General features: G+C 41.5%; 90 protein-coding genes, 3 tRNA genes and 2 pseudogenes. 50 read left to right on the plus strand and 45 right to left on the minus strand.

What is annotated here, in order from left to right; genetic code table 11:
* From HMPREF9969_RS10240 to HMPREF9969_RS13245, 3 genes and pseudogenes are all read left to right on the plus strand, one after another.
* A pseudogene (locus HMPREF9969_RS10240) lies at positions 1-209 on the plus strand (IS1380 family transposase); the annotation flags it as partial.
* A gap of 12 nt (positions 210-221) precedes the next feature.
* Positions 222-407 (plus strand): annotated as a pseudogene (locus tag HMPREF9969_RS13240) (hypothetical protein).
* A 236-nt stretch (positions 408-643) separates the two neighbouring features.
* A complete protein-coding gene (locus tag HMPREF9969_RS13245) occupies positions 644-820 on the plus strand; it encodes a response regulator transcription factor (protein ID WP_009435960.1) in 177 nt (58 codons plus the stop codon).
* Between the two features lie 277 nt (positions 821-1,097).
* On the opposite strand, the gene HMPREF9969_RS10250 is transcribed toward HMPREF9969_RS13245, so the two are convergent.
* Both HMPREF9969_RS10250 and HMPREF9969_RS10255 read right to left on the minus strand, forming a co-directional pair.
* Positions 1,098-1,388 carry a helix-turn-helix domain-containing protein gene (locus HMPREF9969_RS10250; RefSeq protein ID WP_008449754.1) on the minus strand — a complete coding sequence of 97 codons (291 nt, stop codon included), beginning with the start codon at positions 1,386-1,388 and terminating at the stop codon, positions 1,098-1,100.
* A gap of 11 nt (positions 1,389-1,399) precedes the next feature.
* On the minus strand, positions 1,400-1,702 hold the full coding sequence (locus HMPREF9969_RS10255) for a helix-turn-helix domain-containing protein (RefSeq protein WP_008449658.1): 303 nt from the start codon (positions 1,700-1,702) through the stop codon (positions 1,400-1,402).
* A 376-nt stretch (positions 1,703-2,078) separates the two neighbouring features.
* Between HMPREF9969_RS10255 and HMPREF9969_RS10260 the strand changes: the two genes are divergently transcribed.
* The 8 genes from HMPREF9969_RS10260 to cls all read left to right on the plus strand — a co-directional run bounded on the left by HMPREF9969_RS10260 (position 2,079) and on the right by cls (position 12,418).
* The gene (locus HMPREF9969_RS10260) at positions 2,079-3,443 is read left to right on the plus strand and encodes a VapE domain-containing protein (RefSeq protein ID WP_009435903.1); all 1,365 of its coding nucleotides are present in this window, start codon (positions 2,079-2,081) and stop codon (positions 3,441-3,443) included.
* Between the two features lie 181 nt (positions 3,444-3,624).
* Complete coding sequence (locus HMPREF9969_RS10265; RefSeq protein WP_009012342.1) at positions 3,625-4,593, plus strand: toprim domain-containing protein; 969 nt, start codon at positions 3,625-3,627, stop codon at positions 4,591-4,593.
* 4 nt (positions 4,594-4,597) lie between these two features.
* Complete coding sequence (locus HMPREF9969_RS10270; RefSeq protein WP_008449678.1) at positions 4,598-5,059, plus strand: DUF3408 domain-containing protein; 462 nt, start codon at positions 4,598-4,600, stop codon at positions 5,057-5,059.
* 360 nt (positions 5,060-5,419) lie between these two features.
* Positions 5,420-5,851 (plus strand): plasmid mobilization protein, encoded by a 432-nt coding sequence (locus HMPREF9969_RS10275; RefSeq protein ID WP_008449726.1) that lies wholly within the window; start codon positions 5,420-5,422, stop codon positions 5,849-5,851.
* The gene (locus tag HMPREF9969_RS10280; protein WP_008449737.1) at positions 5,835-6,896 is read left to right on the plus strand and encodes a relaxase/mobilization nuclease domain-containing protein; all 1,062 of its coding nucleotides are present in this window, start codon (positions 5,835-5,837) and stop codon (positions 6,894-6,896) included. Before HMPREF9969_RS10275 ends, HMPREF9969_RS10280 begins: the two co-directional genes overlap by 17 nt.
* Positions 6,897-7,304: 408 nt before the next feature.
* Positions 7,305-9,242: a DNA primase gene (gene dnaG, locus HMPREF9969_RS10285; protein WP_198005089.1), complete on the plus strand. Its 1,938-nt coding sequence runs from the start codon at positions 7,305-7,307 to the stop codon at positions 9,240-9,242.
* Positions 9,239-10,936 carry a hypothetical protein gene (locus HMPREF9969_RS10290; RefSeq protein WP_009435972.1) on the plus strand — a complete coding sequence of 566 codons (1,698 nt, stop codon included), beginning with the start codon at positions 9,239-9,241 and terminating at the stop codon, positions 10,934-10,936. Before dnaG ends, HMPREF9969_RS10290 begins: the two co-directional genes overlap by 4 nt.
* 60 nt (positions 10,937-10,996) lie before the next feature.
* Positions 10,997-12,418: a cardiolipin synthase gene (cls, locus tag HMPREF9969_RS10295; RefSeq protein ID WP_009435830.1), complete on the plus strand. Its 1,422-nt coding sequence runs from the start codon at positions 10,997-10,999 to the stop codon at positions 12,416-12,418.
* Between the two features lie 632 nt (positions 12,419-13,050).
* Here the strand turns inward: cls and HMPREF9969_RS10305 are convergent.
* The 12 genes from HMPREF9969_RS10305 to pyrB form a co-directional block, all read right to left on the minus strand.
* A complete protein-coding gene (locus tag HMPREF9969_RS10305) occupies positions 13,051-14,526 on the minus strand; it encodes a glycoside hydrolase family 125 protein (protein ID WP_009435897.1) in 1,476 nt (491 codons plus the stop codon).
* A gap of 19 nt (positions 14,527-14,545) precedes the next feature.
* Positions 14,546-15,643 (minus strand): DegT/DnrJ/EryC1/StrS family aminotransferase, encoded by a 1,098-nt coding sequence (locus HMPREF9969_RS10310; protein ID WP_009435771.1) that lies wholly within the window; start codon positions 15,641-15,643, stop codon positions 14,546-14,548.
* 24 nt (positions 15,644-15,667) lie between these two features.
* Positions 15,668-16,654: a GNAT family N-acetyltransferase gene (locus HMPREF9969_RS10315; protein WP_009435852.1), complete on the minus strand. Its 987-nt coding sequence runs from the start codon at positions 16,652-16,654 to the stop codon at positions 15,668-15,670.
* Between the two features lie 46 nt (positions 16,655-16,700).
* Positions 16,701-17,120: a sugar 3,4-ketoisomerase gene (locus HMPREF9969_RS10320; protein ID WP_009435853.1), complete on the minus strand. Its 420-nt coding sequence runs from the start codon at positions 17,118-17,120 to the stop codon at positions 16,701-16,703.
* A gap of 25 nt (positions 17,121-17,145) precedes the next feature.
* The gene (gene purT, locus HMPREF9969_RS10325) at positions 17,146-18,330 is read right to left on the minus strand and encodes a formate-dependent phosphoribosylglycinamide formyltransferase (RefSeq protein ID WP_009435815.1); all 1,185 of its coding nucleotides are present in this window, start codon (positions 18,328-18,330) and stop codon (positions 17,146-17,148) included.
* Between the two features lie 84 nt (positions 18,331-18,414).
* Complete coding sequence (gene rfbB / locus HMPREF9969_RS10330) at positions 18,415-19,569, minus strand: dTDP-glucose 4,6-dehydratase (protein ID WP_009435994.1); 1,155 nt, start codon at positions 19,567-19,569, stop codon at positions 18,415-18,417.
* A gap of 11 nt (positions 19,570-19,580) precedes the next feature.
* A complete protein-coding gene (locus HMPREF9969_RS10335) occupies positions 19,581-20,096 on the minus strand; it encodes a metallophosphoesterase family protein (RefSeq protein WP_009435866.1) in 516 nt (171 codons plus the stop codon).
* Entirely contained in the window at positions 20,093-20,710 is a 618-nt protein-coding gene (locus HMPREF9969_RS10340) for an AAA family ATPase (RefSeq protein WP_009435934.1), read from the minus strand. The genes HMPREF9969_RS10335 and HMPREF9969_RS10340 overlap by 4 nt, the downstream gene beginning before the upstream one ends.
* Positions 20,711-20,746: 36 nt before the next feature.
* On the minus strand, positions 20,747-22,099 hold the full coding sequence (locus HMPREF9969_RS10345; RefSeq protein ID WP_009435802.1) for an MATE family efflux transporter: 1,353 nt from the start codon (positions 22,097-22,099) through the stop codon (positions 20,747-20,749).
* Positions 22,100-22,354: 255 nt separating this feature from the next.
* A complete protein-coding gene (gene pyrI, locus HMPREF9969_RS10350; RefSeq protein WP_009435959.1) occupies positions 22,355-22,810 on the minus strand; it encodes an aspartate carbamoyltransferase regulatory subunit in 456 nt (151 codons plus the stop codon).
* 13 nt (positions 22,811-22,823) lie between these two features.
* On the minus strand, positions 22,824-23,243 hold the full coding sequence (locus tag HMPREF9969_RS10355; RefSeq protein ID WP_009435807.1) for a hypothetical protein: 420 nt from the start codon (positions 23,241-23,243) through the stop codon (positions 22,824-22,826).
* Between the two features lie 34 nt (positions 23,244-23,277).
* Entirely contained in the window at positions 23,278-24,225 is a 948-nt protein-coding gene (gene pyrB / locus HMPREF9969_RS10360; RefSeq protein ID WP_009435814.1) for an aspartate carbamoyltransferase, read from the minus strand.
* 164 nt (positions 24,226-24,389) lie between these two features.
* Here pyrB and HMPREF9969_RS10365 point away from each other — a divergent pair, with 164 nt between their 5' ends.
* The 4 genes from HMPREF9969_RS10365 to pflA all read left to right on the plus strand — a co-directional run bounded on the left by HMPREF9969_RS10365 (position 24,390) and on the right by pflA (position 31,380).
* Complete coding sequence (locus HMPREF9969_RS10365; protein WP_009435898.1) at positions 24,390-26,693, plus strand: transglycosylase domain-containing protein; 2,304 nt, start codon at positions 24,390-24,392, stop codon at positions 26,691-26,693.
* Between the two features lie 752 nt (positions 26,694-27,445).
* On the plus strand, positions 27,446-27,877 hold the full coding sequence (locus tag HMPREF9969_RS10370; RefSeq protein ID WP_009435926.1) for a Fur family transcriptional regulator: 432 nt from the start codon (positions 27,446-27,448) through the stop codon (positions 27,875-27,877).
* A gap of 487 nt (positions 27,878-28,364) precedes the next feature.
* Entirely contained in the window at positions 28,365-30,611 is a 2,247-nt protein-coding gene (gene pflB / locus HMPREF9969_RS10375) for a formate C-acetyltransferase (RefSeq protein WP_009435763.1), read from the plus strand.
* Positions 30,598-31,380, plus strand: coding sequence for a pyruvate formate-lyase-activating protein (pflA, locus tag HMPREF9969_RS10380; protein WP_156787980.1), 783 nt, complete (start codon positions 30,598-30,600; stop codon positions 31,378-31,380). Before pflB ends, pflA begins: the two co-directional genes overlap by 14 nt.
* A gap of 31 nt (positions 31,381-31,411) precedes the next feature.
* Here the strand turns inward: pflA and HMPREF9969_RS10385 are convergent, their stop codons facing one another.
* Both HMPREF9969_RS10385 and rfbC read right to left on the minus strand, forming a co-directional pair.
* Positions 31,412-32,206 (minus strand): DUF4738 domain-containing protein, encoded by a 795-nt coding sequence (locus HMPREF9969_RS10385; RefSeq protein WP_009435808.1) that lies wholly within the window; start codon positions 32,204-32,206, stop codon positions 31,412-31,414.
* A gap of 26 nt (positions 32,207-32,232) precedes the next feature.
* Positions 32,233-32,787, minus strand: a complete 555-nt coding sequence (gene rfbC / locus HMPREF9969_RS10390; protein WP_036895693.1) for a dTDP-4-dehydrorhamnose 3,5-epimerase — start codon at positions 32,785-32,787, stop codon at positions 32,233-32,235.
* Positions 32,788-33,508: 721 nt separating this feature from the next.
* On the opposite strand from rfbC, the gene HMPREF9969_RS10395 reads away from it, so the two are divergent.
* Positions 33,509-34,507 carry an SPOR domain-containing protein gene (locus HMPREF9969_RS10395; protein ID WP_009435949.1) on the plus strand — a complete coding sequence of 333 codons (999 nt, stop codon included), beginning with the start codon at positions 33,509-33,511 and terminating at the stop codon, positions 34,505-34,507.
* Between the two features lie 50 nt (positions 34,508-34,557).
* On the plus strand, positions 34,558-35,091 hold the full coding sequence (locus HMPREF9969_RS10400) for an FHA domain-containing protein (RefSeq protein ID WP_009435838.1): 534 nt from the start codon (positions 34,558-34,560) through the stop codon (positions 35,089-35,091).
* A 214-nt stretch (positions 35,092-35,305) separates the two neighbouring features.
* Here the strand turns inward: HMPREF9969_RS10400 and nrdG are convergent, their stop codons facing one another.
* On the minus strand, positions 35,306-35,773 hold the full coding sequence (nrdG, locus tag HMPREF9969_RS10405; RefSeq protein ID WP_036895667.1) for an anaerobic ribonucleoside-triphosphate reductase activating protein: 468 nt from the start codon (positions 35,771-35,773) through the stop codon (positions 35,306-35,308).
* A complete protein-coding gene (gene nrdD / locus HMPREF9969_RS10410; RefSeq protein WP_009435862.1) occupies positions 35,719-37,860 on the minus strand; it encodes an anaerobic ribonucleoside-triphosphate reductase in 2,142 nt (713 codons plus the stop codon). The genes nrdG and nrdD overlap by 55 nt, the downstream gene beginning before the upstream one ends.
* 723 nt (positions 37,861-38,583) lie before the next feature.
* Between nrdD and bamD the strand changes: the two genes are divergently transcribed.
* From bamD to HMPREF9969_RS10450, 8 genes are all read left to right on the plus strand, one after another.
* Complete coding sequence (bamD, locus tag HMPREF9969_RS10415) at positions 38,584-40,173, plus strand: outer membrane protein assembly factor BamD (protein WP_009435919.1); 1,590 nt, start codon at positions 38,584-38,586, stop codon at positions 40,171-40,173.
* Positions 40,174-40,683: 510 nt separating this feature from the next.
* Positions 40,684-43,683 (plus strand): SusC/RagA family TonB-linked outer membrane protein, encoded by a 3,000-nt coding sequence (locus tag HMPREF9969_RS10420; protein WP_036895669.1) that lies wholly within the window; start codon positions 40,684-40,686, stop codon positions 43,681-43,683.
* Positions 43,684-43,697: 14 nt separating this feature from the next.
* Positions 43,698-45,320: a RagB/SusD family nutrient uptake outer membrane protein gene (locus tag HMPREF9969_RS10425; protein ID WP_009435981.1), complete on the plus strand. Its 1,623-nt coding sequence runs from the start codon at positions 43,698-43,700 to the stop codon at positions 45,318-45,320.
* A 27-nt stretch (positions 45,321-45,347) separates the two neighbouring features.
* Positions 45,348-47,069 carry a BACON domain-containing protein gene (locus HMPREF9969_RS10430; protein WP_009435899.1) on the plus strand — a complete coding sequence of 574 codons (1,722 nt, stop codon included), beginning with the start codon at positions 45,348-45,350 and terminating at the stop codon, positions 47,067-47,069.
* A gap of 12 nt (positions 47,070-47,081) precedes the next feature.
* Positions 47,082-49,934 carry a S8 family serine peptidase gene (locus HMPREF9969_RS10435; RefSeq protein ID WP_009435820.1) on the plus strand — a complete coding sequence of 951 codons (2,853 nt, stop codon included), beginning with the start codon at positions 47,082-47,084 and terminating at the stop codon, positions 49,932-49,934.
* Between the two features lie 10 nt (positions 49,935-49,944).
* Positions 49,945-50,889: a PorV/PorQ family protein gene (locus HMPREF9969_RS10440; RefSeq protein WP_009435963.1), complete on the plus strand. Its 945-nt coding sequence runs from the start codon at positions 49,945-49,947 to the stop codon at positions 50,887-50,889.
* A gap of 638 nt (positions 50,890-51,527) precedes the next feature.
* Positions 51,528-52,091 carry a hypothetical protein gene (locus tag HMPREF9969_RS10445; protein WP_036895670.1) on the plus strand — a complete coding sequence of 188 codons (564 nt, stop codon included), beginning with the start codon at positions 51,528-51,530 and terminating at the stop codon, positions 52,089-52,091.
* Between the two features lie 254 nt (positions 52,092-52,345).
* Positions 52,346-53,386: an asparaginase gene (locus tag HMPREF9969_RS10450; protein ID WP_009435831.1), complete on the plus strand. Its 1,041-nt coding sequence runs from the start codon at positions 52,346-52,348 to the stop codon at positions 53,384-53,386.
* A gap of 321 nt (positions 53,387-53,707) precedes the next feature.
* Here the strand turns inward: HMPREF9969_RS10450 and HMPREF9969_RS10455 are convergent.
* The 3 genes from HMPREF9969_RS10455 to HMPREF9969_RS10465 form a co-directional block, all read right to left on the minus strand.
* Positions 53,708-53,779: transfer RNA gene (locus HMPREF9969_RS10455), tRNA-Glu, on the minus strand.
* Positions 53,780-53,809: 30 nt separating this feature from the next.
* A tRNA-Glu gene (locus HMPREF9969_RS10460) sits at positions 53,810-53,884 on the minus strand.
* A 29-nt stretch (positions 53,885-53,913) separates the two neighbouring features.
* A tRNA-Ser gene (locus HMPREF9969_RS10465) sits at positions 53,914-54,000 on the minus strand.
* Positions 54,001-54,686: 686 nt separating this feature from the next.
* Here HMPREF9969_RS10465 and HMPREF9969_RS10470 point away from each other — a divergent pair.
* Entirely contained in the window at positions 54,687-55,280 is a 594-nt protein-coding gene (locus HMPREF9969_RS10470) for a vancomycin high temperature exclusion protein (protein WP_036895695.1), read from the plus strand.
* 641 nt (positions 55,281-55,921) lie between these two features.
* Here HMPREF9969_RS10470 and HMPREF9969_RS10485 read toward each other — a convergent pair.
* The 7 genes from HMPREF9969_RS10485 to HMPREF9969_RS10515 form a co-directional block, all read right to left on the minus strand.
* Complete coding sequence (locus tag HMPREF9969_RS10485; RefSeq protein WP_009435861.1) at positions 55,922-56,119, minus strand: hypothetical protein; 198 nt, start codon at positions 56,117-56,119, stop codon at positions 55,922-55,924.
* 33 nt (positions 56,120-56,152) lie between these two features.
* The gene (locus tag HMPREF9969_RS10490; protein WP_009435770.1) at positions 56,153-56,923 is read right to left on the minus strand and encodes a YaaA family protein; all 771 of its coding nucleotides are present in this window, start codon (positions 56,921-56,923) and stop codon (positions 56,153-56,155) included.
* Between the two features lie 170 nt (positions 56,924-57,093).
* Complete coding sequence (locus HMPREF9969_RS10495; protein ID WP_009435930.1) at positions 57,094-59,208, minus strand: prolyl oligopeptidase family serine peptidase; 2,115 nt, start codon at positions 59,206-59,208, stop codon at positions 57,094-57,096.
* A gap of 21 nt (positions 59,209-59,229) precedes the next feature.
* A complete protein-coding gene (locus HMPREF9969_RS10500; protein WP_009435906.1) occupies positions 59,230-60,432 on the minus strand; it encodes a GDP-L-fucose synthase family protein in 1,203 nt (400 codons plus the stop codon).
* Positions 60,433-60,449: 17 nt separating this feature from the next.
* Entirely contained in the window at positions 60,450-61,541 is a 1,092-nt protein-coding gene (gene gmd, locus HMPREF9969_RS10505; protein WP_009435766.1) for a GDP-mannose 4,6-dehydratase, read from the minus strand.
* Positions 61,542-61,887: 346 nt separating this feature from the next.
* Positions 61,888-63,993: a dipeptidyl-peptidase 3 family protein gene (locus HMPREF9969_RS10510; protein ID WP_009435784.1), complete on the minus strand. Its 2,106-nt coding sequence runs from the start codon at positions 63,991-63,993 to the stop codon at positions 61,888-61,890.
* Positions 63,994-64,019: 26 nt separating this feature from the next.
* Positions 64,020-64,478: a helix-turn-helix domain-containing protein gene (locus HMPREF9969_RS10515; protein ID WP_036895672.1), complete on the minus strand. Its 459-nt coding sequence runs from the start codon at positions 64,476-64,478 to the stop codon at positions 64,020-64,022.
* A 377-nt stretch (positions 64,479-64,855) separates the two neighbouring features.
* On the opposite strand from HMPREF9969_RS10515, the gene hcp reads away from it, so the two are divergent.
* Positions 64,856-66,508, plus strand: coding sequence for a hydroxylamine reductase (gene hcp / locus HMPREF9969_RS10520; RefSeq protein ID WP_009435846.1), 1,653 nt, complete (start codon positions 64,856-64,858; stop codon positions 66,506-66,508).
* Positions 66,509-66,873: 365 nt separating this feature from the next.
* Here hcp and HMPREF9969_RS10525 read toward each other — a convergent pair whose 3' ends face one another.
* From HMPREF9969_RS10525 to HMPREF9969_RS10535, 3 genes are all read right to left on the minus strand, one after another.
* Positions 66,874-69,105, minus strand: a complete 2,232-nt coding sequence (locus HMPREF9969_RS10525) for a GH92 family glycosyl hydrolase (RefSeq protein ID WP_009435950.1) — start codon at positions 69,103-69,105, stop codon at positions 66,874-66,876.
* A gap of 233 nt (positions 69,106-69,338) precedes the next feature.
* Positions 69,339-69,815: a 6,7-dimethyl-8-ribityllumazine synthase gene (ribH, locus tag HMPREF9969_RS10530; protein WP_009435971.1), complete on the minus strand. Its 477-nt coding sequence runs from the start codon at positions 69,813-69,815 to the stop codon at positions 69,339-69,341.
* Positions 69,816-69,824: 9 nt separating this feature from the next.
* A complete protein-coding gene (locus tag HMPREF9969_RS10535; RefSeq protein WP_009435904.1) occupies positions 69,825-70,499 on the minus strand; it encodes a tetratricopeptide repeat protein in 675 nt (224 codons plus the stop codon).
* 185 nt (positions 70,500-70,684) lie between these two features.
* Between HMPREF9969_RS10535 and recF the strand changes: the two genes are divergently transcribed.
* From recF to HMPREF9969_RS10550, 3 genes are all read left to right on the plus strand, one after another.
* The gene (gene recF, locus HMPREF9969_RS10540; RefSeq protein WP_009435773.1) at positions 70,685-71,791 is read left to right on the plus strand and encodes a DNA replication/repair protein RecF; all 1,107 of its coding nucleotides are present in this window, start codon (positions 70,685-70,687) and stop codon (positions 71,789-71,791) included.
* Between the two features lie 4 nt (positions 71,792-71,795).
* Positions 71,796-72,086 (plus strand): DUF721 domain-containing protein, encoded by a 291-nt coding sequence (locus HMPREF9969_RS10545; RefSeq protein WP_009435895.1) that lies wholly within the window; start codon positions 71,796-71,798, stop codon positions 72,084-72,086.
* Positions 72,087-72,936: 850 nt separating this feature from the next.
* Complete coding sequence (locus tag HMPREF9969_RS10550) at positions 72,937-73,551, plus strand: DNA alkylation repair protein (protein WP_009435872.1); 615 nt, start codon at positions 72,937-72,939, stop codon at positions 73,549-73,551.
* Between the two features lie 782 nt (positions 73,552-74,333).
* Here the strand turns inward: HMPREF9969_RS10550 and HMPREF9969_RS10555 are convergent.
* A complete protein-coding gene (locus HMPREF9969_RS10555) occupies positions 74,334-75,146 on the minus strand; it encodes a hypothetical protein (RefSeq protein ID WP_009435835.1) in 813 nt (270 codons plus the stop codon).
* Positions 75,147-76,004: 858 nt separating this feature from the next.
* Between HMPREF9969_RS10555 and HMPREF9969_RS10560 the strand changes: the two genes are divergently transcribed.
* The 3 genes from HMPREF9969_RS10560 to HMPREF9969_RS10570 all read left to right on the plus strand — a co-directional run bounded on the left by HMPREF9969_RS10560 (position 76,005) and on the right by HMPREF9969_RS10570 (position 80,567).
* The gene (locus HMPREF9969_RS10560) at positions 76,005-76,898 is read left to right on the plus strand and encodes a helix-turn-helix domain-containing protein (protein WP_009435986.1); all 894 of its coding nucleotides are present in this window, start codon (positions 76,005-76,007) and stop codon (positions 76,896-76,898) included.
* Between the two features lie 449 nt (positions 76,899-77,347).
* The gene (locus HMPREF9969_RS10565; RefSeq protein ID WP_009435761.1) at positions 77,348-79,957 is read left to right on the plus strand and encodes a thiol protease/hemagglutinin PrtT; all 2,610 of its coding nucleotides are present in this window, start codon (positions 77,348-77,350) and stop codon (positions 79,955-79,957) included.
* Positions 79,958-80,021: 64 nt separating this feature from the next.
* A complete protein-coding gene (locus HMPREF9969_RS10570) occupies positions 80,022-80,567 on the plus strand; it encodes a hypothetical protein (RefSeq protein ID WP_009435799.1) in 546 nt (181 codons plus the stop codon).
* Positions 80,568-80,782: 215 nt separating this feature from the next.
* Here the strand turns inward: HMPREF9969_RS10570 and HMPREF9969_RS10575 are convergent, their stop codons facing one another.
* Genes HMPREF9969_RS10575 through HMPREF9969_RS10590 form a run of 4 tightly spaced genes read right to left on the minus strand, consistent with a single transcriptional unit; the run spans position 80,783 to position 85,894 of the window.
* Positions 80,783-82,072, minus strand: a complete 1,290-nt coding sequence (locus HMPREF9969_RS10575; RefSeq protein WP_009435954.1) for an ABC transporter permease — start codon at positions 82,070-82,072, stop codon at positions 80,783-80,785.
* A gap of 50 nt (positions 82,073-82,122) precedes the next feature.
* Positions 82,123-83,334 (minus strand): ABC transporter permease, encoded by a 1,212-nt coding sequence (locus HMPREF9969_RS10580; RefSeq protein WP_009435827.1) that lies wholly within the window; start codon positions 83,332-83,334, stop codon positions 82,123-82,125.
* A gap of 23 nt (positions 83,335-83,357) precedes the next feature.
* Entirely contained in the window at positions 83,358-84,341 is a 984-nt protein-coding gene (locus HMPREF9969_RS10585) for an HlyD family secretion protein (protein ID WP_009435955.1), read from the minus strand.
* Positions 84,342-84,388: 47 nt separating this feature from the next.
* Positions 84,389-85,894, minus strand: coding sequence for a TolC family protein (locus tag HMPREF9969_RS10590; RefSeq protein ID WP_009435909.1), 1,506 nt, complete (start codon positions 85,892-85,894; stop codon positions 84,389-84,391).
* 196 nt (positions 85,895-86,090) lie between these two features.
* On the opposite strand from HMPREF9969_RS10590, the gene HMPREF9969_RS10595 reads away from it, so the two are divergent.
* From HMPREF9969_RS10595 to HMPREF9969_RS10610, 4 genes are all read left to right on the plus strand, one after another.
* Complete coding sequence (locus HMPREF9969_RS10595) at positions 86,091-86,306, plus strand: DUF4492 domain-containing protein (protein ID WP_009435948.1); 216 nt, start codon at positions 86,091-86,093, stop codon at positions 86,304-86,306.
* A gap of 84 nt (positions 86,307-86,390) precedes the next feature.
* On the plus strand, positions 86,391-87,926 hold the full coding sequence (locus HMPREF9969_RS10600; RefSeq protein WP_009435917.1) for a cytochrome ubiquinol oxidase subunit I: 1,536 nt from the start codon (positions 86,391-86,393) through the stop codon (positions 87,924-87,926).
* On the plus strand, positions 87,923-89,065 hold the full coding sequence (locus HMPREF9969_RS10605; RefSeq protein ID WP_009435798.1) for a cytochrome d ubiquinol oxidase subunit II: 1,143 nt from the start codon (positions 87,923-87,925) through the stop codon (positions 89,063-89,065). The genes HMPREF9969_RS10600 and HMPREF9969_RS10605 overlap by 4 nt, the downstream gene beginning before the upstream one ends.
* Positions 89,066-89,301: 236 nt before the next feature.
* Positions 89,302-90,150: a patatin family protein gene (locus HMPREF9969_RS10610; protein WP_009435900.1), complete on the plus strand. Its 849-nt coding sequence runs from the start codon at positions 89,302-89,304 to the stop codon at positions 90,148-90,150.
* A gap of 130 nt (positions 90,151-90,280) precedes the next feature.
* Here the strand turns inward: HMPREF9969_RS10610 and HMPREF9969_RS10615 are convergent, their stop codons facing one another.
* Both HMPREF9969_RS10615 and HMPREF9969_RS10620 read right to left on the minus strand, forming a co-directional pair.
* Positions 90,281-91,444, minus strand: a complete 1,164-nt coding sequence (locus HMPREF9969_RS10615; protein ID WP_009435764.1) for a penicillin-binding transpeptidase domain-containing protein — start codon at positions 91,442-91,444, stop codon at positions 90,281-90,283.
* Positions 91,445-91,589: 145 nt separating this feature from the next.
* Positions 91,590-92,300, minus strand: a complete 711-nt coding sequence (locus HMPREF9969_RS10620) for a glycoside hydrolase family 25 protein (protein WP_009435990.1) — start codon at positions 92,298-92,300, stop codon at positions 91,590-91,592.
* Between the two features lie 170 nt (positions 92,301-92,470).
* Here HMPREF9969_RS10620 and HMPREF9969_RS10625 point away from each other — a divergent pair, with 170 nt between their 5' ends.
* The 8 genes from HMPREF9969_RS10625 (at position 92,471) to HMPREF9969_RS10660 (ending at position 102,499) form a co-directional block, all read left to right on the plus strand.
* Positions 92,471-93,415: a serine O-acetyltransferase gene (locus tag HMPREF9969_RS10625; protein ID WP_009435856.1), complete on the plus strand. Its 945-nt coding sequence runs from the start codon at positions 92,471-92,473 to the stop codon at positions 93,413-93,415.
* A gap of 50 nt (positions 93,416-93,465) precedes the next feature.
* Positions 93,466-94,953, plus strand: coding sequence for a class I SAM-dependent RNA methyltransferase (locus HMPREF9969_RS10630; protein WP_009435935.1), 1,488 nt, complete (start codon positions 93,466-93,468; stop codon positions 94,951-94,953).
* Entirely contained in the window at positions 94,943-97,147 is a 2,205-nt protein-coding gene (locus tag HMPREF9969_RS10635) for a S9 family peptidase (protein WP_009435851.1), read from the plus strand. The genes HMPREF9969_RS10630 and HMPREF9969_RS10635 overlap by 11 nt, the downstream gene beginning before the upstream one ends.
* Positions 97,148-97,156: 9 nt before the next feature.
* Positions 97,157-98,425: a phosphoribosylamine--glycine ligase gene (gene purD / locus HMPREF9969_RS10640; RefSeq protein ID WP_009435823.1), complete on the plus strand. Its 1,269-nt coding sequence runs from the start codon at positions 97,157-97,159 to the stop codon at positions 98,423-98,425.
* Positions 98,426-98,428: 3 nt separating this feature from the next.
* Positions 98,429-99,370 carry a hypothetical protein gene (locus HMPREF9969_RS10645; protein ID WP_009435988.1) on the plus strand — a complete coding sequence of 314 codons (942 nt, stop codon included), beginning with the start codon at positions 98,429-98,431 and terminating at the stop codon, positions 99,368-99,370.
* Positions 99,346-99,798, plus strand: coding sequence for a YqaA family protein (locus HMPREF9969_RS10650; RefSeq protein WP_009435804.1), 453 nt, complete (start codon positions 99,346-99,348; stop codon positions 99,796-99,798). The genes HMPREF9969_RS10645 and HMPREF9969_RS10650 overlap by 25 nt, the downstream gene beginning before the upstream one ends.
* Positions 99,799-100,240: 442 nt before the next feature.
* Positions 100,241-101,908 carry a formate--tetrahydrofolate ligase gene (locus HMPREF9969_RS10655; protein ID WP_009435859.1) on the plus strand — a complete coding sequence of 556 codons (1,668 nt, stop codon included), beginning with the start codon at positions 100,241-100,243 and terminating at the stop codon, positions 101,906-101,908.
* Positions 101,909-102,061: 153 nt separating this feature from the next.
* Positions 102,062-102,499 (plus strand): hypothetical protein, encoded by a 438-nt coding sequence (locus HMPREF9969_RS10660; protein WP_009435813.1) that lies wholly within the window; start codon positions 102,062-102,064, stop codon positions 102,497-102,499.
* Positions 102,500-102,516: 17 nt separating this feature from the next.
* On the opposite strand, the gene HMPREF9969_RS10665 is transcribed toward HMPREF9969_RS10660, so the two are convergent.
* Positions 102,517-103,308, minus strand: coding sequence for a glycoside hydrolase family 25 protein (locus HMPREF9969_RS10665; protein WP_009435792.1), 792 nt, complete (start codon positions 103,306-103,308; stop codon positions 102,517-102,519).
* A 628-nt stretch (positions 103,309-103,936) separates the two neighbouring features.
* Between HMPREF9969_RS10665 and HMPREF9969_RS10675 the strand changes: the two genes are divergently transcribed.
* A complete protein-coding gene (locus tag HMPREF9969_RS10675; RefSeq protein WP_036895674.1) occupies positions 103,937-104,356 on the plus strand; it encodes a hypothetical protein in 420 nt (139 codons plus the stop codon).
* A 134-nt stretch (positions 104,357-104,490) separates the two neighbouring features.
* Positions 104,491-105,198 (plus strand): GDSL-type esterase/lipase family protein, encoded by a 708-nt coding sequence (locus HMPREF9969_RS10680; protein WP_009435918.1) that lies wholly within the window; start codon positions 104,491-104,493, stop codon positions 105,196-105,198.
* A 147-nt stretch (positions 105,199-105,345) separates the two neighbouring features.
* Here the strand turns inward: HMPREF9969_RS10680 and radA are convergent, their stop codons facing one another.
* Complete coding sequence (gene radA / locus HMPREF9969_RS10685; protein ID WP_009435803.1) at positions 105,346-106,746, minus strand: DNA repair protein RadA; 1,401 nt, start codon at positions 106,744-106,746, stop codon at positions 105,346-105,348.
* A 61-nt stretch (positions 106,747-106,807) separates the two neighbouring features.
* Between radA and HMPREF9969_RS10690 the strand changes: the two genes are divergently transcribed.
* The gene (locus HMPREF9969_RS10690) at positions 106,808-107,719 is read left to right on the plus strand and encodes an ABC transporter substrate-binding protein (protein WP_009435973.1); all 912 of its coding nucleotides are present in this window, start codon (positions 106,808-106,810) and stop codon (positions 107,717-107,719) included.
* 37 nt (positions 107,720-107,756) lie between these two features.
* Positions 107,757-109,937: a tetratricopeptide repeat protein gene (locus HMPREF9969_RS10695; protein ID WP_009435839.1), complete on the plus strand. Its 2,181-nt coding sequence runs from the start codon at positions 107,757-107,759 to the stop codon at positions 109,935-109,937.
* 256 nt (positions 109,938-110,193) lie between these two features.
* Here HMPREF9969_RS10695 and HMPREF9969_RS10700 read toward each other — a convergent pair whose 3' ends face one another.
* Together HMPREF9969_RS10700 and HMPREF9969_RS10705 are read right to left on the minus strand one after the other, a co-directional pair.
* Positions 110,194-110,973, minus strand: a complete 780-nt coding sequence (locus HMPREF9969_RS10700; RefSeq protein ID WP_036895675.1) for a porin family protein — start codon at positions 110,971-110,973, stop codon at positions 110,194-110,196.
* A 63-nt stretch (positions 110,974-111,036) separates the two neighbouring features.
* Positions 111,037-112,122 (minus strand): PCMD domain-containing protein, encoded by a 1,086-nt coding sequence (locus HMPREF9969_RS10705; RefSeq protein ID WP_036895676.1) that lies wholly within the window; start codon positions 112,120-112,122, stop codon positions 111,037-111,039.
* 151 nt (positions 112,123-112,273) lie between these two features.
* Between HMPREF9969_RS10705 and HMPREF9969_RS10710 the strand changes: the two genes are divergently transcribed.
* Complete coding sequence (locus tag HMPREF9969_RS10710; protein ID WP_009435860.1) at positions 112,274-112,981, plus strand: SDR family NAD(P)-dependent oxidoreductase; 708 nt, start codon at positions 112,274-112,276, stop codon at positions 112,979-112,981.
* Between the two features lie 33 nt (positions 112,982-113,014).
* On the opposite strand, the gene HMPREF9969_RS10715 is transcribed toward HMPREF9969_RS10710, so the two are convergent.
* From HMPREF9969_RS10715 to HMPREF9969_RS10725, 3 genes are all read right to left on the minus strand, one after another.
* Entirely contained in the window at positions 113,015-113,686 is a 672-nt protein-coding gene (locus tag HMPREF9969_RS10715; protein WP_009435993.1) for an RluA family pseudouridine synthase, read from the minus strand.
* A gap of 159 nt (positions 113,687-113,845) precedes the next feature.
* On the minus strand, positions 113,846-114,592 hold the full coding sequence (gene fabG, locus HMPREF9969_RS10720; protein WP_009435781.1) for a 3-oxoacyl-[acyl-carrier-protein] reductase: 747 nt from the start codon (positions 114,590-114,592) through the stop codon (positions 113,846-113,848).
* A 26-nt stretch (positions 114,593-114,618) separates the two neighbouring features.
* The gene (locus tag HMPREF9969_RS10725; protein ID WP_009435879.1) at positions 114,619-115,212 is read right to left on the minus strand and encodes a TetR/AcrR family transcriptional regulator; all 594 of its coding nucleotides are present in this window, start codon (positions 115,210-115,212) and stop codon (positions 114,619-114,621) included.
* Between the last annotated feature and the right edge of the window lie 131 nt (positions 115,213-115,343).

Genomic DNA, 115,343 nt, shown 5'->3' on the forward strand with positions numbered 1-115,343 from the left:
CAGCACTTATCCGTAACTTTTACAAGGCCATTATTCAAAGACTTGACGTAAAGAAGTTCGGACTCAATGTAACAAGTCGCATAAAAGCGTTTGTCTTCAGGTTTATCTCTGTACCAGCCAAGTGGATCAAGACATCAAGGCGGTATGTGCTGAATATCTATACCTGTAATTATGCTTACGCAGATGTTTTCCAGACTGATTTTGGATAGTGCCTACAACTTATGGGAATGATATTGTGTATTGCCTCAAGTCACATTGTGGGGTAAGGGGATATTGTAGGCAGAAGTGGGTGCTTCAAGTTCAAATTATCTGCAAATTCAGTAATGAGAGGACGTGTAAACGCAATAAGAACCTTCAAGGGCTTAGTTGCGGATTTGAGGTTAAATAAAATATATGAGAACTGCTAATATCGAATTGAATACATTGTTCAATGCCGATGTCTTTGGCCTGAAAATGTACCAAGTTATTTTTTAATCATTACTTAATTGACAGTAACAAACATATTACACTAGGAATTTGTATGTTAACGTATTCAACAAGAAAACAAATAGGGAACGCCTTGGTTAAGTTATCTGGGGTTGACTATCATTTTGAATTGAGAAACGATAAATGGGTGCAAACCAATAATTCACATTTAACTAATATGGAAAAAGTTATTATTGGGCAAAGTGCAAATGGTAAAAGCATAGCGAACATCGCAGAGTATCTCTCTGTTTCGATAACTACAATCAAGACTCACAGAACAAACATATTCAAAAAACTTGGAGTTAGCAATATTACTGAGGCCATACAATATGTAGAGGATTATAATCTAATTTGAGTACTATCTCCAAAATATCGTATCAGGCAAAAGTTGATATCGAAAAGTGGTTTTGTTGGATTTTCTACTGAAGATATACGGATTGAAATGTCTAGTAATTACAAGTAACTATTTGATTATTAATATTGTTTTATGTCCTTTGTCGCTGAATAGCTACTTGCAATATACCTGTTACCGAGACCTCTGCAAAACTATTTTTAGAAGAAAAACTATGATTGATTATCAGTAAGTTATATTCACTTTATTCTTCTTTTTACGGACTTTTGCAGAGGTTTCGTTACCTCTTATAATTCTCCTCCAACATTTTTTCCAAATCCGACTCCTTATAAAGTATCTTCCCTGCAAACTGTGTGTAAGGAATAATCCTCCTGTCCCGATAGTCCTGCAAGGTGCGAGGGCTGATATACAGCCTCTCGCATACTTCCTTACCTGTAAGGAAGTGCTCATCGCCAAATAGCGGCTTGTGTGTCTGTGCCACTTCCTTAATTCTCTTGCTTACTCCGCTGATAGCTGACAGCACCACCTGCATATCGTCCGCCTCTATATTCAAATCTCTTACCTGTTCCATAATCTTCGTGTCTATTTGTTGATTTTAGTTTTTCCCGTTTCAGCTTTCTCCGTTTTTGTTTGGAGCAACTGTTCCACGTCCTCACGCTTGTAGTAGCACTTATGCCCGATTTGGGCAAAGGGCAACACACCCGTATCACGGTAGTGCTGCAAGGTGCGCTTGCTGATATTAAGCAGCCTGCACACATCACCGTTGTGCAGCCAATCGGTGTGCCTGCTTCGTTCCCCGAATGCCTTGTGGCAGGTCTCGGCAAGGCTGAGAATCTCGTTCCTCAGCTTTGCCCAGTTTGAATCCGTAATGATAAAATATCCCATAGTTTTATTATTGTTTTGTTTGTATTTCTGTCTTATTGGTTTAATAAAACCTTTGTCCGTCTTGCGTTTCACCGCATATTTCTGCCTGCAAAAGTAGAGAGTGTTTGCCATACTTCAAAGCACGAGGGAACAGTAGGGAAATAGAGGGAAAAACATGGAAATGGCAAAAGGATTGTCGCTCTCTTTCTTTGTCTCTTTACTCCATTTTATCATATCCTTTTAGCCGACGCAATACGATGCGTATTGTAGCAAATTAGCACCTGCCTTTCTTGCATCCTTTACACACTTGTCCTCTTGTTTTGGGCTTAAATCCATACTTTCCAACAGTTTCTTGTCAAAAATCTGTGAGAAATTCATAGCCAATGTACGCAACATTATGCAAGCACTCTCCGAATGCTTGGCACTTTCTTGTTCTCTTCATAACTTCACTCTTGGAAACCAAACCAAGCATATAATGAAGAAGAATGCAGATAAAGGTAAATCGGAGGGAGGAAACAATATGTCCAAGCAAAAGAAGACTTCCTCAAAAAACGGTGAGATAGAAACCTATCTGTCCTCTCGCTATGAGTTCAGATACAACACTGTATTGGGAAGAACCGAATACCGAAGCAAGAACGATGCTCATTTCTCAAAAGTGGGTCGCTATGAAATCAACACGCTCCGCAGGGAGATAGACAACGACATCGGGATTATCACATCTTCTGATAATCTCTATTCCATCATCGAGAGCAGTTTCTCTCCACGCATCAACCCCATACAGGAGTATTTCAAAAAGTTGTCTGCAACGGATATAGGCAGCAGTAACCCTGATTGTGGAAATAAAGTTTCCCTTTCACTGAAAGCCATTCCCGACTTGGCAAGTTGCGTTGTCGTGCGCAACTCCGACAAATGGCTGCCGTACCTCACCAAGTGGCTCGTGGCAGTGGTTGCCAACGCAATGGACGACCGTGAGTGCCGTAACCATACCTGCCTCGTACTCACAGGCGAGCAGGGCAAGTTCAAGACCACGTTCCTTGACCTGCTCTGTCCCCCAGCACTGCACGGTTACAGTTACACAGGAAAAATATATCCGCAGGAAAAGGACACACTCACTTATATCGGTCAGAACCTTATCGTAAACATAGACGACCAGCTAAAAGCCCTCAATAAGCGGGATGAGAACGAGCTGAAAAACCTCATCACCTGTCCGATGGTCAAGTACCGTATGCCGTATGACAAGTACGTGGAGGAGCATCCCCACTTGGCAAGCTTTGTGGCATCAGTGAACGGCAATGACTTTCTTACAGACCCGACAGGCAGCAGAAGGTTCCTGCCCTTTGAAGTACTTTCCATAGACATAGAGAAAGCCAAGCGTATTTCAATGGACAATGTCTATGCTGAAGCCAAAGCCCTGCTAAAGTCAGGTTTCCGCTATTGGTTTGATGATGAAGAGATTGCCGAACTATACAGGGAGAGTGAGGACTTTCAGGTACAGACCGCTGAGATGGAACTCTTGCTGCGTTGCTTCGAGAAACCAGCGGAGGACGAAAACTATTCGTTAATGACCACTACGGAGATACTCACCTATTTGGGTATTTATACCCACCAGCCACTTGTTGCCAAACGTATGGGCGAAGCCTTGAAGAAAGCAGAATATATAAAGGTGAGCAAACGAAGAAACGGTGGTAGCCCCATCTATGTCTACAAGATTAGGAAAATCTTGCCCTGCCCGCTCCTTCAAACTTGTAGTAGTCAAATGTAGTAGAATGTGTAGTATTGTCTTATACTACAAAGTAATACTGATTATCAATCACTTATCACAAAATAATATGTAGTAAGAAGAAAGATGAAAAAGTTTGGAGGGGAAAAACTTTGGAAACGGTAAAACCATAAAACAGACAAGCATAAATAATTATCATTCAACCCATTAAAGTATCAAAACAATGAAAAAAGAAGATTTATCACTAATCAAACGATATTCCATCGTGGAATATCTCGAAAGGAAAGGCATTAGGCCTGTCCGTAAAACATCTACCTATGTCATGTATCGCTCACCACTCAGGGAGGAAACTCATCCGAGTTTCAAGGTGGACACGGAAAAGAACCTTTGGATAGACTATGCCGAAGGCAGGGGCGGAAGTATCATCGACCTTTGTATACGCTTGGAAGGCTGCACGCTCTCGGAAGCCATCTGCCGTTTGGGGCAGAACGCTTTAGAGCATACAGCGTACTGCTCCTGTTCTTCAAAGAGAGAAACATCTATCAGTCCAAATCAAAGAAAGGATATAACAGCAAGCGGAACAAGGAGACTGACAAGCATCTCAGACACCTTGCCGCCGCACCTGCAGGAGTATCTCAAAAAGGAACGCTGTATTGATTTAGAAAAGGCAACACCCTTTCTCAAATGTATCAGCTACGAGGTAAGGGAAAGAAGATATGAAGCCATCGGCTTTGCCAATTCTTCAGGTGGTTATGAACTACGGGACAATCATTTGTTTAAGGGAACGATTGCCCCGAAAGACATCACCCCTATATTTGAGGACAAGGCACAACCTGTCTGTCTGTTCGAGGGCTTTATGGATTTTCTTTCTTTCCTTTCAATGAAAGAGGAAGTAACCAACCAATGCCTTGTGATGAATTCCGTGAGTAATGTTGTAAGAAGTATTCACTACCTGAATAAAAGAAATATAACCTCTGTTCGTGCTTTTCTTGATAATGACGATGCAGGTCGAAAAGCTGTGCAGGAATTTGTAAACACAGGTTTTAAGGTAGAAGATATGGCAGTGTATTATAGAGACTTCAAAGACCTCAACGAGTTTCATGTCAGTCGTGTCCGTGAGCAACAGAAAAAGTTGGAGAAAACTCCCAATACAAGCAACAAAAGAAAACAAGTCAAACTTAAAATAAGATAGAGGTATGGAAAAGAAAACAGTCAGCAAAGAGGAAATGGAAAATACCATCAGGAAATCTTTCAGTATGAGCCAAGCTGAAAGTTCAAGTGAACAAACCGTCGCTGAATTTCGAGCAAAGGGAATGAAAAATATTCAAGAGCAAAAACAACAAGGAACAGAACATGTCATAAAGTATGTTACGCCAGCCGAGCCTGCACAGCATACAGAGCATGCAACCGTTCAAAAACGCATCAGTGCCAAGATGAGAAAAGAGACACTCGACGCATACAAGCAGGCGTTCCTCGTTCCGACAAAGCTAAGTGAGAGAAAGGCGGTTTACCTGAGCAGGGAGACGCAGGAACGTGCCGACTTCATCGTTCGCAGGTTGGGTGACAGGGGTAGCAATCTTTCAAGTTTCGTGGAGAACATCGTGCGCATCCATTTGGGGGAATACGGTGAGGATGTAGAGAAATGGAGAAAACTGTGAACCGCAAGAAAATGGTCGAGGGGTTTCAGAAAAAGGAACACCTCTTTCACTCAAAACCCTCGACACTTTTCAGAGAGTAAGGCAACGAACTTTTGCTAAAAACACTGAATGGTGGGAACGCTACGAACGCAGTTAGATACTGAATGCACGGCATTCGCTTTTAATAACCAAAACGCTTTATGCGTAAACGTTTCGTTAGCTGACATTGCAAGACGTCAGTTTGTACCCACAAACTGCTCTTGCTCCCCTCGTTCGATTGTCGGGGAGATAAGACCGTAATCACTCCGTTCTCATCGGTCAGTATTCAGGAATTAAGAAACAATGAATCATCTACAATGATTAACTTTCTAAGAAACTTATATGAAAAGATACAAAGGAAAAGCTGCCCGATGGCAGCAACAGGATAAGGAAGAACAGCGGATGAACAAAACGGAGTTCATCAAGGTAAGATGCACCTTAGAAGAGAAGCAGCGTATCAAGTCAAAAGCGGAAAGTGCAGGGCGGAAGTTCTCAGATTACTGCCGTGAGATACTCCTTAACGGAGAAGTAACAGCCGTTCCCAAGATGACAGACAATGAGAGGGAAGCCATTGCCATTCTCCATCATACAGGAAAGTTCTATGGACAGGTATCCAATCTCATCAAGGTCAAGGACGAAAGGTGGGTACTCATCACAAAGAACCTATCACTATGTGCAAAAGAAGCATTTAAGCGGTTTTACGACCCTCATTTTCGTGTGGAAGATGAGGTATATAAGGTCTTAAATCTAACAAGAAATGATAGGAAAATGTAAGGCGATAGCGCACGGCAGCACGGCTTTAGACTATATCTTCAGAGAGGGCAAGCTTGGCTATCGACTTGCCTTCCACAATCTTTGCAGCAGGGAGCCAAAGGCTATCTATGAGGAAATGAAAGTGGTCAGCGATTACAACAGTCGTTGCAGGAACAAGTTTCTCCGTATCGAAATAGGCATCGCACCGCAGGACGAGAAAAAGCTGTCAGTGTCCGAACTCATGTGGATAACCCATTTATTTGCCAAGCAAATGGGACTTGACAACCACCAATGGGTGGCGGTAACGCACAAGGATACCGACAACAGACACATTCACATCATTGCCAACCGCATCAGTTTGTACGGAGAGGTCTATGATACTACTTTTGTGAGCAATAGGGCAGCAAGGGTGGCGGAAGAAATCAGCAGGGAGAAACACTTGACCATCGCAAAGGAGGTCAAGGCGAAAAAGCAGCATCAGGAGCCAAAAGCCAGTCCAATAAGAGAGCAGACAAAACAGCAGGTACAGCAAATCTGCTATGCCCTGCTTGACAAGTACAAAGGTATGGGTATTACTGGGCATTCCATGTTCCTTTACGAGTTGAACAAGAACGGCATCGCGATAGAGCGCATGAAGAACAAGCAGGGCAAGGTCTATGGCTTGAAGTTCTCATACGCAGGACAATCATTCAAGGCATCCGAAATCGGCAGGGAGTTCGGCTACCGTTCCCTGCAGAAAAACTTTGAACCAACCAACAGGGAAGAGCCAAGGAAACCACACCAAACAATACAGGAGGCAACAGAAAAGAACGAACGCCCTGATACCGGTTATCAACTCGTACCTCCAAGCCGCTCCTCAATTTCACGAGACAATGACACACCACAAGTGCAGAATCCTATTAGTACAGTGGCAGACACCATTGTTAGTGCAGCCGATGAAGTTGTGGAAGGATTAGGCGATTTGATTACACCATCCACACAGGGCAATGACTATGCTGAAACAGCGTGGCAGCGCAAGCTCAGGAACCAAGCCAACAGAAAGAAAAAACGTGGAAGAGGATTATAACTCACGCCTGAACAAAATGCAGAAAGAAGAATATCTCATCAAGAACGCTTGTTATTCGGTAACAAAGTATTATCTTTGCAAACAGAATAACAAGCGTTCTTTGTTAGGCAGAAAACAGCGAAACCAAGTAACTCGCTCGTTTCTAAATCGTTACCAGTTTAGTTCTACTAACAAGGTAACTTCTTTATTTTCAACAAGTTGTATTTTAAGAATTATCTTGAAGTCCAACAGACCATATTATTTGACAGAAACACATAACTACACCTCACCACGTAACAATCCTTTAGTTTCCTTCCATTGCATGGCAAGCCGAAAACAAGGCTTTTTCTCCATCAGAGCAAATAGATTATCACCTTTTTTAATCAGCTTCTTTGCCATGTCAAAGGTTTGTACTATCTTTGTAAAATAATGATAGATAGACCAACAGTAGATCGAATAATGGATGCTACGAATATCGTTGAGGTAGTCAGCGATTTCGTATCTCTTCGCAAGGCAGGAACCAGCTTTAAAGGGCTATGTCCATTCCATGACGACCGCACCCCATCGTTTTCTGTAAGTCCCGTAAAGGGTGTTTACAAGTGTTTCGCGTGTGGGGCGGCAGGCAATGCGGTGAAGTTTATCATGGAGCATGAGCAGATGACTTATGTAGAAGCACTCAAGTGGCTTGCGAATAAATACCATATTGAAGTACACGAACGCGAATTGTCGCAAGAAGAAAAGCAACAGGAGAGCGAGCGCGAATCGATGTTTCTGGTAAACGAGTGGGCTGCAAAGTATTTTGAAAACATCCTTCACCATGACGTGGATGGTACTGCTATAGGCTTACAGTACTTTCGTAGCCGTGGTTTCAGGGATGACATCATCCGCAAGTTCCACCTTGGTTTCTGTCTTTCAGGGCGCACAGCTTTCGCAGAAGCAGCCTTGAAAGCTGGTTATAAACGTGAGTTTCTTGTAAAGACGGGACTATGCTTTGAACGAGAGAATGGCGATTTGATTGACAGATTCAATGGACGTGTGATGTTTCCGTGGGTTAGTGTGAGTGGAAAAATAACCGCTTTCGGTGGTAGACTACTTGATGAACGCACCAAGGGAGTGGCTCAGAAGTATGTAAACTCGCCCGATAGCATTATATACCACAAGGAGCGTGAGCTCTACGGGATATTCCAATCAAAGAAAGCAATAGCCAAACACGACCTTGTCTACATGGTGGAAGGATACACGGATGTGCTTTCTATGCACCAATCAGGCATTGAGAACGTTGTAGCTAATAGTGGTACAGCATTGTCGGTGTACCAGATTCGTATGCTGCACCGCTTTACCTCAAACATAGTTCTGCTCTATGACGGTGATGCCGCAGGTCAACATGCAGCCCTGCGAGGTACTGATATGTTGCTTGCCGAGCGTATGAATGTGAAGGTTCTACTACTTCCTGATGGTAAAGACCCTGATGAGTTCGCAAGAACTCATAGTGCGGCGGCATTCAGACAATATGTTGAAGAGAATCAAACAGACTTCATTGTCTTTAAAATCAACCTCTTGCTCAATGGCGTTACCGACCCTATTAAACGTTCGGAAGCTATTAGCTCCATCGTTCAGAGTATATCGGTTATCAAAGACCCAATACTCCGTGACACTTATATTCGTGAGTGTTCCAATCGTACGGGAGTAGCTGAACGCACCTTAATGGAGCAGATGAACCGCAATATTCATCAGTATCGTGAACAGCAGACACGCGAACAGCAATTCCAGAAGGAGGCTGCTTTACGAGAAGGACGAGGCGTTGAACAGCCTGCAGCAAGTACGATTCTACAGGTATCGAAAGTGGAGAGAATCATCATGCAAACCCTCGTTAAAGATGGTGATAAGGTCATTCTGCGTGATATAAAGGATGAGTCTACAGGGCAATTACTCAATATTACAGTAGCTCAATACATAGCTTATACTCTCATGGAAAATGGTCTTTCGCTGACCAATCCATTGTATATAAAGATGCTGCAAGAGGCTGTTGACCATAGTGCTGACCCTCAATTCAAATCCGAAGAATACTTTACTCAACATGCCGATATCGACATTGCCAATGAAGCCGTACGCCTAAGTGTCGACCGATTCCAGCTCTCTGAGAGTCTAAAAGTTAAGGAAACGGAACACAGTCTACGTGATCGTGTATTACACATCATGACTGATTATCTACTAGACTACTACGACTCACATCTCAAAGAACTTGTTGCAAGGATGAAGCAAACGAAGGATACGGACGAGATGATGGGTATGTTGAAGGAAATTAACGCTATGCAAAACAAGAGGAACATCCTCGCTAAACGCTTAGGAAGCGATATTTTGATATGATTGAGAAGATAAAACGACTCTTTACACAGCCCCTCTCACTGGGCGATATTACCTCCGATACCAACAAACAGATGGTGACTAAGGCGCTCAAGGAGCTTAATTGTGAGGTAGAATGGACTCAAGAAAAGTCTGGAGTGCGGTTTGTTCAGTACGACTTCCAGCGTGGGCACTTCGGAATCCACCTCTTCCCGGGTACGAAGATGATAGAGTTAACCTATCTCTATATCGCTGATACAGATTTAGCTAACGTACATCTTGTTCGCCAACTGTGTAATGAGATGAATATAAACTCTGATGGTCCGCGCTTCTGTTACACGCTGAATGAAGCGAAGAACAAGGTTGATATTCATCTATTCTTCGACCTTCTCTTAGACAGCGATCGTGCGAAAGATATTCTATCAACGGCTATGTCGAATCTATTTGGGAGTCAGAACGCTTTCTGCCAACGCCTTGATACGGTGGAAAAGGAGGCTAAAGAGAACGAAACAGACGACTTGGAAGCTGCAAAAAGCGATGTGGAGAGAAGCTGTTACATGATTCGTGAACAAGAGCTAACGCATCAGAAGATTGCACCGGGATGGCGACAGAATGATAATAAACCTGCTTCTCTAACGCAGTGGATGGATGTCGCCTTTGGCATGGCAAACTTTGTTCCGTCTGAATTAACCATTGTCACGAATGAAATTCATCACTTGGCTGATAGGCAGGCGATCGAAGTGTTCGACCTCTCCACACCGCTGATTGAAGGTGGAAAGTTCGTGCGACAACATGCGATGTTAGACCTGATTTTCTTCCTTCCATCGGCTCCTGACACCCGACAACGCATGACTATCAGCTTGCAACAAGTAGGGAAAGCGAAGGACATATTATATTACAGGATTACAGGAACGCTGCTCCCACTGCCAGCAACGCCCTCTCGTTCATTGTCATCTGTCGAAACCAACGTTCGCATGGAGAGTGCTCTTGTAGCTTACGACTTGCGTACTGACAAGCAACTCAACGATGAGTTCATCTACACATGGAAGGAGGCTCAAAGCAAACTCGCCAATGGTCAGGAGGGAGAACTTACTGATGAAGAATGCTTACTGGCTACTGTTCTGTTGCAACCAGTGGCTTCTTATCTCTATCGAGGGCGTCGGCTCTATCTTCAAAAGCGTTACGTGGAGGCGATACCACACTTGTTTAATGCGTTCTATCGGCTCTTTTACGACTTTACAACGCTGAATAACAGTGCCAAAGAGACGTTCCTTGAAATCTGTTTCATGCTCGGTTCCTGCCACATGGAGATGCTGCAATATGACAGGGCATTCTTCTTTCTATCGTTCACAGTGGGTCGGAATAACATAAGATACGCCGAAACGTATATCAACTGCTTAGTGAATATGAATGATTTTCGTGCTCTTGCGACTATTGAGGATATGCTGAATGACGTGTATAACAGCCTCCGTGACATCGAAGATGACCAAGTGGAAGAGCCTTTGCAGGACTTTCGTCGCTTCTTATTACGCCGTAAGTCGTATGTTCTCATTGGTCTGCAACGACTCAATGAGGCTGAAAAACTACTGCGAGAGATGCTGAAGAATCAAGAAGATATGGAATATGCGAAGCAGGAACTGGCATATATTCAATACTTGCGAACTGCTAACCAGAATGAAAAAAAGGCATCTGACACATCGCAGGGGACACCTATATAATAAGGTGGAAAATAACGTTAAGAGGCGAAACGATGCTGAATACAAAAAGATAATACAGCGATGATTTACGTACATTGGCTCTTTCTCGTAGCATATAGCATTATCATCATCATCACAATGGTGCGAGTGCTAATGGATAACCGACAGCCTGCCAAGACCATGGCATGGATGTTGGTGCTGATGTTCATACCCTTTTTAGGAATCATCCTGTATATCTTCTTTGGCCAGAATACACGCAAGGAACGCAAGATATGGCAGCAGAGTCTCGACCAGTTAACGAAGCGTTCTATGTTGGAGTTTGTCGAACAAAAGGACTTCAATATACCTGAAGAATACCGCACAATAAGCAATCTCTTCATGAATCAAAACCTCGCTTTACCTTTTAAGAACAATGAGGTTGAGATTTACACAAGCGGTTATGACTTCTTTCCGTCACTACTGATGGAGATTGGAAAAGCCGAACATCACATTCATATAGATACCTTTATCATCTCTGACGACCCGCTCGGAAGGATCATAGCTGATGCCCTTATCGACAAAGCGAAACAAGGAGTAGAGGTGCGACTCATCTATGATGATGTAGGCTCATGGCGCACACCTAACAGCTTCTTCACGCGTATGCGTAACGAAGGAATTGAGGTTTACGCCTTTATGCCAGTGCGTTTTCCTGCTTTCACAAGTAGAGTAAATTATCGAAACCATCGTAAGATATGCGTCATTGATGGGGAGGTTGGTTTCATTGGAGGCATGAATATAGCACGACGATACGTCCAAGGAACACCGAAACAGTCATGGCGTGATACACATGTAAAGCTCACGGGAGCTGCTGTCTATGGTTTGCAACGTGCCTTTCTAGTAGATTGGTACTTCGTATCAAAGGTGCTCATCACTGAACGGAGCTATTATCCAGAGATTATTATAGGGCAGAATAATAGTTTGGTACAGGTGGTTACGAGTAGTCCAACAAGTCTTTGGCCAGAGATAGAGCAAGGATATGTACGTATTCTAACCAATGCGAAGCATTATGTCTACATGGAGACACCCTACTTCCTACCAACTGATCCCATTCTTTTTGCTATGCGTGTGGCAGCGTTGTCGGGCGTTGATGTACGCCTGATGATACCTTATGAGACTGATACAAAGGTTGTGGAATGGGCTTCAAGGTCGTATGTTATAGAGGCATCAAAGGCTGGTGTGAAGATACTTCTCTATCGGAAGGGCTTCAATCATTCGAAACTTCTAGTCTCAGATGACGCTATGGCGACCATAGGGTCTACCAATGTCGACTTCAGGAGCTTTGAGAATGACTTTGAGGCAAACGCTTTCTTCTATGATAAGAAGATTGCCCTGCAAGTGAAAGAGGTTTTCTTAGCGGATCAAAAGGATAGCATTGATCTAGATGATGTGCGCCGTTTTATCAAAAAACCATTCTTACAACGATTGTGGGAGTCGTTTGTTCGCTTACTTAGTCCATTGTTGTAAAGTTCTTATCCATCGTTTTTATCTTCCTTGATAAGACCTTACTCAACTATTCCTCGAGGTAGTATCGCTTCTCAGAATAGCTTTCTTATAGAACTAGATGAGGTTGATGAAATACGAACTAAGCTCCCATTGAAACCAATAAGAAGATTATTTCAAACAGAACCTATCATAAACTCAGATTGAGACACAATGATTGTTGAATAGAAGGAGAGGCTCTTCTTAATACAAAGAGAGGCTCTCTTTGCAGCAAGAAAAGGCTCTTCTTCTTTTGAAAAGAGCCTCTCTTTCAGCCCAAAAAATAAGCCCCTGCGCAATACGGAGAGCCTGTTACTCAGTAAAGCCATGGTTTTCAATAACTTAAAAAATAGATGAGGACTAATGCTAATAGCAGTTATTAGCAAAAGAGAACAATGTTTGTAAGGTGTGAAAATACGCCAAGCAGCATAAGAGTTCATAGAATAAAAAAGTCCCAGACGAATGGTCTGGGACTAAAGATTAGCTGTCTCACGACAACTAATCTTCTAACCTTAATAATCTAATACCATGAAAAACACGTTGCAAAGATATGCTTAATTCACAATCATTCCAAACTTTTTTAGTTAAATAAAGCAAACTTATTGATGTTTAGAGTATTATTCTTTAATACTATTCAACAAGCCTAACTTTCCTTCATTTACTAGCTTGATAATGAGCTCACCAAATAGTGTGTTCTGCCAAGCAAACCACTCTCTGGTGTAGTTATTAGCATCATCTTTGTTAAAACTTTCGTGCATGAAGCCTGTACCAGCGTCCGTATTCATCAACATCTCTATGCTTTCTTTTATCTCTTTATCGTCTTTTGAAGTGAAAGCACGCATCATGATGGACATTGGCCACACCATTTCATAACCGATGTGAGGTCCTCCAATACCCTCTCCAGCCTTTCCACGGAAGAAATAAGGGTTGTCCTCACTCCAAACGAAACGGCGAGTATTCTGATAGATAGGGTCGTCCTGGCTTACATCTCCTAGATAAGCCATGGCAAGCAAACTAGGTACGTTAGCGTCATCCATCAGTAGATGATTACCGAAACCATCTACTTCATAAGCGTAAATCTTGCCATACTTGGGGTGATTATACACCGCATACTTCTTCAAAGCTTCGCTAACTTCATCAGCCAAAGCCGTACACTCCTTTGCAAGACCAGCCTCTTTATTCACCTTCAATAGGATTTCTGCAGCCTTACGAAGCGATGACACCGCCATAAAGTTCGATGGAATGAGGAAGAGAAAGGTTGTTGCATCGTCCGACGGACGGAAGGCTGAGGCGATTAAACCCACTGGCTTCACTGGAGCACCCCATCCCGCATTGTTCATAGTGTCCAATGCTCGATCCGTAACACGCAAGAACTTATAGCTGCCGCGGCCTTCTTTCTTCTGTTGTTCACGGAATGTCTTGAGGATATTCTCTACTGCCTTTACCCATTCGGAACCAAAGACACTGGTGTCACCAGTGGTTTTCCAGTATTCAAAAGCAAGTCGGATAGGGTAGCAAAGAGAGTCTATTTCATACTTTCTCTCGTGTAGCTCTGGCTTCATAGCCGTTTCGTCACTCATCCAAGGGCCTTTCGAATCAGGTACCTGATTGAAGGCATTGGCGTAAGGGTCGATGTTTATGCACTTTATCTGGCGGTTGATAACACCTGCCAACATCCTTCGTAGCTTCTTATCTTTGCCTGCCAGTTGCACATAAGGCCATACTTGAGCCCCCGAGTCACGCAGCCACATAGCGGCAATGTCGCCTGTGTAGACGAAAGTATCAGGTGTTCCGTCAGGGTTCTCACCATAGTGTACGGTGGTATCAAGCGTATTTGGGAAGCAATTCTCAAACATCCACGCCAGTCGTTTATTAGTTAGTTGACGCACAATAAGCTGTATCTCTTTCTCAACAGCATCTGATTTAAAGAGTCTGTCAGCCTCTTTAGGACGTTTAGAAACAAGTGTTACAGCATCAGTCGGGCATGTAAGATGATTGACCGAAGCCTTTTCAGTATTCAAGGCGTTGGCAGACTGCGTATGAAATGCCATGAGTGTGAGGCATACAGAGGCGATAAAGATTTTCTTATTCATATATGCGTAAATTAGGTTTCTATTGATATTCATTTATGTAATCGATGATCTCCTGACATTGATCATCGCTCATTGTTGGGTTACAAGGGAGGGAGAGTTCTTGCTGATGTATGCTTTCTGTGATGGGATAAGAGAGCCTATTCCATTCGGCATAAGCCTTTTGTTGATGTGGTGGGATAGGATAGTGAATCATTGTGGATACCCCTTTGTCATTCAAGTAAGACTTTAGTCTATCACGGGAGGGGCATAAGACAGGGAATATATGATACACATTATCACGGTCGCCATCGTTAGTCATTGTGATTAGTGGGTTCTTAATACCTTGTTGATAAGCTTTAGCTATCTCCTTCCGTTGTGCATTTTCTTGATCAAGATAACGGAGTTTCACATCTAAAACAGCTGCTTGAATCTCATCCATACGGCTATTTACGCCCTTAAAAGAGAACTCATATTTACGTGCCGAGCCATAGTTAGCAATGCTACGGATGGTCTCTGCCAATGTATCATCATCTGTTGTCACGGCACCAGCATCGCCTAATGCACCGAGATTCTTACCTGGGTAGAAACTATGGGCAGCTGCATTTCCCAACGAGCCAGTACGTTTCTTACCATAAATACAGCCATGCGCCTGTGCATTGTCTTCGATGAGAAGGAGATTATGAAGCGCACATAACTCGCCAATCAGCGGTGTGTAAGCACATCGCCCATAGAGGTGTACGAGTAAGATAGCCCTTGCCTTCGATGTTACGGCAGCTTCGATAAGTTGGTCGTCAAGCTCCAGTGTATTAATATTAGGCTCTACTAAGACGGGAGTCAAATTGTTTTCTGTAATGGCAAGGATAGTTGCAATGTAGGTATTAGCGGGTACGATGATTTCATCTCCAGCCTTCAACCGACCTAACTCTATGTAGGCTCGAAGGATGAGAGATAGTGCATCAAGTCCATTCCCACATGTTACGCAATGTTCCGAACCAATGAATTTAGCGTAATCGACTTCAAATTGCTTTGTTTCCTGCCCTTGTAAATACCAACCAGAACGCACAACACGTTCCACAGCGTTAGTAATTTCATCACTGTGAAGAGCTGTTATATCCTTGAGAGAAAGGTAGTTAATCATTTTTCTTACCAGTTAATTATATCCTTACTTACCCTTGCTTACTGGATTATTCAGCTTGTCCATGGGCATAACATCCCACTCATAGCTATCATAACAAACACCCCGTCCACCAAAGCCTTCCTTTTGGAAAATGAGAGGAGCATTGAGTTTCCGTCCATTCTCTTCGGTGCTTTTACCAAAGTCAAAGTATCCTTGTCGGTCAGCATACACCTTATTAATAAGATAATCGAACAGAAGATCAAGTGATCCTAGGCTCTTTCCCTCTGGAGAAGCAGATATATATTGTGTGTGAATGACTTGCGGTGTCTCAAAGATGAGAGTTCCTCCAATTGGATTACCAACCTTATTAAATGCCATGAAGAGGCGAATAGACTTAGGAAAGCGGCTCTTTAGCAATTTAAGTTCAGCTAGAGAATGAACAGGATGAGTATTATATTTATTTGAAAGATTATCGTTTAATATTCTCCAAAAGGCTTCCATGTCCTCGCTTTCAGCAATGGTAAGTTCTGAATGAATGGCTTTTCGGATTCCACTCTTACGACTTTCCGTGAACTTTAGATGCTGGAGAAGGGGAATAGTTGTGGATATATCACGAATGGTTAGACGTGCTTTGCACACATTAAGAAGTGCGTATAAGTCTTCTTCAGCAGGATATTTGTGGTAAATCCATGGTATAGACTTGTACACTACATGCTTAAATCCCTGTTTGTTAAGATATTCGTTGATGGCAAGGAATACCTTACAAATATCCTCTGCACATACTTTTGTGTTTGTGAGAAGTCCCCCGTAGGTCAGTCCTTGGTGTGAGTAAAGCGTTGTATCAACCTTATTGGCAGGCAAAAGGGCGTAGAGTAGTCCCTTCCGATAGACCATTAAAGAGCAATCAAGGAATCTATCGGCATGGTAATCCATGTAAGCACGATTGAAAAGAAATGTTCCTTGCTTCGAATTCTCTACGAAGTTATTCCATTCAAGTACCTGCTCTCTAGTATATTGCCTTACTTCAAACATGCTGTATTAGGTATGCCATTCTTGGAATAAAAGCATTATTTCTAAACTACTTATGGCTTAAATAGTTTATAAACTCATCATAGTTACGGATATAATCAGCCTCATCAAAAGGGTCTTCAGCCAACACAAGGCACACAGCACCCGATGAGAAATCATCGAGTGTACGCCATATATCAGTATCAACAAGCAGTCCCTGGTAAGGATGATTCAGTAAAAAGGATTCCTTCCGTTGCCCGTTATCAAGTGTAACAGTGAACGATCCACTTACAGCTATAATGAATTCACGGCAATGCTTGTGTGCATGTCCACCACGGGAAGTACCTGATGGAACATCATAAGTCCAATAAGCACGGGCAACATGGAAGGGTATGTCCTTCATACCTTGGGCTATGGTGAGGTTTCCACGAGGGTCAACAACCTTCTGCAATGATATTATCTTTCCTAATGAAAACTCGTTGTCATTCATTACTCAATATGTCATTATCTCCTTATTAATGCTTTTTCATATAAGGATCAGTGCCCAAAACGGTTGCTGCCACACGCTTCGTTTTATCACGCAATTCGTCCATATCGGTTCCAACCTCACCATAACAGAGAGCTACTCCCATACGTCTTCCAACATGAGCAATAGGCTTTCCGAAGATACGCAAGCGTGTTCTATCTTCCTTACAAGCATCTAAAAGATTGTATGCTAGCGGTTTACCTGATTCCATTGGAGATAAGATAACAGCAGAACAACCTGCATGTTCAAGGTGAATAGCGGGTATTGGTAGTCCCATCACAGCCCGGAAGTGAAGCTCGAACTCGTTGAAATTGGTGGTATGAGCCAATGTTACCATACCAGTGTCATGTGGTCTTGGGGATAACTCGGAGAAGATTACCTCTCCTTGTTTGGTTAGGAAGAACTCAACTCCCCATATTCCATAACCTGTAAGAGCATTTGTTACCTCCTTAGCAATGTGTTCTGCCTGACGTAGAGCATCTTCAGAGATAGCATAAGGTTGCCAACTTTCACGATAATCGCCCCCTTTCTGTATATGACCGATAGGCGGACAGAAGAGAGTAGGACCATCTTTTTGAGTTACAGTGAGCAGTGTAAACTCACTATCAAAGTCTATGAATTCTTCTATAATTACCTCTTTTACATCCCCACGAGCTCCTTCCATCGCATTCTTGAATGCTTCTTCAAGCTCTGCATCATTATGGACATAACTTTGTCCATGCCCACTTGAACTCATCAAAGGCTTTACTACACATGGAAAACCAATCTCGTCAGCAGCAGACTTGAACTCTTCATAAGTCTTAGCATAGAAGTATTTTGCAGTTCGCAGACCGAGTTCACGAGCAGCAAGGTCACGAATAGCACGCCTATTCATCGTGAAGTTGACTGCACGAGCAGATGGGGCGATCTGAATACCACGCTGTTCATAGTCAAACAAACGCTCTGTTCGGATTGCTTCTATCTCTGGAACGATGATGTCGGGATTATGGAAGTCGACAACAGCATCAAGTGACGTACCATCAAGCATATTGATTACTTCCGACTCATCAGCAACCTGCATAGCTGGGGCGTTATCGTAACTATCACATGCCACAACATACTGTCCTGCACGTTTGGCAGCAATAGCAAACTCCTTACCCAGCTCTCCTGAGCCTAATAACAAAATCTTTTTCATGTGTAGTTTAGGGGATTGTTAATTATAAAATAGGATGTCCTTATATATAATAAGGTGTAAAGGGGAGTGCAAAATCGCACTCCATTACCTTCCTTTCTTAGTGTACATCATGTCATAATACTTCTGGTAATCACCAGAAGTAACCTCTTGTATCCAGTTCTGGTGTTCTAAGTTCCAACGAATAGTCTTCACAATACCATCAGCGAACATAGTTTCTGGATACCAGCCAAGCTCTTCCTTTATCTTTGTTGGATCTATGGCATAACGTGCATCATGCCCGAGACGATCTGGAACATGTGTTATCAAATCATTATTAATCCAACTGATATCAATGTCACCATTGGCATCCTTTACTTGTTTCTTTAGTATGGTACGTAGGTTCTTATCCTCAGTCATCATGTCATGAATGGTCTTGATAGTAAGTTTCACAATGTCGATATTCTTCATCTCATTGTGTCCACCAACGTTATAGACTTCTCCCTCACGTCCTTCACGTACCACCATATCTATTGCTTTACAATGATCTTCAACATAAAGCCAGTCTCTTACATTCAGTCCCTCACCATAAACAGGGAGTTTCTTGCCCTCAAGTATATTGTTGATAATTAATGGGATGAGCTTTTCAGGGAAGTGATAAGGACCATAATTGTTAGAACAACGCGTGATACTTACAGGCATGTGGAAAGTGTCACGATACGCCATTACAAAGTGATCAGCACTTGTCTTACTAGCAGAATAGGGACTATGAGGGCAAAGAGGAGTTTCCTCTGTGAAATATCCTTCGGCTCCGAGCGATCCATAAACCTCATCGGTTGATACTTGGTGATAACGTTTTCCTGTCTTCCAAGTAGGGTAACCCTGCTCGTCCTTACCAGTCACCCATGCTCGACGAGCTGCGTCCATGAGGTTCTGTGTACCAAGAATATTAACAGAAAGGAATAACTGTGGATCTTCAATAGAGCGGTCTACATGACTCTCTGCAGCAAAGTTCACAAGATAATCAATATCATTCTCTGCAAAGAGACGATCAACTAATTCGCGGTCACGAATATCTCCTTTCACAAAAATACAACGCTTGTCATCAATGTCATCTTTGATTGTTCCAAGGTTTCCTGCATAAGTTAGTGCATCGAGAATTATCACCTTGATATCCTCATTAACATACTTCTTATGAAGCAGATACTTGATGTAATTTGCACCAATAAAGCCTGCTGCACCAGTTACAAGATAGGTCTTCATATTCAAAACTATTATTTGTTATACTTTAATTTATTATCACTTAATGTTATAACTTCACAATCGGTAAATCTATCCCCATCGATTGTTAATCGAACTAATGTACGCTCTTTATGCCATCCACGCATACCAGCTGCACCTGGATTGATATGTAACATGTTAAGCGTCTTATCGAATTGTATCTTTAAAATATGTGAGTGTCCATCAACAAAGAGATTGGGTGGTGATGCATAAAGCATGCTCTGCACCGAACGATCATATCGACCAGGATAACCGCCAATATGCTTTAGTAAGACATCAATATCCTCACATTTAAAGCGGAGAATGTCGCGATAACGTGCTCGCATCTCATAGTCATCAATATTGCCACAGACGGCTCGGAAGATAGGTTTCATTGCTTCGAACTTGTCTGCAACCTCCATAGATCCAATGTCACCAGCATGCCATATCTCATCACACTCGCCTAGATAATACTCGTACTTATCGTCCCAGTAGCCATGAGTATCTGAGATTATACCTATCCGTTTCACGCCCTTTTCCTTATAAAATCGGCTATTACGTCTTTCGTTCCTTCCAATCCTAAGATGCTTGCATCTATACAAAGATCATAGCTTTCGGCATGTCCCCATGTCTTAGCAGTGTAATAGTTGTAATACTTAGCACGCTCACTTTCACCATTCTCAATGAGTTTACGGGCTTCATCCTCCGTACATCCACGACGCTCACAGACATTAGCTATGCGAGTCTGCATAGATGATGTGATGAATACATTCACGCAGTTTGGATTGTCACGAAGTATGTAATCTGCCGTTCTACCTACAAAAACGCAACGATCATTCTGCTTAGCAACCTCACGGATAGCATCACTCTGAAACTGATAAAGGCTCTCTTGCGAGAAGTTACTCTTATAGAAGTCACTATCAGCTAATAGTGGGAGACGAATATTGAAATGCGTCTTCAAGAAACCTTTCTGCTCATCATTCTGTTCAAAGAACTTCTCTGAAAAGCCACTTTCTTTGGCTGCAAGGTTAAGTATCTCACGATCATAAAACTTACAATCGAACTCCTCTGACAGTAGTTTAGCTATAATTCGACCACCACTTCCTATCTGTCTACCGACGTTTATGATTAGCTTTTTTCCCATATTATAGATAGTTATTTACGAACCAATACATCACACTTAACTAGCTTGTCGTTTAATTCTACGTACAAAAATAAGCATGATAATGGCAGCAATGAAGGATGCTGTAAAGTCACTCGAAGGCAATGCTGCCCACACACCATTCAATCCGAAGAAGTGAGGAAGGGCTGCAAGTAGAGGGAGAAGAAACAACAACTGGCGTGAAAGAGACAAGAAGATACTAATCTTTACCTTACCTATACACTGGAAGAAGTTGGTCACTACCATCTGATATCCTATGAATGGATACATCATCATATTGATTTGTATGGCTTTAATTGCCTGTTTTATTAATTCTGCATCGTTAGTAAACATACGTGCACAATAGTAGGGAGCCAAGTGTGCAATAAGCCATCCTGTTACCATAATAGCTGTCGCTGCAAAGGCAGCATACTTCACAACACGCATGAGTCGGTCGGTTTGTTGCGAACCATAGTTATACCCCGCAATAGGTTGCATACCCTGGTTTAAACCGATAACAAACATCACGAAAATCATGGCAATACTATTAGCAATACCATAAGCACCCACAGCAATGTCACCTCCATATCGAACCAATTGGTTGTTGATGAATATGACCACGACACAAGCACATACATTCATTAAGAAAGGAGAGATACCTATTGAAATGATATTATTCACTAAGTTTCGCTTCAATCTATAGATTCCCTTCTTCAGATGTAACAGTTCCTTTTGATTGGAGAATAGTTTCATTTGCCAACAGAGTGCTAATGCCTGAGATATGATAGTGGCTAATGCTGCCCCCCTAATACCCCAATGCCACCACCATATAAAGATGATATCTAACAGGACATTCATTAGTACTGTGAAGATGGTTGCGGCCATTGCATGACGTGGCTTAGAGGCTGCACGTAACACAGCATTCATCCCGAAGTATATGTGTGAGATAACATTTCCAGCCAAGATAACCTGCATGAAACTACGTGCATAAGGGATTGTTGCATCGCTAGCACCAAAGAATCGCAGGATAGGATCTAGGAAGATAAGACAAAGAACACTAAAGGTAACACCAATAATTAGGTTCAACGTCACTGTGTTTCCTAAGATATTCTCGGCTGCAGTATAGTCTCTTTGACCAAGCTTCACACTAATAGCTGTGGATGCACCTATTCCAATACCTGCACCGAAAGCTGTCGCAAGGTTCATGAAAGGGAATGTAATGGCAAGCCCCGAGATAGCCATCGGACCTACCACTTGACCTATAAAAACTCGATCAATGATATTATAGAGAGAAGCTGCTGTCATAGCAACCATTGCTGGCAAGGCGTATTGTATCAATAACTTGCCAACAGGTTTCGTACCTAACTCTAACGTTGCTTTCTTATTATCCATTAGGGCTTTATTACATCTCTTTAAACCATTCCCTTTAAAAGAAATGAGTGATTCTTACTCGTGAAATAGTCGACATACATACATAAAAAAGGTATTTACAAGTCATTAAACAAGAATTACCTACCTTATTAATATATCAACTTCACTATGTTGCAAAAGTACGAAAAAAAAAACTGATATTCACCTTTTATCTCAAGTAAATATCAGTTTTATACATCCTTATAGATAATGTTTTACCTGATAAGGGATATGTTCTTAAACCAGTTCTACCTTATCCATATCTTGTTCTTTATCACAATAATGGCATTTAAGAATACCTCTTGCTTTATCAACAACATGGAAGATGGTGTCCATTGGTTCGTTATTTGTGATACATTTAGGGTTGTTGCATCTTACAATGCTCCGAAGCTCATCTGGTGTTTCCACCTTCTTCTTCTCTACCACTTCATAGTCCTTAATGATGTTCAACACCACGTTCGGTGCTACAACCGACAAACGGGAGATCTCGTCATCAGTGAAGAATTTATCACTAACTTTGATGATTCCCTTAGTGCCTACCATCTTCGATGAGAAGTTATAACCGATGGTAACAGGTGTAGAGAGCTTCTGGAGCTGTAACAAATTGACCACCTGAAAAGTCTTCTCAGATGGTATATGATCAATAACTGTGCCGTTCTCAATAGCGGCAACCAAACGTTCTTTCTTTGACATAATAGGTTTCTTCTTATTTTGCTTGCGTAACTTCAATACCATCAAAAATGTCTCCTGCAGTTACATGTATGAGAAGTTCACGAACTTTCCCACTTGTATTGGGCTTAATGATGATACGATATGCATTCCGTTCTACCATTATATTATACCAGTCATGCTCTATATGATGGAAGTTCTGAGACTCTAATCCTGCATAAATAACTGTATGCTCTGTTGAAACATTACTTAGCCATGGATTTTGATAGTTCTTGCATCTCAATGTATAGGTACCTCCTTCAGCTGGAACAACAATACTCTTTGGATTACCAGGATAGTCAGCCTCCCACTTCATAGGCTCCCAATTGCCATCAAGTTCATTCTTACTGCAACTGACAAGAGTTGTGAAAAACCCAACTATCAGTGCCATTACCATTATTCTACCAACTTTATTCATAGACTTACAGATTGGTTTTTATCTCTATAAAAGTTTATTCTAATATCGTCTTATCGGCTTTCACCTCTTCTAACGATATACCTAGACAATGGCAGAAGATAGCTTCTCGAGCAAAAAGACCATTGCGTGCTTGCTGAATGTAATAAGCATGTTCGCTATCATCAACATCGTATGCAATCTCATTCACACGTGGGAGAGGATGCAAAATCTTCATATTTGGACGTGCTTGAGAGAGCATATCCCGACGGAGAATATAAACATTCTTCACCCGTTCATACTCCATCAAGTCAGAGAAACGTTCCTTTTGTACACGCGTCATATATAATATGTCAGCATGAGCTATTACATCAGGAGTAAACTCTTCATGCTCTTCAAAGCGGATACCATGCTCTTTGCAATAGAGTTTATACTCCTCAGGCATAGCTAGTTCCTTTGGTGCAATGAAGTGGAAAGTAGGGTTGAAATGGCGCATTGCCATAATAAGTGAATGTACAGTACGCCCATATTTCAAGTCTCCAACAAGGTAGATATTGAGGTTCTCAAGCGTTCCCTGTGTCTGATAGATGGTGTATAAGTCCAATAAACATTGTGAGGGATGTTGGTGCGCACCATCTCCTGCATTAATAATAGGCACAGGTGCCACTTCAGAGGCATATTGTGCAGCTCCTTCAATATAATGTCGCATAACGATAGCATCCGCATAATTAGAAACCATGAGGATAGTATCTTTCAGCGTTTCACCCTTACTGACACTCGAAACCTTCGCATCGGTAAAGCCGATAACACGCGCTCCAAGGCGATTGGCTGCTGTTTCAAAACTAAGTCGGGTACGTGTTGAAGGTTCATAAAAAAGTGTTGCAACAACCTTACCTTTAAGTAATTCACGATTAGGATGAGCCTCAAATTCTTTTGCCATATCAATAAGATACAGCAGTTGTTGGCGATCCAATCCTTCGATATTCACAAAGTTCTGTCTTCCCATCTCTATCTTGTGATGATTTGATTGATTTCTGTTTGTAAAGGTAATGATTATTTTCTTTTCTATCAAAGGGCTTGAATAGAAATACATACAGACGATAAAAAAAGTTTTAATTATTTTGCTTATCCATTGATTTACATTACCTTTGCACAATATTTTCACGGTATATGAGAAGACACTTTGTACATTTCCTCTGGGGGACATTGTTAGCTATTTTAGGTTTTACAAGCCTATTCTTCATCTCTGTATGGAATGGTTGGATAGGCTATATGCCCGATATGGACGAGTTATCAAACCCTATTGATAAGTTTGCTTCACAGGTTTACTCTTCCGATCAAAAGCTAATAGGAACATGGAACCAAGATAATAATAATCGCATTGCGATTGATTATAATGGATTATCTCCACACCTTGTTCATGCGCTTGTTGCCACTGAAGACGAACGCTTCTATGAGCATTCTGGTATTGACTTCATCGCTTTAGGACGTGCAATCATTAAGCGCGGCGTGATGAGACAGGCTAGTGCTGGAGGTGGATCTACTATCACTCAACAGTTAGCCAAACAGCTTTTTTCAGAGAAAGCACATAGTACGATGGAACGCTTGCTACAAAAGCCTATCGAGTGGATCATCGCTGTTAAGCTAGAACGTCACTTCACGAAGGAGGAGATTCTAGCAATGTATTTCAATTACTTCGACTTCTTGCACAATGCTGTTGGTATAAAACGTGCAGCCAACGTGTACTTTAATAAGGAACCTCGTAACCTCAATGTCACTGAGGCGGCTTTGTTAGTTGGTTTGTGCAAGAACCCTTCCATGTTTAATCCTCTTCGTTATCCTGAACGTTGCCGCCAGCGTCGTAACGTCGTACTCATGCAGATGGTGAAGTCTGGTTATGTAACAAAAGATGAATACGAAGAGCTTTCTCAACGCCCATTAGGTATCCATTTTACTAAGGCAAAACCTGTTGATGGAGCTGCAGACTACTTCCAGGCATTCCTCAGACAGTATATGATGGCGAATAAACCAGAGCGTAAGAACTATCAAACATGGCAGAATCGTCAATTTGTTCTCGACTCTATCGCATGGGAACAAGACCCTCTTTATGGATGGTGTAACAAGAATCTCAAGCGCAATGGCGAGCCTTATAACGTAAACACGGATGGGTTACGTATCTATACAACAATCGACACTCGCATGCAAACCTATGCCGAAGAAGCTATCCGTAAACACGTGGGAGGCTACTTACAAGCACAATTCAATGCTGCAAGTAGGTACAAGAAGAATGCGCCATTCTCATCTAATATCTCTCGAAAGACAATCAAAGAGATTATTAATAGGTCTTGTCGCCTTAGCATGCGTTACCGCAAAATGAAGGAACAAGGCGCTACTCCTGAAGAAATAAAGCGTAGTTTCCGTACACCACATGAGATGACCATCTTCACTTATCATGGTGATGTTGATACGGTGATGACGCCTATTGACTCTGTAAGATACTACAAGTCATTCTTGCGTTCAGCCTTCATGAGTATGGATCCACACACTGGTGCGGTGAAAACATACGTGGGTGGTATTGATTACCAACACTTTAAATACGATGTTGTCATGGGTGGTCGACGCCAGGTAGGTTCGACTATCAAGCCATTCCTCTACGCCCTTGCAATGCAGAATGGCATGACTCCTTGTTCATTGGCACCTAACGTTCAACGCACGTATGGAGGATGGACTCCTCGTAACGGATCGCATGCACGTTATGGACAAGAGGTTCCTTTGAGATGGGGTTTACAGCAGTCTAACAACTGGATATCTGCTTATCTCATCAATCTCTTAGGTCCTTCTCAATTCGTAAACATACTTCATGACTTCGGATTGAATAACCCTGACATTGATAAATATGCCAGTCCTGTACTCTGTCTAGGTCCTAGTGAGGCATCTGTTGGTGAGATGACTAGTGCCTACACAACCTTTGCCAATGGTGGTATTCGTTGTGCTCCTCTCTTCGTAACAAAGATAGAAGACAGCCATGGTAACGTTATTGCGAAGTTCCAACCACTAATGACTGAAGTTATATCAGAGGTTAGTTCCTATCAAATGATTGATATGCTACGTGCCGTTGTACAAGGAGGTACTGCCAGCCGATTGCGTTCTGCGTATAATATTAACATCGACATGGGAGGTAAAACAGGTACAACAAATAACAATGCAGATGGTTGGTTTATGGCTGTAACGCCTAACCTCGTTAGCGGTTGTTGGGTTGGTGGAGAAGATAGAGACATCCACTTCGATAATACCAGCATGGGGCAGGGTGCTTCTATGGCGCTTCCTGTATGGGCATACTTCATGCAGAGTGTATATGCCGATAAGCGACTTGGGTATCGAAAGGATGCTAAGTTCGCTATTCCTGCTAAGTTCGATCCATGTAAAGTAGCCGATACCATCAACGTAAATGGTATTCAGGAAGAGTACTTCTAAGGCTCTGAATGACGGGGAGTAACACGCATTATAAGGACAAACGAGGGGATTGTCCTTACAATTAAATAATTGTTTTGCTCACAATCAGGTACGCTCTCCTACAGAGGTAAACATATTCTAGTGGGAAAAGTTGGACACCTAGAATTGAAGGAAACGCCTTTCTCTATTTGAGAAGGGCGTTTCTTTGATATAAAGAGAGCCTTTCTTCCCTTCAAAGAAACACCTTCGTTAAAACTTAACAAACGTTCCCCTTTCCTTCACATAGCATTATTCTAGCCCTCCTGTCAGTCTCTGTAAAGGTAAAGAATGTCCGACAGATGTCAATTAGAATACAATCTTTTGATTTCTACAATATGTCTTCCTTATTTAAATGGAGTAAGCTAGAATAAGAAAAGAAGAGCTTTTTGTCACCATGCAAAATATAGTATATGGATTGTAATGCAGTGATTCTTTAAACGTGATAAGGCATAATCTCCAAGCAAATTAACCATAAAATCAAATTCAGAATTATGCTTCGAGAGTTTGATGAAAAGTTTGTTTCTATAGGAAATAAGCGTTAATTAGAAAGGATATTAGCAATAGAATGTGTTATATAAAACTATATTTTAGATTTTTTCCAATATCCTTGTTCGCTAGTTCTGATAATTTTATTACCTTTGCGCACGTGTTAAGAGGATATTAAGAGACGATGAGAAAGATTGTTTCTGATGTATTACCTCATACTTAAATAATATTTAATAAAAGAGAAGAAAGTGGATTCTGCCTATAATAAACTTATCGCTTTGGGCATTCGCCCATCTATCCAACGCGTTGCAATCATGAAGTATTTGCAAGCTCATCACACCCATCCTACAGTAGAGGATGTGTATTTGGCGTTGAAGAAGCAGCTCCCAACAGTAAGTCGCACGACGGTTTATAATACTCTTCGTATGCTTTCCGAACATCACGCTGCATCGATGATTACCATCGATGAACATCGTGTTTGTTATGATGGAGTTACCGAGCCTCATGCTCACTTCTTCTGCAAACGTTGCGAAAAGGTGTACGACTTTGAAGCAATGGAAATGCCTCGTTATACGGGTGAGATTGGCAAAGGCTTCCGAATTGACGATACTCAATTATATTATAAAGGTATCTGTCCTACATGCCTAAAGGCAATGGAGGAGGATAAAAAACTTAGCTAATTTGGGCTAAAACTAATACTTATCAAGGCTTTGATAAGGCTTCCCTATTATTGTAAGAATGCATTATTAAAGCCTTGATAGGTTTTTATCTTCTATTAAATTAAGGCGTTTACGCCCTAAAACAAACCATATTACAGATTTAACAGACTTGCTCAACCACTATTCTTAGTAGTGTTCTCCACTCTTTGTCATTGATTAGGAGTTTAGAAAAGACGAAGAGAAGCTCAAGAATTAATCAAGTGGTAACATTTTAGTTAGTCCTTACTACCAACGAGGGAACAAATATGTATAGTCTAAGAGAACCCCTCATCATCTGATACCTACCATTAATGATTTTTATGCAATTTATAAACTAAAATTGATCTAACCACTTGATATTACGTTTTTTTGCCTATCTTTGTCCATTGTAAGTTAATAATGTCATGTTGGTATAACCATTTACCAACATATTCACTAAATGTTTTATATAATTAAAGAATTGCCAATTATGGACAAAGCATGGAGAGGATTTACTGGTACAAAGTGGCTCGATGAAGTCAATGTGCGTCAATTTATCCAAGACAATTACGATAGTTATGATGGTGATGCTTCATTCCTTGAAGAACCAACAGCTGCAACTAATAAACTCTGGGGCATGCTTAAAGAACTTCAAAAGCAGGAACGCGCTAAGGGAGGAGTATTAGATATGGAGACGGAGGTCGTATCTAGTATGACAGCTTACGGTCCCGGATATATCGGTGAAGGGACAAAGGAAATGGAGAGAATTGTAGGTTTGCAGACAGACAAGCCTCTGAAACGTGCTTTCATGCCTTATGGTGGTATCAAGATGGCAGAACAAGCATGTACAACCTATGGTTATGAACCATCGAATAAACTGCATGAAATATTCACAAAGTACTGTAAGACGCACAATGACGGGGTCTTTGATGCTTATACAGATGAGATGAAACTCGTCAGACATAACCATATTCTTACTGGTCTTCCAGATACTTATGGACGTGGACGTATCGTTGGTGACTATCGCCGTGTGGCGCTTTATGGCGTTGATTTCCTCATCAATGAGAAAGCAAAAGACCTACGAAATTGTGGCGACGGAACGATGACTGAGAATGTTATTCGCCTACGTGAAGAAATCTCTATGCAAATGAAAGCATTGAAGGAGATGAAAGAGATGGCTGCAATCTATGGTTATGATATTTCAAAGCCAGCAACCAACGCACATGAAGCAGTACAGTGGCTTTACTTTGGATATCTAGCTGCTATAAAGACACAGAATGGTGCTGCCATGTCAGTAGGGCGTATCTCAACCTTCCTCGACATCTATATTCAACGTGATCTCAACGAAGGTACACTTACAGAAAAGGACGCACAGGAACTTATCGACCACTTAGTTATGAAGTTCCGCATGGTGAAATTCGCACGTATACCATCATATAATCAACTCTTCTCAGGCGATCCAGTATGGGCAACGTTAGAGGTTGCTGGAATGGGAATGGATGGTCGATCCATGGTTACGAAGAATGATTTTCGTTTCCTCCATACGCTTGAGAATATGGGACCATCGCCCGAACCAAACCTTACAGTATTGTATAGTTCACGTCTTCCAAAGCACTTTAAGGACTATGCCGCAAAGATATCTATATCAACAAGCTCTATCCAATACGAGAACGATGATGTAATGCGTCCAATCTGGGGAGACGACTATTCAATCTGTTGTTGCGTCTCTGCGACACAGACGGGAAAGGAGATGCAATTCTTTGGAGCACGTGCAAACCTTGCTAAATGTCTAACTTATGCTATCAGCGGAGGCGTTGATAGTAAGACAAGAGAGCAGTGTGGACCTGCTTACCGACCAATAGAAGGGGACGTAGTAACCTATGATGAGTTCATGCCTCGCTTCATGGATATGATGGAATGGCTAGCTGGTGTTTATGTAAATACACTGAACTTGATTCATTATATGCATGACAAATACTTCTATGAGGCGGCAGAACTTGCACTTATTGATACTGATGTGCGTCGTACTTTCGCAACAGGTATTGCAGGTTTTAGCCATGTGGTAGATTCTATTTCAGCTATCAAATATGCTAAAGTTAACATCATCCGTGATGAAACAGGATTCCCTATAGAGTTCAAAACAGAGGGTGACTTCCCACGTTATGGTAATGATGATGACCGTGCAGATGATATTGCTGTATGGTTGTTAAAGACCTTCATGAACATGATACGAAAGCACCACACCTATCGTAATTCAGAGCCTACAACAAGTATTCTTACCATCACTTCGAACGTTGTATATGGTAAATTTACTGGGAATATGCCTGATGGTCGTCCTGCAGGTGCGCCACTTGCTCCTGGTGCTAATCCATCTTATGGAGCAGAGCAAAATGGCTTGTTAGCATCATTGAACTCAACTGCTAAGCTCCCATATGAGTATGCGCTCGATGGAATCTCAAACACTCAGACCATCAGCCCAGATGCTCTTGGACACAACGAAGAGGAACGTATCAGCACACTCGTTGGTGTTATGGATGGCTACTTCGACCGTGGTGCACACCATTTAAACGTTAATGTATTTGGTGTTGACAAACTGATTGACTGTATGGAACATCCAGAAAAGGAAGAGTATGCTAACTTCACCATTCGTGTAAGTGGTTACGCAGTGAAGTTTATAGACCTCACACGCGAACAGCAGATGGATGTTATTGCTCGTCGGGCACATGGATCAATGTAAAATGGATAGTTTGCAGACAGATATCTCACATTTATCAGCTCCCGAGACAATGCTTCGGATACATTCTGTAGAGTCGTTCGGATCGGTTGACGGACCTGGTATTCGCTTTGTAATATTCCTTAAAGGATGTGCAATGAGGTGTCAGTACTGTCACAATCCAGATACTTGGGATAGGGCGGGGGGTAACCTCCGCTCTGTTGATGAGGTTCTTGCACAAGCACTAAGATACCGAAGTTATTGGGGAGAGAAGGGTGGTATCACTGTTAGTGGTGGTGAAGCCTTGTTACAAATACGCTCACTTACAGAGTTATTCCGCAAAGCTAAGGCATTAGGAATCAATACTTGTCTTGATACATCAGCACAACCATTCAGTCGGGAGACAACTAATTTCTCTGCTTTTGAGGAATTAATGAACTATACTGATTTAATACTTCTAGACATAAAGCACATTGACAGCAATGCACATAAGCACCTTACAGGTTGGAAGAATGAGAATATTCTAGACTGCGCACGTTATCTTTCTGATATTAAAAAGCCTGTTTGGATAAGACATGTGCTAGTTCCTGGAATCAATGATGACGATGATTCCTTACATAAACTCCGTAAATTCCTTGATTCATTAGGTAATATCGAACGTGTAGAGGTGCTACCATATCATGATTTGGGCGTATATAAATGGGAACAGCTGGGCTTACCTTACACATTATCAGAGGTTAAACCACCTACAGAAGAGAATATACTCCATGCGCGTAAGATATTAACAGAATGATAAAAGCCTATACTTTTAAGTGTTCTACGGCTTATCTTAACTTCTTAGACATCCTCCCGTCTGGCGTAATTCTTAGTTCGACAACATACGTAGTAGAGGCATCTGGGATTCCAATAAGGGCATCATAATAAAGAGCCTTTGCATCAGCACGTGTGAAGTAGAGCTTACGAAGGATACTCTTATTGAGGAAGTCTTTTGTTATTAAGGGCTGGAACTCCTGCTTACGGAAGTCATGTGCAAAGACAGGAGTACCATGGTTGAAGAGACGCAAGGATACAACATTGTCCAAATACATGTTATCAACCTCTACACCATCGCCGTTATAAGTTGATTTTATTACCTTATCTGATGTTGTTTGCACATGTATTTTGCTTTCAAAATAGCCTAAATCAGTACGGATTGTTGTATCTTGTGTTTGCTCATCGAAGGTGTTCATCGCATAAACATGATACCCGAAAGAAGGGTATAACGCCTTATCTGTACTCTTCACGAGCTTTACCTCTTCACCATTCTGGTTGATAAACTTCAATACATGAGGTGCTTGTTTATCTATCTTATAGCCATTTACGTTCTGACCTTGTAGGTAGAGCGTATCTTGATAAACCCAAAATCGCACAGGCATACTAGCCGAGTCTGGATAGAAAATACTATCACCTTTGACCAACACAGCAGGATCTCCACTGTCACCATTTATCCATAAGCCCTGCAACATCTCCTTTGCTTGTTTGTCCTCATGCGTTTTCTGATAGTCAGCACTTCGGTCTCTACAAGCAGAGAAGATTAGTAACGAGGCAAACACAACACATGCGATTATCGTTTGTTTCATCTCTTGTTTTCTAGATTGAGAGGCGTTTATTCAAATTTCTCAGCATCTTCCCATGCTAATGACTTAGCATCATCTTTCTCAGAAAGTAGAACATCCTTTGCTTCAACAGGCCATTTAATATCAACGAACTCATCATTCCATCGAATACTAGCTTCGCTTTGTGGTGCATAAACATTGTCCACCTTATATGTAAAGATAGCTTCTTCTGATAATACAAGGAAACCATGGGCAAAGCCACGAGGGATGAAGAACTGACGCTTATTATCCTCAGATAACTCTACTAAAACATACTTTCCGAAAGTAGGAGAGCTCTTGCGGAGATCGACAGCAACATCAATCACTTTTCCTTTGATAACTCTTACCAACTTAGCTTGCGAATGCTCACCCTTTTGATAATGCAGTCCTCGCAGCACACCAAAGCTCGATTTAGACTCATTATCTTGTATGAAATCCACGTGATAACCGATATGTTCATCAAATTCTGCCTGTTTGAATGCTTCAAAAAAATATCCTCTTTGATCGTTAAAAACCTTTGGTTCAATCACCCATACACCTTCGATCTCTGTCTTTATATATTCCATTTTACTACCACGTTGATGCTGTTCTTGAACGATCGAACCGAACTCTAAGTTGCCGTTCTTAATGTCTCGTGCAAGTCGGTTAATCATTCTTGTACGACTGCTTTCCTCATCTACATTAGCACCGATATACGGGTCGGCAAGTGAAGAGTATTCTCTCTCACCATTGTTAACACTTGTTTCACCATCCGAATTGAGTTCCGAAATGTCCCAATTAAATACGGTGAATATAGCTTGTTTACCCTCGTAGGCGGCTTTTGCTGCTTTCAAAGCGGCGGCACTATTCGCACCCATATCAGTTATATCTATATTAACCGAGTAAGTTTGGTTGCTACTTCTAGCCGCTAGCACACTAGTAATATCATCCTCGTCTACATCCGTAGGTGTATTGAAGTTGAATACTAATCTAGCACGTGTTACGCTATTTTCCTCGTTGTAATCTGCTAATGCGTCAGGTATCTCAATGAGTGTAACCAACGCTTTACCTTGTTTTTTTTTCATTTTTGTAAGTGTAAAAGTTTTAACAAACGTACAAAAGCACGTAGGGGGTGTTTCCCTCCATTCGTTCGTTGTTATATACTCTTAGCAATTAAAGATAGTTTTCTCTCGCAAAGATAAAGATAATTATTGATAAGGAGAAGAATTACTAACTTTTTCCGCTACGATGGTATATTTTAATTGAAGAGACTTGCCACTTTAGAATAAAATAGCTAATTTTGCAAACGTGACAAAACTCGACCGACATATAGAAATACTTCTCTTGGAGAATGATTGTGTCATTGTTCCAGGGCTAGGTGGCTTTGTTGCTCATCATGTATCAGCTAGATACGATGAGCAAGACAGCTTATTTCTGCCGCCATATCGCACCCTTGGCTTCAATGCACAGCTCACAATGAACGACTCCTTATTGGCTCAATCATATGTAGATGCGTATGATATGAGTTATCCCGAGGCGCTTCGTCAGATAGAGAATGAAGTCAATGAGATTTATCACACGCTAGAGAATGAAGGCTTTGTAGAGCTTTCCGATCTTGGAAAACTAGCTACTAATAGTGAAGGGAAACTAGAGTTTGAGCCTTATGAAAGCGGTATCTTGACCCCAATGTATTATGGTTTAAGTAGTTTTGAAGCATCACAAATTATGGAGTTAGGTGATGATAATCATACAGACCTAGCTATTTCTGATGCACAAGAACGTAAGTCTAAGCTTATATACATTGATAATTCGGATAAAGAAAATAAACGTTTGAGTATTAGTTTGCATGCTGTTCGTAGTGTTGCAGCTGCCGCTGTATTCCTAACGGCAGTATTCTTAGTTGCCTTCCCAGGCTCAACGAAGAATGGAATGTCCGAACGTCAGATTAAGAGTGGGGTACTTTATAATCTCTTCGACTCTAGTGATACTTCTAAAACATCCGTACATTTCAAACCGCTCCGAGCTATTGCTACAACAGATAATACATCCACTAAGGATGTAACAGATAATCCTTCACACTACTGGGCGATTGTAGTTGCAAGTCACGTAACCGAACTGAATGCACGTACTTATGTACAACGTATGCAGAAAAAAGGGCTTGAAGATGCTCGTGTTTATGAAGGAATTGAGAGCCTCAAAGTACTTTATGGCTATTATGCAAGCCAACACGAGGCACGCAAGCAACTAAATGCAATGAGCGGAATGACCTTCTTTAAGAATGCTTGGATTATAGAGATTGATAAGTAATAATCCGTCGTTAACTATTCAAGTAAAATCCTCTTATATCCTTATTATATATGAAACGTGTAAGATGTCCTAAGTGTGATAACTTTATCACATTCGATGAGACAAAGTATAAATCAGGGCAACGTCTAGTCTTTCAATGCCCTCAATGTGGTAAAGAGTTTGGTATTAGAATAGGCGTTTCGAAGTTACGTAAGACGCAGAAGGAGGAGAATAACCAACCAGCTGATGATGAACAACAGGGTGAGTATGGCTCTTTACATGTTATTGAAAACGTTTTCCACTTTCGACAAGTGATCCCTTTACAGATGGGAGAGAACGTTATTGGACGTTATATGAAGGGCAATCCAATTAACTGTCCGATAGAGACTGTTGATCCAAGTGTCGATATGACGCATTGTGTCATTACTGTTAAGCGTGACAAGAAAGGGCAGTTACAATATGTTCTACGTGATGGTCCGTCATATACGGGTACATTCGTTGACAACGTAATACTCGGTGATCGTGAGCGTAGAGTGATAGAGGATGGAACGCTATTTACCATCGGTGCAACAAGTATTATCCTACATGCTGGGGAAGAAGAGTAGGTTTCCATGATATAGGACTATCATTTGATAGTCCTATATTATTTGTTCCGTATGCCTCATTTAATTGACCCGTACGCCTCACTTAATTGACACGTATGCCTCACTTAATTGACACGTATGCCTCACTTAATTGACACGTATGCCTCACTTAATTGACACATATGCCTCACTTAATTGACACGTATACCTCACTCATTCGTTCCATACACCTTATTTATTTGTTCCAAAAACGGGAGGTAATGTCTTCGAAGCTGTTATCTGGGCGCCTACGCAACATACGTTGATTGGTTTTTGGTGAATTAAGTGCACCAAGATGACGCAGATAAGGTCCCACCTTTATATAATCAAAATACTCCATGTGTATGTCTGGAGATATAGCTGTACGACCTGTGTACCAGCCTATTTTAAGGTTAGGGTAGTGCTGCTTTACATATAATGCAAGATTATCTATAGCCGAGGGATCAGCATCTCCCCCCATAAAACCTATACATGTAATCGGCTCACCAACCCCCTCTATAAGAGTAGTTAGTGAGTCGATTGTTAATTCTTCACCCTTATTTACCCATAAGAAGCTGCTATGGCATCCCGGGCAACGGCATGGGCAGCCCGTGATGTTGATAGCTAGTGTTACTTCATCTGGGTACTCTTGGAATACGATGTCTGTGTTACAGTATCGGAGCATGTGTCTGTGTGAATGTAATAACGGCGGTGTGCTTCCTCTTGACGAGGTACAGAGAAGTTGCTAACTCGCTTCATGTATCCTATAATACGTGTGAGATAGTCAACGTTCTTAGAGTGACAATGAGGGCATTCATGCAGGTATCTCTTATCGATGTGACCGCAGTCATTACAGATGGTGTTCGGTATGTTGAATGTGAAGTAGTTACATCCTTCTTGTGCCGCAACACGTAGAAGTTGTCGATACTGCGGTTCGGAGAGATGTTCCTCAAGGTTCATGTGAAGTGCAGAACCGCCTGTTAGATGTTCAATATACGGCTTCCCATGCAGTTTGAACTTATCGAGAATCGTGAGAGAATTGTCTTCTACACGATAGAAATAGCTATTGTAACAATCACGTGGCACAAAGTAACCATCTTCCTTATCCCATTTAGCATGCTTAACACCCACATTCTCTGCAGGAATCATCTCACAATTAAACATTGCCTCCTTAGTTCTAAATGCCTTATTCTGCGTCTCGATCAATCCTAACACACCTTGTACGAACTTCTTGTAATCGTCATTAGGATTGATATCAAGCCCCATGAACTCCGCAGCCTCTACTAGTCCGTTGATACCAATAGTGAGATATTGACGGTCAATGTTGATATATCCAGCATCAAAAAGCGGCAACATGTGGTTGTGCAAGAGCTCTTTAAGATTCTCATTGTAGGCTAATTGCACCTTATGGCACAACTTTATGATGTGAGTTAGGTATTCCTTATAATCCAAGTCATGGTTCACAGCGTACTGAATACAACGATTTAAGTTAATGGTAAGCACACTCTTTGATCCAGTTGACACTCCACCAGCTCCCAAAGTATATGAGAAACCATTGTCTTGTATCTCATTTCTCAATCGACAACACGAACTCAACGAGTCTGCGTTATCGCTCATATAGGTAAAGAAGCTATGTCCTTGTGCATACATCTGTGCCGCAAAGTCTCCCCACTCATGGTCTTTACAATCGCCATTTTCGGCTAGTAACGCCATAGTCTCTACTGGGAACGTGAGGACAGTCTTAAGTCTTTCTTCGTTAAACCACGTCATGAAGCGTTTTTGCAACCATGATAAACTTTCCCAATCGGGCTGTGATCCATCTGGAAAATAGAAGTTCCCGAAGAGCGATTCGAAGTAGGGACGATCATAGTAAGATATGTTCCAGAACACAGCCTGGTAGTTTCTTGCTCCCGTGGGTTGGTTTAGTGAGTAGACAATCTGCTCAAAGTCGTCTGTAATTATCTTATCTATTGTACGTCGTTTAACGCTGAGATCGACCACTTCATCCGCTCTCTTCCAATAGTCCTTACCATATTCTTTCTGAATAAAGTAGTTCATGTACATCAGAAACTCTGGTGTGGCGCAGGCTCCAGCAAGCATAGAAGAGACCATGAAGACCATATTTATAAAGCCACCACAGAAACTCTTTAGATTCGTTGGAGCTGTAGAATTACCACCAATAGATGTAGTTCCACCGATTAACCATGGGTACATCGTGATGGAAGCACAATAGTTTGCGAGGTTCGTCTCGTCGTTCTTATATATAAAGTGGTGTGTCAAGAGGTCAATGTATTCGTCTGCAAGTGGCTTACCATACATCTTTTTGATTCGTTCCACTAGTAGACGACGATTCAAACGGATAAATCCTTGTTTTGGTAACTCGCCTATCAATGTTGCAATGTTCTTATGTTCTACATTCGCATTAGCGTCGAACTTCGATCCAGTAGCAGCGTTCTTTGCTTCGCAGTAATCAGAGAGAAACTTCATCTTTTCGAGTGTTTCACGATCTTCTGTGTGCTGTTGACGATAGACAATGAAGCTCTTTGCAACCTTATAGTAGCCTTCCTTCATCAAAGCAAACTCTACTTGGTTCTGGATATCCTCCACTTTTATATCGTTGTGAATGTCTAAGTCCGATAGGATACGCGATACAATGCCTATATCCGTTGGTTCGTTCACACTTTGGAAAGCCTTAACTATGGCGTTCATTATCTTGTCAAGGGAGAAAGGCACTTTATCTCCATTGCGCTTAGTGATGGTGAAGTTCTTCATTTCTTTTATATAGTTATTTTGTTTTTAGACAACTTTTTCAATTTGTATCTTAGGCTCTTTAACTGGTTTATAAGTAGGGTTTTTATTGCATATATCGCTTATAACCAGTGCAATAGCTTATTTCTTTCGTCGCTAAATGCTACTACTTTTATTGTTAGTTTTGGACAACTTTCTTTCTAAACGAGCGTCAGAAGTTTTCCAATTTGTGCAACTCTACGATTGCAAAGATAGCCAAAAGTATTCTTAAAAACAAACTTTTAGCTGTTTAAAAATGCTTATTTTTTGTGCAATTTTGCGCTCCTTTTTATGCAAATATCAGTGCTATAAATGATTAAGAAGAACTAGTTGTAGTTGTGCTTTATGGTTCTCTCTTTTGCGATATACTATCAGGACAAAAGGTTCTGTTCTATCTCTTGAATAAGTATCTATTCTCCCTTACGAATGTCGTGAGGCTGCTCTATTTTATAAATAATAAGGTGGAAGAACCCAGATAAGGTTTTTTAACTAATGAAGAAGCACTTACTTCGTTATTTTTATTTACTTTTGTTGATGTTTATTAATAGTGATATAGTCACCTAATAGTGTCATTTTTAAATCAAACTCACTATTCTTAGCATGATAGGAGATTATGAAACAGCGTTTTACACACTATATCATTCTCTCACAAAGGAATCTTTATGAATAACTAAATGAATGTTTTTTATACATCTTTTTAATACTATTATGAACGTAAAAGTAAGTTTTTTATTGGCTACTCTGCTGACAGCTCCATTGTTGGCAAGCCCTGTGAACGCAAGTCCAACAAGTTCTTATCAGATTAACAAAGGCACTAGTGTGCGTCAGCGATTGGCTCAAATACGTGCAATGATGAATCGCGGGAACTATACCGCAGCAAAGGCTGCATTGAAAAAGATGATGAGTGGGAACTTAAACAGTCAATTAGCACGTGACATGTATGCCGAGTGTGAGACGGCCATCGAACAACAACAAGAAGCAATAAAACTCGAGTTTGACGAGGCGTGCGAGAGCGAGTCTAAGTGGGAATTAGAGTCTTTTATTCGTAAATACCCTAATAGCCAATATACCCAAGAAGCAAGGGAACAACTTGCAGACTTGGTTCTTTGGCAGCAAGCAACTACATTGAACACCATCGAGGCTTACCAACGTTACCTTAGTAAAACCTCTGTCTTCGCTTACACACAAGCGGCAAACACCAAGATTAAAGAGCTAAAGGAGGAGGAAACACGTAAGCAGATGGAACAAGATTGGAGGCTTATCAAAGATGCTGGAGATGAGTCGGCTTTAAGTGAATTTATGAAGAAGTATCCACAAACCAACTATCTCGACCAGATCAAGAAACGATTGAATATTCTTCGTGGTATACGTTGTTATAAACAAGGCGACGCCTCTTCTGCTTATTCCTATTTGTCGGCAGCAAACGAGCAAGAACCTCTTACGGGCGAAGCTGCTACTTATTTAAAAGAGTTGCAAGCTGAACGTGATTATGAAGAAATCGCAGAGAGCAATGATATTGATCGTGTGAAATATTATCTCAATGCGCTTTCAACCTCAAGTCCTTACTATAACAAGGCTTGTAACCTATATGCCATTCTTTTAGCAAAGCAGCTCTCGTCTTCATCAGTAGATTATGACTATCAGTTGGCACTATCCTATGTAAAGGATGAAGCAACACGTACAGTAGTAACAAGCTACATAAATGTTGCAAAGGTGCAGAGGTCTACTTATGTGCATAGAAGAAAGGTTCTTGACCGCAAACAATGGTGGCGTACTAACCTGCAAGTGGGCATTGAAGGCGATTTCGAGACCAATCTTAGTGATAACATTGGCTCAGATATGTTCTATTCTGGTGGTTTGATGATTCGTTTCGGGAGTTATCAACAAGTTGTGAGCATGACTGCTGGTGCAAAGTTCAGGGTTTTTATGGTGAATCCAGACCTCGGTGGAACCAATAGACATGGTGAGGATGAGCGTTGGAATGTGCTGGGCTATGCTGTTGGAGTACCTGTGAATGTTCGTTTCAATGTAGCTCGTCTGTCTACACGAAGTCGTTTCTTTATTGGTGGAGGTATCGAGTTCGGTGTAACAACGATTGAGAAAGAGAAAAACAAGGGGGTTATGAACAAGTCATACATGGCTTATTACCCACAGATCGGTGTACTTTCTCCCAACTTTGAAATGACTCTTTATTGGAAGACTTATGCACCTGCACCATTCTCAAAGAACATTACTTCAAGAGGAAATATTTATGATTGTAAGAGTATGATAGGTGCTTCTATGTCTATTTTCTTCTAATTTACAAAGCGGGAAGCTACATTCTTTTCAAATTTAAGAAAGGCTTTCCTCATCATAAGGAGAGCCTTTCTTTGATACAAAGGGAGGCTCTCTTCCTATTAAAGAAACGCCCTCTTTCAATTAAAGAGAGGCTCTTCTCATAAAGGAAAGAGATTCTTTTGCTTTTTAAGTAATATTTATTTTCATTATGACCCACTGCCTTTAGAGGATAAATAAAAGGCGTTCTTCGTCGTAATAACACGTTTTTAATCCTCCTTCTAATAAGAAATCATAGTGGAGTAAGCGAATTATAGCAATAGAAATGATACCTTGATTAAAAAAAAGTTACTATTCGTTAGTCATTTAATAAATATTATACTTATATTTGCAAACATGTATAACCTGTAGTTAAAAACCTCTTTAAGAGTACTAATAACTACCAACTATTTATTTAGATACCATTTTTGAGCTTGTTCTGGACACCAGTTTCAAGCCATGAAAAGATTATAATCAACCTGAATAATTACATTTATGAAACTAAGAACGTGGATGTTTATCCTGTTTCTGTTCGCTGGACTAGGTTCCGCCTTAGCCCAGTCTATAACAGTCAAAGGTAACATTGTAGATGAGAATGGGGAAGCTTTACCAGGCGTAAGTATTATCCCTAAGTCAGCACCTAAGTCGGGTATTGTGTCGGACATAGATGGTTCGTTCACCCTAAACGTGCGTAGTGGAGAGAAGTTAACATTCAGTTTTGTTGGCTACAACAGCGTTGAACGCATTGCAGCTCCGCAAATGAATGTCAAGATGGAACCCACTGAACAGATGATGAATGACGTTGTTGTCGTTGGTTACATGGAACGGAAGGTGGCAAACACATCGGCATCTGTAATCAAAGTCGGTGCTAAAGACCTTGAGATGAAACCCGTTGCTAACCCCTTGGATGCCGTGCAAGGTAAGGTGAGCGGACTACAAGTCTTCTCCTCTTCTGGTGAGCCTTCTGCACGCCTATCTATGGCACTTCACGGGCAAGGGTCGCTTGGCGCAGGTACGGGTTTACTGGTTATCATGGATGGAATGCAGGTCAGTATGGCTGTATTACAAGCGATGAATCCCAATGATATTGAGAGTGTTCAGTTCCTAAAGGATGCAGCTGCAACCTCTATCTATGGTGCTCGTGCAGCTAATGGTGTTATGTATGTAACTACGAAAAGAGGGCGCACCGAGACTCGTCCTAGTATAAATGTTCGTGCGCAATATGCGGTCTCTTCACTTGCTAATACCGATTACTTCGACCAGTTGATGTCGGGTCCTGAATTACTAAGATACTATGAGGAAACAGGGATATATACGCCCCAAGAGGTTGCTACCTTTAAAGAGAAATACTTTAAAGAAACCGACTTTCAATGGTATAAATACATCTATCAGTCAGCACCAATGTACACAGCTGATGTCTCTGTATCTGGTGGTAACACAGGTGTAAGATACTATCTTTCAGGTGGAGCACTTAGTCAGGACGGTCTGAGAATGGGCTCTAGTTATAATAAAGTATTCGGTCGTATCAACCTCGATGCGAAGTTAAATGATTGGGTAAGAGCCAATATCAACACCCAAGTATCATATGACGCTACACGTGTATCTCCCTTTGGTAACAACAATGCAGTGGGTGGTGGACTAGCAGCAATGAATGCTCCTTTCGCCTCACCTTACGACCCTAACACTGGCAAAGAACTCGTGCGTGTACCTTTATTAGACATTGCCACGCCTTCACATGTTATTGAAACGAACCCTGCGAAGACAAATAATTTCATCTTATCTACCAATGGTAATCTCACCATTACACCTCTTAAAAACCTTACCTTACGCTCTTTAATAGGTCTGGAACTCGATTATGGCAATAGTCGTTCACGCACTCTTCCTAGCTATTATCGTGCTTATGGCAATGGAAGTTCCGAACGTTCGTTCTCGATGGCATCGAATATTACCATCACAAATACGGCTTCATATAACATGACTTTTGGTGATCATCATCTGACAACACTGCTCGGACATGAATACACCAACTATAAAGACGATGGCTTCTCGGCTGAAGGTTCGGGCATATTAGACGATCGACTCTATTTACTTAACAATGCAACTAAGAATAAGAACATCGGTGAGGACACGAATGGATACGCTTTCTTGTCATTCTTCACACAGTTGTCTTATGACTTCTCAGAGCGTTACTTCGTTGATCTTGTCCTACGTAACGATGCTTCTTCACGCTTTGGAAAGAATAAGAGAAATGGTCTTTTCTGGTCATTGGGACTATTATGGAAAGCTAAGAAAGAGAAGTTCTTACAAGACATAGCATGGTTAAATGATTTAGATGTAAAGGCTAGCTACGGTACTCAAGGTAACTCTTCTATCCCTCCATATAGCACTTCAGCTTATGCAGGAAAGGTCGGTCAAAAGATGGGGGACATGAGTTTAGGCTTCATAAGTATGGGTAATCCCGACCTTGGATGGGAGCATCAAAGCAAGTTCACAGTAGGTGTGAAGACTCGTATTCTCAATCGTTTAGACTTGAATGTGGAGTATTATAATCGTGTAACAAGCGATATGCTCTTTGAAGTTCCTCTACCTTATACATCTGGTTTAACAGTTGGTAGTGCTGGTTATCCTACTCGTTATGAGAATGCAGGACGCTATCTGAACCAGGGTATCGACCTCCAGTTGAATGTAGACATCCTACGTGGACGCGACTGGGGAGTATCTGCTAATGCGAACCTCAACTATAATAAGGATAAAGTTCTCGAACTCTTTGAAGGTAGGCAATCATGGCAAGAACCAGGCGGACAGCTCTCTTACGTTGTTGGAAAACCTGTTCAATTTGTCTTACCATTATATAAAGGTGTGAATCCTGATACTGGTGTGCCTGAATGGTATCGCCCTGGAGCAGACAAAAACAAGCCTCATCGTGATGATAAAGATGTGGTCAACGAGTGGTCAAGTTCGCTGAGTCAGAACACGGGAGTTGATGCTTACACTCCATTCACTGGTGGTTGGGGTATCTCGGCATACTGGAAAGGCTTTTATCTGAACGCTGACTTCTTCTTTGCAATAGGCAAACATATGATATCAATGGATAAGCAGTTCTATGAGAATGACTACTTTGTTCGTGACAAGAAAGATAACTTCAATGGTTCAAGAAGACTTTTCGATTATTGGAAACAACCAGGAGATAAGACGGAATTCCCATCTCTTGCATGGGTTCGTGACCCTTCTCACCAGAGTACATACTTAGACTCGAAGATGCTGGAAAACGCTTCTTTTATGCGCTTAAAGAACTTCACTCTGGGCTATGAATTGCCTCATAGGATGCTTGGACAGCAAAAGGTTATACGTTCAGCAAAGGTGTTCTTCACAGGTCGTAACCTATTAACATTTACGAAGTTCCGTGGTATTGACCCAGAAGTAAACCGCAACGTCTCTTATGGAGTGAACCCTAATACTAAACAGATGAGCGTTGGCGTGGAACTAGGTCTTTAACAATTATACAACTAATGGATATCTATATGAAAACAACAAAGATATTATTCTGGGCATGCGCACTCTTGTTTACACTGCAAGCATGCGACTTGGATCGTGATCCTGCTAACTACATAGACTATGAAAAGTCGTATCGTAACATGCAGGATGCCAAGAAGTGGGATAATGGAATATACTCAACTTTACGTGGAAAGTTCGGTGGTGCGTATGTTATTCCACAAGAGGCTCAAGCAGACATGCTCAATGCACACGCCGCTTTCGGCAACCTTTATGGTGAGTTCCATGGGTGGACTATCAAGCCTGAGAGTGCTGTTTTGCAGGAGTTATACCACTCTTATTATGCAGCACTCATCGATGCAAACGTTGTCTTGAAGCTGTTACCAAAAATGGAGGTGAGCAGTGATGAACAGGTACAAAGGAATCATTTTCTTGGTGATGCCTACTTTGCTCGTGCCTTTTATCACTTCAATTTAGTCTTACGTTGGGGCATGATTTATGATAAGAATACGGCTGACAAGGATCTTGGAGTTGTACTCGCAACAGAGCCTGGATCGATTGATAAACCGAAAAGAGCTACTAATGCAGATACCTATAAGCTCATTCTTGCAGATTTAGGGAAAGCTGATTCACTATTAAAAGATGTGCCAGTAAAGCCCGGGAACACTGAGATTAATGCAGATGCAGTAAAGGCTCTGAGAGCAAGAGTATACCTTTATATGGGAGACATGGCAAAGGCTTATAACGAAGCTAAGCAACTGATTGACCATGGGACATATCCTCTTATTGAGCCTTATTATGGTAGATTAGATGCGAACAATAGGGTAGATGCACGTGAAGATGCCTTTGCGCAGATGTGGTTCTACGATGATGGGAAAGAACAAATATGGCAACCTTTCGTGGACAAGGAGAATGAGATTGCAACAACAACAGGTTTCTACGGGGCAGACTTATCTACTGCCACCTATTGGGATAATCAACATGATGCAAGTAAGATAGGCGATTATAACAAGCCTGCATATGTACCAACTAGAGAAGTTATCAACGATTTATTCTCTGGTGAGAACGACCATCGTGCACAGGTTCTATTCGAGTATGTCCATACGACAGTCAATGATATGAATGTCTCAACTCAGCTCTATGTCATATCGAAGTTTAAGGGTAATCCTAACTATGCGACACTCAATAGCACGCATTGGGGTGGTTATGTGCCTAATGGGAATCAAGCTCCTAAGCCTTTCCGTATCGCTGAACAATATCTGATTGTAGCTGAAGCTGCATACGACTTAGGCAACATCAATGATGCACAAAACTATCTTAACCTATTGCGTAGATCGCGTGGTTTAGATCCAACAGACCTCACTGGCGACGCTTTATATCAAGAGATAAAGAATGAACGAGCACGTGAGTTGGCCTATGAAGGCTTCCGTCTTTGGGATTTAAGACGATGGAAACAAGGCGTAAAGAAGCGTACTTTCCAGGGAAGAGAGAATTATTACATGGTTCCTTCAGCATTCTATGCAGGTGGATATAAGGTTGATATTCAACCAGACAACTATATGTTCGTATGGCCATTGCCTATGAACGAAACATTAATCAATACTAATCTCTTACCTAATCCAGGATGGGGAGACAAATAGATAATGCTTTATTAAAAACGAAACACTATGTATAAGAGATTTAAAATATGGATGGGCTTGGCTATAGCTGTACTAGTTGTTGCATGCCAAAAAGATCTTGTATTAGGAGGAACTGACCACATTGCCTTAGGTGAATCGACGGCAGTAACGCTTGTGCAAGAGGGTGAAACGAAACTTGTAGACGTCTCTTCTTTAGGTGATGAATGGCAAATTGAGAATGACACACACAATACCTGGCTCACAGCAATTCGAAGAGGAACAACTCTAGAGTTAACCGCTACGGCTAATAATGATGCTGACGAACGTCGTACAGAGGTTACTATTGCAACTCCAACGAGCAAACAGACGATTACAATTACACAATTCGGAACAGAGCCAACAATCGCTGTTGATGGAAGTAATGGTACGCTTATTCTTAATCACGAGGCACATACTGGCGTTGAATTAAAGATTATTTCAAACTCTGATAACTGGACAGTTGAACAATTAGACACAGCCAATAACAACTGGCTTAGTTATGCCGTTGATCTCAAACAACGCAAGTTAACACTTAATATCACCGCTATCGAACGCAATAGCCCATGGGCACAGACCAGTCGAAGTGAGAAGCTCTTCCTATCTAATGGCAATAGACATTACGAGCTAACTATTATGCAGAATGGCTTTGTCCAGTTCCAGTTACCAGTGTGGGATTTCGATAACTTCGATATTAATAAGGTAATAGCAATGGAGGCAGAAAGGCATAATCTCCGTGATAAAGCATTTGAGATTGACTCGCTCTTACCTTATCATCAGGATCAAAAGAAGGTGTTTACTGTATTTCATTCACCAGGAGAACAGGCTCCACACATCCTCTATCAACAGAAGAACTATGGTACAGATATGTATTGCGCATGGCTTAAAGCACCCAAAGGAAAACTATTCCAACAAGAGTCGTATGAGCCTTGGCTGAACCAAAACAACTTCAAACTAGGTAATAAGCAACGACTTGATACGGAGTCACAATATTATAATGAGGAGAAAGACAGAACTCGTTTACTGACAATATACAACTCTGTTGACAATTTCAAGATGGCTGGTGGCATCTTTAGAAGTGCCTGCATGAAGTACTTGGAAACGTCTAATAGTTTAAAACTGAATAGTGATGGAAAGGCAGAGACATTCCCTGTGTTCCCTTCAGATTACCTACATAATAAGGCTTTCAAACTCGATCAAGTAGTTGCATTCGAACGCCAACGTGGTATGAAGCCAGACTATTATAACCAGTTTAACTCAGAGAATGTTACAGCCACAACAGAGGATCCTCTCTGTCATTACTCACGCTTAATATTTGTACCAGAGAACGAGAGTTATGAACCAGGAACACTAGCGTATGTTATCTACTTCTTCAACTGGCAAGGTATCACGGAAGAAGATATTGATGCTGGACTAGTGCAAGATAAGGACCTTAGTGGTACAGTGGGATCATGTCAAGTGTTCTATCAGGGAGGTGACGTTTTCTACACTCGTGAGGAACAAGGAACGCCTGGTGTCTACTCATGGTATGAATATTCTCTACCCTTTAGTACACGTCGTGCAATAGAAGATAAGGGCTATAGTCTATTCAGAGAGGCTAGTGGTGGATTCGCAACATTCTATCGTGGTAGTGAGAATCTGATAGACCTTCGCCCACAAGAGAGCCGTACCGTCATCACTTACTACAAGAGTAAGCACTACGTTGACTTAATAAAGAAGAACCTTAACTACTAGATTTTAAGCATGATGAAAAAGTTTAGAAACATATATTTATCGCTTATTAGCGTGGCACTCATCGCTGGGCTCTGTACGTCCTGTAATGATGATATGCTCGAGTCAAGCAATCAACAAACCACAACAAAGCCTTCCAACGAGAGCTTTCCATGGGAACCTGGAATGGCTTATATCAAGTTGAAAGCAAGCGTGTCACCTACTACGCGCGCAGCAACACAGACTGTTTCTCGTGCCGCAATACTTGATGATGCAACCGTGAAAGTCGAACAAGTGTTTGACATGACGAATGAGTATGCCAACCTCAAGAGGGCTCGTGGCTTAGATAGATGGTTTGTTGTCAAGTTCGACAAGGCTAAAGATGTTGGCGAGGTTATCAATGAACTTAAGCGTGACCCAGCAATTGAAAAGGTGCACGGAAGTGTTCAGATTGTTCCTTCAGAAGTGACTTATACACCAACCACACGTGCTCCTATCAATCCAAGAAGACTTAGAGACGCTAATGATGGACAAGGACCTCTCTCTTTTAGTGACCCCTATTTAAAGTATCAATGGCATTACACCACAACGATAGAACAATATATGACGTTCCAACCTGGGGCTGATATTGATTTATTCCCTGCTTGGCAGAAGGAAACGGGAGACCCACATGTAGTCGTAGCTGTAATGGATTCGGGTATAGACTTCACACATGAAGACCTTGAAGGAGCGGCATGGGAAGGTAAAGATCCTAAGACTGGTGAGACCATCCATGGGCGTAACTTCTGGGCAGAAGAGACTGGTCAAGACAATCCGAATCATATCATTGCAGGTGCTCATGGTACCCACGTGGCTGGTACCATCGCTGCCCGCAACAACAACGGAATAGGTGTTTGCGGTATTGCTGGTGGTAATGGTGATGCCAACTCGGGCGTTCGCTTGATGAGTTGTGAGATCTATGGACATGATGGAACGACTGAGACTGCAACGACAAAGTACATTGTTAAGGCCTTTGAATTTGCTGCCGAGAATGGTGCATCAGTAATGAACTGCTCATGGGGATACGCTTTCGACCGCAAGAAATACCTTAATAATGAGAACTTCCAAAGCATCTTCAAGAGTCAATTCGACCTACTAAAAGATGGCATAGACTACTTTACTGACGTTGCTGGATGCGACAAAGATGGTAAGAAGAAACCCGATGCTTATATGAAAGGTGGACTCATTTTCTTTGCTTCTGGTAATGACTCTCAATATGACATAGATATGATTCCGGCCTCTTATAATCGTGTAGTAGCAGTTGGAGCTATCAATAGTCTCGGTGTGCCAACAGCCTATATGAACAAGGGACCATGGGTAGATGTACTTGCTCCAGGTGGTACTACTGAGACTGGATCTGTCAATCAAGGCGTATTGAGTACAGTGCCTAGTGACTATGAATATGGCATGACTGGACCCTATCCCAATACAGACTTTACGTTGCCATCAGACTCTCATTATGCCTTTGCACAAGGTACTTCTATGGCAACACCACACGTTACAGGCATTGCAGCTCTTGTAGTGTCTAAGTTTGGAAAGACGAATCCTAACTTCACAAATGAGGATCTTCGCCATCGCATTCTAGGTGCTCTTAAAGACAAGAATCCCTATGAAGTTAAAGCTGATGAGAACCTAGCTGGTAAGATGGGACTCGGTTATATCGATGCCCTCTATGCGCTTTCTGACCCTGAGACAGAGGCTCCTGAAGCTCCAACGATCACTATCACCGACTATTCTTCACATGCAACAAAGGGTTATTACGATGCTAACATCACATGGAATGTGACGGCTGATAATGATGCTCTAAACGATGAGCACACAGCCTTTGCCTATGACATTCAACTCTTCAAGAAGTCTGATTTAAGTTCTCCTGTTCAGTCTTTTACACGCTTCTCTTATAACATGTCTGTCGGAACAGAGATGCAACAAGAGTTTACCGGACTAGAGACTGACATGGAGTATGTCGTTAAGATTGTTGCTCGCGACCGCTTCAACAATCGTTCGCAAGAGGTTTCAACCAACTTTAAAACGCGTCTGAACCATGCTCCTATATTCACAGATATGATCGAGAAGAATCTTCGCTTACTTGATACACAGCCTTACTATCATAAGATATTACCAGTGAAAGATGAGGATGGGCATAGTTGGACATACTCAACAACAGAACTCCCGCAAGGCGTAGAACTAAAGCGTATCGGTGATACCTTCGACTTACTCATTAAGGTGGGGGCGCAGGGTACATATCAATTCGATATCACACTCACTGATCAACTGGGTGGTAAAACAACGCAGACAATTGCTTATGAGGTTATTCCTCATACCGCTCCGGAACTCACGAGTCCAATAGGTGACATCTCACTGTTCGCAAATGGGGAAGCAATCGAGGTCAATCTCGCTCATGCCTTCACTGCTTCTAGCGGAAAAACAATGCGTTACACGGTAACTTCTAATAATGAACAAGTGGCAAAGGTGGCTGTTGAAGGAACCAAGTTAATCGTTACGCCAGGACAAAAAGGACTTACGAAACTCACTATAACAGCCATTGATGGCAGTAGACGAACAACCACTTCGGCTATCGTCCGAGTGACAGATAAGAATGCACCTGACGTTCATGTCATTTATCCAAATCCTGCACATAGCTACATCAAAGCCCTTATGCGCAGTAATGTCACAAAGGTCAGAGCTATCGTAACATCACTTCATGGACAGAAACTCATTGATCAGTCGATGACACCCGATAGTCGAACACACGAGGTCACATTAGGTATCGACCGCCTTGCACCAGGTACTTATTACCTCTTGCTAACGACAGATCGCCTAACTAGTAAACACGTATTTATAAAGAAATAATCGGTAACTTATGAAGAAGATAACAATAGTTCTTCTCGTCTTGAGTATGGGTATGACGATGAAGACAGCCGCACAGAGTAGGATTATACCTGTACTCGAGGCTAATCCAAACGCTCGCACGGAAGCAATGGGTAGTACATTGCTTGGCAACACAAGCCAGATGCACATTTATACGAACCCTGCTGCCTTCACTTATGGCGATAAACAGTTCTCCATTGATGCGTCAATTACAGGACAACCAAAGACAGATGAGGGGCGATTAATGCAATATAACCTCGCAACGGGATACCAATTTAAGAATCATTCTGCACTTATGGCGGGTGTACGTTATATGGGCGGACTAACCATACAACCGATAGCAGCAGTGGGAGAGACGAAAGAAATAAAGCCTTATGACGTGGCTCTCGACCTCGGTTATTCGTTTCCTATAACAAAGGAGATTGCTGTTTATGCCACTGCTACTTATGCTCGAAGCCATGCTGAAACGAGTACTAACGCATTAGCCTTTAGTGTTGGAGCAGCATATCAAACGGACTTTAATCTCACAAAGGATGTTCCAACGACATTGACAGTGGGTGCACGATTGATGGACTTCGGCAAAGATGTGAAGTTTGATAACACTGGTATTCCTCAAAGTCTGCCCACTTCTCTTGTCATGGGAGGCGATTGGAACGTGCGAATAGCACCTAAGCATGCACTTACCTACGCACTTTCTTATCGCTATTTCACACCGAAAGATGGGCATGAAACGCTCGTTGGCACTGGTCTAGAGTACACTTACAATCGTATAGTGTCTGCACGTGTAGGCTATCAGTATGCTGACAAAGGTTCAGATGCATTTACCTTTGGTGCTGGAGGACAATGGGCAGGCTTCAAACTAGACATTGCTTATCGTCAAGCCTTTAAGCATTATGGTATTAATGGACTCATTGTTGGGCTAGGGTATAGCTTCTAGTTATAGACATAAATAGCTTCAATAAGAACTATCTGAAGGCTCGTTTAATCTATACTAAAGATGTGTTATCCATGATAAGAAAACCTAGTAATAAACAAATAGAATATTACTTCAAATAGAACCTATTATCATTTGAAGTCGTAGATTATAATTGTTAGATTGAACGAGAGCCTTTCTTTGATACAAAGGGAGGCTCTCTTCCTATTGAAGGAACGCCCTCTTTCAATACAAAAGGGCGTTCCTTGAAATGCACAAGTTATGTTGGTTAATTTGAAAGGACTTATTCGCCGTCAGTTGTTAAGTATGATTTCCAACGGAACTAATCGTCATTTTGAATATTCATGGGCATTTGCTTCAGTGCATAACCTTACTTCGTGAGGAATACTGAGCGCCTTTCAGGCTTCGTGTCATCCGTATATTCAATGTTAAAACCATCTAACCTTTATGCTTGTAATGTGTCATTTAGAATCCACAACTTCTATCCCTTCTAACCTAAAGAATATCATCCAATATTCGTTCTACCATTTTCTTCGATAGCGAAAGCCACCTCACAGAATGTGAAGAAAGTGCTTTATACGATTTAAAATATCGATAATCTGTCCTTCGATTCAAGTATTTTTTATAATTTTGTCGGCGTAATGAGGTACACAGTTAAATGTAATGAATGTGGCCGCGAGTTTGTGGCTGAGACGGAGAAGTATGGGACAATGAAGTATCGTTGCCCCTATTGTGGTAATGTATTGACCTGTCGTTTCGATGCACCGACAGCCTTCCGCACCCGTGCCCGTTCGGTATTACCCTTGGCTGATGCTACTCCCGTCGAAGTGAAGAAAGCGGCAAAGTTGCCTACAGTTGATACCAATGTCCTCAACACACCATCGAAGGAAAAGTTGGCAGAGATGCGTGAGAAGCTGGCAGAAGCGTCTCATAAAGCTCTTCAAGCATCATTACATGCAGGTGAAACTTTGCGTAATGCAACTGATAATGCCACCGAGTTTATGTCGAAATCATCCTCTCGTCTACGTAAGTTTCAGGAGAAGTACGAGGATGGCGACCTATGGATATTCTTTGGATTCAGCCTTCTCTTCATCTTATCAGTGCTCCTTTGTCTATTCATCTATGCGGAGATTGTGAAGGTGATAGCCGATGCCAATGCTAGCTTATTCAAGGCATATATCGAGTTTAGAAACACTTATTTGTAACCGAGAAGGTCGATATTCAGCAGTACAACACAACTTTATCTTCATTTATAAATATAATGTTGTGTAAGCGAGGTAATACTTAAAAGTTTTTCTTATCTTTGCAGTATCGAGTGCAAAATGACAATATGAAAGCATAAGAAGAGCTTTACCTCTTCTATTATCTTCATCTGATTGAAATATAAGTAACAATGTGGAGTAGTGCTTTCAATCTGTTCATCTCTACTACTTGACATTCATTAATCAACGAATATACGATGAAGAGAACGAATAAAGTATTACTCATTTATACCGGTGGAACCATCGGTATGGGGCATAACAAACGTACAGGAGCATTAGAACCATTAGACTTTAGCCATCTTGTAGAGAATGTTCCTGAGTTCAAACTAGTGCCTACGAAGGTGGATACCTACCAGTTTGATCCCCCCATCGACTCGTCTGATATGACTCCACATCGTTGGGCACAACTAGTGCAGATAGTATCTGATTGCTATGATGCCTATGATGGGTTTGTGATATTACATGGCACTGATACGATGGCTTATACAGCATCTGCTTTATCGTTTATGTTCGAGAACTTGACTAAACCAATCATCCTTACGGGGTCTCAACTACCTATTGGTCAGCTGCGAACTGATGGTAAGGAGAACTTGATGACGAGTATTGAGTTAGCATCAGCACACCATAAGGACGGTACGCCAATGGTGCCTGAAGTGTGTATCTATTTCAGTGGTCACTTATTAAGAGGCAACCGTTCTACGAAGCAAAATGCCGATGAGTTCAATGCTTTCGACTCCTTTAACTATCCTCATCTATGCGAGGCTGGGGTTAACTTTACCTTTGATGAGCATAGAATACTCGTCCCTGATTATTCCAAACCACTAGTTACACACACACAGCTAGATAATAATGTGATCATCTTCTCACTCTTTCCAGGAATGGAGGAGGGGCTTATGCACCATCTTTTTGATGCTCCAGAATTACGCAGTATAGTAATGCGTTCTTATGGAAGTGGCAATGCGCCACAGCGACCTTGGCTGATGAAGCTGTTGAAACAGGCGTCGGAACGAGGAGTGATAGTTGTTAATATCAGTCAATGTATTAGTGGACAGGTTGAGATGAGTCGCTATGATACGGGTTACCAACTCAAAGATGCAGGGGTTATCAGTGGTTATGATAGTACTGTTGAGGCTGCAGTAACCAAGTTAATGTACCTTCAAGCACGATATAAAGATGCTGATAAGGTGCGTTACTACATGAATCACTCCATTGCAGGAGAGATTACAATCCAAGAATAAAAGGGGCATCTTTTATACATCTAAGCCCTTTCGAAGGATATTGATGTAACCTAATAGAATCTTATAAAGTTATCTTATGGGGGACAGGCGAGAGCGTCTGTCCCCGCTGTTAGATATTGTTTAAACAGCAATTAGAAGCCACATAGACTATTATTAGATATTCTTTCAAGCAGAAAAAACGCCAGTTTTACATGATTAAATGGTGTTATATCAACGGATTAAATAGCTAATAAAAAAACACCAACCCCTTATTTAAATAGGAAAAGAACTCTTATTCTTTTTAAAACAAACAAAGGCTCTGCTTTTAGCAGAGCCTTCTTGTAGTCGATAGGGGAATCGAACCCCTATGCCAAGATTGAGAATCTTGTATCCTAACCGTTAGATGAATCGACCGGAAAAGTAGCTTATCTCAAATAAAAGGGATGGTAGTCGATAGGGGAATCGAACCCCTATGCCAAGATTGAGAATCTTGTATCCTAACCGTTAGATGAATCGACCAGGGTTGCATCTGAGGCTACTGAGTAATGCGGAAGGAGGGGGATTCGAACCCCCGGTACGCTTACGCGCACGGCAGTTTAGCAAACTGCTGGTTTCAGCCACTCACCCATCCTTCCTTAAAAGTATGTTAGCTGAATTACTAAGCACCATCTCAAATGCGGTTGCAAAGTTAGTGTTTTTATTTTATTCCTCAAAATATTATCATGTAATTTTTCGTTTTCTTGTAAAAAAATACACCTTTCTTCTCATCCAATTTATCCATACTTCCGACAGTTCCAACCTATCAACTGGTTTAGTCTCATGGCTTTCCTTACTCTCAAAAGGCATAATTATAAATCCTAAGTTATGATAACTTCTATTGTTGAAAAGCATTAATAAATTCTTTGCTGGGGCATTTTCAACACTTAAGACACGGACGGCACGGAGCCAGAAAGGGGAACAGAGTTCCTAAAGGAACACGGGATTCCACAGAAACTGACGCCCCCTTCATTTGCAAATAGTAGTCTTCACGCTCCTCTCCATTCGGAGAGAAGATGGGGATGAGGCTTCTTCTCCTATCGAAGAAAGCCTCTCTTTACATTGAAGAAACGCCCTTCTTATGCCAAGGAGAGGCTCTTCTCCTATCAAGGAAACGCCTCCGTCAAAAAGAGAGATAATTCTTTAATTCTGCAAAGATGTATCCCTAAGATTATATAAAGCAGTAACTCAGTCATGAAAAAGCCTCGTTAGGTATTCTATCATTATGTTTCTTCTGTCTAAAAAGATTTGTATCTTTGCACAAGTAACATATACCTCAAATAGTATGAAGCGGAAAGTAAGCTATACCATCATCGGTATTCTGGTAATCGTCATAGCTGTTATTGCAACGTGCAACATCATTGTCAATAACAATGCTAAGGGACGAGTCTTCGATAATCCAGCAGATGTTCCAGCAATGAAAACGGCAGTTTTGCTTGGAACAAGCCCCAAAAGCCGATATACAGGAGGTCCTAATCAGTTCTTCCAAGCCCGTATTAATGCTGCAATAGAACTGTATAAGCACCATAAATACAAGCAGTTAATCATTAGCGGAGAGAAGCGTACGGGTTATGATGAGCCTTCCGCAATGAAGAGATGTCTCACAGAAAGAGGCGTACCAGCCAACATCATTCACATGGATGGTAGTGGTCATCGAACCTTCTTATCAATGCGTAACATTCAAAAAGATTATCATGCTGATTCTATTATCATCATCTCGCAGAAGTGGCATAACCAACGTTCCATCTATTTGGCAGACCATTTAGGTATATATGCAGTGGGTTACAATGCCGAAGATGTGCATAACTTCTTTGCTCAACTGACGCATATTAGAGAGTTATTAGCACGTGTGAAGTTGTTTAAAGATGTGCTACATTAATACTTACAAGCGTTAATTCTCTCTTTAAATCTATGTTCAATGACTGGACAGAGATAATGGCAAAGACCATAGAGGATATTATGTCCAAGAAAATAAAAACTCGTAAACCTGTCAATGCACGAACTCCTCAACTTGTAAAGAGGATGATTTCAAATTGCCAAAGAGGCTTATATCATAATAAATCTTTATCTTTGTCGAAAAGAATAGATGTCTGATAAAAACAATGGAAACTCCCAATAAGACGATAAAATACAACCTTTTCGATTACGCCTACTATGTAGGACGAAGCTTCATACTCCCTTGGTTGGATGGGAATGCAGTGGTTATTTATCCTCTTATGATGGTCATCGCGCTTCTCTTACCGAGCTTTTGTGATGGTGTATTAGGCATTTCGGGCGATACAATTCCACTAATTATTTTTGTATTACTAACGGCTTCTTTCTACATTCTCGTCAGTAAGCTGTACAAGAGGAACTACAGATCAATACTTGTCAAAGCACATTTTAATGAGACAAAATGGGCTAAATGGTATATGAAACTGCTGTTTTCTATCTTTTGGCTTTTACTTCCTTTTCTTATAATAGGGCTAATTTTCGTCCTCAGTGGTGGGTTAGAATAAGAAAGAAAAGGTTTCTATTGATTTATAACCGACCGATTTCTGTCAATACATCAGCCACATCTTCGGGTGTATTGAATAGGATTCCTTCTTCCAACTCATTATCTGATAACTGATTAAGAAGCTCTTTTGCGGATGCCTCATCAAAGCGTGGTTCACCCTTTGTGTTGGTCTTTTCGAGTAGAGCTGATAGTATTTCTTTGCGGAATTCTTCTATTGACATAATATTAATAAGTTATTGTTTGGAGCAAAAAGATTATACGTTTTGCATTAAAATAAAGTGTGGGTGCGCCTCATCTCCATAGTTGGCTTGATAAGTAAAGCCCTCATATTCAAATGAAAGGAGGTCGCTTGACTTTGCGAGACGATTGCGAAGAATATAGCTCGTCATCGCTCCTCGACAGCTCTTGGCATATACACTCACAGCCTTTAGACGGCTACCTTGATCTACCATAAACTGCGGTTGGATAATACGAACAGCCTTTTGCAGTCGCTTCCAGTCGAAGAGTTGTTGAAACTCTACCGTTGCCAAGTGTACAAGAACGCCATCATCATCTTGCACCGCATTGATAAGCATATCGGTTAGTAAGGGCTTCCAATATGCAAACATATTTTTTCCTTCGTTAGATGTAAGTTTTGCTTTGCCCTCAAGACGATAAGGATGAATAAGATCCAAGGGGCGCAAGAGCCCATAAAGAAAGCTCGTTATCCATAGATGATCATCGGCAAAACGAAAGTCATCGGGACTATATTGCTGTGCCTTCAAGCACTTATAAGCCTGTCCATAATAGGCTAGGAGAGCAGGAAGAAGCGCCTCTCGATTGAAGAAGTCCTGATAACGTAGCTTGTTTTCCAGGGCTATCTTCTCATTGCAATGCAGTTCCTTTGATAGGACATCAACGGACATTTCGCCCAGTTCTAACGCCATTCTTCCCACTTCCTGACTGAAGTGTGGCTCGTGCGTGAGGGGTACTTGCACCGAAGTAGTGCTATTCATTATCTTTGCCGAAGCAAGTAGTATTTGCATATTTAGTGCTTGTTGGGGAGCTAACAGAAGTGAATGGGGTTATAGGAGTTAATGAAGTTAAGACAATCGTTCCGTTTCTTGCATTGCTTTCATACAACTACTAGCAACAGAAGGGATGCCTTAACTCCATCCACTCCTTCACTTCTTTCACTCCTATAGAAGTCTATCACTTAATACTTTAACCCCATATTATAAAGGATGAAACCATAGATATCAGCTTGTTCCTCTAGTTGTTTGGATAGAGGCTTACCACTTCCATGTCCCGCCTTAGTATCAATACGAATCAAAACAGGTGTGTCGCCAGCATTACAAGCTTGTAAAGTAGCAGCAAACTTGAATGAGTGTGCAGGTACAACACGGTCATCGTGGTCAGCAGTTGTTATGAGTGTGGCTGGGTAATGAGTGCCAGGACGAAGGTTATGAAGCGGAGAATACGAACGAAGATACTCAAACATCTCCTTTGAATCGGCACTTGTTCCATAGTCAGGAGCCCAGTTCCAACCAATAGTAAACTTGTGGTAACGTAACATATCCATTACTCCCACCTGTGGAATACATACCTTAAAGAGGTCAGGGCGTTGCGTCATACAAGCGCCAACAAGCAGTCCGCCGTTTGAACCACCTACTATGGCGAGATAGTCCTTACTGGTATATTTGTTTGTAATCAACCATTCCCCAGCAGAGATAAAGTCGTCAAACACATTCTGTTTATGCAGTTTCGTACCAGCGAGATGCCACTCTTCTCCATACTCACTACCGCCTCTCAAGCATGCTTGTGCATAGATACCTCCATTCTCAAGGAACGGTATTCTGTTAGATGCGAAGTAGGGTGGCATGGCAATGTTAAAGCCTCCGTAACCATAAAGATACACTGGATTCTTGCCGTTGCGTTTGAGTCCTTTCTTATAAGTAATGAATAGTGGAACACGTGTACCATCCTTACTTGGATAGAAGACTTGCTCTGTTACGTAGTCAGAAGACCGAAACTTAACCTTCGGAGTAGCATATACTTTGCTTTCATTTGACGCTATATCATACTGATAAATAGAGCTTGGAATGGTGAAGGAAGAGAATGAATAGAATACTTCCTTGCGGTCTTTTTTGCCATAGAAAGCGGCACTTCCCACTGTAGGTAACTTGATTTCAGCCAGTTGCTTACCGTCTAAATCATAGACAAAAGCATGATTGGACGCATCCTTCATATAGTTTAGTATCATCTTACCATCTACGAAGGTAACATCTTCCAACATATCTTTACTTTCAGGGACAAGCGTTTTCCACTCATTGAATCCAGGGTGTTCTACATCCGTAACCATCAATCGGTTCTTAGGAGCACCATCATTCGTGAGGAAGTACATCTTATCACCTATAGTCTGTACAAGGCTATATTGCAAGTCAAGGTTTGATGTCATCTGAATGAACTGACTATTGGGTTTGCGTAAATCACGTACATATACGCAATTACCAGAGCCTGCACCGCTCTCGTAAAGGAACATCATTGTCTCGTCCTCGTTGGTAGATACCGAGTAGAAACGCATTGGATTAGCTGGGTTCTGATAGAACAACTGATCCTCAGACTGCGGTGTTCCAATCTTGTGATAATAGATCTTCTGCACCGCATTCACATTACTATATTCATGTCCTTTAACGGGTGCGTCGTAGGCACTATAGTAGAATCCATCCCCCTGCCAAGCGGCACCTGAGAACTTAGCCCACATGATATGATCATCAAGGAGTTCGCCTGTTTGAGGGTTCATAACATAGAACTCCTCCCAGTCACTACCACTACGTGATATGGCATAAGCCGCGTATTTACCATTATGAGAGAAGCTAATACTTTTCAAAGCAACCGTTCCGTCCTCTGATAACTTATTAGGGTCAAGGAGGATGCGAGCGTTCTTTTCATCACCAAGATGGTCCATTACGTAAAGGACGCTTTGGTTCTGTAGACCATTGTTCTTATAGAACAACCACTTCCCGATAGCCTTATTATAAGAAGGTGCAGATAACTTCTCATAATTAGCTAACTCTTTCATGCGTTGGAAGAGTTTGCTTCGGAAAGGAATGCGAGCAAGGTACTGTTGTGTTACCTCATTCTCCTTCTTCACCCACTCGGCTGTTGCTTTAGAGCTATCATTCTCTAATGGGCGATAAGGGTCAGCCACTTTTACACCGAAATAGGTGTCAACTGTGTTGTCTTTAGGCGCTTGCGGATAGTTAATCTTCTGTGCCATTACACTCGTTACGGACATTACTGCCGCTGTTAATAATACTTGCTTCTTCATATGGTAAAAGGTTAAAATGAATTATCTTAGGCTTTCTTGATACCACTCATAGAGCTTCTCTACACCTTGATCTATCTCTACTTTATGTGTCCAACCAAGTCTATGGAGCTTCTCAACATCGATGAGTTTGCGTGGAGTACCATTGGGTTTATCAGCATCCCAGACAATTTCTCCCTCGAAATGAACAGTTTTCTTTACGAGTTCCGCTAGTTCTTTAATAGTCAATTCTTTGCCTGTACCAACATTAATGTGGCAGTTTCGAATCTCACCTAACGATGGGATAGCACCTCCACGACCCTCTGAATTGTTGCGATCAACGGCTCCATCAATCTTAGCACCATAGAAAACACTTGAATACTTATCGATCCCGATGATGTCTTTGAAGTCTACATTCAAGAGGACATGCACACTGGCATCAGCCATATCTTCGCTCCAAAGGAACTCACGAAGTGGACTACCATCACCCCAGAGTGTCACTTTATTGCTCTCGATTCCATAGAATGATAATGCCTTTAAAATGCGTTCCTTAGTGTTCTTTCCATCAACATTTCCTTCGCCAATGAGTGCCCTTAACTGGTCAGTTGGGTTGATGGGACGTTTGTCCATGTCATTGCGTATAGCATTCCAGTTGCCCTCGTGGATGAGTTTAGACAAGTAGATCTTACGCATCATGGCTGGCATTACGTGTGAGTTTTCTAAGTGGAAGTTGTCGTTAGGACCATAGAGATTGGTTGGCATAACGGCTATGTAATTCGTTCCATATTGTAGGTTGTAACTCTCGCACATCTTTAATCCAGCGATCTTAGCGATGGCGTATTCCTCATTTGTATATTCAAGAGGAGAAGTGAGAAGTGCTTCCTCCTTCATTGGTTGTGGTGCATTCTTAGGATAGATACAAGTACTTCCTAAGAAAAGTAACTTCTCCACGCCATGGAGATAGCTCTGTTCTATGACATTGCATTGCATCTTCATGTTCTGCATAATGAAGTCTGCACGATACAAAGAGTTCGCCATGATACCACCAACGAAGGCTGCAGCCAATACAACTGCATCGGGTTTCTCTTCATCAAAGAATCGCTTTACAGCAAGCTGATCGGTTAAGTCCAACTCTTTATGTGACCTACCCACAAGATTCTTGTAACCTCTTTTTTCAAGGTTATTCCATATAGCTGAACCCACCAAACCATGGTGTCCAGCTACATAGATCTTACTATCTTTATTCATACTTCCGCATCCTTGCTTTATTTCACAATACCCTTCTCAAGATATTCTTCTAGGTTCGTTCTCACCTTCTCAGCAGCTCCTTCAGATGCAACCTTTGCCATATCATTGTCAACCATGATGTTAACTAGCTCTTCAAAGGTCGTACTATTAGGATTCCAACCTAGCTTTGCTTTAGCCTTCGTTGGGTCACCCCAAAGATTAACAACGTCTGTTGGACGATAGAAGTCAGGGCTAACTTCAATCAAGACATTACCAGTTGCCTTGTCAATACCCTTCTCATTCATACCTTCACCCTTAAACTCCAATTCGATACCAACACGTTTAAAAGCATAATAACAGAACTCACGAACACTGTGTTGAACGCCTGTTGCGATAACAAAGTCCTCTGGTTGTTCCTGTTGCAAGATAAGCCACATACACTCGACATAGTCCTTTGCATAACCCCAGTCACGTAATGAACTCAGGTTGCCCAGATAGAGCTTCTCCTGTTTACCTTGCTTTATTCTTGCTGCTGCGAGAGTAATCTTTCGGGTTACAAAAGTCTCTCCGCGACGTTCACTCTCATGGTTGAAAAGGATGCCAGAGCAGCAATACATGTTATAAGCCTCGCGATATTCTTTCACTATCCAGAAGCCGTATTGCTTTGCAACTGCGTATGGACTATAAGGGTGGAAAGGCGTATTCTCGTTCTGTGGAACCTCCTCAACCTTACCATATAACTCTGAAGTTGAAGCTTGATAGATACGACATGTATCTGTCAAATTCAACTGGCGAACTGCTTCTAAGATTCGCAACACACCAACAGCATCAACATCTGCAGTGAACTCAGGCGAGTCGAAGCTCACTTGAACATGGCTTTGTGCGGCGAGATTATATATCTCGTTGGGGCGAACCTTGCTTATAACGCCAAGGATACTCATAGAGTCTCCAAGGTCAGCATAGTGTAAGTGGAAATGAGGACGCCCCTCTAAATGGGCGATACGCTCACGGAAGTCTACTGATGAACGGCGTATAGTACCATGAACATCATATCCTTTCTCGAGTAATAACTCAGCCAAATAGGAACCATCTTGCCCCGTGATACCAGTGATAAGAGCTGTTTTCTGCATTGTTTCTAGTTTTTATCTGTTATTTTGTTATAAGTCGTTATGTCATCACATACGAATGTACAAAGATACAAATTATTATTAATAATCAACGTATTAAGGTGCATATTCTTTATAATTAAGCGTTAGCAGTTTTAGAATTAAGTTTATGTAGCTATTAAGGAGAGGCTCTTCTTCTATCAAGGAGAGCCTTTCTTTATGGGGAGAAGAGCACTTCCTTGTCTCAAAGAAACGCCCTTGTCAAATAGAGGATAGCATTTCTTTTAAGAGTACTATCCATGAATTATATAGAAAATAATGTCTACGAAAAAGGGATGAAAACATCATTTGTTTTCATCCCTCACGTTTTTTATAATGTTTGATATTCTCTTGAATAACGGAGCATTTGCTCTGTATAAGTCTCAGAATAATCTACTATTATATCAACAACGTCCCCTTTATCATTATGAACAGGCTTCAAAACGGGGTTGACAAAGCCTTTGTAAGGAGCAATATTTAAGCGATTGTAACGATAAAGAACCTCTTCATGGATATTAGAATCCAATTGGATGGCATAACGTTCTACCAGTTTTCGTGCTGACTCAAAGTCGCCTTCGCTCTTGATACGCTGTATCTCCGCTAGTTCTTGTGCAAAGATACGACGCAAGGCAGCATAGTCATTAATACGAACATAGGTTTTCTCCTTGCCAGTAGTAGTATCCATACGCTTAATGAGTTCAACAACCTTGTCCTCTTTACCTAGTTCCATTGCCCATTGAGCAATAAGAGCTCGGTTCTGCATGTGGGACTCTTCGATTTGTTTACCAGGCTTGATACGTACCTGCTGAGTGAGTAATCCATTCATCATATAGCCATAATATTGGGCTTTGTACGCCTCCTTGTCAGCGAGCAAACCAAGTTCAAGAAGCTTATCATCAGCTATATAATAAAGACCAAAGAGGTCGGCACGGGCTTCTTCAATGGTATTTCCATAGTTCTTCAGCGCATCAGGATCGGTTTCAGGGAGTAATCTACCACTTCCATGACCAAGACATTCGTGCAAGTCTGTATGTAAGTTGTCTGTTATATCAGCATATTTATCCATCAATAGGCACGTTTCTTTATCGATAACAAATTCTTCTCTAAATCCGTTACCCTTCGCTGCCATGTCATAAGCATGCGTCAGATTAGAGATCGTAACACTCTTAGATCCGTACTCTGCACGTATCCAATCGGCATTAGGAAGATTGATACCAATAGCCGAAGCGGGGTATTCATCTCCACCAAGCATGGCTGCACAAATAACATTCGCAGTGACTCCCTTCACCTTTTCCTTGCGAAACATAGGATTAACGGGAGAGTGATCTTCAAACCATTGAGCGTTAGTTGAAATCGTTTGTGTACGATGCGTCGCATCGAGATCCTTGTATTCAACAATGCCTTCCCATGATCCTTTTAATCCCATGGGGTCTCCATAGACTTCTATGAAACCATTGATAAAATCAATGTGAGCATCTTGCTCCTTAAGCCACTCTATCGAATAAACATCAAAGTCACGCAGGTCTCCTGAGGTATAATACTTTATAAGCAGGCTAATAACATGACGTTGTTGGTCGTTTTCAGCATATTTCTTTGCTTGCTCTAACCAATAGACAATCTTCTCTATGGCTGCACCATACTTGCCATTGAGCCTCCAAACTTCCTCACAAATGATACCATTCTCTTTTATTAGGGTTGAATTTAGCCCATAAGAGGGTGCACCATATTGCTGTATTGGACTCTGTTCAACTGACGAACAATCACTAACAGACAGCTTCTTATTAACATCATCCAGCTTCATTTGGGCATAGAAAGCCTCAACTTCATGCTGCTCTACATCATCATAAAAGTTACATGCAGACTCACGAACGATGTCAATACCATCCGACTTATTAACACGTTTGGGTAGAATTGTTGGGTTGAAGATAATCGGGCAAAGCTCATCAAGCATTGCTTCAACACTTTCTCCTTCTTTAAGTGGAAGTAACTTCGGATCAATCTTCATTGTTACTTCACGCAAAAAAGTCTCTGAGAACAAAGGAGCAAACTTGTCACAAGCATAATGATGATATATTCCGCTTGCAAACCAAACCTGCTTTAAATATTGTTCTAAGCCATTATACTCATCCTCAAGTTTGTTTCTTTGACTATTATTATTACCTCTCTGGTCAGAAAAAAGGATTTTCTGATCAGAGAATCTATCCCTTTGAACATATACGTAAATAGTCTCCAACATTTTTCTAATGCGGAGATTATACTTTCCAAATTGGTCAAACGTTATGTCACGTCCATATAATGTCGCCTTAGAAAGGCAATATATGAGTTGCTTCTGATCAAGTGGCAGCTTGCTAAACTCGGGTAGCCGATACCTTAACATTTGTATATCGGCAAAACGTTCATCTAGATAATTAAATTCTTCTTCAACTGCTTCTATCATAGACTTAATTATATACTTACCGCCTTTTACATCTTTAGCGGCTTCTTTAATCGCATCTCTTCAGAGGGATGCTGGGCTAGATGACGCATCTTGTAGTCACGAGGAGTAACACCATTAATACGATAGAACGATGCATAGAAAGACTGTCTATTAGAAAATCCTACCATGTCACTTATATCTTCCATGTTGAGATCCTGATATCGTTTGTCAACCAGTAAAGCCATAGCTTCCTCTATTCTGAATTTGTTAACGAACGATGTATAGTTCATGTGAAACCTTACATTCACTACTGCAGAAATGTAGCGTGTATTAGTTCCTAAGTCCTCAGCAAGCTGTTTCGCAGAATAATTCTTGTCTTTATAACGCTGCTGGATTAGAATGATATTCAGAATTTTCTCCTTAAGTTCATCCATCAATTGCGGACTTACCAAACTACGGTACGCGGCCATCTTCTCCTTTTTTTCAGTTAAGTTGTACTTAGCCATAATCCGTGGATTTTTAGTTACCAAATATGTTATTACAATGCAAATATAGTATATTTAATTAATATTGTCAAGTGCAAAGTATATTTTTTAATATCTCTTAGTTGTTCATTTTCTGACTATTATACGACTTTCTTCAATGCTTAGGAATAAAATATTTACATGATAAGAACTCATATCTTTGTGTGATAGGGAGTTCCCCTTTATTTCATTCATTGTACTTCTTTACACTTAAAAAGTCTTATACGGGATATTAGGAACGATTAACATTTAATATACTTTAACCTTGTAAAGTCACAAATGTTACCTAATAGGAATGAATTAGTCTATAATTTTGCCACCGAAAATGAAATTAAAACATTACAAAGGAATAATTTAAAATGGCAGAGAACAAGATGTTTTGTTTCCAATGTCAGGAAACAGCAAAGGGTACAGGATGTACTATTCAAGGTGTATGTGGCAAGAAGGCAGACACAAGTCGTTGGCAAGATTTATTACTAGCAGTGACTCGTGGCATTGGAACTATCGCTGATTCGCTTCGTAATTCAGGTATAGAAACAAGCCAGGAGGTGGGTGATTACATTGTTGACTCTCTCTTCGTGACTATCACCAATGCAAACTTTGATGATCAAGCAATATTGGCAAAGGTAGATAAAGGAGTACAATTAAAACGAGAGCTTCTCGAACTTGCGGCATCAAAAAACATCACTCTTCCTGACTACCCAGAGGTTAAATGGGGTGGAGAAAAGGCTGATTACGAGGCAGAAGGTAACCGAGAAGGTGTGCTACGAACCGAGAATGAAGATCTACGTTCACTAAAGGAATTAACCATTCTAGGCTTGAAAGGAATGGCAGCATATTATGAGCATGCATCCCGATTAAACGAACGCAAAGATGAAATCATCGCTTTTATAGAGAAGGCCTTAGCGACTATCTCTAATCCTAATGCTAATATGGAAACCCTACTTGCAACCGTTATGGAGACTGGAAAGTATGGTGTTGATGCAATGGCACTACTCGATAAAGCAAACACAACAACATATGGTAATCCAGAGCTGACAAAGGTTAACATCGGTGTAGGTAATCGCCCAGGAATCCTTATCTCAGGTCATGATCTCAAGGATATTGAGCAATTATTAGAGCAGACAGAAGGTACTGGTATAGATGTATATACCCATGGTGAAATGTTACCAGCACACTACTATCCACAATTAAAGAAGTATAAGCACCTTGTTGGAAACTATGGTAATGCATGGTGGAAACAGAAGGAGGAGTTCGAGACATTCAATGGTCCTATCGTATTTACTACCAACTGTATCGTACCTCCTTCACCAAAGGCAAGCTACAAGGATCGTGTATTCACCACTAATGCAACAGGTTTCCCAGGATGGAAACACATTACAGCTGATGCAAACGGACACAAAGACTTCTCTGAAGTAATTGAGATTGCAAAGACCTGCAAAGCACCAACTGCTATCGAGCAAGGCGAGATTATTGGTGGATTCGCACATGCACAAGTATTCGCACTTGCCGATAAGGTTGTTGATGCAGTAAAGTCTGGTGCTATCCGTAAGTTCGTTGTGATGAGTGGTTGTGATGGTAGAATGAAGAGCCGTGACTACTATCGTGACTTTGCAAGTCGCCTCCCGAAGGATACAGTTATACTAACAAGTGGTTGCGCAAAATTCAAGTATAACAAACTAAACCTTGGTGATATCAATGGTATACCACGTGTATTGGATGCTGGTCAATGTAATGACTCATACTCATGGGCAGTGGTAGCTATGAAGCTAAAAGAGATCTTTGGTGCTAACGACATCAATGATCTTCCTATCGAGTTTAACATCGCATGGTATGAGCAGAAGGCTGTTATCGTTCTCTTGGCACTACTTTATCTTGGCATTAAGAACATCCATATCGGGCCTACGCTCCCTGCTTTTGTATCTCCAAACGTACTAAATGTACTTGTTGAGAACTTCGGACTCGGTGGTATCACAACTGTTGATGAGGATCTCAAGAGCATGGTTGGATAAATTAATCATCTAATTTAAGTAAAGAATCAGAAGCCTTCCCTAATATTGGGGAAGGCTTTTTTGTTTATAAGAAAAGGTTTATAATGATAAAGAAACACACTAGTTTTACAAATGTGCGGACAGCTACAAAACTTCAGAGAAACAAGAATTTGGTTAAGAAGTAGGGCTGTATGAGCGAACAAACAAGGGTATCATCATCTACATGAATCTATCTGTCATAGCGAAATTAGACTTTTGTCTGAAACAAAGAGGGCGTTTCCTTGCTGTGAAGCAAGGCTCTCCTTAATACAAGAAGAGCCTCCCTTGCTATACAAAGAAGGCTCTTGTCTTTTGAATGTAGTTAGGTTCTTTCTCTCACCAGCACATTACTTGCAAGGTTTATCACCCATCATGAAATCTATGGAAACACCATCTTCAAGTTTATTGTGCTCTAAATAATAATGCTGATAAGGCTGTCCATCCATCATTATACGCTGTATGAAGCGATTACTATCATCGTTTTTATCCGTATTGATGGTGATTATTTTACCATTTTCTAGATGTATTTTTGCCTTGTGAAAATAGGGTGTTCCTATCATATACTGCGTACTTCCAGGGCATACTGGATAGAATCCTAAGGCCGAGAAAACATACCAGGCAGACGTCTGACCATTGTCTTCATCACCGCAATAACCATCAGGCTGCGCTGTATATAATCGATTCATTACCTCACGAATCCAGTACTGTGTCTTCCATGGTTGACCGCTATAATCATACAAGTAAATCATGTGTTGGATAGGTTGATTACCATGTGCATAGTTGCCCATGTGCATTATCTGCATCTCACGAATCTCATGAATAGTGAAGCCATAATAGGTATCGTCGAATACAGGCGGTAGGTTAAATACACTATCCAACATCGAGTTGAACTTATCGTAACCACCCATCAGTTGTGCCAAACCAGACGGGTCATGGAACACGCTCCAGGTGTAGTGCCAACTATTACCTTCCGTGAATGCGTCTCCCCACTTATATGGGTTAAAGGGCTTCTGAAAGCTCCCGTCCGCATTACGACCACGCATTAAGCACGTTTCTTTATCAAATACATTCTTATAATTCATGGCTCGCTCCTTAAAAGGTTGCAGTTCCTTGGCACTCTTCCCAAGCTTTAACCCCAACTGATAGATACACCAATCGTCATAAGCATACTCCAAGGTGCGTGCTACACTCTCGTTGATACCAACGTCATAAGGTACATATCCCAAACGATTGTAATACTCAAATCCCTTGCGTCCAGTCGAACTGATAGTGGGGTGAACGGCGTTAGCTCCATGCACAACAGCCTTCCATAACGTTTCAATGTCATAACCCCGAAGTCCCTTGATATAGGCATCTGCCACCACAGAAGCAGAATTATTGCCCACCATACAATCACGATGTCCAGGGCTAGCCCACTCTGGTAAGAATCCACTCTCACGATAAGCATTGACCAAACCTGCCTGCATCTTCTCATTCATAGAAGGGTAGATAAGGTTGAGCAAGGGGAACAATGAACGGAAAGTATCCCAGTATCCAGTATCGGTGAAGAGATACCCTTCAAGTACTTTCCCATTATAAGGACTATAATGAATGGGCTTTCCGTCGGCATCAAACTCATAGAAGGAACGAGGGAAAAGAACGGAGCGATAAAGACAACTATAGAATGTGCGGAGGTGATCCACATTATCGTCTTCCACCTCAATGCGCCCTAATACCTTGTTCCATTCAGCCTTTCCTTCAGCCTTTACTTGCTCGAATGACTTGCCTTCAACCTCCTTTAAGTTGCGAAAGGCTTGCTCTTCACTGATGAAAGAAGAGGCTACTTGCACATTTACCTGTTCGCCCCTCTTGGTTTGGAAACCTACTACAGCCATCGCATGATTGCATCTTGCAGAAAGCTGATTATCGATTAGTTTACCATCAGAAAGGCATCCTTTATAAACGAAATCATGGTCAAAACGAAGAACAAAGTAGTTCTTAAAGTTATCAGGAACACCACCACTGTTCTTTGTCGTATAGCCCACAATGGTGCGTTTGTCAGGTAGTATCGTCACAGAAGAACTCTTATCGAAAGCATCGACAAGGAAGTAAGCCTCGTTAGTAGTAGAGTAGGTGACACGAACAGAGGCTGCTCTGCTAGTTGGAGAAAGCTCTACCGTAGCGTCATAATCGGCTAGATAGACCTTATAATAATAAGGTGTAGCAGTCTCCGCCTTATGTGAGAACCAGCTAGCTCGCCCTTCCTCGTCGAACACTTTCTTGCCTGTTATGGGCATGAAAGCGAACTGCCCATAATCATTTATCCATGGACTGGGTTGGTGTGTTTGCTTAATACCACGTATCTTGTCGGCTCCGTAAACGTAAGTCCAGCCGTCCCCCATCTTTCCTGTTTGTGCTGTCCAAAAGTTCATTGCCCATGGTAATGCTATAGCGGGATAGGTGTTGCCCGTTGATAATTCGCTTTTTGAGGCAGTGCCTACCAATGGATTAACATAATCAACGGGATTCTTTACGACCAGAGCATAGATATTCGTAATGCAAGATAGCACTCCGAGCATAATAAACAACAGCTTTTTCATATATAGGTTTTTAATTGGGGTAATTAGAATTATACGCTACTTAGAAATAAAAAGTCGGTAATCAACAAGAGAGAATATCGATTACAAATATACAAAAAAATATCTCACTCCCCACAAAAAGAGCAGTGAGAATATAATGAGTAGACCTCAACACAAATAAAAAAGGCAACAGATAGTGGTGTAATCCCACGTTCCGTTGCCTTTAAACCAATATTTCTTATTAACTAAAATACCTAGAACTTAGCCATTTTAATAGCATCAATAGCACATTCGTCACCCTTATTACCAAGTCTGCCGCCACTTCTGTCCTTTGCTTGTTGTAAGTCGTTTGTGGTGAGAAGACCATAGATAACAGGAATATTCTGCGATGCATTCAAACGTGCAATACCATAAGTAACCCCCTGACAGATGTAATCGAAGTGAGGTGTCTCACCCTTGATGACACTTCCGAGGATAATGATAGCATCAAAGCCATCGTTCTTTGTCATCTGTTGTGCACCATAGATAAGCTCAAAACTACCAGGGACTGTCTTGATGTGAATGTTCTCTGGGATAGCACCATGCTTCTCCAACGTACGTACTGTACCATCAAGCAATGCCCCAGTAATCTCTGGATTCCACTCTGCAACGACGACTCCAAAGCACATATTACTAGCGTCTGGAACATTCTGCTCGTTGTAGTCTGATAGATGATGAAGTTCTGTTGACATGACTACAGATTAATTAGAAGCACGTTCAATGTACTTGTCAATATCCTGGAAGATAGGAGAGTTGACATAAGTCTTCTTGATGTTCTTATAGATATCAAGTGCTTCTGCCTTCTTACCTTGGCTTTCCAATAGGATACCAGCCTTACGGAGTGCTAGTGGGGCAATGGTAAGGTTGATGTTGTCTTCAGCCTGAGCGTTAGCCATGTCAGCTGCTTTCTTGAAACAATCAACAGCTTTGTCAAGCTGATTATTGTTTGCATAGATGTCTCCTAGAGCCATCTGTGAGGCTGGGCTAATCATCTCATCATTAGAAGTATCAAACTTCTCTGCATTTTCCAAAGCCTTTGCCCAGTTTGGTTGAGCCTGATGTGCATAGCAAAGAGCCACATAAAGGTTAGCAAGATTACCTGCATCAGTGTTACTGTAGTCGCTTTGTACCTTCTGAAAGCCAGTCAATGCCTTGTCATACTGCTGTGCATTGAAGAATGTCTGACTCTTTGCAAGCTCTGTACTCGCCTCTGCCTCGCGTGGAGCAGAGATGTAATTCTTGTAAAGGATAACACCCGCAATGATTACAATAATAGCGATGACTGCAATAGCAATCTGCTTCTTATACTTCAAGAATGCGGCTTCAGAATTGTTAAGGGTATTTTCATAAGTACCCTGTTCTTTGTTGTTTGCCATTTTAAGTTATGATGTTTTGTTTCTTTCTTATATATTATATGTGTGCATAATAGCGTCGCAAAAGTACGGAAAAAGTCGGATATATTGAAATTTATCAACGACTTTTTTCTTTTATTGATACGAAAAGGGGTAACTTTGCAGATGATTGATAAGAGGAAAGAAGAGTGTGATTAAAGACAAAGGAGATGCAATTAAACAAACTTTCTATCATAAACTATAAGAATATAGAAGCAGCCACCTTAAACTTGTCGGCAAAGCTTAATTGTTTCATAGGGCATAATGGTGAGGGTAAAACCAACCTATTGGATGCTGTTTATTACTTATCCTTTTGCAGGAGTGCCTTTAATCCGAAGGACTCTGAAGTGATGCGTCATGAGGCCGATTACTTCGTATTGGAAGGTGATTACACCACTGATAATGAAGACAAAGAACAGGTTTATTGTGGTATGAAACGTGGCTCGAAGAAGCATTTCAAACGTAATAAAAAGGAATATAAACGCCTCTCGATGCACATCGGTTTGGTTCCTCTTATATTCGTTTCACCAGCTGATGCAACCTTAATAGATGGTGGAAGTGAAGAACGAAGAAGGCTTATGGATGTTGTTATCTCTCAATATGATACACCTTACATAGAAGACCTTAACAGATACAATAAAGCTTTACAACAACGTAACAAACTCTTAAAACAAGAGGAGGAGCCTGATGTAACACTCATGGAATTGCTTGAAATGCAAATGGCAGAGTATGGGGAAGCTATTTATAAGAAGCGAGCTGCATTTGTGGAAGAGCTTACTCCTGTATTTCAACGCATTTATCAAACGATATGTGAGAACCGAGAAAAGGTATCATTAGAGTACGTTTCGCATTGCCAACGTGGCTCATTATTAGATGTTATACAGCGTGATCGAGCAAAGGATCGCATTATGGGCTATTCACTACATGGTGTGCATAAGGATGATTTGGTAATGAAGTTAGGAGATTATCCTATTCGAAGAGAGGGTAGTCAAGGGCAAAATAAGACTTATGTGTTAGCTTTAAAATTGGCACAATTTGACTTCTTACGTCGTACATCAGGAAATAATACACCTTTATTATTGCTTGATGACATCTTTGATAAGCTTGATAGCAGCAGGGTGGAGCAAATTGTTCGCTTGGTTTCAGGCGACGATTTCGGTCAGATATTCATCACTGATACCAATCGTGACCACCTTGATAAGATTCTTCATGGAAGTAGTTTTAGTTATAAATTATTCTCCGTTGAAGGGGGAGAAATAAAAGAGAAGAAGGAATAAAGCTATGTTTAGACGGAAAGTACAGACTTTGGACACCTTACTTAATCAGGTCTTAAGGAAGGAAGGACTCGAAGCACCTCTCTTACAAAAACGCCTTATCGATGCATGGGAGGAGGTTGCGGGTAAGACTGTCGCACGTTATACACAAGAGAAATTCATACGCAATCAAACCTTATTCGTGAAGATTATCAACCCAGCCTTACGTGCTGATCTTAGTATGATGCAGTCAGAACTGGTGAAGAAACTCAACGCAGCAGTTGGTTCTATGATTATTACAGAAGTGAGGTTCTACTAGTCTACATTGGAAATGGATATTTGTTGCTTTCAAGGTGTCATCCTTTAATAATCATGTAAAGCCTATTGATTCATATCAATAAATGCAACTTCTTAAAGAAAAAACGTCGATTTATTTTGTTGTGTACGCAAACAATTGTACCTTTGCATCGTCAAAAGAAATAAAATAGATTGTTTAGGTTAGTAATAATAGATTTAGGTTTTTAGTTATTTAGTATTAAGGTAGAGCAAAAGAGATTGTTCAGGATTATAGTTGATAGGTTTAGTTAAGGTAATAAATAAGATTGATTAAAGGATAACAACGACGCAAGATGATTGGGTGACGCCGTGAGGCGGCAACCCAAAAGTCAAGCTCAATCACTCATTGAAAGGTGAGTAGGTAAAGGGTGTAACAATTATTTGTTACACCCTTTACCTATACTTACGATTGAGAAGAGCATTCAATGAGATCGTGTTGATGGTAAACACGTATGGTGCTAGGCATAAACACAAGTGCGATAAAGTAACATGAATATGCTCAATTTAGGACTAGATAAATAGAAATATACGTTGGGTGCAAATTAAGAGCTTTATTTTTGCTGTCATCCCTGTCACACCATTTACATTCATAAGGTGTTGATTATAAAACAATTGTTACATATATTAAAAGTGACAACAACCACTTTTAAAACTATATTGGGCTTTTTAGAGAACAATAGGAGCTGAATCTACTATGAGAAAAACAAAGAAGAAATAATTAATAATTGCTTTTTTTCTTGTAAATTTGTAGAGCTTTAATTTGAGATAGGATATCTATGTCCAATGAAGTGAACAAAAGTTTAATCCGATACATATTATATAATAAGACAATGATGACTGATCAGACACACAAGAAACTAATGCAAATTAAACAATCCTTCCGCCTATTGATGAATGGTGTAGCATCACAATCAATGCGTGAGAAAGGACTATCATATAAAATAAACTGGGGCGTACCAGTACCGGAACTACAAAAGATGGCTCTGGAATATGGTAAGGATTATGAGCTTGCCATTGAACTTTGGAAAGAAGATATACGTGAGTGTCAAGTACTAGCAACGCTAATTATGCCCGCAGAACGTATGTCGGAAGATTTAGTAGACGTATGGATGGAGCGCTTACGCACACAAGAAATGGCAGAACTATTGGCTTTCAACCTTCTTCAACACCTCAACTTTGCTCCAGCTTTGGCTTATCAATGGATAGCATCAGACAAGGATATGTATCAACTCTGTGGTTATCAATTATTAGCAAGACTATTTGCAAAGGGTATGGAACCAAATGAGAGAGGTATTAATGAGTTCCTCGATCAAGTTCATACAACTCTTGCTGGAGAAAACATAGCACTGAAACACGCTGCATTTAATTGTGTTTTAAGTTTCTGCGAATTAGGTAATGAGATGGAGATGATAGCAAAGAAGGCACTAGCTGACCTTGATATTCTTTGATATATCATATAACTTTAATAAAAAAGAGAGCCGACACATTAATTAATGTATCGGCTCTTAAACTTATTATCATCAACCAGCTCACTATAATGTAGCGGTATATGACTATTTACTTGATTTCTTCCTCCTTTACTCTTGCTAGTCAAGATTAATCTTCTTAGAGACAATTAAAACCTCTGCAAGTAGTGCTGCAACGATTGTTACAATACCAAATGTTAACATAATATTTTCCTTTCTTCTTTGTGCAGAAGCCCCTTTGGCTCTGCTGTTATTACTTATTTTAACTCGAAATTCACTGCAAAGGTACGACAATTAGCCTACATATTGGTATAATATTACTTGATTTATAGATTTAATCCAGCATTATTGATTTTAATCAATATGATTGACAATCATCAAAAATATAATCTTGGCCGATAAAAAATGAGGTTTGTTTATTGCTAATTGATTGAAAGAGTGTATCTTTGCAGCACGTTGTGTTTAAGATAACAAATAGATTATGGACAAGCTTATTGCAATGAACAAGGAATTCGATAGCAGCATGGATGCTCGTTTCCTACAGATTCAGAATGCACGTCGTGAGGCTCTTGCTCGTAAGATTAAACGTAGCTAATAGAGTCTAGACATGTGCTTTGGGCATTACAGAAGCAGGTTTGAAGTTAATGTAATTGCCAACAAGATTAAGGTAGAATATTACAAACAGAAAGAAAGAAGACCTTATTGAATTCGCTTCAATAAGGTCTTCTTTTGTTTTATTATTATATAAATAAGGTGGAGAGAACTTAAAAGTCATCTTCTTCTCCAACTTCTTCTGCTTGTATTTCCAGCTCTTCAGGATTCGTATCGAATGTTGTACGATAACTTTCTTCCGTCAATTTATCATCGTCAAAGTCGTCATCATCCTCTTCATCTGATGATTTTATATCCTTTGACAAGTCCTCATCTTCATCATAATTATCAAATTCCTCCTCATCACTCTCTAGCTCGTCTGCTTGAGAGAACTTAATGTGATTAACAGCTGCCATAGGCTTTTCTTTTGCAAAGATAGCCTCAGTCCATGAGCCCTTTGATATTTCCAATACTTCAAAACCATCGGCAGTCTTTTTATCATACAGACCTCCTGGCTTCTTTAAACGATCAGTAGGAAGGGTAGTTGTACTAATATCAAATCCACTTTGAATTATGTCTTGTACACTTTGAGGGAGACTTTCCCAACCACCACCAAAATTACGTTCTAACACCTCAATGAGCTTTTGGGCAGATATATGATGTATGTTCTCCCATGTCAAATCAGTGATGCGAAGGATTGGTTTCTTCTTCAATGCCCACTTCACAACAGTACCTTCATCAAGTCTTATCGTACCTACTTGACAGCCACGAGCCTCATACTTCTTTATAACTTCAGGCTTATCTACCTTTACCTCTTCTATCGTGAAGGCGCTTTTAAGCACGTCAATATAGTGATGCTCGTTATCCTTTAAGTCTGCATCACGTTCTGCTTGCGCCCAAAGGCGGAAGACATCGCTTTCCTGAATGTCCCAAACATTACTCTTCGTAAGATTCTTTAATGATAATGATTGTCCTTGTCGCTTCATATATATGTTACTCTATCAATTTGTTTTTTTGGCATATCTGCATGGATAAAAGCCCTTCAGACGGATTGCAAAAGTATAGACTTAAACGTAAATCTCCAAACTTTTCACGAAAAAAAACCATCTCCAATATAAAAAAGTATATACTATTTCATTGCTTGTAAGCAAAGAAGAAAAATGAGAAGAGGGGTAGGAGAGAAGAAGAAAGCAAAAATCCTGATTCCACTCACATGGAATCAGGATGGACTGTAAGCTTCTGGTCATATTTTATTAATCGTCATAAAACCAGAACAAGTGTGTTATCCTTTACCTTTAAAAAAACTAACCTGTATATCTTAAAGCGTGATTAGCAATAACTACTTGCGCTTTTCTTGCTACTACACAGCCTTTGTTTATATCACATTTAAACAGACTGACTAACTTTGTCCTTATATCTGTTGTATTTGAATTTATCCTTATTTATCTTTCTTTAATCAGTTTATATCATTCATTCGTACACATAATTCCGAAGTAAAGTAACCTTTGAACCGGCTGCAAAGATAATCATCATCATTCATATAAACAAGTATTTACTATTAAAATAAGCGTAATTTTACTCTTTCTTAAACCTTTCTTTCATTGACCCTGTATATTGGATATAAAAGAGGGGAGATTTTAGCGTTATATAAGTCATTAATTGTTAGATAATTTCTTAATACTTTCTCTAAGGCAACCATATGTGCTTAAACTAAGAATTAAAAGCACTCCACATAGCTTACAAAGGTCTTTTTGGTTAATTATCATTAATTATCCTCATTGTTTAAATACTTATTTGTATCTTTAAAACAAAACTTTTATAAGCTTAAAACTGAAACTAAAAGCATGATAAATATACACGCTAACAATAATTTTAAAGACCCTTTAGAATGTGACACAGTGACGAGGATTGGTCTTGATAAGGCTGGTGCAAAGTTCTCAATATCAGTTTTGCACAAATCACCATTCCTTTCGATGGAAGGTAGAACACCGCCACTTCCATCTCAGTTTACACATATTGACGTTGTGAGGCAAGGATCATTTAAAATACAGTTAAACAACAATGAATATGTTTGTAATGCTGGCGATCTCTTGTTTGTGAACTGGGGAGCAGTCATGGTCAATGTTTCCACCTCTGAAGATATAGTCTTGGAAAGAATCGCCATACGCAAGGATTACCTTAAAGCTGTCTTTTCTGCATCTCTACCTAAGCTGTTCTTATCACCTGGAGAGATCTTTATTTGGCAATTAACAAAGCTCAACTTCAACATTTGGCATAGTTATTTTGTATTGTTACATGAGTTGTCTTCTTGTGAAGCATTGGATACAAAGGTAATAGATGCACTCTTTTTATCGTTAATGCAATTTGTTTATCATTTCTACAAGTCCTATCAAGAAGCTGAAATGAAGTATAAGCCGCGAACAAAGCGACTTACAGAAGCATTCGTACACCTTATTAGTAAGTATTCAAAGAAGGAACATGAGATTATGTTCTATGCGGATAACTTATGTGTAACTCCGCATTATCTCGGTGTTATTATCAAATCGGAAACAGGAGAAACAGCCCGTGAATGGATTGAAAATTCACTCACTGTCTCTATGCAAGTAGCCCTTAGAAATTCAAATAAAACGCTTAAACAACTTGCAGCCTCATTCAATTTCTCTTCAAGCAGTGCCTTTTGTAAGTTCTTTAAACGTAGAACTGGACTTACACCAAACGAATACCGTAACAAGAAGTAATACCTCTCATAATTCAAGAAGGTACATCTTAACAGTAATGACAGTTATGATAAATAGGGAAAGGAAAGACTCTCCTTTAATGCTTTAAGGTTGTCATTGTTGATGAGGAAAGGCTGTTATGTGAAAAAGAAAGTGTAACTTTGTAGAGAACTTAATGATACTATCAGTTAAAAATGATATTTTTCTCTGAAGAAGATGGCACTTATCGAAGGGAAATGATACCTTTACAAAGTATAAAGAAGGCATTTACCGAAGGGAAATGATACCTTCATTAAGTATAAAAAAGGCATTTATCAAAGAAAGATGATGTATTTAAAAATATGACGAAAACGTTTTCACAAATCAAGAAGATTAATTTTCAAAAGGAAATAATTAGGCTTTTAGAAACGAAGAAATTGGTATCCTGGATACAGGTTAATAGTCCGACAAATAAGAAAAGATACTTAGCAATGAGAATAATTGCTACTTGTCTTTGCATGATGTTATCGTTTTCTACAAACTTGTATGCTGATAACATTACCCCTACAGAGGCTCTTAACATCGCAAAGCGTTATGTCAATGTAGACAAAAAGACCCAACGTAAGATTCTTACACGGAGCTCTTCAGCCGTCACCTCAAGTCTACCATATAAACAAGCAAGTACACCTTATTATATATATAACGACTCCAAGGGCAAAGGATTCGTAATTGTTGCAGGCAACGATGCCATGGGGCAAGTGTTAGCATATAGCCATGAAGGAAGCATGGATACAACACGCTTGAATCCAGAAGTAGCCTATCTTCTCCATGAATACCGCCAGGTTTACAAAGAACTTAATAATAATTCAAAACTTTCTACGGCTGCATCTTCATCCCAGACAACTAGTTCAAAAGATGAAGTCAAGCCTCTCCTCCACTCTCATTGGAGCCAAGAATCACCTTATAATAAGTACACTCGCTATTATACGGGATGCGTTGCAACCGCCATGGCACAGCTGATGTTCTATCATCAGTGGCCTGTTACTGGCAGCGGACAACATACCTATACAACAACAGTTGACCAACAGCAACATTCTGCGGACTTCTCTAAATCAGTCTATCAGTGGGACTTAATGGACAATGACTATCGTTATGGACACTACAACGAAGCGCAAGCCAATGCTGTTGCTCACCTAATGAGTGATGTTGGTGTATCGGTTAATATGCAATATTCCAATAGTGGAAGTAGTGCTCAAAATGGTAGTGCGTTGAATGCACTTCGTACGTATTTTAATTATGACGCAACAATGATTGCCAAGGGAGATGAGGGCATTGCGCAATTCACCGAGATAATTAAGAATGAGTTACGCAATGGTTTTCCTCTTTATATATCAGGCAATCCTGGAGGTGGCAGAAGCGGTCATGCATGGGTAGCCGACGGCTTTGATCGTAATGACTTGATACACATGAACTTTGGTTGGGGTGGTCAGGCGGATGGCTATTATTCGTTAAGAGCCTTAAACATAAGCTCTTCTGGCAAGGAATTTAATGGTAATGCGTTGAGTTTCGGGAAGCAATTAATCATCATCCTAGCCCATCCGAATAAAGCAGGAGTGGCTAAGATTGACTACAAATTGCGTGAGGAAGCACCTAACATAGCCTTCAATAACGAAGCTGATCTGCACTTTATAGGCGGTGAACCAACCACTTTAGAACAGAAGAAGATAGCCTATAAGAACTTTACAAATCAAAGTTCTATACCATTCCAAGGCGATTTTGGAGTTGGTATCTATGATGAACAAGGACAGACAATAGCTGTTTTTCCATCAGATAGTCATAGCAAAGGTGGTTATACTCAGGAGTATTTTAAGATGAATGAAGGTAAGATTGTATCTGGAGGACTCGTCTTTCAAGATGTCACCTTCACGATGGATTTAAGTAGACTTCACGATGGTGTCTACTCCCTCTCACCTATTGTCTGTGCTCGAAAAGACAATGGAGAATGGGGCGAATGGGTGATGATAAAGAAGGCTCCACGCTATGTTTTCGAGGTTAAAGGGGCTAATATCACTTATCGTGAAAAGCCTTCTTTGGACGCTTCCTTCCAGTTTGCTTCATTGCCAACTACCGATGGTGAGGTGCAAGCGGGCAGCGACTTTAGACTACATCTTGCCATTCGTAAGCTATGTGCTAAGCCTTTCGATGGTAAGATACAACTAGATTTCTTAAACGATAAAGACCAATCAGTTTATACGCATACTACTAAGAGTGTCGACTTTGATGACTTTGCAACAACCCGTTTAAACCTACTTCTTTCACTTCCAGATAACCTCCTCCCAGGGCATTACCGACTGCGTGCAACCATAACAAGCGACTATAGTGATGAGACTTGTATAGTAGGTGATGTGAATCAAATAGAGCCTTGTTACATTGATGTCATAAAGATTGACCGCCCTCAGGAACTCCTTTCTAATGCGATTGGATTTGTACAGAACAATGCACAAGAGTCCATCGAGAGTTCTAATATAGATGTTCGTCGAGAAGGACTCATTAAAGTTGGATGCCTTATTTACGCCAAGGAGGATGCGAAGTACAATGGTTCTGTCATATTAACTCTTATAGATAACGAAACTAAAGAGCATATTCCGCTATCGACTTACCCGAATAGTATCAATCTAGCGAACGCCTCGGATGGTGTTACCATCATGAGTGGATGGCTGAAAGACAAGGACTTAAAGCTCATCAATCATCGGCAATATCGATTAGCCCTCATCGCTAATATAGATGATAAGGAGATAGATTTATGGCCAAGAAAGGCTTCTCCCCTACTCGTCTCCATCGTCAATGGATCTTACATTCCAACTCCTGATGGCATTGATGAATTACATTCTAAAGAGCAAATAAGCTATTTCAATGGACTATTAGAGGTAACACATAGTGGTTTAAAACACGTTGATATCTATACGATTAATGGGCAACTCGTTCGCCATCAAGCGATTAATGAGAGAGATAGAGTTGCTATTCCACTAGCTCCATCAGCCTATATTATAAAGGTGACTACCGATAAAGGAAGTTTCACGAAGAAGTTAATTTGCCATTAATTAATGATTCCCAACCAATGTCTCAAAGCTATTTAGTAACTTTGCATATCAAACAATAAGCATAATGGAAACGACAGAATTACAATATCCTAACGAAGAGAAGTTTAAGAATAACTTGGTAAGCTATCTGCAAGAACATGGTCTTGTGGATGAGATGTTACCAGATGCTATTGATATTGAAGGGAAATGGCTGGAGATTGCCCAGGCGTATTTACCAGACGGAACAAGGGAGTTTTCAGCTTATCCCACAGTCTCCTTAGGCTGGATGATGTATGTTGGTATGGCTGTTGCCAAGTATTGGGATGAAGATTGGGAACTATATAATAAGGTGGAAAACCTCTATACTTATCTTCGTAATCGCATTGATTATGACCACATGGACGACTATATTTGTGAGAAAGTCCTACTTCTCTCAGCCGAAGATCATCAACGGTTAGCAAGTGTTGTAGGCGAATGTGCCGCACGAACAAATAGTCTCCTTCATCATTTAGGATTAGCTCCTGGTAGTCCAGAGGCTTTCCACTCTTATGTAGCAGCACTCCATCAGCTTTACACCATGGGGGCAGCTATGCAATTAAAGACCATGGGCTATCACATGACGAAATTATAAGTTGAAAGCCTCCACACACTCTTCAGAAGAGCAAATAACCATGACTTTGGAATAAAGGAAACGCCTTCTTCAAATGAAAGAAGGCGTTTCTTCATAATGAAAAGAGCCTTTCCTTCTAGCAAGGAAAGGCTCTTCTTGATAGCAGGAAGCAATCTCCTGTCTTTTAAAGAATGATTGTATAGGAAACAAACCATTGTTTACTCCTATACAGAAGATTAATTCTGACCCTTCTTCTGACGCTCTTTCTTGATCTTATCTTGTATCATCTGATAATGCGAAATAGCGTGCTTACGAGCACTGATAATCTGATATCTATAAACGAAACAAGTAGTGAAGAAATAGATAGTAGCCTGTATCCACAACGCTCTCACTTCAGGGAGAATGTCATTAATAGTACCTCCCATTGATGCTATTCGTAGATAGCCACGAACGCCAAAGGTGGACGGAATGATCCAACTGAAGCCCTGCCATATCCCTGGAATACTACTTTGAGGCCAAGAAGCACCTGTTAAGAATAGGAAAGGAATGGACGTAAAGACCACAAGGAGCATGACGTTTTCACGATAGCGAACGAGACATGAGAGGGTCATACCAAAGAAGATCACAGCAAGCAAGTATGGTATTAAGAGCCAAAAGAGGTCAGTTGGGCGTGCTAACATCGTAAAGCTGAAGAAGTGCGGAACTGCCATTGTGACGTAAGCAGCCATCACGCAATAGACCATAAAGTAACAGAACGACTTGCCGAAGACTATTTTTAGGATTCCATCATAGTGCTTTCCGATTGGAACAAGGTCCTGGAAGCGATTGTTCTCACGTGCTGTACCAGCCGATAAGCCTATTCCTAAGAGCAAAGTCTGCTGTAAGATGAGGATTAAAACGCCTGGTAAGATAGCGTTACCATAGCCACCTGTAGTGTTAAAGATGGGTTCTGCGTCAACAATCATGGGTTCCGTGGTCAGCTCCTCATCCCTTTTTGTGAATGAGAAAGAGTGAGTTTTCACTTTGTCAGCCCCCATCTCGAGTGCAACTGCTTGTGCGGTTTGATAGATAGCCTTATAGGTTAACATCAAACTCATATCACAATAGACCCCAACATGCGCTTGCTCCCCCCTATTCAAGGTCTCATCAAAGTTAGACGGAAAGTATAATACGCCGTGAACTGCCTGCTTTCCAACAAGGTTCTTAGCCTCATCTAGACTATTACAATAGTATGCGGCCTTCACATCAGGGGCTGCATCGAAGTCACGAATGAACTCCCTTGAAGAGGCAGTATGCGATAAGTCGACAATAGCGACAGGCACATCACGCACCACCTCATTGTTATAAATCCACGAATAAAGCAGCGGATAAGCAAGAGGAACTAGTAAGAAGAATATTAACACGCCCTCATCTTTCACCGTACTCTTCAATTCTAACCACCAGATATAGCAGATAGATGAAAGGAAGTCAAGCGGTTGCTTGAGTACTTCTCTCAGTGTGGATCTTGTTTTATTATTATTCGACATAAACAATTATCAGCATTTATTCCTTTCAAGCAAAGGATATGTTCAATCAGTTATGGTATATAAACATATTCCAGCATAGCACGTTTCAAGTTCCATAGAACAAGTATGGGAGAGACCGCAAAGGCTACTAGAGCCATCACATTAACCCACGCCTCGACAAGAGGGAAGCCATTGAAGACGCAAAGCTGATAAACCATATAGTAATGACGAAGTGGTATGATCTGTGCCAGAGACTCTATCATTCCATCCATAGCAAAGAGTGGGAAGGTAGCTCCACAGGCTGAGAAACCAACGACAGCCCACAATGAACAAACGCTCATAGACATGCGTAAGGAAGGGATAAGACCAAAGACAAAGACGCCAAAGCCCTGCGATGAGAGGACAGTAAGCACTGCCATTAAGATGATCATGTGCAATCCTCCAGGGTGAGGGAAGTTCAAGTAGCCATAGACATACCACTCATATCCGAGGAAGATAGTTAAGAAGATCAACGTTTGAGGCAGCAGTTTTCCTGTGACAGCAAGCATGATGTTGTTATTAGCTAACTGCATCCATTGGTGCGCCCTACCAAACTTTAACTCTGTTCCTATCGAATAGACGGTAATGAGTAACATAAATAACACGAGGATACCAGGTACCATGATACTCGTTAAATATATGTTATAACTCATCCACGGATTGCCTATCATGTGAACATCTAAGGCTATCGGCTGTATGAACTCCTTAATCTCTTTAGGTGTTTTTCCAAGCATTTGGAGCTTTGCCGCACCCATTGCTGCCGACCCAAGAGCGGTCACTGTCTTCATATCCTTGTATAACATTCCACCTGCAACAAGCGTCACATTACTATAATAAAGAGATACATGTGGTTGGCGTTGAGCGATGAGTTCGGCTGTAGTTCCTGCTGGGATATACAAGAATCCATATATCTCATTGCGTTGAATAGCTTGCCTTGCCTCGGCAACACTATTGTAATGAGCAACTACATGTGTACTTTGAAAGGCATCTAACTGTCGTATTAAAGCACGTGTGGTAGAGGTGTTATCATTGTCAACAACGCCACATGGGAGCTTTTCGGGTTGCCCTTCATGCATTAAGGAAGTGAAGAAGAAGATGGTAACTAATGGGAAAACAACCATACAACAGATGTAGATTGGATTATGAACCATTAATCCCACCTCCCTAGAAGAGAGTGCGAGAAGTCTTTGCACACCCTTACCAAGAGAATTAAAAAACGATTTTATGTTGAATGATAACTTCATTATAAAAAGAAAAAAACTCTTCCTTATTTAATAATCAACGACATACCAGGTTTTAAACCATCGACTTTCTGAACAGGACGAGCCTTCACTTGGAATGTCTTTAGGTCGTATTGTCCACTGCTCTTCGTAGCTTTCCACACAGCGTAAGAACCTTGGTCTTTGAGTGAAGTAACCTGCATTTCAATCTGTTTATCAAGTGCTGGGACAAACACCTTGAACTTAGTTCCAACCTTCATGTCCTTTAATTGATCCTCACGAACATTGAAGGTACCCCATATATCATTGACCATTGAGATGCTCATGATAGGACTACCCAATCCAACGAGTTCGCCAACTTTAGGATAAATTGTCTCTACTTCGCCATCAGCTGTTGCACGTTGAACAGTCTCTTTGAGTACCGAACGAACCACATCAACAGCCGAGTGAGCTGCTTGAGCTTGCTTCTTTGCAGCCAACTTTGCCTCCTCTCGTGCCCCACTCTTGGCTAGTTCCCATTGCGACTTAGCGACTTGTACACCTGCTTGAGTTGCTTCAAAGGCAGCCTTCGCCTCGTCACGCTTCTGTGCACTCATTACTCCCTCGTCGAAGAGTCGTTGCATACGTCCATAGGTCTTTTCGGCTATTCCGTTCGCAGCAATAGCCTGTTGATAAACCTGATAAGCACTTTCAACAGCCTCACGACGTGTTGGAGCCTCGGCTAAAGCACTCAAGGCATCGGTCGCACCAGCGGTTGCTTCAGCCACTTTCTCCTGTGCGTTGGCTTCAGGAATGGCCAGTTTTGCAAGGATATCACCCTTATGAACATGGTCACCTTCCTTTACTAAGAGTTCAGTTACACGTCCCGGTAACTTGCAAGCCACACGATATTCACTCACTTCAACCTCTCCTTGGATAATTTCAGGGCTGCGATCAATCGTGAAATAACCAATCACTGCAACGATGATAACCACACTAACAAAGCCTAAAACAGCTAGAAGGATATTATTATGTTGTGATTTTGCTGACATAAATATTGTTGTTTTAATTTTAAAGAACCTATTTTCACCTTTATATATTATAGCTCTCCGATAGCTTTCTGAACACTCGTTTGTGCTAACTTAACAGCTATCTCTGCATCAATTATCGCTGTGCGGGCTGTCTGCCAGGCTGTTTGAGCCGTCATGACATCGGTTACTGTCATCACACCTTCTCGAAAACCAACATTCGCACAACGTAGATTCTCATCTGCTGCAGACATATTCTTTCGTGCTGTGGCAAGCTGTTTGTTGGCATCTCTGAGCCGTAGACGACTCTGTTCAATATCAAGTTCTATCTTCTTATGAGCGTCATTTAATTCCATTTGTGCTATACTCGTTGCCGTCTTACTAGCACGTATCTTATATCGATTCGCACCCCATGTCCATAGCGGCATCTGCACTGTTACACCAATATTCCATACTCCCGAAAAACGATTCTGAAACCCATTAAAGACGTTAGGATTCATCACTGAGTATCCACCTGTTAGTAAGATGTGAGGGAGATAGAGTGCTGTAACGAGTTTGGTGTTCTGCTTACTGATGTCAACAGCATTCTGTAATAAACGCAGTTCGGGGCGTTTTGCTGTGATTGTGGCACTATCTGAGGCAGCTTTTAAGCGGTTGTCAAGTTGAGGGGAAGGCGTTGCTAGAATATCAGCATCTCCTTCATCAGCTAATAGAATATCCCCATCTAGACCAATACCACATAGTTCACACAATGCCATCTTAGCAAGTGACACACCGCTTTGAATACGTGCTAACTGTAAGTCGGCAGTGTTAACTGCAACGTCAACTTTCAATCCGTCAGCCCTTGTAGCTACTCCCTCGTTGATCATCTTCTTGACATCATCATCCAGTTTCTGTGCCAAGTTGCGATATTGAAGGGCAAGTGTTTGCTTCTTCTTGAGCGATACTGCCAGCCAGTAAGCATTATCCACACCATATAGAACAAGCTGTCTTTTCAGCTCGATATTGTTCTGTGCAACTTGCTCACCAAGGGCTGCCATGTCATTAGCGGCTTTAATGGCTCCACCCATATAAATAGGTTGACTGACAACAACACCACCAGCATAAACATTCCTAGTGTTGGTTCGGAAAGCGTCAGTGATGGTCGTTCCAATATTATTGGCAGCCTGTGTCAATGGAGAAGCAATGCTATTCAATACCTGACCTAACTGCTGTGCTGTCTGTTGACTAATCATCCCCTGCTGTGCAAGAGAACTTAAACTCTGACCTAATTGATTACCCAACTGCCCTACAGAATTAGTCCCGATGTTGGTAAGAGCAGACTTCTGTTTACCATTCAAAATCGACACTTCACGTGAGAAATGTTGATATCCTGCAAGCCCATCTACTCTTGGAAGATATTTAGTTTTAGCCGCTTTATGTGTGTTCTCAGCAACATCTGCAGTCATCTTAGATATCTTCAACTGTCGATTGTTCTGCAAAGCTAACTCTCTACATTGGGCTAATGACAACACATTCTGCGCATAGGTGCTGTGGAAAGTACAGAGTACTAGTACACAAGTAAATAGTCTTCTCATTTATAATTGTTACACTTTTAAATTGGAGAATGCAAATATAACCTTTTTAAATGACTTACTTGTCAAATAGAGTATGTTAATCCTTAAATTAAAAAAAAACACCTATTTTTAAGGAAGTATAGGACAACTTTAGAAATAAATAACTATCTTTGCAACCATTATCTGTATTAAATACAAAGTAAGAAAACATTTCATCGTGACAAAGAAGAGCTTTTTTTATCGTGCATATGACCTCTATTATGACGGCTTCAAGCACATGACTTTAGGCAAGACATTATGGATGGTGATTATAGTTAAGCTAGTCATTATCTTCTTAGTGCTTAAAGTTTTCTTCTTTCCAAACTACTTAAAACAAAGAACAAAGCCTGGTAAAGAAGGTGACTTTGTTGAGCAACAGCTTTTGAAACGTTAGTTACAACGACTATTCAAGTAGCTTGTTTTTAACCCAAATGACATTTATTTCAATTCAAAACAATTAATAATTAACAGAGAAACAATGGAAAACCTACTCTTAACCATTGACCCAGGAACAGTTGACTGGTCGCGTGCGCAGTTCGCACTGACAGCCATCTATCACTGGTTATTCGTCCCTTTGACGCTAGGATTAGCTGTCATTATGGGTATTATGGAGACCTGTTATTACCGTACGCGTAAGGAGTTTTGGCGCTCAGCAGCCCAGTTTTGGCAGCGACTCTTTGGTATTAACTTTGCCATGGGAGTGGCTACTGGTATCATACTAGAGTTCGAGTTTGGTACTAACTGGAGTAATTACTCTTGGTTTGTTGGCGACATCTTCGGTGCTCCACTAGCAATAGAAGGAATCTTAGCGTTCTTTATGGAGTCCACATTCGTTGCTGTTATGTTCTTCGGATGGTCGAAGGTCTCTGCTGGTTTTCACCTCGCTTCGACATGGTTAACAGGCTTAGGTGCAACGTTATCAGCGTGGTGGATTCTTGTTGCCAACGCTTGGATGCAATATCCAATAGGCTGTACTTTCAACCCAGAGACGATGCGTAACGAGATGACCTCATTCTTGGACGTAGCCTTGAGTCCGTTTGCTATAGATAAGTTCACCCATACAGTCACCTCTGCTTGGGTACTTGGTGCAGCCTTCACAGTCGGTGTAAGTTGCTGGTATCTATTGCGTAAACGCCACGTGGAACTCGCTAAGCAAAGTATCAAGATAGGTTCTATTGTTGGTTTAGTAGCCTCTCTCTTAGCAGCATCTACAGGTCATGAGTCTGCTTACATGGTAGCTCAAACACAGCCAATGAAGCTCGCTGCAATGGAAGCATTGTATGAGGGAGGCAATAGCCAGAGCCTTACTGGTATTGCAATGGTCAATCCTTTTAGCCAACCAGACTATATGAATGAGTCTGAACCACCTATGCGTGTGGCAGTTCCCAATATGTTATCAATCCTCGCAACAAAGTCTACTACTGGCTATGTTCCTGGTGTTCGAGACATTATCAAGGGCTATACTAAGGCAGATGGAACCAAAGAACCATCCTTGAAAGAGAAGCAAGAAAGAGGCAAGAGAGCCATTCAAGCACTCAAAGACTATCGTGCAGGAAAGAACAAGGAGACCAATAAGAAGATCCTTGATAGTGATATGAAATACTTTGGTTATGGCTATATCAAAGATGCTAATCAACTGGTACCTTACATTCCAATTAACTTCTGGGCATTCCGCACAATGGTAGGTCTTGGCTGTTTATTCATCCTTGTCTTTGCTCTAATGTTATTCATTCTTTATAGGAAAGACATTACTCGTCCACGTTGGTTACAATATCTGGGACTAGCATTGATACCGCTCGCTTACATTGCAAGTGAGAGTGGTTGGCTTGTTGCCGAGTTTGGTCGTCAACCTTGGACAATACAAGATATGCTACCTACTTGGGCTGCTGTTAGTGACCTGTCAAGCGGTGGTATCGCCTTCACCTTCTTCCTCTTTCTTGTGTTATTTACGGCTATGTTAACCGTAGAGATTAGTATTATGTGTAAGCAAATAAAGAAAGGACCAGCTCTATGACATACTATTTCCTACAAAACTATTGGTGGTTTATCATCTCACTATTGGGTGCGTTGCTCGTTTTCTTACTATTCGTACAAGGCGCTAACTCGATGATCTTCCAGTTAGGAAAGACTCCTGACGACCGCAGAATGTTGATTAACTCCACTGGACGTAAGTGGGAGTTCACCTTTACAACACTTGTTACATTCGGCGGGGCATTCTTTGCTTCATTCCCATTGTTCTATAGTACGAGCTTTGGAAGTGCTTATTGGATATGGTTACTGATCCTGTTTACATTCATCATACAGGCTATTAGCTATGAATTTCAGAACAAGGCGGGTAACATCTTTGGTGTTCGTACGTTCCAAACGTGCCTTATCATCAATGGTATTCTTGGTCCATTGCTCTTAGGCGGAGCTGTTGCTACCTTCTTCACAGGCTCTAACTTCATCGTTGAAAAGGCTAACATCACCAATAGTATGCAGCCCGTTATCTCTCACTGGGCTAATGGTTCACGTGGACTTGACGTCTTGCTCAATCCTTGGGTAGTCATCTTTGGTATTGCGGTGGTGTTCTTAGCACGCATCCTGGGTACGCTCTACATTAATAATAATGTGAACGACGATACTATCCGTACCCGTGTTCGCAAGCAGTTATTGGTTAATACCATTCTATTCTTGCTCTTCTTCTTACCTTTCCTCATTGTTACTTTGTTCAGCGAGGGCTATGCGGTAAATGAAGCAGGTACTATCGTCATGGAACCAATGAAGTATTTTAATAACCTACTAACGATGTGGCCATTGGCAATTATCCTTCTTGTGGGTGTTGTCCTACTTCTTTTTGGAATCATCAAGACCATCCTTAAACCCAATTATGTACGTGGTATATGGCCTGCAGGTATAGGAGTTGTCTGTGTGGTATTGGTTCTCTTCCTCATTGCAGGATGGAACAACACAGCTTACTATCCCTCTACTGCCGACTTACAGAGTTCTTTGACCATTCAAAACAGCTCATCAAGTGAGTTCACACTCAAGGCTATGTTCTACGTAAGTTTCCTCGTTCCATTCGTCTTGGCATACATTGTTTATGCTTGGAGAGCCATTGATAAGAAGGCTATCGATAGACAAGAAATAACAGAGGATGACCATGCTTATTAATTTGTAAGCGCATATTTCAAACATAGAAAACCATCAAAGGTGAGAGTTGCAACCTATCTGTAGGTTCTTCTCTCACCTTTCTCTTTGTCCTTTAAAACCAACTAAAAAAGCATTATTAAGGTTTCCCATGCCTGTTATTAGTCTATTTTTATATACCTTTGCAAGGCTCTCTACCTTTATAAGGTATCGTTGAGGAGCAACCTTATAGGTTATAAGATCAACTAAAGATAATGGCAATGAAGAAGGGACTAGTACTTGAAGGAGGAGCCATGCGAGGGCTTTTCTCCGCTGGTGTAATAGATATTCTCATGGAAAACAACCTATTGCCAGATGGCGTTATAGGTGTTTCTGCTGGTGCAGCCTTTGGTTGTAACATTAAGTCGAAACAGCCTGGACGCGTCATAAGGTATAATAAGAAGTTAGCACATGACTGGCGTTACGCCTCCTTCCGTTCGCTTCTAACCACCGGAGACTACTTTGGTGGTGAGTATGCTTACCATTATATGCCTCGTCATCTAGACTATTTTGATGTTGAGACATTCAATAATAACCCTATGGAGTTTTGGGCAGTTTGCACGAACGTAGGCACTGGCAAGGCGGTATATAAGCGTTTGATGGAAGTGGATAACAACTGTCTCGAATACATTCGGGCGTCTGCTTCAATGCCGATAGCCGCTCGTATCGTTACAGTAGAGGGCAAGAAACTCTTAGATGGTGGTATTGCCGACTCTATCCCATTGCGTTTTTTCCAAGAGCAGGGCTACGATCGCAACCTAGTTGTGCTCACTCAACCAGCTAACTACGTGAAGGAACCTAACAAACTCATGCCTCTTATGCGCCTTTGGTTGCGTCGCCACCCTCGCATCATACGTGCTTTAGAACAGCGACATATCATGTATAACAATCAGTTAGAGTATGTTCGTCAAGAGGAAAAGAAGTCCAACACACTCGTTTTACGCCCCGAGACAGTCCTAACCATAGGACATCTTTCACACAACCCAGACGATATGCAAGCCACATACGAGCATGGCAGAAAGGTTGCAACAAAGCATTTAGAAGAAATAAAAGCTTTCTTTAGCGAATAAAGAAACGCCCTTCTCCATGTGAGAAGGGCGTTTCTTCATCGTGAAGAGAGCCTTTCCTTATTATGACGGAACGCCCTCTTTGTTTTGAAAGGAGGATGAATAGGAACATAACCTCCTATTTCTCTGCCTCTTACTGGGTGATGGTTTGTATCTTCTCTACCCTCTTTGCGAGTGCTAATGACTTAGGACTAAGTTTCCCTTTAAGGTACTTCTCCATGATAAGACCAGCTATCGGAGCAGCCACATCAGCACCGAAACCACCATGTTCAACGTACACGGCGATGGCAATCTTCGGATGATTCATCGGTGCAAAACCAATGAATGCTGAGTGATCTTTGCCTGCGTTCTCTGCAGTACCCGTCTTTCCACAGACTGGATAGGTTGTTCCATTCAATATTGTAGCCGTTCCCTTCGTCACAGCCTGACGCATCCCTTCTATCACAGGACCGTAAGCAGCAGCCGAAACTTTGGTTGAATGCGGTGTAAGGAAGCGTGAAGGGAGGGGTGCATAATCAGTGTTTTTGTGTATATGAGGGGTGAAGAAGAACCCACGATTGGCTATTGTGGCTGCAAGGTTACACAGTTGAAGAGGCGTAACAGTGATGTCTCCTTGCCCCATACCAGCCCACATGATGGTCTTGGGAGTCCAACCTGTCTTGTAACGACGTGTTAGGTAGTTCACATTCGCTACCAGTCCGCCTCGTTCGCCAGGCATATCTATACCCAAAGGACCGCCTAATCCCATACTAACCAAGTAATCGCGCCACACCGTAACAGCCTCATCTTTAGAGCCATACTTCTGTGTGTTGCCTATCATGGAGAGGTAGGACTTGAGGAACCAAGTGTTACATGAGACCGCCAAAGCACCTGTCAAGGGTTCTGGAGAGTAATGGTGATGACACTTCACCTTTATGTTTCCGTCACGGAAACCATCGTGACAAGCAATCTTGGTATCGCTCTTTACCAATCCTTCCGATAAGTAAATCAAGGCTTGAGCAGGCTTAATTGTGGAGCCAGGAGGGTAAGCTGTGGCTATAGCTAAGCCGTCATTAGGACCATCGGGCGAATTAGTTACCATGCAAAGAACCTCTCCCGTGGCTGGATCAAGTGCCACGATACTCCCTTTCTTACCCTTCATCAGATTCGCTCCAAGCTCTTGCAGCAATGGACGGAACGTGAGGGGAGCTTGCTCATGAAACTCTTGCGCATGCAAAGTACCGATACTTAGGAATGGTAATGATAGTATTGCTATCTTGAAAGAAGCAATTATCTTGTTACTAAATAACTTATACATCTACTATTAAATTTTATCTTAAAATATTATTCTTATGCTTATCTATCATATTGGAGGGCAAAATTACAAATAAAAATGATGCCTATCAGCAACCTTCGGATAGTTTATAATTTATTTAGAAAGGGCTCATTAAATGTCAATCAAACTAAAGACGAATGTTGCTAAGTGACGTTCCTGACATGAAACGATCTAAGTCGACAAAGCCTCGAATGCCGTTTACTCTACCCCGTTCGCTAAACTGCCAGATGTTATGTCGGCCTACTCCCTTAATCGAAGGACGCTCCGCACTATACTTACCAAGGAACAGGAAGTTCTGATTAAAGCGTGGCGCAAGGTGCGAGTTATAGAAGTTTGCCTGCGAGTAAATCAATGGTCTCTTACCGAAATACTTCTTTATTAATCCCGCAAAGACGGCTACGCTGTCCTGAACCTGCTTGCGTGTCCAACCACGAACACCCTCTCGTTCAACGTCAATCATCGGTATGAGATCCTGAGAATAGCGTTTGATTGTTCGATAGAAATGGCGAAATTGCTGACGAATAGGAGTCTTTGAGGATAGATAATGATAGGAGCCGCACCGCAACCCATGCTTACGTGCCTCACGAATATTACGTCCGTAATAATCATCCTTTATAGTGGTTCCCTGCGTTGCTTTGATATATACGAATTGAATCTGGCGGTTCTTTGCAACTTCCGACCAGTTAATTTTACCCTGATGATGCGACACATCGATGCCATCGAAGTGACGTTTCGGCTCTTTGGAAGACTTAGCAGTAATAGTCTGAACACTCACCAGCAACAAAGAAAACAATAAGCAGACGATACCGAAAGGTCTAATATAAGATAACTTAACCATTGAATGTAATCTAAAAAAGAATTATCCTTGCTCTAAAAATACGTTAGTTTTATCCTAAATAACAACTAATACTAACTGCAAAATTACCATATTTTTCCCGAACAAACACATAAAAATCCGAGAATAATGACTATCTTTGCAACGTAAATACATATTGATACATCAGTTAAATGAGTAGTCAGGACATCACCCAACAGCTCATTCTCACCATAAATGAGCTCTCGAAACCTCAAGCCCTGCAAGGTCTCTTCCACGAACATCGTGATGGTGACCCCTTGCCATCGGCTTCTGAACTGGAAGAAATTATCAGTTTGGCTCGTTCCATACTCTTTCCAGGATTCTTCGGGAGGTCTTCGGTGAACACAGAGACTATACAGTATCAAATCGGGGTGAGCGTTGAGAAACTGCATAAACTACTAAGTCGTCAGGTCATGGCAGGGCTTTGCTTTAATGAAGATTGCCATTGCCCCAATGCTGCCGATAAGCGAGTATGTATGAAGGAGGAGGCTGACAAGATAGCAGAAAGAATCATTGAGAAGTTTCCAACACTACGTAAGACGCTTTCAACAGACATTCAGGCGGCTTTCGATGGAGACCCTGCTGCAAGCAACCAAGGCGAGGTGATCTCTTGTTACCCAGCCGTTAAAGCTATCATCAACTATCGATTAGCACACGAGCTAGTACTTGAGAACGTTCCACTCATCCCTCGTATGATTACAGAAATGGCGCATTCTGAGACGGGAATAGACATCCATCCTGCTGCAAGCATTGGTTCTCACTTCACAATAGATCATGGAACTGGTGTAGTGATAGGGGCTACTTGTATCATCGGAAACCATGTTAAACTGTATCAGGGAGTGACACTTGGAGCCAAAAGTTTCCCTCTTGACAAAGAAGGAAAGCCTATAAAAGGGATTCCAAGACATCCAATACTCGGAGATAATGTGGTGGTCTATGCCAATGCAACCGTCCTTGGACGTATTACAATAGGGCGAGATTGCGTCATAGGAGCCAACGTTTGGGTGACTAGAGATATGCGTCCGAAGTCGAAGAAGTATAAACAAACAAAAGTAGATATCCTTAACACCGACTTTGATAATGGTGGAGGAATATAAGAGAGAACCCTTATCAGCACTTTAATTGTATATAATTTATATCACACATAATGCAAGAATTTGAACTTATCGCTAAGACCTTCATGGGCTTGGAACAAGTATTAGCAAAGGAGTTAACCAATCTCGGGGCTAACAATGTACAAATTGGTCGACGCATGGTAGCGTTTACGGGCAATAAAGAAACTATGTATCGTGCCAACTTCCAGTTGCACACTGCCATCCGAATACTTAAGCCTATCGCACATTTCAAGGCGCGTAGTGCAGAGGACATGTACGATGAGGTGCGTAAGATCGATTGGAGTCAATACATCCAAGAAGGTAAGACTTTCTCTGTCGATTCAGTAGTTTATTCCGAAGAGTTCACCAATTCTCGCTTTGTTACTTATAAGGTGAAAGATGCCATCGTAGACCAGTTTAGAGAGCGAACGGGTACACGTCCTAACATCTCAGTAAGCAATCCAGACATTCGATTGAATATACATGTTGCAGAAGACAATGCCACTCTTTCGCTCGATTCTAGTGGTGAGTCTCTACACCGTCGTGGCTATCGTCAAGAGAGCGTGGAGGCTCCTTTAAATGAGGTGTTAGCCGCTGGTATGATTCTAATGACTGGTTGGCAAGGCGAGACAGACTTTATTGATCCAATGTGTGGATCAGGCACTTTGCCTATCGAGGCAGCGTTAATTGCACGCAACATATCGCCTGGTGTGTTCCGAAAAGAGTTCGCCTTTGAGAAGTGGCCAGACTTTGATCAGGAGCTATTCGATATGATTTACAACGATGACTCACAAGAACGTGAGTTCAAACATCACATCTTTGGATATGATACAGACATGAAGGCGGTTAATACGGCACGCATGAATGTAGCTGCAGCAGGCTTCTCTCGTGATATAACTATCGAACAGCAAGACTTTAAGGACTTCTCTCAACCAAAGGAGAAGAGCATTATTGTGATGAATCCCCCGTATGGCGAACGCATATCAACACCTAATCTTTTAGGCACATATAAGATGATTGGAGAGCGACTCAAGCACCAGTTTATGGGTAATGAGGCGTGGATATTGTCTTACAGAGAGGAGTGCTTCCGTCAAATAGGGCTCAAACCAAGTATTAAGATACCTGTATATAATGGCTCGTTAGAGTGTGAGTTCCGTCGTTATCAGCTCTTTGATGGTAAGATGAGCACCTTCCGTCATGACGGAGGAATCATCAAAACCGAAGAAGAAAAGCGTGAGATGGCACAGAAACACCGCTTTAAAAAGGAGCGAGAGTTTAAGAAGAGACTTGAAGAGAACGATGAGAACGCTGAGGCGGACATACGTTCTTTCACATTCCACAGCCTTGACAAGGGTAGATTCGGTGGTGGCAAGTTCCGCGACGAACGCCCAAGTCGTCGTCCAAAGTTCGATGGTGAAGACCGCAATAGGAAACGTCCTTTCAGACAGGAAGACGATCGGAAGTTTGGCGGAAAACGCTTTGATAAATCTAACAAGCGCGGTGGTTACCGTGGCAAAAACACGTATAAACATGAAGATTAAATCATTACTTAGTCTCGTGGGGCTCGTTGCTCTCACGGGACTTTTACGTCCTACTCCAAGTATGGCACAGCGTCAGTTCACACTAGAAGACCTTAACTTCGGTGGTACCAATTATCGTAACATGCGTCCAGAAGCACGTTATCTAACATGGTGGGGAGGCAAGTTAGTAAGACAAGACCTCAACTCTTGCTCTCTTGTTGATAGTAAGAGTGGTAAGGAGACAAGCCTTTTCAGCCTCGATGACATCAATCATTGGGCAGGCTTGGAGAAGTCGAATGAGATTGTACGACACCTCTATTCAGCTGAATTTCCATACCCTGATCGCCCCGTGGTGATGGTTAAGAATGGCACAGAAGACCTATTTGTTAACTTCAAGACTCATAAACTTGAAAAGCGAATCACACGCCCTTCTAACACACAGGCAAGCGATCGGAACGAACAAGATATGACCGCTTTCGTGCGCAATCATCAGTTGTTTGTCACCGAGAAGAGCGGTAAGGAGCGTCAGTTAACGACTGATGGTTCAAGCGATATCGTATATGGTCAGAGTGTTCACAGGGATGAGTTTGGAATCAACGGAGGACTTTTCTGGAGTCCAAAAGGTAATCGTCTCGCCTTCTATCGCATGGATCAGAGTATGGTTAGTGCATATCCTCTTGTTGACATCCCAGAGCTTGATTGGACACCAGAAAAGGGTGAATCTCGTGCTGCAAAGGCTGCACCTATTAGATACCCTATGGCTGGTGAAACCTCACATAAGGTGACTGTCGGTGTCTATGACACCTCTACTGACAAGGTTCTGTACCTTCAAGCAGGTGATCCAACCGATCGTTACTTTACGAATATAGCATGGAGTCCTGACGAGAAAACCATCTATATGTTTGAAGTCAATCGTGATCAGAATGATTGTCGACTTGTTTCTTATGACGCAACAACGGGTAAGAAGCTCAAAGAACTGTATCGAGAGACAGATGCAAAGTACGTAGAACCAACGCACCCTATCGTCTTCTTGCCTTGGAACGACAATGAGTTCATCCTTCAAAGTCAAAAGGATGGATACAACCACATATACCTATTTAATAAGGAGGGACAGCAGATTAAGCAGCTCACAAGCGGTAAGTGGGTTGTAATAGACGTGCTCGGCTTTAATACGAAACAAAAGAGTATCGTCTATGTATCCAACGAGTGCAACCCAATTCAGCGTAATACGTGGCTTGTGAACGTATCTACTGGCAAACGAACACTGCTTGACAATGGTCGTGGTTACCACTTCGCAACATTAAGCAAAGATGGTGGTATGTTGCTGGATAACTACAGTGAGCCTACAGTCCCACGTAAGTATGACATTATCGCAGTAGGTGCTAACCCACAGCGAACCAATTATTTCACCGCACCTAACCCTTGGAAGGGATACAATGTACCGGAATACTCCAATGGAACTATCAAAGCAGCGGATGGCAAGACAGACCTTTATTGGCGCATGGTAAAGCCTGTTAACTTTGATCCTAATAAGCAGTATCCAACCGTGATATACGTCTATGGAGGTCCACATGCGCACAACGTGGATGCTTCATGGAACTGGGGTTCACGTGGATGGGAGACTTACATGGCTCAAAAGGGCTATCTCCTCTTTATATTAGACAATCGTGGTAGTGAGCACCGAGGCAAAGACTTCGAGCAAGCAACATTCCGTCACCTTGGTCAAGAAGAGATGAAAGACCAAATGGAGGGCGTTAAGTATCTTCAATCATTACCTTATGTCGATAAGAATCGCATAGGAGTTCATGGTTGGTCATTCGGTGGTTTCATGACGATATCACTAATTACTAACTATCCAGATGTGTTTAAAGTGGGTGTTGCTGGTGGTCCTGTCATTGATTGGAAATGGTATGAAGTGATGTACGGAGAGCGTTATATGGACACACCACAGACCAACCCAGAGGGGTACGCACAAACTTCTCTCCTGCAGAAAGCTAAGGATCTCAAGGGCAAACTACAGATTATCATTGGACTAAATGACCCTGTCGTAGTCCCTCAACACGCATATTCTTTCTTGAAAGCATGTATCGCTGCAGGCACTCAACCAGACTTCTTTGTCTATCCAGGAGAGCCTCACAATATGCGTGGACATCAAAGTGTACACTTACACGAACGTATTACACAATACTTTGAGGATAACCTCAAGCAAAAGTAACAAGGCTTTATGAGAATATTACTATTAGGCAGTGGAGGGCGTGAACACGCCTTAGCTTGGAAGATTGCACAAAGCAAACAATGTAGCAAACTATTTATTGCTCCAGGCAACGCAGGCACTGGCGCAGTTGGAGAAAACGTCTCTATCGGTGTAAACGACTTTGAACGTCTCAAGGAGTTTACCATCGAACAGAAGGTTGATATGGTCGTTGTAGGACCTGAAGACCCACTGGTTAATGGCATATATGACGCTTTCAAAGATGATAAACGTACTGCTCACATCCCTGTCATCGGTCCTTCAAAGGCTGGTGCAGTGCTTGAAGGCTCTAAAGACTTTGCAAAGGCTTTCATGAAGCGGCACAACGTTCCAACTGCAGCTTACGCCACCTTCGATGGTACAAGCATTGAGGAAGGATTGCAATTCCTCGATACGCTCAAGCCACCCTACGTACTGAAAGCTGACGGATTGGCTGCTGGTAAAGGCGTACTGATCGTTCCTACGCTTGCAGAAGCAAAGGAGGAACTGCGCAAAATGCTTGATGGTATGTTCGGAAATGCCTCTGCTAAGGTTGTTATTGAGGAGTTCCTCTCTGGTATCGAATGCTCTGTATTTGTCTTAACAGATGGTTCTCACTATCAAATACTACCTGAAGCGAAGGACTACAAACGTATTGGTGAACATGACACTGGGCTCAATACGGGTGGTATGGGGAGTGTTTCGCCTGTTCCTTTCGCAACGAAAGAGTGGATGGAAAAGGTTGAGAAGCGTATTATTCGCCCCACTGTTGAGGGCTTGAAGGCTGAAAATATAGATTACAAAGGCTTTATCTTCTTCGGACTTATCAATGTTGATGGTGAACCAATGGTAATTGAATACAACTGCCGAATGGGTGATCCAGAGACAGAAAGCGTCATGCTACGATTGAAGACAGATATTGTCGACCTCTTCAAAGGCGTTGCCGAAGGGAATCTTGACCAATACAAGGTGGAGTTCGACAGCCGTTCTGCTGTCTGTGTAATGCTTGTTAGCGGTGGATACCCCGAAGAGTACGTGAAGGGTTATCCAATTACTGGGCTCGACAAAGTGGCTGATTCAGTTGTATTCCATAGTGGTACAGCCCTCAAAGACGGTCAGATTGTAACGAACGGAGGACGTGTGATTGCTGTATCATCGTATGGTAAGAACAAGGAAGAGGCGTTACAAAAGAGCTTCGAAGAGGCTAATAAGATTGAATTTAAGGATAAATACTTTAGAAGAGATATAGGACAGGACTTGTAACCTATGCAGAAGAAGCGTATTCAAAACCGAATAGCAGAGAGCCGCTGGACCCAAGCGTGGGTGGTTTCAGCGGCTATGCTTGTATGGATAGTGGCTGGTTTACATAGCTTAACAGTGGTTGCGCCAGGTGTTTGTTTGCTACTAGCTACCTATTTAATGATGGAACTTAACAATGCAAATGCACTCATTCGCATCTATAGCAGAATGGTGTCTTGCTCATTCATCGTGCTTGCGACGATGGCTGTCTTTATGTTTCCATCTATCCGTTCATCGATTGTCATGCTAGGAATAGTGGGCTTTTACAGCCTGTCTTTCCGCTGTTATCAAGACACAAATGCGCCTGGATGGACCTTTTATGCGTACTTCTGTATAGGTATGGTAAGCGTGGTATGGGTGCAGGTACTCTACTTCTTGCCCATACTCTGGGTTATCTCACGCACCAACCTACTCTCTTTAAGCGGAAAAAGTTTCGTTGCGTCTCTGCTTGGTATCACTCTCCCCTATTGGTTCTATGCGCCTTATCTTGCTGCAAAGGGCGAGATCTCTTTGCTAGCTAAGCATTTCTTACAATTAGGTGTATTTGAGAAACCACTCGATTTCACGTCCTTAACCACAAGTAACATAGCCGTCTTGGCTTATGTTCTATTATGTTCTATCATTGGAATCATACACTTTTCAAATCAAAAACGCAATGACAGCATTCGCATACGATTGTTCTTTCAAGTCTTTATCACCATTGATATAGCAACAATCGTATTCCTCTTCTTACAGCCGCAACACTTCGAAGCATTGCTAAGTGTGCTCATTGTGACCACATCACCACTCATTGCTCACTTCTTTGCATTAACTCACACACGTATAACTAACTGGGTGTTTATCCTCTTGTCGGCTGCTGCACTCATCATAACTATCATCAATTTATGGACGCTATCACCCACTTTCTAATCGACTACGGCTATTGGGGCATGTTTCTCTCTGCCTTCCTTGCTGGTAGTGTGTTACCTTTTAGTAGCGAAGCTGTTATGCTTGGACTTCTTGCAGCAGGCGTTGATCCGGTGCCACTACTCATCTATGGCAGCATAGGAAACGTCATGGGCGGTATGGTCAACTATGGGTTAGGACGATTGGGAAAGCTCGAATGGCTAAAAAAATACTTCCATCTCAAACAGAGCTCCATAGATCGTGCCTATAAATTCATGGGTGGTCATGGGGCATGGATGGGCTTTTTTGCCTTCCTCCCAATACTGGGTAGTGCCATAACTGTGGTTCTTGGACTTACACGTGCGAACCTTCCTTTGTCAGTATTCAGCATTACCTTGGGTAAAGTGATACGTTACGCCTTGCTCATCTGGGGGGCAAATCTGTTCATGTAAAGCCTCTGAAAATAACCAATAAAGGCTAGCTAGTCGCACAGAAAAGGGTGAATTGTCGTGTTATGTAGCATAGCCTCATTAGCAACCAACAAGCAAACGCATAAAAGGAAACGCCTTCTTCACATCGAAGAAGGCGTTTCTTCATTGTAAAGAGAGGCTCTTCTCAAATCGAAGAAAGGCTCTCTTTAAAACCAACTCAACATTTCCTTAGGGGAAGAGTGCCTAACAGAAGCGAATTAGGAGATTATCTTTTGTTTCAAAAGTGGAACTTTACAGCACTCAAAGCGATCATCACCTAGAATAGTAAATCATGTTTTTTAACTAATAAGACATCTATTCGTAAAAACGTAACGATAGGTTAAAACTTTATTACGAATAGGCTAGTAGATTCAGAAAATATTCCTATCTTTGCCTACATAACTAAATTTTAAATATTGAAACTATGAAATCGGATATTGAGATCGCACGCTCATGTAAGATGAAGCGAATAGAAGAAGTTGCAGCGACAATAGGTATTCCTGCAGACGAGTTAGAGCACTATGGGAAGTATATGGCTAAGGTTCCTCTCACCTTAATAGACGAAGAACGCGTTGCTAAAAACCGTTTAATCCTTGTTAGTTCGATATCCCCTACCCGTGCAGGTATTGGTAAAACGACCGTGAGCATAGGGCTTTCAATGGCTCTTAATCGCATGGGGAAACGTTCTGTATTGGCTTTGCGAGAGCCGAGTTTAGGCCCTTGTTTCGGAATGAAAGGTGGTGCTGCCGGTGGTGGATACGCCCAAGTGGTACCGATGGAGAAGATAAATCTGCACTTCACAGGCGACTTTCATGCCATAACAAGCGCACACAACATGATTGCAGCACTATTGGATAACTACATCTATCAGCACCGTAACCAGGGATTCACGCTCAAGCAGATTCTATGGAGGCGTGTTCTTGATGTGAACGACCGCAGTCTTCGCAACATCGTAACGGGTTTGGGCGCAACAACTGATGGTCTGCCGACCCAGTCGGGGTTTGATATTACACCTGCAAGTGAGATCATGGCGGCTCTATGTTTAGCCTCTAGTGAAAGCGATCTACGCCGTCGTATTGAGAACATGGTGCTTGGTATCACCTTTGACGACAAACCTTTCAAAGTGAAAGACCTAGGTATTGCAGGTGCAATAACCGTTTTGTTGATGGATGCAATCAAACCGAACCTTGTCCAAACACTTGAGGCTACACCTGCATTGGTGCATGGTGGACCATTTGCAAACATCGCTCATGGTTGCAATAGTTTGTTAGCAACGAAGATGGCAATGTCCTTGAGTGATTATGCAGTTACCGAGGCAGGGTTCGGAGCAGACCTTGGTGCAGAGAAGTTCCTCAATATCAAATGCCGCAAGGGAGAGATTCATCCACGCGTCACAGTGCTTGTTGCAACCTTACGAGGCTTGAAGTTACATGGCGGACTCACGGATGGTAGTACTCAAGAACAGGGTAGACAAGCACTTATCGAAGGTTTTGCTAATCTTGACAAGCACGTTCAGAATATGCAAAACTTTGGTCAACCAGTCATCGTAACACTAAATAGATATGGTGATGATAGCGATGAGGAAGTAGCGTTGTTGGCTGACCATTGTAAGCAAATAGGTGTTGGCTTCGCTGAAAATAACGTGTTTATGAAAGGCGGAGAAGGTGCAGAAGACTTGGCAAAGCTCGTTGTTGAGACGATAGATAAGCAAGGTGCAAAGGCTATCAACATGACCTACTCTGATGAAGATAGTATAGAAGTAAAGGTTGAAAAGGTGGCTAAGAATGTTTATGGTGCACGATCTGTTATCTTCAAACCAATCGCTTTGAAGAAGATGAAACGTGTACAAGCATGGGGCATGGGGCACTACCCTATCTGTATTGCCAAGACCCAATTCTCATTCAGCGAAGACCCTAAACAGGTGGGAGTAGCGAAGAACTTCGATATTACTATTCGTGACTTTGTTATCAATGGTGGCTCTGAAATGATTGTGGCTATCGCTGGTGACATGATGAGAATGCCAGGTTTACCAAAGGTGCCACAGGCAGAGAAGATTGATATTGTGCGTGGACAGATAGAAGGACTGGCATAACTTCTTTCCCACTTGATTGTTGTGTGTTGCTTGCAAGAGACTTATTAGATAGGTGATCTATCGAAAGGCTCTTACCGAGGTAAGTGTTAACAGCACTTGCAAGCAGCACCAATTATACGTTTACAACACTAACCTTTACAATGAAAAAACAATATGAAACGGAAGACTATACTACTAACTATTTCAACAATCATCCTCTTCGTGGCTATCATTCTGTGTATTAGAATCCCTTACAAAGAGGTCAATATCACTGATAACCTACAAACGATACAAAAGCAAAATACCTGTATCTCGGTTCATTCACTCTATAAGGACAAAGACTGGGACATGATGGTTGTGGTCAAACCATACAATAGTATCACTGCAACTAACGAGAGTATCGACATGGGATATGGTGGAGATAGAGATGTTATCATCGATAACACCATGTATGATAACATGTGTACTCTCTTGTTCGTAAGGGGTAAGAAGCTCGTAGCCTTTACTAGTGTCTATCGAAGCATCATAGACTTTAGCCAACTGGGAAAGGATGTTTATAAGGCAGATGAGTCTATTCGCATTATGAATAAGATTGCTGGTGACTGCCAATAAAGGCTCTTCTGTTAGCTTTACTTCGGCATTTTAAAGTCGTCAACACTGACTCCTTCACGTAATTGATCTATGTCCACATGGGTCCAAATACCCCTTACTCTTCCCTTTTTACTCGATTGCCAAATATCATACTTGGATGTTCCTAAGACTGGAGGGAGGTTATAATTAGCTATAAACAAGCGATAATGATTGAAGTCCGGATAGAGATGTAAATGGTAATAAGACTCATTGGTATAGATCATTGGGGCGTGTCCTGTGCGCTCTTTAACTAATTGAATGAACCGTGATAAGTTCTTCTTTATTAACTGACTATCCCATCCTCTTGTTCCATCATCCTCTATATCGACCAGAAGAAGCAAGTCCTGTTGCTGTAGGTCGATGTTAGAAAGGAAGTTATCAACCTGCCTTTCCATTGAAGTACGACGTGTGAGGAAATGATACGAACCCACTAGTAGGTTTCGTTTCTTAGCCTCTTTTAGGTTCTTCTGATAATAGGGATCAACCACAGAACTGCCTTCCGTAGCCTTAAGATACACGAACTTGAGCTGCGGATTCTCATCAACTAGCACGTCCCAGTGTATCTTTCCTTGATGACGAGATAGGTCTAAACCATCGAAATCTTTGGTATATTCTCCCTTTGTTAGGTCATGGTAAGGCCATTCATCACTAACAGTTGCATGCTTGTGACGCCATGGTTTAAGGTCGACCACAAGGATAACAGCAAGTGTAAACAGAGCCACACAGCCCCATATCCATAGTTTCCTATTATTGTTTTTACGCTTACTGCGCCTCCTTCTACGTCTTACCATGCTAAGAATAAACCAAGAATATAATTAGATTAAATGCCCTATAACGATTCAAAAAGAATATATGCACAAAGGTAATTAATCTTTTTGAATGTCACAAATTGTGGTTAGGTAGAGTTGACGAGTACACGAGTTACAAGTGGACAAGTTATTTGCTCCATTGATTAGAGTGCCTCAAAGTAGGGATAGCCCCCTTGTCTGACACTACTTTGAGATAATCCTTTCTAATTGAAGGAGGCACTTCCTTGATACAAGGAAACGCCTTCGTCATAGCAAGGAAACGCCCTCTTGGAATGGAGAAGAGCCTTTCCTTCTTTCTACCCCTTTGATTCTTATAAACAAGGCACAGCCTCGCAACACACCAACCAACCTCCAACAGCCAAGCAAATACCCATCCCGTGAGGTACTCCTCCCCCTTCGGAAGGACTGAGTGGGACTTTATCACACCCCTTCCCATTCGAGTAACTCTATTTGAAATAAATGCTAATTATTTGGTTATCAGCAATATTTTTTGTATCTTTGCAAGCGTTAATATGGAACTAAGGTGCGGTGGTAACTCATTCTCACATAGGAACGCACCATAGAAGGTAACTCTCTTGAGTAACTTATCTAAGGTTCCGGAAAGTTTTAAATGATGAGATTTTTTAAAGTAGTAATTGTTAGTTTCTTAATGATTTTGGCTTCATCTGTTGAAGCAAATGCTCAAAGTAGCAAGTTTAACTGGGGTCCTGTAATGGACGCAATCATCCAACTTGAAAGCAAGGGGAATGCTTTAGCGGTTAATGGGTCGTATGTTGGAGTTCTTCAAATATCCCCTATTCTAGTCAAGGAATGTAATAACATCCTTAAAAGTAGAGGCAGTTCAAAGCGTTACACACTATCTGATCGATTTAACGCAACGAAGTCTAAGGAGATGTTTGTTATCATCCAATCCTTCCACAATCCGCTTAATAACATCGAGAAAGCCATCCGCTTATGGAGTGGTGGTATAAAGTATGATGTGGCAAAGACCCAAAAGTACCTTACAAGAGTATTGAAACTCATGCGCTAACAGGCATACAGAAGATTTAAGAAATCCCTTTTTAAAAAGTCTGGTTATCTACTCCCTCTAGGACAGATAACCAGACTTTTTCTCTTTATTCTCCATCTTTTTCCTTACTTTTGTAGGTGGTTTAACACATCAAAATGGCACATCATAGACTATTAAACATAAGGAGCTTCTTCCTTACTTCACTATTTCTTCTTTCGCTAGGGAGCCTCTCTGCGCAAAATCAACGCCCTGTTTATCATGGGTCAAAACACTATAGTATAAAGGTGAAACAGTTCAAAGAAGAGGGCAAACTGCCCTCCAATGTCATCGTAATGTATGGTGATAGCCATTCAGAATATGGTGGCGATTGGAACAGACACTTCCCTGGTGCAGGCAAGATCATCAATCGGGGAATCATTGGAGACGATAGCAAGGGGATGTACAACAGGCTTGACTTGGTGCTTCCTTACCATCCCAAAAAGATCTTCTTCGAGTGTGGTGCGAATGATCTAAGCCATGGCTGGAGTGTTGAACGGGTCTTCCAAGGAATTACTAACGTGTTGACAACAATAAGAAAGCAGTGTCCTAAGACGGAACTATACGTTCAGAGCCTTCTACCACTTAATGAGGAAGTGGGTACGTGGAAGTATCTTAAAGGGAAGGATGACCTGATTATCCAACTAAACAACAAACTGAAGCAGTATTGTGCGAGCCACGCTCTCACTTACATCGACCTTTACACACCGCTTCTTGGTGCTAAACCGCAAACAATGAAGGCTGAATATTGTCGTGACGGATTGCACTTAACCGAGAAAGGGTATGATGTTTGGGCAAAGATTATACGCCCTTATATCTATAAGTAAAGCTTTAATTGAAAGCTAATTAGGCATTATCTTTAACTTTAGAGATATTTTATAATCACCTAATATACTGCATTTTGTATATAAAAAGGATATTGGTAGAAACAGTAAAAGAGCTTGTTTCTACCAATATTCATATATAAGGATGGATTATCCAAACAATATCCTCAAAGCCTCTTCAACCTTCCTTACAGGATGAAGTTGTATTGCATACTTGCCAGTAAGCCCTGACATGTTATACTTCGGGATGATAATATGACTGAAGCCGAGCTTCTCTGCTTCTGCAATACGTTGTTCTATACGACTGACGGGACGCACTTCACCGCTCAAGCCAACCTCTCCGCACATGCACCAACCAGCCTCGATTGGAGTGTCAACATTGGATGATAACACTGCAGCAATCACACTCAAGTCCATCGCCATATCGGTTACTCGCAGTCCACCAGCTATGTTCAAGAACACGTCCTTCTGCATGAGTTTAAAGCCAACACGCTTCTCCAACACCGCAAGTAACATGTTTAAACGACGCTGATCAAAGCCTGTTGCCGAGCGTTGGGGCGTTCCGTAGGCTGCAGAAGACACCAGTGCTTGTGTCTCAACGAGGAAGGGTCGAACGCCTTCGATGGTACTTGAGATCGCAACTCCTGATAGTCCGTCATGGTCTTCAGTAAGTAGTAACTCCGAAGGATTGCTTACCTGTCGCAGACCTTGCTGTTCCATCTCATAGATACCCAGCTCTGATGTGGATCCAAAGCGGTTCTTTATGCTTCGAAGAATGCGATACATATAATGTTGATCACCCTCAAATTGAATCACAGTATCGACTATGTGCTCTAGAATCTTCGGTCCGGCAATGCTTCCCTCCTTGTTTATATGACCGATAAGAACCACTGGTACACCGCTAGTCTTCGCAAATCGCAATAGAGCAGAGGCGCATTCACGCACTTGAGTGACGCTTCCAGGACTGCTGTCAACGTCCTCCGTGGATATAGTCTGTATCGAATCGACCACAACGAGTTCGGGTTTTACATCCTTGATGTGCTCGAATATGTGTTCAAGAGAGGTCTCCGATAAGATGATGATATTCTCTGGTATATCCTTAGTAATGCGTTCCGCACGCATACGAATCTGATGTGGACTCTCTTCACCACTAACATATAAGATGCGTTGAGATAGGTGTAGAATAGTCTGCAAGGTCAATGTACTCTTACCGATACCAGGCTCTCCTCCTAACAAAACAATGCTCCCTGGCACCAGACCACCACCCAACACGCGATTCAACTCATCGTCGTGCATATCCATACGAGGCTCATCCTTCGCAGAGACATCACGCAGTCTTTGAGGCTTGTTAGCCAATCCCGAGACAGCTTCACCAGCATTCGTATGACGCAAAGAAGTTGCTGCTTGGCGTGCAGCATGCGTACCAGTATCAGCGGCAATACGTATCTCCTTGAATGTATTCCACTGCCCGCAATTAGGACACTTACCTATCCACTTTGCACTTTCCTGCCCACAGTTGCTGCAGACATAAGCTATTTTATCCTTTGACATAGTGGGACAAAAGTACTAAGAATTTGCCTAGTTACAAAATTAATTATTAATTTTGCACAACATGAAACGTACTTATTACATATTCATCCTATCGATATTCTTGATCGTTGGTTGTGGGAAGTCTGCGAAGGAACTACAGGTCGAAAAGAAGGCACAAGAGCAGGCGGAGAAAGAGAGATATCAGCGAGCTTACAAGGTTGCAGTAATGCCAACGCTTGATTGTCTACCTGCTTATCTATTAAAAGATAGCGTATTATACGATACAACTAAAGTAGATATCCGACTAAAACAATACAATGCTCAGATGGATTGTGACACTGCGATGGCTGGAGGAAGCGTACAGGCAGCCTTCAGCGATTTGGTTCGGACTGAGCGTTTAAAGCACAGACAGAAAGTGTTAATGCACTATCTAACGGACACAAACCTCAACTGGCAGCTCATAGCCGATAGATCCTCTAAACTAAAGAAACTATCCGATTTAAGTGATAAGATTATAGCCAAAACACGCTTCTCAGGCACTGACTTGTTGAGTAACATGGTCGTTAAGAAGGCAAAACCGAAGTATCAAGTGTTCCAAGTGCAGGTCAATGACGTGTTAGTTAGGCTCAAGATGCTACAGAACCATGAGATAGATGCCTATTGGTTTACCGAGCCACAGACCACGAAGGCACTGCAAGGTGACAACAACTCTCTATTTAATTCGGTGGATGCAGGTGTACATCTAGGGGTCGTAGCAATTATGGATAAGCACCGCAGACCATCGGAAGATGAGGAGTTTGCAAAGGCTTACGACAAGGCTGTCGACTTGATCAATAAACATGGTGTTAAGTATTATGCGGCTTTGATAAAGAAGTATATGCAGGCAGATGATGCCACAGTTCGGGCTTTACCTGACATCAAATACACAAAGGTGGGAGCACCTCGCAGAGCCGACCTAATAATGGCGAGGGATTTTCTTAACCACAATAAGTAAGATAGATACATAATTAGTAACTTTAAAGAATAGCGCAGTGAACGTAGAAGATATACTTAGTAAGACTATAAGTGAACTGATGGATAAGCGATTGGACAATGCTATTGAAGTATTAAATCAGCTCTTCTTACAACGTCCTTCACTGATGGGTAACGATGAATTTGAGGCTGTCAAGCGTGATTATCAACTGATGGTTGACTACATGGGGAGGGGACTTATCGATCAGCAACGCGCCTCTCTTTATGCCTCGTTGCTACAACGTCTTTATCGTGTGACCGCCAACTTAGAAATTAGTTGGCGTTGCAAACATGTACCAGCATACATTGATGCCTTTAAAATAAACGACCATCTCAACACTAGCCATGACTTTGTTCGCACCGTCTTAGAGTCTTTTGTCACTGATTTAGCTATGTTATCTCTACAACAAGAGACAGCCCAAAAGGAGAAAGAAAGCGAACTCTACGATCGTCATCAGTTGTTCATTAATCGTCTGTTCAACGCCTTGTTTACATCTTGCCAATGGACAGAAGAGGACTATCAATTCTATTCCCAACTATTGACATCACCTACAGTCATATCCAATGATCAGCAGATTCTCGTCAGTGCAATCACGTTGAGTGCAATGAACCAATTCGATATCTATAAGTTCAAAACACTCACTTCTATCTATCAGAAAACAACCGACATCCATGTTCGCCAGCGTGCCCTCGTGGGTTGGGTATTATCTGTCTTTGAGGGAATGGATATATTTCCGGAACAAGACACTATCATCAAAGAACTTTGTGCGGATGCTAGTGTGACACGCGAATTGCTCTCTTTACAAATTCAACTCTTCTATAGTTTAGACACAGAAAAGGACAACGACAAGATTCAAAGGGATATTATGCCAGACATCATGCGCAATTCCAACCTCACTGTTGGGCGTATCGGCATTGTTGAAAAGGAGGAGGATCAACTTGAAAACATACTCCATCAAGATGCAGAAGACAAACGCATGGAGCAGATGGAGGAACAGGTTAAGAAGATGATGGATATGCAGAAGCAAGGTTCGGACATCTATTTCGGTGGGTTCCGACAGATGAAACGCTTCCCATTCTTTAGTGATGTTGTGAATTGGTTCACACCATTCTATATCGAAAACCCAGCTCTTCGACCCACCTTAAAGGCGCTAGGTGATTCGAAGTTTCTCAATGTTCTCGTAGAGAGAGGGGCTCTTTGTGACTCGGATAAGTACTCTCTTGCCATTGCTATGGAGCAAGTAATCAGCCAGTTGCCAAGTAACATTAAAGAGATGATAGGGACTGACTCTGCCTTCGGTCCACTCGGTTCTTTCGATGAGAAAGAAGGTGTTGCAAACATCCGTCGAGCGTACATTCAGGATTTATATCGCTTCTTCCGACTCTATAGAACAGCACAGGATTTCATCAACCCATTCGAAGATAATGGCAAAGGAGACTTCGTTGCAGACATCTTCTTCTTTATCTATAAGTCGTTTATGAACACTGGGCTTGATGACATGAAGTTGCGTTTAGCACTGCATTTATATAAGCGACACCAATACAAGAAACTGATAGAACTGCTCAGTACATTCTATAGTGACGACCCAAGATACTGCATTCTTATGGGTTACACAAACATCCATATCGGTAGACCTGATAGTGCGTATGACTTCTTCTTAAAGGCTTTAGAGAAGGAACCCAACAATGAGTGGGCACTAAAAGGACAAGCTCGTGCTGCGCTAGATTGCGAAGATTACGAGACAGCAGAGCACACCTACGAACAATTATTACAACTGGATGCAGAGAATAAGGACTATGCTTTGAATCGTTGTATCGCTCTATTGAAATTAGGGAAATCATCTGAAGTACGCGAAGAGTTATTCCGCTTAGACTATCAGAACCCTGACGACATGAATGTGAAACGTGTATTTGCATGGGCAATGCTCATGGAAAAGAGTCTTGACAAGGCCACTCAGCTTTATGAGACACTCTTGAATACATTGCCAACAACGGAAGATTACCTCAATGCAGGCTATTATCAATGGGCTAAAGGGGACGCTCAACGTGCTGCCAAATTGTTTAGTAATTGGATAACTAAGGGTAATAAGAATCGCGACCAGCTATTGGATGAGTTTAAGAGTGACGCAGAGATTCTGAATTTATACAACATCCAAGAGACAGATTGGCTGTTAATGCTAACATTGGCAAAGCCACTTTAGGGAAAAGATAGCCCCACCCTGCCTCCCTGAAAAGGGAGGAGAACCTAACGGAAGCTAGTTAGGATAAGCGGAAGAGAGGGAGGGGCGGTGTGTAACGAGGCTATGCTTCATTAGTAGGAGCAGCAGGAACGAAAACAAGGAAACGCCTTTCTCCATTTGAGAAGGGCGTTTCCTTGCTATGAAGAGGGCGTTTCTTCGATAGGAAGAAACGCCCTCATTGAATATTATGTCTTATGTTGTTCTCTCCTAAGCACACCTAGAAACGATAGCCAAAACCGATGTTTAGATAGATTGGATATAGCTTGAAACTAATCGTCTTAAAGTCTTTCTTGAAGATACCATTTGCTGCCCATGTCATATCGGCATTGATGGTAAAATGGTTAAAGGCACGCCACGTTGCGCCTGCCTGAGCACCCCAATGAAGGGAGCGAAGCGATGAAGAGAAATCGTAAAAGGCTGTTTGTCCATCATTAAAGGTCAGTTTCTGCCCCACTGGAGTACCTTCTCTGAGGTATCCGTTACTAACATGTCCAGAGAAATTACCATCTAGTTTGATAGAAGAATAGACCCCGGCACGCACTTTCCACCTGTCATTGATGCGGTAATTGCCCATAACTGGGATGGTGAGGAGCGTTGAATGATAGTCAGTCTGCACATCGCCTGTCCAATAACCGGCTACATGACTACCCTCATCAACAATCTCTGTCCTGTAATTCTTTACTCTTGCACCAGTAATCATGCCCTTTTCTTCCAACTTCAAACCTACTGATACACCCCATTGGCGGTCTTCTCCCAACCACTTCGTGGCTGTTCCTTCAATCGTTCCATTGAATCGTGGGTTATAACTAGTTATCTTTCTTATCTCAACAGGGATAGGAAGTGGAGACGAACCACCGATGTTTACACCTGCTTTCAACTCATATTCCCACCCGTTCTGATCGGCTGATTCTAATGCTTCTGTGCGGTCGGTTTGTGCGAAGAGACTCATGGAAAAGCTCAAGCTAACGACTGCAAGTACTATAACTCGTATATTCATTTTAATGCAAAACACTATTAAGTTTATTCTTTAGTATTACTTTATAAGTATTTAAATAACAGCTTATTTCGTGAATAACTCTAGTTCATCAACATAGAGCGTACTCCCTACTGCGCCTTCAAAATTGGCTCCATCCTTACTAGATGACATAATGATAGCCAGACTATATTTGCCTTCTTTCAACTTTTCAGCATCTATTGTCCTCCCGTCAACAGCCTTGAAAGGAATGCTGAAACGTGTCCATTCGTTTGTTTCCTTACGATCTTCTAGCATTGCTTTAAGCACTATCCGATCACTAGTCAGCGAATTATGACCATCGAGATACTCTACTCCATCACCTGTTTCAAACAATACGGCATAGAGTGCGAAGTCGTCTTTTCTATCCTTAATCTCCGTTTGATTCTTATCAGTAAACTTATCACCAACTTTATACTTATAGTATCCAACGAGTGCTAAAGGCGTCTGTCGGAAGGGAACACCAAAGTGAGTTGACTTGCCAGTATCGCCAAAATCAAGTTCAAAGGAGCCTGTAAACAGGTTACCAGCAGCTATTGGAGAACCGAACAAAGCCCCCACAGCTCCCGTACTGATGGTTGTCAACTTCAGACACTTGCCCTTATAGCCATCGTCTGCTTGGCTTGTTGGATAGTCCTTAGCACCTTTTCCCGATAGAATAAACGATACTCCACTATTGCCACTCGCCCACTCAAAGGTGCCACCATCAGGTGTTTTATCAACGAAGGTGTCGTAACTAACAGTGTTATCAACCTTTAATCTTTCGAAATGATAGGCTGTTGCAATATCATTGTTAGCAATGAAAGAGACGGTGTAAGTCTTCTTCCACTGTCCATCCTGCGATGTGACAACATATTGCTGGGGCTGAGTGAAGTCACGAACAGTGCTATCCTTTGGTTCAATCGTTGCCCCTTCTGTCAAGTTAAATACGGGTGCAAGATGCGTAACATCAGCCCATCCATTGACATAGAGTTGGATAGTATTATTCGTTATAACCGGTTTACGGATTAGTTCCGTACCCTTGACTGTGATATTGGTAATATCTGCTTCTGCATTTAAAGCCTCTTCTTTAATACAAGAAGAGAGCACAACTCCTGCCGTCATGGTGAGGAGTAAAGGTCGAATCAATCTCATCTTTAACTATTAATAATGTGTACTTAATAACTTAATGATGTGACAAAGGTAGGGAAAAAGATGTATATTACAAAGATAGAGATTGCTCATTTGGTAAAAAACCGTACCTTTGTGGATAAGAAATAACTTACTGATTAATCAAAACAAGGATATGGCAAAAGTATTAGTAACAGGTGCAAATAAGGGTATAGGCTATGGCATTTGCAAATATTTGGGCTTGAGTGGATGGCAAGTGATTGTCGGTGCAAGAAATAAAGAGCGCGCCGAAGCTGCTATCAAAGCATTAAGACAGGAGGGAGTAGACGTTATTGGTTGGCAACACGTTGACCTTTGCAATAACGACTCACTGCTGGTTACTGCAAAAGAGATTAAGGAGAAGTATCCTGATTTGGCTTTGCTTGTAAACAATGCGGGGATACCTGGCGACATGGAGGTACCTAGTTACAAGTCAGAGATGCGTGACGTACTGGAAACGATACAGGTAAATTATATTGGAACATTTGCTTTGACGAAGGCACTTATCCCTTTGTTGGAAGTGAATAAAGGGCGAATTGTCAATATAACTGTGCCTTCTGAGGTGAGTCCCTACTGGCATCCGATGGCTTATGTGGCTAGTAAAGCAGCACAAAATGCGATGACTAGTATCATAGCAATGGAGTTTGATAAGAACAATCTACCTATTGATATCTTCGACATACACCCTGGTGCAACCACAACTGACCTGAATAACCATTATACAGGACCTGGTTCTCACTCTGTGGATGTTGTTAGTGAGAAGATAGCAGCAGTCATTAACGATGGTAAGAGACATCAAGGTGAGTTCATCGAACTCTACCCTATTGTTGATGAAGGACGCTAATAATAAATAAGGTGATTGGAGGGTTAAACAATACTAGAACCTTCCAATCGCTTGCCAAAGGTTATCATTAGGTAGAGGAGACTCTACTTTTATGAGTTCCTTAGATACTGGGTGGATAAATTCCACACGATGGCTTAACAAACAGATACCGCCATCTGGATTAGAACGAGGGGCTCCATACTTTAAATCACCCTTAATAGGACAATCCATATTAGACAACTGGCAACGTATTTGATGATGCCTTCCTGTCATCAAATTAACCTCTAAAAGCGTGTAATGGTCTGTCTGATTGATAACCTTATAATGTAAGATTGACTTCTTGGAAGTGGGCACTTGATGGTTATAAGCGTAACTCTTATTCTGCTTCTCATTACGCACAAGCCAATCAGTTAACGTTGCTTCAGATTCAAAAGGAGGTCGAGTAACGATTGCCCAATAGGTCTTATGCACCTCACCATTGCGGAACATGTTATTCAAACGAGTAAGTGCTTTGGATGTCTTAGCAAAGATAACTAAACCAGAAACAGGTCTGTCAAGTCTGTGAACAACCCCTAGAAAGACATTACCAGGCTTTTGATATTTTTCTTTCAACCATTGTTTGACAATCTCTGACAATGGTATATCGCCCGACTTATCGCCTTGCACAATCTCACCAGCCTCTTTATAGACAATTATGACATGGTTATCTTCGTAAAGTACTTGCATAGTATATAGTTTTTCCAAGCCTCATCTAAAAGAGTGCTTGTGGTTCGGTGTATATTTCCTTTTAGTGATTTATGATTTTCAAGAGTATTGCTAACGCAAGTTTGAAGCCTTAGCAAGAATGTCTCCCTTCCCCTTGTTGGGGAATAGGGAGGCTTGTAATTACATATTCATACCACCATCTACCTGGATAACCTGACCAGATACATAGCTAGAAAGGTCTGAACCAAGATAAACTGCAGTGTTTGCAATATCCTCAACTGTACCACCACGACGAAGAGGAATCTTATCTGTCCACTCCTTGCGAATCTCTGGTGAAAGGGCTTGAGTCATCGCTGTATCAATGAAACCAGGTGCAATTGCATTAGCACGGATACCCTTTGGACCCATTTCCTGAGCCACACTCTTTGCTAAAGCGATAAGTCCTGCCTTTGAAGCAGCATAGTTAGACTGACCTGCGTTACCATGTACACCAACAACACTAGCCATGTTGATAATGCTACCACCACGCTGACGCATCATGACAGGGACGCACGCATGGATGAAGTTGAAGGCACTCTTCAAGTTAACAGCTATAACAGCATCCCACTGCTGTTCGGTCATTCGGAGCATAAGACCATCCTTTGTTATACCTGCATTGTTAACTAGGATATCAATAGAACCAAACTCTTCTTTAACCTTAGCAACGACCTCTGCAGTTTGTGCAAAGTCTGCTGCGTTACTAGCGTAACCCTTAGCTTTAACACCCTTAGCTGCTATCTCTGCTTCAGTAGCCTTACCATTTTCATCAATAACAAGGTCAGTGAATACGATGTTAGCGCCTTCCTCTGCAAATTTCAATGCTATAGCCTTACCAATACCACGTGCAGCTCCTGTGATGAGGGCTGTCTTACCTTCCAATAATTTCATATTGTCTTAGTTTATATTGTTAGTTATTACTTTATAATACCCTTACCCAGTGCACCATAAACCACCTTTGCTACTAACGGACGAGACGACTCTTCAGTTAATCCATGACCTAACCGACCATAGATAAATGGCACCTCTAACCCTTTAATACAATAATGTGTGATGTCTGCAACTAGCTCTACATTGTCAATATCAAACTCGCCATCTTCTTTCGCTTCAGCGTATACCTTGCGAAAGAGTTCAATCTCGTCTTCATCAAAGTTCTTGCGTACTTTCTCAACCATCCATATATTTCTAAAGAACTCTGCACGCAAGTTTCCATTACGCATAACCGTTTCCTTTATCATACTTAGGTGGGTGTAAATCAGTTCGATAATCTTATCTTGAGGTCTAATACGCTTTGCTGCCACCTCATCTAACTTATCCGATAGACGTTCCAACTCTGACTCTATCACTGCATAATATACATCATCTTTACTCTTGAAATAGGTGTAGAGCGTCCGTCTTCCTTTACCAGATGATTTCGCAATGTCGTTCATCGTTGTATTAGCAATGCCATTCTTTGCAAAGAGTTGGCGTGCTACATCAACAAGCTTCTGCCTAGTTTTTGATATTGACATTCGTTCGTTATTCCTCTAATCACTGATTTGCACGTTGCAAATCTTATGTGCAAAAGTATATATTATATCCCACATTAGCAAATTTAGAGCTATAAAACTTCACGATTAAACGATTAGGTTAATAGAAAAGA

The sequence above is a fragment of the Prevotella sp. oral taxon 306 str. F0472 genome (assembly GCF_000257925.1).
GTDB classification, from domain to species: domain Bacteria; phylum Bacteroidota; class Bacteroidia; order Bacteroidales; family Bacteroidaceae; genus Prevotella; species Prevotella vespertina.

Excerpts from the sequence above, each read along its gene's own strand:
- HMPREF9969_RS13245 (WP_009435960.1), top strand. The coding sequence starts at position 644 with ATGGAAAAAGTTATTATTGGGCAAAGTGCAAATGGTAAAAGCATAGCG.
- HMPREF9969_RS10250 (WP_008449754.1), bottom strand. The coding sequence starts at position 1,388 with ATGGAACAGGTAAGAGATTTGAATATAGAGGCGGACGATATGCAGGTG.
- HMPREF9969_RS10255 (WP_008449658.1), bottom strand. The coding sequence starts at position 1,702 with ATGGGATATTTTATCATTACGGATTCAAACTGGGCAAAGCTGAGGAAC.
- HMPREF9969_RS10260 (WP_009435903.1), top strand. The coding sequence starts at position 2,079 with ATGCAAGCACTCTCCGAATGCTTGGCACTTTCTTGTTCTCTTCATAAC.
- HMPREF9969_RS10265 (WP_009012342.1), top strand. The coding sequence starts at position 3,625 with ATGAAAAAAGAAGATTTATCACTAATCAAACGATATTCCATCGTGGAA.
- HMPREF9969_RS10270 (WP_008449678.1), top strand. The coding sequence starts at position 4,598 with ATGGAAAAGAAAACAGTCAGCAAAGAGGAAATGGAAAATACCATCAGG.
- HMPREF9969_RS10275 (WP_008449726.1), top strand. The coding sequence starts at position 5,420 with ATGAAAAGATACAAAGGAAAAGCTGCCCGATGGCAGCAACAGGATAAG.
- HMPREF9969_RS10280 (WP_008449737.1), top strand. The coding sequence starts at position 5,835 with ATGATAGGAAAATGTAAGGCGATAGCGCACGGCAGCACGGCTTTAGAC.
- dnaG (WP_198005089.1), top strand. The coding sequence starts at position 7,305 with ATGATAGATAGACCAACAGTAGATCGAATAATGGATGCTACGAATATC.
- HMPREF9969_RS10290 (WP_009435972.1), top strand. The coding sequence starts at position 9,239 with ATGATTGAGAAGATAAAACGACTCTTTACACAGCCCCTCTCACTGGGC.
- cls (WP_009435830.1), top strand. The coding sequence starts at position 10,997 with ATGATTTACGTACATTGGCTCTTTCTCGTAGCATATAGCATTATCATC.
- HMPREF9969_RS10305 (WP_009435897.1), bottom strand. The coding sequence starts at position 14,526 with ATGAATAAGAAAATCTTTATCGCCTCTGTATGCCTCACACTCATGGCA.
- HMPREF9969_RS10310 (WP_009435771.1), bottom strand. The coding sequence starts at position 15,643 with ATGATTAACTACCTTTCTCTCAAGGATATAACAGCTCTTCACAGTGAT.
- HMPREF9969_RS10315 (WP_009435852.1), bottom strand. The coding sequence starts at position 16,654 with ATGTTTGAAGTAAGGCAATATACTAGAGAGCAGGTACTTGAATGGAAT.
- HMPREF9969_RS10320 (WP_009435853.1), bottom strand. The coding sequence starts at position 17,120 with ATGAATGACAACGAGTTTTCATTAGGAAAGATAATATCATTGCAGAAG.
- purT (WP_009435815.1), bottom strand. The coding sequence starts at position 18,330 with ATGAAAAAGATTTTGTTATTAGGCTCAGGAGAGCTGGGTAAGGAGTTT.
- rfbB (WP_009435994.1), bottom strand. The coding sequence starts at position 19,569 with ATGAAGACCTATCTTGTAACTGGTGCAGCAGGCTTTATTGGTGCAAAT.
- HMPREF9969_RS10340 (WP_009435934.1), bottom strand. The coding sequence starts at position 20,710 with ATGGGAAAAAAGCTAATCATAAACGTCGGTAGACAGATAGGAAGTGGT.
- HMPREF9969_RS10345 (WP_009435802.1), bottom strand. The coding sequence starts at position 22,099 with ATGGATAATAAGAAAGCAACGTTAGAGTTAGGTACGAAACCTGTTGGC.
- pyrI (WP_009435959.1), bottom strand. The coding sequence starts at position 22,810 with ATGTCAAAGAAAGAACGTTTGGTTGCCGCTATTGAGAACGGCACAGTT.
- HMPREF9969_RS10355 (WP_009435807.1), bottom strand. The coding sequence starts at position 23,243 with ATGAATAAAGTTGGTAGAATAATGGTAATGGCACTGATAGTTGGGTTT.
- pyrB (WP_009435814.1), bottom strand. The coding sequence starts at position 24,225 with ATGGGAAGACAGAACTTTGTGAATATCGAAGGATTGGATCGCCAACAA.
- HMPREF9969_RS10365 (WP_009435898.1), top strand. The coding sequence starts at position 24,390 with ATGAGAAGACACTTTGTACATTTCCTCTGGGGGACATTGTTAGCTATT.
- pflB (WP_009435763.1), top strand. The coding sequence starts at position 28,365 with ATGGACAAAGCATGGAGAGGATTTACTGGTACAAAGTGGCTCGATGAA.
- pflA (WP_156787980.1), top strand. The coding sequence starts at position 30,598 with ATGGATCAATGTAAAATGGATAGTTTGCAGACAGATATCTCACATTTA.
- HMPREF9969_RS10385 (WP_009435808.1), bottom strand. The coding sequence starts at position 32,206 with ATGAAACAAACGATAATCGCATGTGTTGTGTTTGCCTCGTTACTAATC.
- rfbC (WP_036895693.1), bottom strand. The coding sequence starts at position 32,787 with ATGGAATATATAAAGACAGAGATCGAAGGTGTATGGGTGATTGAACCA.
- HMPREF9969_RS10400 (WP_009435838.1), top strand. The coding sequence starts at position 34,558 with ATGAAACGTGTAAGATGTCCTAAGTGTGATAACTTTATCACATTCGAT.
- nrdG (WP_036895667.1), bottom strand. The coding sequence starts at position 35,773 with ATGCTCCGATACTGTAACACAGACATCGTATTCCAAGAGTACCCAGAT.
- nrdD (WP_009435862.1), bottom strand. The coding sequence starts at position 37,860 with ATGAAGAACTTCACCATCACTAAGCGCAATGGAGATAAAGTGCCTTTC.
- bamD (WP_009435919.1), top strand. The coding sequence starts at position 38,584 with ATGAACGTAAAAGTAAGTTTTTTATTGGCTACTCTGCTGACAGCTCCA.
- HMPREF9969_RS10420 (WP_036895669.1), top strand. The coding sequence starts at position 40,684 with ATGAAACTAAGAACGTGGATGTTTATCCTGTTTCTGTTCGCTGGACTA.
- HMPREF9969_RS10425 (WP_009435981.1), top strand. The coding sequence starts at position 43,698 with ATGGATATCTATATGAAAACAACAAAGATATTATTCTGGGCATGCGCA.
- HMPREF9969_RS10430 (WP_009435899.1), top strand. The coding sequence starts at position 45,348 with ATGTATAAGAGATTTAAAATATGGATGGGCTTGGCTATAGCTGTACTA.
- HMPREF9969_RS10435 (WP_009435820.1), top strand. The coding sequence starts at position 47,082 with ATGAAAAAGTTTAGAAACATATATTTATCGCTTATTAGCGTGGCACTC.
- HMPREF9969_RS10440 (WP_009435963.1), top strand. The coding sequence starts at position 49,945 with ATGAAGAAGATAACAATAGTTCTTCTCGTCTTGAGTATGGGTATGACG.
- HMPREF9969_RS10445 (WP_036895670.1), top strand. The coding sequence starts at position 51,528 with ATGAGGTACACAGTTAAATGTAATGAATGTGGCCGCGAGTTTGTGGCT.
- HMPREF9969_RS10450 (WP_009435831.1), top strand. The coding sequence starts at position 52,346 with ATGAAGAGAACGAATAAAGTATTACTCATTTATACCGGTGGAACCATC.
- HMPREF9969_RS10470 (WP_036895695.1), top strand. The coding sequence starts at position 54,687 with ATGAAGCGGAAAGTAAGCTATACCATCATCGGTATTCTGGTAATCGTC.
- HMPREF9969_RS10485 (WP_009435861.1), bottom strand. The coding sequence starts at position 56,119 with ATGTCAATAGAAGAATTCCGCAAAGAAATACTATCAGCTCTACTCGAA.
- HMPREF9969_RS10490 (WP_009435770.1), bottom strand. The coding sequence starts at position 56,923 with ATGCAAATACTACTTGCTTCGGCAAAGATAATGAATAGCACTACTTCG.
- HMPREF9969_RS10495 (WP_009435930.1), bottom strand. The coding sequence starts at position 59,208 with ATGAAGAAGCAAGTATTATTAACAGCGGCAGTAATGTCCGTAACGAGT.
- HMPREF9969_RS10500 (WP_009435906.1), bottom strand. The coding sequence starts at position 60,432 with ATGAATAAAGATAGTAAGATCTATGTAGCTGGACACCATGGTTTGGTG.
- gmd (WP_009435766.1), bottom strand. The coding sequence starts at position 61,541 with ATGCAGAAAACAGCTCTTATCACTGGTATCACGGGGCAAGATGGTTCC.
- HMPREF9969_RS10510 (WP_009435784.1), bottom strand. The coding sequence starts at position 63,993 with ATGATAGAAGCAGTTGAAGAAGAATTTAATTATCTAGATGAACGTTTT.
- HMPREF9969_RS10515 (WP_036895672.1), bottom strand. The coding sequence starts at position 64,478 with ATGGCTAAGTACAACTTAACTGAAAAAAAGGAGAAGATGGCCGCGTAC.
- hcp (WP_009435846.1), top strand. The coding sequence starts at position 64,856 with ATGGCAGAGAACAAGATGTTTTGTTTCCAATGTCAGGAAACAGCAAAG.
- HMPREF9969_RS10525 (WP_009435950.1), bottom strand. The coding sequence starts at position 69,105 with ATGAAAAAGCTGTTGTTTATTATGCTCGGAGTGCTATCTTGCATTACG.
- ribH (WP_009435971.1), bottom strand. The coding sequence starts at position 69,815 with ATGTCAACAGAACTTCATCATCTATCAGACTACAACGAGCAGAATGTT.
- HMPREF9969_RS10535 (WP_009435904.1), bottom strand. The coding sequence starts at position 70,499 with ATGGCAAACAACAAAGAACAGGGTACTTATGAAAATACCCTTAACAAT.
- recF (WP_009435773.1), top strand. The coding sequence starts at position 70,685 with ATGCAATTAAACAAACTTTCTATCATAAACTATAAGAATATAGAAGCA.
- HMPREF9969_RS10545 (WP_009435895.1), top strand. The coding sequence starts at position 71,796 with ATGTTTAGACGGAAAGTACAGACTTTGGACACCTTACTTAATCAGGTC.
- HMPREF9969_RS10550 (WP_009435872.1), top strand. The coding sequence starts at position 72,937 with ATGACTGATCAGACACACAAGAAACTAATGCAAATTAAACAATCCTTC.
- HMPREF9969_RS10555 (WP_009435835.1), bottom strand. The coding sequence starts at position 75,146 with ATGAAGCGACAAGGACAATCATTATCATTAAAGAATCTTACGAAGAGT.
- HMPREF9969_RS10560 (WP_009435986.1), top strand. The coding sequence starts at position 76,005 with ATGATAAATATACACGCTAACAATAATTTTAAAGACCCTTTAGAATGT.
- HMPREF9969_RS10565 (WP_009435761.1), top strand. The coding sequence starts at position 77,348 with ATGAGAATAATTGCTACTTGTCTTTGCATGATGTTATCGTTTTCTACA.
- HMPREF9969_RS10570 (WP_009435799.1), top strand. The coding sequence starts at position 80,022 with ATGGAAACGACAGAATTACAATATCCTAACGAAGAGAAGTTTAAGAAT.
- HMPREF9969_RS10575 (WP_009435954.1), bottom strand. The coding sequence starts at position 82,072 with ATGTCGAATAATAATAAAACAAGATCCACACTGAGAGAAGTACTCAAG.
- HMPREF9969_RS10580 (WP_009435827.1), bottom strand. The coding sequence starts at position 83,334 with ATGAAGTTATCATTCAACATAAAATCGTTTTTTAATTCTCTTGGTAAG.
- HMPREF9969_RS10585 (WP_009435955.1), bottom strand. The coding sequence starts at position 84,341 with ATGTCAGCAAAATCACAACATAATAATATCCTTCTAGCTGTTTTAGGC.
- HMPREF9969_RS10590 (WP_009435909.1), bottom strand. The coding sequence starts at position 85,894 with ATGAGAAGACTATTTACTTGTGTACTAGTACTCTGTACTTTCCACAGC.
- HMPREF9969_RS10600 (WP_009435917.1), top strand. The coding sequence starts at position 86,391 with ATGGAAAACCTACTCTTAACCATTGACCCAGGAACAGTTGACTGGTCG.
- HMPREF9969_RS10605 (WP_009435798.1), top strand. The coding sequence starts at position 87,923 with ATGACATACTATTTCCTACAAAACTATTGGTGGTTTATCATCTCACTA.
- HMPREF9969_RS10610 (WP_009435900.1), top strand. The coding sequence starts at position 89,302 with ATGAAGAAGGGACTAGTACTTGAAGGAGGAGCCATGCGAGGGCTTTTC.
- HMPREF9969_RS10615 (WP_009435764.1), bottom strand. The coding sequence starts at position 91,444 with ATGTATAAGTTATTTAGTAACAAGATAATTGCTTCTTTCAAGATAGCA.
- HMPREF9969_RS10620 (WP_009435990.1), bottom strand. The coding sequence starts at position 92,300 with ATGGTTAAGTTATCTTATATTAGACCTTTCGGTATCGTCTGCTTATTG.
- HMPREF9969_RS10625 (WP_009435856.1), top strand. The coding sequence starts at position 92,471 with ATGAGTAGTCAGGACATCACCCAACAGCTCATTCTCACCATAAATGAG.
- HMPREF9969_RS10630 (WP_009435935.1), top strand. The coding sequence starts at position 93,466 with ATGCAAGAATTTGAACTTATCGCTAAGACCTTCATGGGCTTGGAACAA.
- HMPREF9969_RS10635 (WP_009435851.1), top strand. The coding sequence starts at position 94,943 with ATGAAGATTAAATCATTACTTAGTCTCGTGGGGCTCGTTGCTCTCACG.
- purD (WP_009435823.1), top strand. The coding sequence starts at position 97,157 with ATGAGAATATTACTATTAGGCAGTGGAGGGCGTGAACACGCCTTAGCT.
- HMPREF9969_RS10645 (WP_009435988.1), top strand. The coding sequence starts at position 98,429 with ATGCAGAAGAAGCGTATTCAAAACCGAATAGCAGAGAGCCGCTGGACC.
- HMPREF9969_RS10650 (WP_009435804.1), top strand. The coding sequence starts at position 99,346 with ATGGACGCTATCACCCACTTTCTAATCGACTACGGCTATTGGGGCATG.
- HMPREF9969_RS10655 (WP_009435859.1), top strand. The coding sequence starts at position 100,241 with ATGAAATCGGATATTGAGATCGCACGCTCATGTAAGATGAAGCGAATA.
- HMPREF9969_RS10660 (WP_009435813.1), top strand. The coding sequence starts at position 102,062 with ATGAAACGGAAGACTATACTACTAACTATTTCAACAATCATCCTCTTC.
- HMPREF9969_RS10665 (WP_009435792.1), bottom strand. The coding sequence starts at position 103,308 with ATGGTAAGACGTAGAAGGAGGCGCAGTAAGCGTAAAAACAATAATAGG.
- HMPREF9969_RS10675 (WP_036895674.1), top strand. The coding sequence starts at position 103,937 with ATGATGAGATTTTTTAAAGTAGTAATTGTTAGTTTCTTAATGATTTTG.
- HMPREF9969_RS10680 (WP_009435918.1), top strand. The coding sequence starts at position 104,491 with ATGGCACATCATAGACTATTAAACATAAGGAGCTTCTTCCTTACTTCA.
- radA (WP_009435803.1), bottom strand. The coding sequence starts at position 106,746 with ATGTCAAAGGATAAAATAGCTTATGTCTGCAGCAACTGTGGGCAGGAA.
- HMPREF9969_RS10690 (WP_009435973.1), top strand. The coding sequence starts at position 106,808 with ATGAAACGTACTTATTACATATTCATCCTATCGATATTCTTGATCGTT.
- HMPREF9969_RS10700 (WP_036895675.1), bottom strand. The coding sequence starts at position 110,973 with ATGAATATACGAGTTATAGTACTTGCAGTCGTTAGCTTGAGCTTTTCC.
- HMPREF9969_RS10705 (WP_036895676.1), bottom strand. The coding sequence starts at position 112,122 with ATGAGATTGATTCGACCTTTACTCCTCACCATGACGGCAGGAGTTGTG.
- HMPREF9969_RS10710 (WP_009435860.1), top strand. The coding sequence starts at position 112,274 with ATGGCAAAAGTATTAGTAACAGGTGCAAATAAGGGTATAGGCTATGGC.
- HMPREF9969_RS10715 (WP_009435993.1), bottom strand. The coding sequence starts at position 113,686 with ATGCAAGTACTTTACGAAGATAACCATGTCATAATTGTCTATAAAGAG.
- fabG (WP_009435781.1), bottom strand. The coding sequence starts at position 114,592 with ATGAAATTATTGGAAGGTAAGACAGCCCTCATCACAGGAGCTGCACGT.
- HMPREF9969_RS10725 (WP_009435879.1), bottom strand. The coding sequence starts at position 115,212 with ATGTCAATATCAAAAACTAGGCAGAAGCTTGTTGATGTAGCACGCCAA.